Below are 111,617 nucleotides of genomic sequence, written 5' to 3'. Positions count from 1 at the left end.
TGGCCGCCGTCCTCGGGCTGAATGCGGCCAGTGTGAAGGCCGGCTGTACAGAGGCGCAGGCCAGTTTCGGTGCTGGTAGCCTGGAGGTTGTCGAGGCCGTGAATTTCAACGATCCGGCGCAGACCGTGATCGCTGGCAGCAAGGCCGCGGTCGAGAAGGCCTGCGAAGTGCTCAAGGCGCTTGGCGCCAAACGCACATTGCCGCTGCCGGTGTCTGCACCTTTCCATTCCAGCCTGATGAAGCCGGCTGCCGAGAAACTGAAGGAACGGCTGGCGGCGACGGCCATGGCATCGCCGCAGATTCCCGTCATCAACAACATTGACGTGGCGGTGGAAACCGATCCCGATCGCATTCGCGACGCTTTGTACCGGCAGGCATTCGGGCCGGTGCGTTGGGTCGAGTGCGTGCAGGCCATCAAGACGCGCGGCCTGGACACGGTGGTCGAATGTGGACCCCGCAAGGTGTTGACGGCCATGATCAAGCGCGTGGAACCCGAACTCACTGCCGCCGCCCTGTTCGACCCTGCCACGCTGGCAGAGGTCAAGGCTCTGCTCGCCTGACACCTGGAGAATCCCATGTCTGAAACTCAATTCGCCGGCCAGGTGGCCCTGGTCACGGGCGCTTCCCGTGGCATTGGCGCCGCCATCGCCCATGAGCTCACGCTGCGCGGGTTGACCGTCATCGGCACCGCCACCAGCGTCGAAGGCGCTGCCCGCATTGGCGCAGCGCTCAATGCATTGCCGGGTGCTGCCAGTGGTTGCCGTGGAGCAAAGCTTGACGTCAACGATGCGGCAGCAGCCGACGCGCTCATTGATGAGATCGTCAAGGCCCATGGTGGTTTGCAGGTGCTGGTGAACAACGCCGGCATCACGCGCGACATGCTGGCCATGCGCCTGAAGGATGACGATTGGGATGCGGTGCTCGACACCAACCTCAAGGCTGTCTTCCGCATGAGCCGTGCCGTGATCCGTCCCATGATGAAGCAGCGTTACGGCCGCATCCTGAGCATCACCAGCGTGGTCGGGGCCTCGGGCAATGCAGGCCAGGCCAACTACGCCGCTGCCAAGGCCGGCGTGGCGGGCATGACGCGCGCGCTGGCGCGCGAACTGGGTAGCCGAAACATCACGGTGAACTGCGTCGCGCCGGGTTTTATCGAGACCGACATGACCGCCGCACTCCCCGAAGAGCAGCAGAAAGCGCTGCTGGGTCAGATTCCGCTTGGCCACCTGGGCAAACCTGCCGACATCGCGCACGCGGTGGCCTATCTGGCCAGCCCACAGGCGTCGTACGTCACGGGCCAGGAGCTTCACGTCAACGGCGGCATGTTCATGGCCTGAGCCCACAGGGCGCACAGCGTTCCCGCGCCGCGAAAGCCGCCCGGCGGGCCATCTGGGGAGACCTCCCTGGGACGGCTAAAATGGCGGCCTGTATTTCAACCACCCTCAGAGGGACTTATGAGCGATATCGAAGCACGTGTTAAGAAAATCATTGCCGAGCAACTCGGCGTGGAAGAGGGTCAGGTTACCAATGAGAAAGCCTTCGTGGCCGACCTGGGTGCCGATTCTCTGGACACGGTGGAACTCGTGATGGCCCTGGAAGACGAGTTCGGCATCGAGATCCCCGACGAGGACGCCGAAAAGATCACTACCGTTCAGAACGCCATCGACTACGCGATGGCCCATCAGAAAGCCTGATGGCAAACGCATGACCGCCGGGTTGCCTTGGCGTGCCCAGGCGTTCCGGGGTCGACGCGTTGGACTTTCAACGCACCGTCCTGAGGATCAAGAATGAGTCGTCGTCGCGTGGTCGTCACCGGCCTGGGATGCATCAGCCCTGTGGGAAACACCGTGGCAGACGCCTGGGCCAACCTGCTGGCAGGCCAGTCGGGTATCGGCCCCATCACCAAATTCGACGCCACGAACTTTGCCTGCCGCATTGCGGGGGAGGTCAAGGATTTCGATCTGGCTTCGTACATCGGCGCCAAGGAAGCGCGGTCGATGGACACTTTCATCCACTACGGCATTGCCGCCGCCCATCAGGCGGTGCTCGATTCGGGCCTGCCGGTGGGTGAGGCGCTGGACGAGGAACTCGCCACCCGGATTGGTTGCATCATCGGGTCGGGCATCGGCGGTCTGCCGCAAATCGAAGAAACACACACCGAACTCATGAACCGGGGTCCACGCCGGATCTCTCCGTTCTTCGTACCGGCCTCCATCATCAACATGATTGCGGGGCATGTCTCGATCCGGTTCGGTTTCAAGGGTCCCAACCTGGCGGTGGTCACGGCCTGTACCACCGGCCTGCACTGCATTGGCGAAGCAGCTCGAAAGATCGAGTACGGCGATGCCGACGTGATCGTGGCTGGTGGCTCGGAGGCCACCGTCTCGCCACTGGGCGTGGGGGGCTTTGCCTCCATGCGCGCGCTCTCCACCCGCAACGACGACCCCGCCACCGCTTCCCGCCCCTGGGATCGCGACCGTGACGGCTTTGTGCTGGGCGAGGGCGCGGGCGTGATGGTGTTGGAAGAGTACGAGCATGCACGCGCTCGCGGTGCGCGCGTCTACGCCGAATTGAGCGGCTACGGCATGAGTGCCGATGCCGGTCACATGACGGCTCCCAATATGGACGGCCCGCGCCGTGCCATGGTGAACGCTTTGCGCAACGCCGGCATCAATCCCGACGAGGTGAACTACCTCAATGCCCACGGCACGTCCACGCCGCTGGGCGATGTGAACGAGAGCAATGCCATCAAGGCGGCATTGGGTGACCACGCCAGCAAGATCGTCGTCAACTCGACCAAATCCATGACCGGGCACCTGCTCGGAGGCGCGGGTGGCATTGAAAGCGTGTTCACCGTGCTGGCCTTGCACCACCAGAAAAGTCCGCCGACCATCAACATCTTCAATCAGGATCCGGAGTGCGACCTGGACTACTGCGCCAATGCCGCACGCGACATGAAGATCGAGGTGGCCGTGAAGAACAATTTCGGCTTTGGTGGCACCAACGGCACGCTGGTTTTCCGACGCGCCTGAACTCGACGATCGCTTCTATCTTCCCCGACCTGCATGCACAACGCCCCATCGGTGACCTACCCGGTGGGGCGTTGCCGCTTTTTCGCCGTGCTGCTGTCGATGTTGGGCCTGGCGGGGCTCTGGGTGCTGATTCTTTGGTGGGTGGCGGCAAGTCCTGCTTCCGTGTTCCAACAGTGGGAGGGATGGGGCGGGTTGACGCTCGGGATGGCCTGGGGGCTGTGGGCGGCAATTGCCTGGCGGGGCTCGCCCCGTGGGGGGTTGACGTGGGATGCGCACGCACCTGCTGCGTCCCTGTCACCCGAAGAGGCCCGCGGGGCCTGGCGCTGGCGCGATTCGGTCTCTGTGGAGGCCGTGCGCCTGGCGGGAGTGGATTTCATTGTCGATCTGCAGATCCTGGCTTTGCTGCGTCTTCACGGCGCGCAGCAAAGCCCGCGCTGGGTCTGGGTGGAGCGGTGGCGAAAGCCGGAGCATTGGAACGACCTCAGGCGCGCGCTCCAATCCAGCAGCGCCTGAACGCTTGTCCTGCAAGCCTGGCGGCGCCAAGCGCTTGGGTTATATTTTCGCGCGCATGACACTCGAAGATCACACCGCTCCCCCGCCGCCGGACAGCGATGTCATGCTGGTACAGCGCACGCTTGCCGGGGAGCAGAAGGCTTTCGAGATGCTGGTCGTCAAGTACCAGCGCCGCGTCGAACGTCTGATCGGTCGCATGGTGCGCGACGGCGACCTCGTCCAGGACATTGCCCAGGAAACGTTCATTCGGGCCTATCGGGCCCTGGCCCAGTTTCGCGGCGACGCGCAGTTCTACACCTGGCTCTACCGGATTGCCGTGAATACCGCCAAGAAACAACTCATGGAACTCAAGCGCGACCCGCTGGTCTTCCAGTCGCAGATGAAATCGGCGGATGATGATGAAACTTCCGCCCCGGAACGCGAACTAAATTCGGGAGTGGCCGATACCGAGACGCCCGAAGCGGTGTTGGCGAGCAAGGAAATTGCCCTGGCGGTCAACGCTGCCATGGACGCGCTGCCCGAAGAGTTGCGCATGGCGATCACCCTGCGAGAGATCGAGGGCATGAGCTACGAAGAAATTGCCAGTGCGCTGGATTGTCCGATCGGAACGGTGCGTTCCCGGATATTCAGGGCCCGTGAGGCGATTTCAGGGCGCATCAGGCCAATGCTGGAGCGCCAGACAGGGAAACGCTGGTAGGGGCAGCATGGCGCGCCGCCCACGGTGGCCGCTTTCGCCTCTGGAAATTGGGATGTCCATCATGAATGCCTCAGAAATGAAATCGAACCCGTTGACCTCCCCAGACGCGTTGTCCGCGCTGGTTGATGGTGAGCTTGATGCCAGCGGCCTCCGCAGTCTGCTGGAGGAAGTCGAGGTGCAACCACAGTCCTTGGGGAGTTGGCATGCCTATCAGGTGATCGGCGAAGTCTTGCGCGGTTCAAGTGGGGTGGTGTGTGCGCAGGCACCTGGTGATTTTCTGGCGGGTGTGCGAGAGCGACTGAAATCGGAAGTGGCGTTGGATGTGGCGCCGCCTGTGGTGGCCCGCGTCGCGCCAGCGCCTGCATCGGCGGCCAACGATCCGGTTTTTCGATGGAAGATACTGGCAGGTTTCGCTTCGCTGGCCGCGGTCATGGCCGTAAGCTGGGGTGTGATCGGGGGGGCGTCCCAGGGCGCAGGCGGCCAGGTCGGACCGCAACTGGCGAGTTCGGCATCGCCGGCCTCGGTGGCGCCCGGCGTGGCCGGCCCGCCTGTCGCGGTGCCTGTGGCCAGCACGACGCCCTCACCACCCTCCAACGAGTTGGTGGTGAACACCGGCCAAGGCCCATTGATCCGCGATGCGCGGCTCGAGGAATTGCTGGCCGAGCACCGTCAGCATGGTGGTATGTCGGCGCTGCAAATGCCCACCGGCTTCATTCGCGGCGCCACCTACGACGCCTCCGGACGCTGAACCACCATGACGTCTGTCTTGACTCTTCCCTCGCATTTCCTTCGGCCATTTCCACAACCTGCATTGCTGGTTCCGGCCTGGCCGGGCATCCGTCGCTGGAGTGCGATGGCCCTGCTGGCACTGTCCTCGGGTCTCTCGGCACCGACCTACTCTCAGACGACGGCGCCTGCACAGGCGGCATCGCGCAGCGTCAACGAGTGGCTCACCCGGATGCACGAAGGTTCTCGCCAGCGCGCTTACATCGGCACGCTGGTGGTGTCGGCGGGTTCGGCCATGTCAGCCTCCAAGATCTGGCATGTCTGCGATGGCAACCAGCAGATGGAGCGCATCGACACCCTGACCGGCACACAGCGCACCACCATCCGGCGCAACAACGAGGTCATCACCTTCGTGCCCGAGGCCAAGACGGCGCTGGTGGAAAAGCGCGACTCGCTGGGCATGTTCCCCGAGTTGTTGCGCACGCCCAGCAACGTCATCCCGCAGTTCTACCAGGCGCGCGAAGTCGGCGTCCAGCGTGTCGCCGGCCATCTGGCCGACATGGTCGAGATCCTGCCGCGCGATGAATTGCGGTTTGGCTACCGCATCTGGTCCGAGCAGCAGTCTGGCCTGGTGGTCAAGCTCCAGACGCTTGGACAGCAGGGAGGCGTGCTTGAACAGATGGCGTTCTCCGAATTGCAGCTGGACGCACCGGTCAGCATGGAAAAGCTCAAGAAGCTCATGAAAGACACACGGGGCTATGAGGTGCACAAGCCCGCCCTGAAGAAGACCACGGCGGAGGCCGAAGGCTGGCGCCTCAGGGAAGCCGTGCCGGGTTTCAGTCCCATGAGCTGCCACACCCGGGACAACGGCACGCCTCAGCCTCCCGGCTCAGCTCCCATGCAATGGGTCTTTTCCGATGGGCTGGCTTCTGTTTCCCTGTTCGTCGAGCCCTTTGATCCACTGCGCCATGTTCAAGAGTCTTCGGCGGTCGTCGGTGCGACCCACTCGGTCAGCCGCCGAGTGGGCGAACACTGGCTGACGGTGCTTGGCGAGGTGCCGGATCAAACCTTGCGCCGCTTTGCCCTGGCGCTGGAACGGACTCGCTGATGGATGGACCCTCTTGCACGGCACGTGTGCGCCACCATTTGCGTGTCTTCTTGTGTCCGGCATCGTCCCATTCAATCTGCGCTTGAGCATCAAAGGATCAACATGACGCGTTTTGCTTCCCACCCTTCGGTGTTGTCGATGTTGGCCAGCGCCGTGCTGGTCGTCGGCGGTGCCACGGCCCTCATGATGCATTCACCGGCATTGGCTCAGGCTGCCGTGGTTCCCACCGTTCCTCCGGCCGGCAGCGTCCGGGGCCTCCCTGACTTCACCGACCTGGTGGATCAGGTGGGCCCCTCGGTGGTCAACATCCGCACCCTGGAGCGCGCCAGCGCCAACAGCGGTTCCGCCAGCGGGCCCGACGAACAGATGCTGGAGTTCTTCCGCCGGTTCGGCATTCCCATTCCCCCCGGCATGACGCCCCGCAACCCCAGACCCGATCGAGGCGGACCGCCCGAAGACGCGCAGCCACGCGGCGTCGGATCGGGCTTCATACTCAGCACCGATGGCCTGATCATGACCAACGCGCACGTGGTCGACGGCGCCGACGAAGTCATCGTCACACTGCCCGACAAGCGCGAGTTCAAGGCCAGGATTGTCGGGACGGACAAGCGCACCGACGTCGCGGTGGTCAAGATCGAGACCAGCGGCCTGTCCGCCGTGAAGATTGGCGATGTGAATCGACTGCGAGTGGGGGAATGGGTGATGGCCATCGGCTCGCCGTTCGGCCTGGAGAACACCGTCACCGCCGGCATCGTCAGCGCCAAGCAGCGCGACACCGGGGACTTCCTGCCCTTCATTCAGACCGACGTGGCGATCAACCCGGGCAATTCGGGCGGGCCGCTGATCAACATGCGCGGAGAGGTCGTCGGTATCAACAGTCAGATCTACTCGCGCTCGGGTGGCTTCCAGGGCATCTCCTTCGCGATCCCGATTGATGAAGCAGTGCGCGTGTCAGACCAGCTCAAGGCCACCGGGCGCGTGACGCGTGGGCGCATCGGCGTGCAGATCGACCAAGTGAGCAAAGAAGTGGCCGAGGCAATTGGACTGGGCCAACCCAGGGGCGCCCTGGTACGTGGTGTCGAGCCCAACTCTCCCGCTGCGCGGGCCGGCGTGGAACCAGGCGACATCATCCTGAAGTTCGACGGCAAGGAGATCGACAAGTCGGTGGATCTGCCGCGCCTGGTGGGCAACACCAAGCCGGGCAACAAGAGTGCGATGACGGTGTTCCGGCGAGGCAGCCAGCGCGAACTCTCCATCACCGTGGCAGAACTCGAGCCCGAAAAGTCCGAAGTCCGTGCATCCGCGCCAGAGCCGAGCAAGCCGCCATCGAGCAACGCGCTGCAAGCCCTCGGACTGAACCTGGCCGACCTTACCGCCGCCGAGAAAAAAGAGCTCAACCTGAAAGGTGGCGTGCGCATCGTCTCGGCCGAAGGTCCTGCGGCCCGAGCCGGACTGCGCGAAGGCGACGTGATCGTGGCCATGGCCAACATCGAGACCGCCAGCGTCAAGGACCTTGAGGCGGCGCTTGGCAAGGCCGACAAGACCAAACCGATCAACGTGCTGTTCCGTCGAGGCGAGTGGGCCCAGTACGCCGTGATCCGTCCACCGCGCTGAAACGCCCCTCAGACCGTGTGCGCCAATAACCCCCGGCCCCGATTGGGATTTGGGGGTTTTTTTCGGCGGTGGTCGTTTTGCCACACGGGGTTTTCCTGAGCCCATGGCATCGCGACCAAAGGAAAAGTTTGTGATCGCTAACAAACCTAAGGTGGCTCTTGACCGATTTCGCTAAAATGGCGTCCGTTCTGAAGAAATTCCTGTGCCCATGTGCCCTGTCGATTCACGATGTGGGAGTGCCGCAGGAAGCCCCCAGGTCATCCACAGCTGCCTCACAAGGCGTCCACTTTTCTTGTGGATTTTCTGTGAATAACTTTGATGTTGCTGCGCTGCAACAAGGCTTTTGCGCCGGTTTGATGGTTTGCTTTCTGGGCTTTTTGCCTACAATGAAACCCCAACTATCGCAGTTGCCATTGATTGTTGGTTACGGGCGCGTCAGCAGCTGACGCGCCCGTTTTTTATGGCCGCACGTTCCTGCTGGAGCCCGCGGTTTCTCTCGTGTCCGAGCCTTTTTTCCCGATGAATCACATCCGCAATTTCTCGATCATTGCTCACATCGATCATGGCAAGTCGACGTTGGCCGATCGCATCATTTCCTTGTGCGGTGGCCTGTCGGACCGCGAGATGAGCGAGCAGGTGCTCGACTCGATGGACATCGAGAAGGAACGTGGCATCACCATCAAGGCGCAGACCGCTGCGCTCAAATACAAGGCACGTGACGGTCAGATCTACAACCTCAATCTGATCGACACGCCCGGCCACGTCGACTTCTCCTACGAGGTCTCGCGCTCTCTTTCTGCCTGCGAAGGCGCATTGCTGGTCGTGGATGCCAGCCAGGGCGTGGAGGCCCAGACCGTCGCCAACTGCTACACCGCGCTTGATCTTGGGGTGGAGGTGGTGCCGGTGCTCAACAAGATGGATCTGCCCAATGCCGATCCGGAGAACGCCAAGAGCGAGATCGAGGACGTCATCGGCATTGACGCAAGCGATGCGATCCCTTGTTCGGCCAAGACCGGCATGGGTGTCGAGGACATCCTGGAGGCCGTGGTGGTGCGCATTCCCGCACCTAAGGGCATGCCCGATGCACCTCTGCGCGCCATGATCGTCGACAGCTGGTACGACGCCTACGTGGGCGTGGTCATGCTGGTGCGCGTGGTCGACGGGCGCCTGTTGAAGGGCGAGCGTTTCAAGATGATGGCCACCAACACCGTCTACAACGCCGACAGCCTGGGTGTGTTCACGCCGGCCAACGAACCTCGCGAAGCGCTCCACGCCGGTGAGGTGGGCTACATCATCGCGGGTATCAAGGAGCTCCAGGCGGCGAAGGTTGGCGACACCATCACACTGGAGAAAAAGCTGCCCAACAACGCCGGACCGGCGACCGAGGCCCTGCCCGGGTTCAAGGAAGTGCAGCCGCAGGTCTTTGCCGGCCTGTACCCGACCGAGGCCAATCAGTACGATGCGCTGCGCGACGCGCTGGAAAAACTCAAGCTTAACGACGCTTCGCTGCACTATGAGCCTGAGGTGTCGCAAGCCTTGGGCTTCGGCTTTCGCTGCGGATTCCTGGGCCTGCTGCACATGGAGATCGTGCAGGAACGTCTGGAGCGCGAATTCGACCAGGACCTGATCACCACCGCGCCGAGCGTGGTCTACCAGGTGGTCAAGCCCGACGGCGAGGTGATCATGGTCGAGAACCCGTCGAAGATGCCTGACCAAGGCCGCATCGAGGAAATTCGCGAGCCCATCGTGACGGTGCATCTGTACATGCCTCAGGAGTACGTGGGCGCGGTGATGACGCTGGCCAACCAGAAGCGCGGCGTGCAGCTGAACATGGCCTATCACGGCAAGCAAGTCATGCTGACCTACGACATGCCGCTGGGCGAGATCGTGCTGGACTTTTTCGACAAGCTCAAATCGGTCAGTCGTGGCTACGCGTCGATGGACTACGAGTTCAAGGAGTACCGGGCTTCCGATGTGGTCAAGGTCGACATCCTGCTCAACGGGGAGAAGGTGGACGCCCTGTCCATCATCGTTCACCGCACTCAGTCTCAGTACCGGGGACGGGCGGTGGCCGCCAAGATGCGTGAGATCATCAGCCGCCAGATGTTCGACGTGGCGATCCAGGCGGCCATTGGCGGCAACGTGATTGCGCGGGAGACCATCAAGGCGTTGCGCAAGAACGTGCTGGCAAAATGCTATGGCGGCGACATCACGCGAAAACGCAAACTCCTCGAAAAACAGAAAGCAGGCAAGAAGCGCATGAAACAGATCGGCTCGGTCGAGGTGCCCCAGGAGGCCTTCCTCGCCATTTTGCAGGTGCAGGACTGATGCAGGCGCTCATGGGAACAATGACCGCGGTGGTTCTGGCGGCGTTTGCCTCTTACGCGCTGGCCTGGTACTCCGGTGTGGTGGAGGGCAATTTCGCGGTGCTCTTGATGATGGCCACCGTGGTGACGGGCGTGTACTGGCTGGCCGAGCGCGCAATCTTTCTGCCTCAACGCCGCCGCGCTGCCAAGAAGTTGCTGGAAGAGCACAACATGCGCAAGGAAGCCCTGCTTCAACAGGGTTTCAGCCAGATTGAGGGAGACGTGGAAGGCGCCCGCCAGAAGCTTCTGATGCAGCCCTGGTGGCTGGACTGGACGGCGGGTCTGTTCCCGGTGATCCTGGCGGTTTTCGTGCTGCGCTCCTTCCTGTTCGAGCCCTTCAAGATTCCTTCGGGCTCCATGATCCCCACCCTGCGCGTGGGCGACCTCATCCTGGTGAACAAATTCCACTACGGCGTGCGCCTGCCGGTGTTCAACACCAAGATCCTGAACAACAACGATCCCCAGAGGGGCGACGTGATGGTGTTCCGCTACCCGCCGCAGCCGAGTCTGGACTACATCAAGCGAGTGATCGGTGTGCCCGGAGACGAGGTGTCCTACGTCAACAAGCAGCTCACGGTCAATGGCAAGCCTGTGCCACGCGTGGCCGCCCCTGAGTTCTTTGACAGCGACAGCATGCGCTACTCGCGCCAGTTCCGCGAGACGCTGGGCGAGCGCCAGTACAACACGCTCAACGACGACGATCGGGCCGCGTTCATCAACCGATCCACCGATTTTCCCTACCTCGATCAATGCCGCTACACCGTCGAAGGCGTCACCTGCAAGGTGCCGGCGGGCCACTATTTCATGATGGGCGACAATCGGGACAATTCACTCGACTCACGGTATTGGGGGTTCGTGCCCGAAGCGAATATCGTAGGCAAGGCCTTTTTCGTCTGGATGAACTTCGGCGACCTCGGCCGCATCGGGTCGTTCGAGTGACAGCAAGTCTCAGGAGAATGAAGTCATGGCATTGAAACGTCAACAAAAGGGCTTGACCTTCATCGGTCTGATCATCGTAGGGGTGCTGTTGGCCTACACGGGCGTCATCCTGGCCCAGGTGGCGCCCACCTACATCGAGTACATGGCCGTCCAGAAGGCGGTGGACAAGGCCGCCGGCGGCACCACGGTGGCCGAGGTGCGCAGCACTTTCGACAAGGCGGCTCAGATCGACGACATCCGGACCATTTCCGGCAAGGACCTGACCGTGGGCAAGGAGGGCGATCGGGTCGTGGTGTCCTTCGCCTACCTGCGCGAGATCCACCTGGTGGGTCCGGCGCACCTCGTGATGAAGTACGAGGGACGATCCAAATGATGGTTGCCGTGGACTGGAAGCGTCCCGGCGGGCGCCCTGTGCCTTGAACCCGGAGCTTGTGGCGCTGCAAAAGCGCCTGCAACACCAGTTTGCCAACCCGCGCCTGCTAGAGCGCGCGCTCACGCACCGCAGTTTCACCGCCGATCACAACGAACGTCTCGAGTTTCTCGGTGACTCGGTGCTCAGCCTGGCTGTCTCCGGCCTGCTGTTCGAAAAGCTGAACCAGTTGCCCGAGGGTGATCTTTCCCGTGTGCGCGCCAACCTCGTCAAACAGGACACGCTCGCGCAGATCGCCACAGGGCTGGGGATTTCCGTCGGCTTGCGTCTGGGGGATGGAGAAAAGCGCTCCGGCGGTCACAAGCGTCCCTCCATACTGGCTGACGCGCTCGAAGCTGTGATCGGCGCGGTCTATCTCGACGCGGGCTTCGAAGCTGCCGCAGCGGTTGTGCATCGGCTCTACAGCGGTATTGAACTCAACGCCCAGATGAGCGCGATGGGCAAGGACCCCAAGACCGAATTGCAGGAGTGGCTACAGGCGCGCAAAATGAAACTGCCGGTCTATCGCGTGGTTGCCACGCTGGGCGAGGCGCACCAGCAGACCTTTGACGTGGAGTGCACCGTGACGGAAACCGGTCACTGCGAACGCGGCATCGGGGCTTCCAGGCGCGCTGGCGAGCAGGCGGCTGCGGCCGCCATGTTGCAACACCTCCATGCCGCGACGTCCCCTGCCGGCGTCCCAGCACCCGAGGCTCCCGTGGTCAACCGCGCTGCCCAGTCATCCTGAATCCATGTCCGCTGCCCCTGCACAACCGCCTTCCAATCCCGAGCTCGACGCCATGCTGGCGCGCGCCCTGGGAAGGGAATCCTCCGCCCCCGCAAGCGCCGCAGAAGAAGCGCCCCAACTGGTAGACCCTGCCGACCAGCGCTGTGGTTACGTTGCCATTGTGGGCAAACCCAATGTTGGCAAGTCGACCCTGCTCAACGCGTTGGTGGGCCAGAAGGTCAGCATCACTTCGCGCAAGGCCCAGACCACGCGGCACCGCATCACCGGAATGCGCACCGTGGGCCCAACGCAGTTCGTCTTCGTGGACACGCCGGGTTTCCAGACCCGCCACGGTAACGCCCTCAATCGCGCGCTCAACAAAACCGTGGTGGGTGCGGTGAGCGACGTGGACCTGATTCTTTTCGTGGTGGAGGCCGGGCATTTCAATCTGGCCGATGCCAAGGTACTTTCACTGCTGCCAGCCAATGTGCCAGTGGTGCTGCTGGCGAACAAGTTTGATCTGGTGCATCGGCGTGGCGACCTGGCGCCTTGGCTGCGCTCCATGCAGGAGCGTCATCCTTTTGCCGAGTTCGTGCCCATGTCGGCCAAGGCGCAAAAGGACATTCAGCGCTTGTTCGCCATTTGCGAGAAGTACCTGCCACAGCAAGCGTGGATGCACGATCCCGACGAGCTGACGGATCGAAGCGAGCGCTTCATGGCCAGCGAGATGGTGCGAGAGAAGCTGTTCCGCCTCACCGGTGATGAATTGCCGTACACGTCCACCGTGGTGATTGACAAGTTCGAGGAAGAGGGAGCGCTCAAGCGCATCGCCGCGACCATCGTGGTGGAGCGCGAGGGACACAAGGGCATGGTGATTGGCGAGGGTGGAGAGAAGCTCAAGCGCATCGGCACGGAGGCCCGTCAGGAGCTGGAGAAGCTCTGGGACTGCAAGGTGTTCCTGGAGTTGTGGGTGAAGGTGCGATCCGGGTGGGCGGACGACGATGCCCGGGTGCGCTCCTTCGGCTACGAGTAGAGCGGGTCCGCTGGACGCACCAGGCCGCGCCCCATGGCCCTGAAACGATTCATCGACGAACCCGCCTTCGTCCTCCACCGCTACGACTGGAGCGAGACCAGCCTGGTGCTCGAGGTCTTCACCCGGCACCATGGCCGCATTGCACTGGTGGCCAAAGGGGTGAAGCGGCCCAGTTCCCAGTTTCGGCCAGTGCTGCTGCCCCTGCAGCCGCTGCATGTGTCCTGGACTGGAGACGCCGAAGTGCGCACGCTCAAAGGCGCCCAATGGCAGGGGGGTCACGTCATGCCCACCGGCGAAGCGCTGGTCTCGGGCAGTTACCTCAACGAATTGCTCATGCGCTTGCTGGCACGCGACGATCCCCATGAGCGCCTGTTCGATCACTTCACCACCGCCGTGCAACTGCTGGCCGAAAAAAGCGATGCTCAGCAACTCATCTTGCGCGCCTTCGAATTGCTGCTGCTGCGAGATGTGGGGCTGCTGCCCGACCTCTCTCAGGAGGGCAGCACGCTTTCCCAGCTCGACCCGCTGCGCCGCTATGTGCTGGTGCCGGAGAGCGGGCTGAGCGCCGCCCCGGCCGACGACGAACAGGCGCTTATCGGCGCCCGGTGGCTGGAGCTGCAGGTGGCCATGGACGAACCGACGCCGTTCGTGCCTACCTTGCGCGCCTGCGGCTCGTGCCTGCAGGCGATCCGCCTGCCGCTGCGCAACCTGCTGCACTACCATTGCGGTGTGCGTGTGTTCAAAACCCGCCAACTGATGCTCGACGTGCAGGCCATGACCCGACGCTCACCGCCGGCGGAACTGGACGGCGATTCCCCTTCCGATCCGAACCCCAGCGTGACCGCTCCATGACCGTGGCTCCTGTTTCCCCGAATCTCCCGACGGCGCTGTCGGTGAACCTCAACAAGGTGGCCCTGGTGCGCAACACGCGCCACCTGGGCATTCCCTCCGTCACGCGCGCGGCCGCACTGTGCCTGCAGGCCGGAGCGCACGGCATCACGGTGCACCCGCGTCCCGACGAACGCCATATCCGCGCTCAGGACGTGCACGAACTGGCGGCGCTGCTCAAGGACTGGCCAGATCGCGAGTACAACATCGAGGGCAATCCGTTCCACAACCTCATGGACTTCGTGCGCGCCGTGAGGCCGCACCAGGTGACTTTCGTGCCCGACAGCGAAGGTCAGTTCACCAGCGATCATGGTTGGAACTTCCCGGCCGATGCCGAGCGCCTGCGCCCGCTGGTCGCCGAAGCCAAGGCGCTGGGTGCGCGCGTGAGCCTGTTCATGGATGCCGAACCGGACCCGATGGCGGGTGCCAAGGCGGTGGGTGCCGATCGGGTGGAGCTCTACACCGAGCCCTATGCAGCCGCATGGGCCACCGTACAACGTCGGGATGTGCAGCTCGAACGCTTTCGTGTCGCTGCACGGGCGGCGCTGGACGTCGGGCTGGGTGTCAATGCGGGACACGACCTCAACCTCGACAACCTGACCGCGTTCGTGCGCACCGTGCCCAGTGTGAGCGAGGTGTCCATCGGCCATGCCTTGATTTCCGACGCCCTGGAGATGGGCTACGCCGCCACCATCGCCGCCTACAACCGCTGCATCGCCGAAGCCTTCGCCTCATGATTTACGGGATCGGCACCGACATCTGCGACATCCGCCGCCTGGAGGCGACCTTCGGGCGGCAGGGCGAGCGCTTCGTGCAGAAGGTGCTTTCCGAGGCCGAGATCGCAGTCTGGCGCCGTCGCAGCGCGCGCAACGCGCAGCGTGGTCTGCGTTTCCTGGCCACGCGATTTTCTGCCAAAGAAGCCTTCTCCAAAGCCATCGGGCTTGGCATGCGCATGCCCATGAGCTGGCGGCGCTGTGAAATCTCCAACCTGCCTTCGGGCCAGCCTGTCATCGTGCTGCACGGCGAGCTCAAGACCTGGTTCGAAGCCCAGCGGTTGCGCGCCCATGTGACCGTGACCGACGAGACGGACTACGCCGCCAGCTTTGTGGTCGTCGAACGGACCTGACTCGTCCCATCCCCATTCACCCATGAACCCCCACGCTCCACTTGTCATTGACGTCGCGGGCCACCGGCTCACCACGCTCGACCGCCAGCGCCTGGCCCACCCGCTGGTGGGTGGCGTGATCCTTTTCGGCCGCAACTGGAAGGACCGCGATCAACTCACGGCGCTGTGCCGCCAGATCAAGGCCGTGCGCCCCGACCTGTTGATCGCCGTGGACCACGAAGGTGGTCGGGTTCAGCGCTTTCGCACCGATGGCTTCACCCACCTGCCACCCATGGCAACTCTAGGCGCACTGTGGATGCGCGAAGGCAAGGCGGAGGGTGTGGCGGCGCTGGAGGCCACGAACGCCGCGACTGCTGTCGGCTACGTGCTCGGCGCCGAGCTGCGTGCGTGCGGCATTGACCTGAGTTTCGCGCCGGTGCTGGATCTGGACTTCGGTGAAAGTTCGGTCATCGGCGACCGATCCTTCGGGCGCGATCCACGCATGGTCACACTGCTGGCGCAAAGCCTCATGCACGGTTTGCTGCAAAGCGGCATGGGGCACTGCGGCAAGCATTTTCCCGGCCATGGCTTCGTGCAGGCGGACTCGCATCTCGCCATTCCGGTGGATCCCCGAGGCCTGGATGCCATCCTGGCCGATGACGCAGCGCCCTACGGCTGGCTGTCGGCCAGTCTGCAGGCCGTGATGCCGGCGCACGTCATCTACCCCCGCGTGGATCAGCGCCCGGCGGGCTTCTCGGCGCGCTGGTTGCAGGACGTGCTCAGGCGCCAACTGGGTTTCACCGGGGCCATCTTCAGCGACGACCTGAGCATGGCCGCTGCGCGCCAGATCGACGGCCAGGCGGTGAACTTCACGACGGCGACCCTGGCCGCGCTGCAAGCCGGCTGCGACCTCGTCTTGTTGTGCAACCAGTCGGTGGTGGACGGTGGTGCGCCCATCGACGAAGCCATTGATTCACTCGCGCGCGCGGTGGTGGAAGGGCGCTGGCAGCCAGATGCCGTTAGTGAGGAGCGCCGCCTGGCGCTGTTGCCGACCGCCCCGGCGCTGCCGTGGGATGCGCTGACGGTGAGCCCGCGTTACATGCAGGCGCTCTCACTGTTGCCCGCGTGAAGAGACGGCGAGGCTGTCTCAGTTTTCCAGGCCGAGCCGCTCCAGCAAGTCGGACACCAGTTCCAGCCGCAGCAGTGGGTTGTCCAGCGCCATCAGGCGTTGCTTGAGTTCTGGCGGTGCGGGCAGCAGCTCCGCCCAGCGGTTGGCGACCCAGCCGCTGTCGTCCCAACGGTAGGGCGGTCGCAAGGGCAGTTGCTCCAGGCTTTGCGGATCGCGCTCCTGCAGGTTGTTCAGCAGGCGTTGCAGCGCGTCGCGGGTGTTGACGAGGTGTTCTGGCACGGTCACGGTTGCTTCGGGTTCGTCCAGCTGTACATCGGCCACCCAAAGTCCGTGCGACAACTGGTTGCGGCGCGTCACTTGAAAGCGTTGCTGGCCCCGGCACTGAACCATCATCAGGCCCGGCTGGGGGCGTTCCAGTGATTCGATCCGGGCCAAGGTGCCAACGGGGTGGAACACCTCCTTGGCAAACGCGCCACCGCTGGGGGGTGCCGCCGGGTCGACGCGCCGTACCTCACTGCCTTCGCTCAGGCACACCACGCCAAAGGGCGCGCCGGCCTTGTGGCAGCGACCGATCATGTCCAGGTAGCGCACCTCAAAGATGCGCAAAGGCAACCAGCCGCCCGGGAACAGGACAGTCTGTAGCGGAAACAGGGGAAGCTGCTTGAGCTTCAGAGGCCCAGTCGCGGGCGCCGCATTCAATCGTTGACCACCGCGTCGGCGCTCTGGCGCTGCAGCATTGCCAGCAAGTTGGCAATGTGGGCACGCAGTTCGCGCCGGTCGCTGATGAAATCCACCGCACCCTTGGTCTGCAGGAACTCGGCGCGCTGGAAGCCTTCTGGCAGCTTCACCCGCACGGTGTTCTCGATCACGCGAGGGCCGGCGAAACCGATCAGTGCCTTGGGCTCTGCGATCACCACGTCGCCCACGAAAGCGAAACCGGCGCTCACACCGCCCATGGTGGGATCGGTCAGCACGCTGATGTAGGGCAGGCCCTTCTTGGCCAGTCGGGTAAGCGATGCATTGGTCTTGGCCATCTGCATGAGCGAGAGCAGGCCTTCCTGCATGCGTGCGCCGCCGGTGGCGGTGAAGCAGACAAAGGGCACCTTCTGGGCAATGGCTTCTTCCACGCCACGCACAAAGCGTTCGCCGACCACGGAGCCCATGGAGCCGCCCATGAAATCGAATTCAAAACACGCCGCGACCAGGCTGATGCCCAGGACCGAGCCGCCCATGACCACCAGCGCATCGGTTTCCCCTGTGGCTTCCAGCGCATCCTTTAGGCGCTCGGGATATTTGCGGCTGTCCTTGAATTTCAGCGCATCGACCGGCAGCACTTCCTGAGCGATTTCGTAGCGGCCTTCGGCGTCGAGAAAGGCGTTGAGCCTCGCACGCGCCCCGATGCGGTGGTGGTGGCTGCAATGTGGGCACACGTTCTGGTTTTTTTCCAGATCGTTTTTATAGAGCACCGCCTCGCAGCTCGGGCACTTGATCCACAGCCCCTCGGGCACGCTGCGGCGCTCGGTGGGGTCGGTGGGGGTGATCTTGGGGGGGAGCAGTTTTTCTAGCCAGGACATGGTGTTGTTCTCCTTGCGGACGGCAGGCGAAGTGGAATTAAACCATGCAAGTGGGCGCAAACGGGCCAGCCGCCGGGCCGCCCCCAAGGCAGGCCTCGCCCCTTTGGGGGGCAGCGACCCGCGCAGCGGTGGAGCGTGGGGGCGTCAAGTCAGGCGTCCAGCGCTTTTCGGATGGTGCGAAGGAATTGAGAAGCCACTGCCACGACTTTTTCATGCGGCTCGTTTTCAAGCAACTGGATGATCTTGCTGCCGATCACCACCGCGTCGGCCGTCTGGCCAATGGCGCATGCGGTTTCTGCATCGCGGATGCCGAAGCCCACACCCACCGGGATGTGCACATGCCGGCGGATGCGCGGCAGCATGGCTTCGACCTGGCCCACGTCCAGCGTGCCGGCGCCGGTCACGCCTTTCAGTGAAACGTAGTACACGTAACCGCTGGCCACGCGGGCGACCTGGGCCATGCGCTCGTCGGTCGAGGTGGGAGCCAGCAGGAAGATCAGGTCCATGCCATGCTCGCGCAGCGCAGAGGCGAAGTCCTCGCATTCCTCGGGTGGGTAGTCCACCACCAGCACACCGTCCACGCCGGCAACGCTGGCGTCGCGCACGAAGGCGCCAGCGCCGTGTTTCTGGTCGTAGCGCTCGACCGGGTTGGCGTAGCCCATGAGCACCACCGGTGTGGTGGTGTTGCGTTCACGAAAGCTGCGCACCATGGCCAGCACCTGCGTCATGCCAATGCCCAGGGCCAGCGCGCGGTCGCCGGCCTTCTGGATCACGGGGCCATCGGCGGCGGGATCGGAAAACGGCACGCCGAGCTCGATGACATCGGCGCCGGCCTCGGCCATGCCGTGCATCAGATCGGGTGTGATGTCGACAAAGGGGAAGCCGGCCGTGACATAGGGAATCAGGGCTTTGCGGTTTTTGGCCTTGAGTTGTGCGAAGGTCTGTTCGATGCGGCTCATTTGGTCTGGCCTCCCTTGACGGTCAGCCCGCGCATGGAGGGTCGGTCGTAAAAGTCCACGCCGGAGAGATCGGCCACGGTGCCGATGTCCTTGTCGCCACGTCCCGATAGGTTGACCAGGATGGACTGGTCGGGCTTCATGGTCTTGGCCAGCTTCATGGCATGGGCCACGGCGTGGCTGGATTCCAGCGCGGGGATGATGCCCTCTGTGCGGCACAGGTAGTGGAAAGCTGCCAGCGCCTCGGTGTCGGTGATGCCCACATACTCGGCGCGACCGATGTCTTTGAGGAAGGCGTGCTCGGGACCCACGCCGGGGTAGTCCAGGCCCGCGCTCACGCTGTGCGTCTCGGTCACCTGGCCGTTGTCGTCCTGCAGCACATAGGTGCGATTGCCGTGCAGAACGCCGGGGCTGCCCTTTTGCAACGAGGCCGAGTGCTTGCCACTCTCCAATCCCTCGCCAGCGGCCTCCACGCCGATCAGGCGCGTTTTCTCGTGTCCGATATAGGGATGGAAGATGCCCATGGCGTTGCTGCCGCCACCCACGCAGGCGATCACCACATCGGGTTGACTGCCTTGACAACCGGCGTCGGCCAGCATCTCGGGCATCTGCACCAGGCACTCCTCGCCGATCACGCTCTGGAAGTCGCGCACCATCATGGGGTAGGGGTGCGGGCCTGCCACCGTGCCGATGATGTAGAAGGTGTTGTCCACGTTGGCCACCCAGTCGCGCATGGCCTCGTTGAGCGCATCTTTCAGCGTCTTGCTGCCCGATTCCACTGGCACCACCGTGGCGCCCAGCAACTTCATGCGGTAGACGTTGGGGCTCTGGCGTTTCACGTCTTCGCTGCCCATGTACACCACACACTCCAGTCCATAGCGCGCGCAGATGGTGGCGGTGGCCACCCCATGCTGACCCGCCCCGGTCTCGGCGATGATGCGCGGCTTGCCCATGCGGCGGGCCAGCATGGCCTGGCCGATGGTGTTGTTGACCTTGTGCGCGCCGGTGTGATTGAGGTCCTCGCGTTTCAGAAATATCTGCGCGCCACCGGTCTCCCGGCTCATGCGCGCAGCGTGGTACACCGGGCTGGGTCGACCCACGAAATGGGCGAGTTCGCTCTTGAACTCTGCCAGGAACTCGGGGTCACGCTGGTACTTGGCGTACGCATCGCGCAGTTCGTTGATGGCATGGGTGAGCGTTTCGCTCACGAAGCTGCCGCCGTAGATGCCGAAGTGGCCTCGGGCGTCGGGTTGCTGGTAGGTCTGCATGGGGTGTTTCCGGTTCGGCTGCCGCCCGGACACCATGGAGGAGTCTTCAGGGCAGGCGGGAGATTTGTGCGTCGGCCGCTCGCACGGCGGCCACGAAGGCGAGCATCTTGTCGAAGTCTTTGATGCCCTTGGACATCTCGACCCCGGAGCTCACGTCAACGGCCCAGGGCCGTACGCGCAAGATGCCATCGGTCACGTTTGCAGGCGTGAGTCCACCAGACAAAACGAGGCGAGAGCTGGCGTTTAGAAGCGGATGTGACCAAGGAAATGCCGTCCAGTCGAAGGATTGACCACCACCGCCATAGCCCTCGACCAGCGCGTCGAGCAGGATGGCCTGGGCGGCCCGGTGATCTTCGGCGTATTTTAGGAGATCGAAGTCCTTGCCGTGCGACCCGGTGGGAATGCGCGCGGCCCGCATGTAGGGGCGACCGGCGGCCGCGCATTCGGCAGGTGACTCGTCGCCGTGAAACTGCAGCAGCGCCTGCGGAACGGCCCGGCTTCCTTGGGAAACGTATTCCGGGCTGGCATTGACGAACAGCAGCACCGGCGTGACGAAGGGAGGCAAGCGGCGCGCCAGTTCGCCAGCTCGCTGCGGCGTGACGTAACGGGGGCTCTTGTCGTAGAGCACGAATCCCACCGCATCGGCGCCGGCGCTCACAGCCGCATCCACGTCGTTCTCTCGCGTCAGGCCACAAATCTTGATGCGCGTGCGGTGATGGTGGGTGTTCATGGCAACCAGTCGAAGGCGGGCGTGCGCTCGGGCAGCCCCATGGACGCATCGTAGACCGGTCCGAGAAAGTACAGGCCATCGGGGGAGAAGGTGGGCGCGGCGGCATCGCGGCTGCGAGCCTGCAGGACCTCGGTCATCCATTCGGGTGGGCGGTTGCCAGTGCCGATGGCGATCAGGCAGCCCATGATGTTGCGAATCATGTGGTGCAAAAAGGCGGTGGCCTCGAATTCGAATCGCCAGTAGCTGCCGCGCCGGGACACGTCCGCCCGCAGCAGGTGCTTGATAGGCGAGTGGGCCTGGCATTGAGCGGCGCGAAACGACGTGAAGTCGTGTTCACCGAGCAGGACCTGTGCCGCCTGCACCATGGGCTCCAGAGCGAGCGGGCGGAACACCCATCCCACCTGGCCGGTGTCGACGCTGGGTCGCACGGGCGATTCGCTCAACACATAGGCGTATCGGCGTGTGCGCGCGCTGGCTCGGGCATGGAAGCTGTCGGGTACGTGGCGCGCCCATTGCACTGCAATGTCGTCGGGCAGGAAGCTGTTGGTTCCGCGCACCCAGGCGTTGTTCGGGCGGTCCAGCGTCGTGTCGAAATGCACCACCTGCATCAGCCCGTGCACGCCGGCATCGGTGCGGCCGGCGCAAAGGGTCTTCAAGGCCTCTTGTGCCGTGAAGCGGTTCAGCGCCAGCTCCAGTTGATCTTGCACGGTGCGGCCACCCGGCTGACTCTGCCAGCCGTCGTAGGCGCGTCCGTTGTAGCTCACTCCCAGCGCTACGCGCCGGCGCCGTTCAGCGCCTGGCGCCACGGAACTGGGCAAGGGGGAATTCAAGCCGGTGCTGGTCAGGCCAGGTCGGCAAGGAAGGTGCCGGCCTTGGTCTTGAGCGTGCCCGAGGCCTCGGCCAGAACTTCCTCGGCCAGGGAGCGGGCGCCCTCAAAGTCACCGATGGCTCGGAATTCCTCGGCCAGCGAGAGCTTGGTCTCCAGCGGGTTTTCTTCAGTGAGGCGACCCGAGCTGGTGTTGTCGTCCTGCGGCAGCTTGGACGGCGTGGCGTCCAGATCCAGATTGATGTCGTTGAGGTTGAACGACATCATCTCCGGCAGCGCAACGGGCTGACTGGGCGCGGCCGCAGGCGCTGGAACGTCGAGGTCGGGCGACATTGGCTCAGGCTGATCCAGGGACCCCCGCAGCGACGTGGTTTCGCCAGCCGCTGCTGCGTCGCCGTCCGGGCCCAGGGGCGTGGGACCGGAAGGGAAGTCGAGGTCGAAGTCCATCGACATGGAGGGCGGGGTTTGCTTGTCCTCCACGCGCTGGCTGGTCAGGGCTTCCGTGGCATTGAGATCGTCCATGCCGGAGAGTGCCGCGTCGGCTGCGACCAAGTCGGCTTTGCCGGATGCATCGAGTGGTGCGGGCGCCGAGGGCTCGTCCAGCGAGAAATCCAGGTCGAGATCGAGGTTGGCCATGTCCGACGGGGTGCCGGCGTTGGCAGTCTCGGCCAGCGTGCTGCTGCCGAAAGGCATGGTATTCATGCCGGCGCCCGCCAGGCCTGCGACCATACCCGCCTTCACGGCAGGAACACCGCCGGGCTGGTACAAGGGATTGGACGGATCGAGTTCGCGGCCGATTTCGCAGGCGTGCTCCCACTCGGGGCCCTGGCCCTGCGTCAATCCGTAGGCTTCGGTGGCGACCACTTCGAAGGCGCGGGCGTCGCGGCGCTTGGCATAGATTTCCAGCAGCTTGTTGTGAATCGCCACACGCGTTGGCGTGCTGCGCATCGCTTCCTTGAGGATTTCCTCGGCTTGCAGGTCTCGCCCGTAGGCCAGGTACACGTCGGCTTCGGCCACCGGGTCCACATCGCCGGCGGCGTCGAGCTGGCTGGGCGAATAGACCATGGAGGATCCCGAGGCCACCGACTCGGCGGTGTCGATGCGTTGGCCACCGCTGGAACCGAAGAACGAATCGGGCTGCAGGCGGCTCTCCAGGAAGGAGCTGTCCACGCTGGAGCCGTGCTTGCGCTGGCGCAGGCGGTAGAAGCCGAATGCCGCCAGCAAGGCCAGCAAGCCGCCGGCCAGGGGCAGCACCAGCGGGTTGTCGCGCAACTGGTCCATGAACGAAGGTTCGTCAGGCAGCGGGACCGGCACTGGCCTCGGGGCGGCCACCGGCGCGGGAGTGGTCGAAGGCGCGGAGGCCGCAGGTTCTGCAGGCGCAGCCACCGGCTGTGCGGCGGCGGGCTCGGACGCGGCTGCCATGGGCGGCGGCGTTGTGGGCAGGGTGACGGCCGGTGCGGCACTGGTGGGGGGTTCGGCAGCGGGGGGCGTCGGGGGCGCTGCGGCAGCCGGCGCTGCGGGTGCGGCTGGAGCGGTCGGCGTCGCAGCAGATGAGCCCGGTGCGGTACCCGCACCCAGCTTGGAAAGCTCCTCAATGTTGCGCGAGAGTTCGGCCACGCGGTTCGAGGCATCCTTCGCCTGGCGCTCCTTGGCAATCTGATCCTCGCGGCTGGCCTGGCCGGCCGCGGCCGCCGCTTCCTTCGACAGCGTCAGCTTGTCGGCCGATGGCGCAGCGGGCTTGGCGTCCTTGACTTCGGTCTGAATCTGACCCGCGGCCTGGCGATCGGCGGCGGCCACGCCCGCGTCGGGCGCACTGCCTGCCAGTCGGCGCCGGAACTCGTTGAAATCCCGGCTCTGGGCCGCAATGGTCTGGCGCGCTTCACCCGGGTTGATGGCGGCAGCTTCCTGTTGTGCCGGCAGATCGAGGACCGCACCGGCCTTGACGCGGTTGACGTTGCCGCCGATGAAGGCATTTGGGTTGGCGCGCAACATGGCGACCAGCATCTGGTCCAGCGAGACGTTGGCCGGGCGGTTGGCCGCCGCAATGCGGCCAGCGGTGTCGCCTGCCTGTACGCGCACCTGTCCGCCTCCGCTGCTGGCCGCAACGGGTGCGGGAGCTGGCGCGGGCGCAGGGTTTGCAATGGGGGCCGGCGCCGGCGCCGGCGCACTTGCGGCTGGCGACGCAGGCTGTGGCGGGCGGACCGCAGGTGCGGGTGCGATCGGTGGAATGGGACGCGGTGCCTGCGCGGTGGAGGGCGGTGGTGCTGCCACACCAGGCGCCAGCGGCACGGGCTGGGGCGCGGGCCGCAGGTTGGGCGGATCGAACAGCAGGGTGTAGTCGCGCACGATGCGGCCCGACGACCAGTTGGCTTCAACGATCAGGTCAACGAAGGGTTCGGTGATGGGGCGCGAACTGGTCAGGCGCAGATAGGCGCGGCCATCCGCGCGGCGTTGCAGGCTGATCTGCACGCTGGCCAGGGCGGCACCGTAGTCGACACCGGCAGCGCGGAAGGCGTCGGACGAAGCCAGGCCCACGCGAAGACTGGAGGCTTCTTCGCTGTTGATGTCGGGAACTTCGATTTCGGCTCGCAGGGGTTCACCCAGCGCCGACTGAACCACTACCCGGCCCAGCGCCAGCGCCTGAGCGTCCGAGGGGTGCAGCAGGGTGGTGCAAAGCAGTGCCGCCGCAGCGACCGCATGCAACCGGGCAAGACCTCGGACTCCTACGCTTTGTTGCGAGGATCGGGTCTTTGGAGATGGGGTTTGACTGGGGGTGGATGGCACTTGGACCTCGACGTAAAAAACCGAGAATTGACCTTAACATCAACAGATTACGGTGACAAGCTGAGAATCCGCTTGAGTTTCTCAGCCGGTCATCTACTGCGATGAGGCGTCGCGTTTGCGTTGCAGAGGCGCAACGTGATCTGCTGCCGCCGGATACCAGTTCCGTCCAGCTCCCGGAAGCGGCTCAGGCCTCCAGCAGGATGCGCAGCATGCGACGCAGTGGCTCGGCCGCACCCCAGAGCAACTGGTCTCCGATGGTGAAGGCACCCACGTACTCCGGGCCCATTGCCAGCTTGCGCACGCGTCCCACGGGGATGGTCATCGTGCCGGTCACAGCCACCGGGGTCAGATCCCTAAGCGTGGCTTCTTTTGTGTTCGGCACCACCTTCACCCAGTCGTTGTCGGCGGCGATCATGGCTTCAATATCGGCCACGGGTACATCCTTCTTGAGCTTGAAAGTCAGGGCCTGGCTGTGGCAGCGCATGGCGCCCACGCGAACGCAGAAGCCGTCCACCGGGATAGCCGCCGAATTGAAGCCCTCACCCATGCCGAGGATCTTGTTGGTCTCGGCCATGCCCTTCCATTCTTCCTTGGACATGCCGTTGCCCAGGTCTTTGTCGATCCAGGGAATCAGCGAACCGCCCAGAGGTACACCGAAATTCGCCGTTTCGGCATCGCTCAGCGCCCGCTGCCGGGCGATAACCTTGCGGTCGATCTCGAGGATGGCGCTCTTGGGGTCGTCCAGCAGCGCCTTGACTTCGGCGTTGAGCGTGCCGTATTGGGTGAGCAGTTCGCGCATGTGCTGGGCACCGCCGCCAGAGGCGGCCTGGTAGGTCTGGGTGCTCATCCACTCGACGAGGCCGGCCTTGTACAGGGCGCCCACGCCCATGAGCATGCAGCTCACGGTGCAGTTGCCGCCGATCCAGTCCTTGCCGCCGTTGGCCAGGGCCTTCTGGATCACCGGCAGGTTGACCGGGTCGAGAATGATGACGGCGTCTTTCTCCATGCGCAGCGCGGAGGCGGCGTCGATCCAGTGGCCCTTCCAGCCGGCTGCGCGCAGTTTGGGGTAGACCTCGTTCGTGTAGTCACCGCCCTGGGCCGTGATGACGATGTCGCAGCGCTGGAGCGCCTTGATGTCGTGCGCGTCCTGCAAGGCGGTTTCGTTCTTGGCCATGGCCGGGGCCTTGCCGCCGGCATTGGATGTGGAGAAGAACAGCGGTTCGATCAGGTCGAAATCGTTCTCTGCGACCATGCGGTCCATCAGCACGGAACCGACCATGCCGCGCCAGCCTACGAGGCCTACCAACTTGCTCATTTTCAACGCCCTTTCAGTTTAAAAACAGTACAGACCAGACTGTTTGCCCCGGCTCGTCTGGCCAGGGAGGGCGCACGACGATACCGGAGCTGGATCAGCCCTTAATGGTCGTGGTTTTGGTGGAGATTGCGCGCGCAGCGACATCCACCGTGGCGGTGGATGCGAGGTTCTGATGGAACAGGCTGGCGGCAAACATGGCGCAGATTCTAGCTTAGCCAAGCGCCTTGAGCACGGCGTCGCCCATTTCGATGGTGCCCACCTTCGTGGTGCCGTCGCTGAAAATGTCGGGCGTGCGCAGGCCCTGCGCCAGCACTTTCTGCACAGCAGATTCAATCCGCTGTGCGGCAGCTTCCTGGTTCAGGCTGAAGCGCAGCATCATGGCCGCGCTCATGATGGTGGCCAGCGGGTTGGCGATGCCTTTGCCTGCGATGTCGGGCGCGCTGCCGTGGCTGGGCTCGTACAGGCCCTGGTTCTTGGTGTTCAGCGAGGCCGAAGGCAGCATGCCGATAGAGCCGGTGAGCATGGAGGCTTCGTCGGAGAGGATGTCGCCGAACATGTTGCCGGTGACGACCACGTCGAACTTCTTGGGCGCGCGCACCAGTTGCATGGCGGCATTGTCCACATACATGTGCTCGAGTTCCACGTCGGGGTATTGCTGGTGCACTTCGGTGACCACGTCCTTCCAGAACTGGAAGGTTTCCAGAACGTTGGCCTTGTCCACGCTCGTGACCTTCTTGTTGCGCTTGCGCGCAGCCTGGAAGGCCACATGGGCGATGCGCTCGATCTCGGGCTTGCTGTAGCGCATCGTGTCGAAGGCTTCTTCGGCACCTGGGAAATGACCGTCGGTGGCGGTGCGTCGGCCTCGCGGCTGGCCGAAATAGATGTCCCCCGTGAGTTCGCGGATGATGAGGATGTCCAACCCGGCGATGATCTCGGGCTTGAGGCTGGAGGCGCCCACCAGCTCGGGGTAGCAGATGGCGGGGCGGAAGTTGGCGAACAGGCCCATGTGCTTGCGCAGGCCCAGGATGGCCTGTTCGGGGCGCAAGGGGCGGTCGAGCGTGTCGTACTTCCAGTCGCCCACCGCGCCAAACAGCACTGCATCGGCTTCCATGGCCAGCTTCAGGGTGGATTCGGGCAGGGGATGGCCGTGGGCCTCGTAGGCCGCGCCACCGACCAGGGCGGATTCCATCTCGAAGGGCAGGTCCAGCGCGTCGAGGACCCGGACCGCTTCGGCCACGATTTCGGTGCCGATGCCGTCACCCGGAAGAACTGCGATTTTCATGAATGGTTTTGAGTTGAGTGAGCAAGCGACGGCGGAGGATCAGGCCGCCGGCATCGTGTGGGACAGCCACGGCTTGGTGGCCAGGCGTTCGGTTTCGAACGCGGCGATCTTGTCCTTGTAGCGCAGCGTCAGGCCGATGTCGTCCAGCCCGTTGATCAGGCAGTACTTGCGAAAGGCCTGCACGTCGAACGGAAGTTCTTCACCTTGCGGCTTGATCACCACCTGGCGCTCCAGGTCGATGGTGAGCTCATAGCCGGGGAAGGCCGCCACCTCGTCGAACAACTGCGCCACCTGGGCTTCAGGCAGCACGATGGGCAGCAGCCCGTTCTTGAAGCAGTTGTTGAAGAAGATGTCGGCGTAGCTGGGGGCGATCAGCGCGCGAAAGCCGAATTGGTCGATGGCCCAGGGAGCGTGTTCACGCGACGAGCCGCAGCCGAAATTCTTGCGGGCCAGCAACACGGACGCACCGGCGTAGCGAGGCTGGTTGAGCACGAAGTCGGGGTTGGGCTTGCGGCTGGAAGGGTCCTGGCCGGGTTCGCCCTTGTCCAGGTAGCGCCATTCGTCGAACAGGTTCTGGCCAAAGCCGGTCTTGCGGATGGACTTCAGGAACTGCTTGGGGATGATCGCGTCGGTGTCGACGTTCTCGCGGTCCATCGGGGCCACGAGGCCCTTGTGGCGGGTAAATTTCTGCATGGTGACGTGCGCGTTACTTCGCGACCTCCTGGATTTTCTCGCCCGCCTTCTCGACGCCCTTGCCGGCGGCCTGGCCGGCTTGCTTGGCGTCTTGCTTGACGCCACTCCAGGTGTTGCATCCGGCCAGGGACAGCGACAGGGTCAATGCGGTGACGATGCATGCAATGGTCTTCATGGAAGTCTCCAGTGGTGGGTTGCGGGTGGGTGGTCAGGCGAAGGTGCGCACGTCCACGAAGTGACCATGCACCGCAGCCGCTGCGGCCATGGCGGGGGACACGAGATGGGTGCGGCCGCCAGCACCCTGGCGGCCTTCGAAGTTGCGGTTGCTGGTGGATGCGCAGCGTTCACCGGGTTCAAGGCGGTCGGCATTCATGGCCAGGCACATGGAGCAGCCAGGCTCGCGCCATTCAAAGCCGGCGGCCTTGAAGATCTCGTCCAAGCCCTCACGCTCAGCCTGTGCCTTCACGAGGCCCGACCCGGGCACCACCATGGCGAGCTTGACGTTCTTGGCCACTTTCTGGCCCAGTTTCTTCACCACGGCGGCGGCTTCGCGCATGTCCTCGATGCGGCTGTTGGTGCAGGAACCGATGAAGACCTTGTCGACGAAGATGTCGTTGAGTGCCTTGCCCGGCTTGAGGTCCATGTAGGTCAGGGCGCGCTCGATGGCGCCGCGCTTGCTGGCGTCTTTCTCGCGATCGGGATCGGGCACGCTGCCGTCGATGCCGAGCACCATTTCGGGTGAGGTGCCCCAGGTGACTTGCGGCACGATCTTCGCGGCGTCGAGCTCGACGATGGTGTCGAACTTCGCGTCGGGGTCTGAATGCAGCGTTTTCCAGTACGCCACGGCTTGGTCCCACTCGACGCCCGTGGGCGAGAGCGGACGGCCCTTGACGTACTCGATGGTCTTTTCGTCCACGGCCACCAGGCCCGCGCGCGCGCCCGCCTCGATGGCCATGTTGCACACCGTCATGCGGCCTTCCATGCTGAGGGCACGAATCGCGGAGCCGCCAAACTCGATGGTGTAGCCGGTGCCGCCAGCGGTGCCGATGCGGCCGATGATGGCGAGCACGATGTCCTTGGCGGTGCAGCCCTTGGAGAGCTGGCCTTCCACGCGAACCAGCATGTTTTTTGCCTTTTTGGCCAGCAGGGTCTGGGTGGCCAGCACATGCTCGACCTCGCTGGTGCCGATGCCATGGGCCAGCGCACCAAAGGCGCCGTGCGTGGATGTGTGACTGTCGCCACAGACCACGGTCATGCCCGGCAGGGTGGCGCCGTTTTCCGGGCCGATCACATGCACGATGCCCTGGCGCCTGGACATGAAGGGGAAGAAAGCCGCCGCGCCGAACTCTGCAATGTTGCTGTCCAGCGTGGTGATCTGCTCCTTGCTGATCGGGTCGGTGATGCCGTCGTAGCCCAGCTCCCAGCCGGTGGTGGGTGTGTTGTGGTCGGCGGTGGCCACCACCGAGCTCACGCGCCAGACCTTGCGCCCGGCCTGACGCAGGCCCTCGTAGGCCTGCGGGCTGGTGACTTCGTGTACCAGGTGGCGGTCGATGTAGAGGACGGACGTGCCGTCTTCCTCGGTGTGGACGACGTGTTCGTCCCAGATCTTGTCGTAGAGCGTGCGTGGCATGGCGTGGGCGGGTCTCGTGGAGGGTTGAATTTTAGGCGGCCTGACGCAATTCGTCGGACTGAAGGTGATCGACCAGCAGGCGCGCGGTGGCGGGCAGGCTGGAGAAGTCGCGTGCCACCAGCACCAGTTGGCGTTGGGCCCAGGCGTCGGTCAGCGGCAGGGCTGTCAGGGTGTCGCCGGTGTGCAGCAGCTCGAAGGCCCGTTGGGGCATCACGCCCACGCCCAGGCCATTGGCAATCATGCGGCACATGGCGTCCAGGCCGGTCACGCGGATGCGAACGCGTACGGCGGTGCCGACCCGCGTGGCGGCCTGATGTGTGACCAGGTGGATGGAACTGTTGGCGTGCAGGCCCACATGGTCGAAGGGCAGCGACGCATCAAAAGCGAGCGGACCGGTGCCCGCCAGCACATGCCCGCTGGGCACCACCAGAACCAGCCGGTCGCGCCGGTAAGGCAGCGTCTGCAGGCCGCCGGTGCCCATCGCGCCGTTGCACAGGCCCAGGTCGGCCGCACCCTCCTGCACGGCGCGCAACACCTCGGGGCTGAGGTGTTCTTCCAGATCAATCTTGACCTGAGGGTGCAGGCGGGCGAAGGCGCCCAGGTCTTCTGGCAGGAACTGCACGATGGCCGAGATGCTGGCGTGTACGCGCACGTGGCCGCGCACGCCGTCGGCATACTCGGTCAACTCGGCCTGCATCTTCTCCAGCCCGAACAGCACGGCGCGGGCATGGTGCAGCAGGCTTTCCCCCGCGGGCGTGAGGCGCACGCCGCGCGCGTGGCGTTGCAACAGGGTGGTGCCCAGCGCAGCCTCCAGGTCTGACAGGCGCTTGCTGACCGCCGATGCCGCGATGAATTCGCGCTCAGCCGCACGGCCGATGCTGCCCAGCTCGCACACGGCCACAAAGAGCTGCAGCGAGGTGAGGTCGATCTGGCGGGCAAAGTTTCGTTCGGAGAGCATGGGGTTGATGGCCTCTCGTTCTGAGAGGTCAGAGATGGATTTTCCATCAGCTCGATGGGTTTTGGCATCTCCAACGACGATGGCTGTATTGCCCCAATGTGCAGGCCCGGACGAAAAAAAGCCCGCCGAAGCGGGCTTTGCCGGAAACGCATGGACCGATCAGCGGCTGGCGATTGGCTTGATGTCTCGGCGCGGCGAGCCGGTAAAAAGCTGGCGCGGGCGACCGATCTTGTATTCGGGGTCGCTGATCATTTCGTTGAGCTGCGCGATCCAGCCCACCGTGCGGGCCAGCGCGAAGATGCCGGTGAACAGGTTGACAGGGATGCCAATGGCACGCTGCACGATGCCGGAATAGAAGTCCACGTTCGGATAGAGCTTGCGTTGCACGAAGTAGTCGTCTTCCAGGGCGATCTTCTCGAGTTCCTTTGCCAGCTTGAACAGCGGGTCGTTTTCCAGGCCCAGTTCCTGCAGCACTTCATTGCAGGTTTCCTGCATGAGCTTGGCACGCGGGTCGTAGTTCTTGTACACGCGGTGCCCGAAGCCCATCAGCTTGACGCCGGAATTCTTGTCCTTGACCTTCTCCATGAACTCACCGACCTTGGACACGCCGCCCTGGCGCTGAATGTCTTCCAGCATGTTCAGGCAGGCTTCGTTCGCGCCTCCGTGGGCCGGACCCCACAGGCATGCCACGCCAGCGGCGATGGCAGCGAACGGATTGGTGCCCGAAGAGCCGCACAGACGCACGGTGGAGGTCGAGGCGTTCTGCTCGTGATCTGCGTGCAGGATGAAGATACGGTCCAGCGCACGCTCCAGCACCGGGTTGACCTGGTATTCCTCGCAAGGGGTGCCGAACATCATGCGAAGGAAGTTGCCCGAATAGCTCAGGTCGTTCTTCGGGTACATGTACGGCTGGCCAATGCCGTACTTGTAGGCCATGGCCACCAGCGTCGGCATCTTGGCGATGAGCCGGATGGCGGCGATCTCGCGGTGCTTCGGATTGTTGATGTCCGTGCTGTCGTGGTAGAAGGCCGACAGGCCGCCGACCAGGCCGGTGAGCACCGCCATGGGGTGCGCGTCGCGGCGGAAGCCACGCAGGAAGAACTGCATTTGCTCGTTCACCATGGTGTGGTTGATCACGAGCTTGTGGAAGTCACCGCGCTGCTTCTCGTCGGGCAGTTCGCCATTGAGCAGCAGGTAGCACGTGTCGAGGTAGTCGCACTGGGTGGCGAGCTGTTCGATCGGGTACCCGCGGTAGAGCAGTTCGCCCTTGTCGCCGTCGATGTAGGTGATGGCGGACTGACAGGCGGCGGTGGACAGGAAGCCGGGGTCGTAGGTGAACATGCCGGTCTGCGCGTAGAGCTTTCGGATGTCGATTACGTCCGGCCCGATGCTGCCGGCGTACACCGGCAGATCCACGCTGGGGCTGCCGTTGGAGAACGACAGGGTGGCTTTGTTGTCTACGAGTTTCATGCGGTTTCCTTTTAAGGCTGACTTAAACGGGTTGCCGGGCGGCACGAAGCATGCCCAGCACTTGCGTGACATCGTCACGGACCAGATCACCCTCGGGAAGCTTGCGGCCGAGCAACAGATCGAGCAGATCGTTGTCGGACAGATCCATCAAGACCTCCAGGGCATCGGCCTGACGCAAGGTCAAGCCAGATTCGTGCCTGGCGAAGAAGCGCTCGATGAACAGGTCGTTCTCGAGCAGCCCACGGCGGCACCGCCAACGCAGCTTGCTCAGGCGACGTTCGTCGAGCAGGGCATCGTGCATGGTGGTGGCGTCCATGGGTACGGCGGGGGTGCGCTCAGACGGAGCGCATCACCATCATTTCCTTGATCTTGCCTATGGCCTTCGTGGGGTTCAGGCCCTTGGGGCAGACGTCCACGCAGTTCATGATGGTGTGGCAGCGGAACAGGCGGTAGGGGTCTTCCAGGTTGTCCAGGCGCTCACTGGTGGCCTGGTCGCGGCTGTCGGCGATGAAACGGTAGGCCTGCAGCAGACCGGCTGGGCCGACGAACTTGTCCGGGTTCCACCAGAAGCTCGGGCAGCTTGTGGAGCAGCTCGCGCACAGGATGCATTCATACAGCCCGTTGAGCTCGTCGCGTTCCTCGGGGCTCTGCAGGCGTTCCTTCTCCGGTGCCACCGACTCGTTGATCAGGTAGGGCTTGATGCTGTTGTACTGCTTGAAGAACAGCGTCATGTCCACGATCAGGTCGCGCACCACCGGAAGGCCGGGCAGGGGCTTCAAGGTGATCACGCCGGGCAGCGTGTTCATGTTGGTCAGGCAGGCCAGGCCGTTCTTGCCGTTGATGTTCATCGCATCCGAGCCGCACACACCCTCGCGGCAGGAGCGGCGGAAGGAAATCGAGGGATCGACCGCCTTCAACTTCATCAAGGCGTCCAGCAACATGCGCTCGTGACCGTCCAGTTCCACTTCGATGGTCTGCATGTACGGCTTGGCGTCCTTCTCGGGGTCGTAGCGGTAGATCTTGAATGTGCGTTTGGCCATGGTGTTTTTTTCCTCGAGCGTCGTGGGAGCGGTGGTGTCAGAACGTCCGCACCTTGGGCGGCACCGACTCCACGGTCAGGGGCTTCAGGTTGACGGGCTTGTAGGTCAGGCTGTTGTCGGCGCTGTGCCACAGCGTGTGCTTCATCCACTCGGCGTCGTTGCGCCCCAGCGGGAACTGTGCGTCGTCGGCCGGGCGCTCGTAGTCATTGACCGTGTGGGCGCCACGGCACTCCCGGCGGGCAGCCGCAGAGGTCATGGTGGCCTGCGCGCATTCGATCAGGTTTTCCACTTCCAGCGCTTCAATGCGTGCAGTGTTGAAGACCTTGGATTTGTCCTTGAGCTCGATCGCGGCGACGCGTGCACGCATCGCGTTGATCTTGATCACGCCCTCGTCCATGCTGGCCTGGGTGCGGAACACGCCGGCGTGCTGCTGCATGGCGGTGCGCAGGTCGTTGGCAACGTCCTGGGCGTACTCGCCGCTGGTGGTGTTGTCCAGGCGCGCAAGGCGCGCCAGCGTGTTGTCAGCAGCGTCCGTCGGCAAAGGTTTGTGGGTCTTGTTCTTGTCGTTGTACTGGACGATGTGGTTACCCGCAGCGCGGCCGAACACCAGCAGGTCGAGCAGCGAGTTGGTGCCCAGCCGGTTGGCGCCGTGCACGCTCACGCAGGAGCATTCACCCACCGCATAGAGGCCGTTCACCACTTTCTGATTGCCCTGGCCATCGGGTGTGACGACCTGGCCATGGATGTTGGTCGGAATGCCGCCCATCTGGTAGTGGATGGTCGGCACCACCGGAATAGGGTCCTTGGTGATGTCGACGTTGGCGAAGTTGTGACCGATCTCGTAGACCGAGGGCAGGCGCTTCATGATGTCGCTGACGCCGATGTGCGTCATGTCGAGGTGGATGTAGTCCTTGTTCGGACCGCAACCGCGTCCCTCCTTGATCTCCTGGTCCATGCAGCGCGAGACAAAGTCGCGTGGCGCCAGGTCTTTCAGCGTGGGCGCGTAGCGCTCCATGAAACGGTCCCCGTTGACGTTGCGCAGGATCGCGCCTTCCCCACGGCAGCCTTCGGTCAGCAGCACGCCCGCACCGGCCACGCCGGTAGGGTGGAACTGCCAGAACTCCATGTCTTGCAGCGGGATACCGGCGCGCGCCGCCATGCCCAGGCCGTCGCCGGTGTTGATGAAGGCATTGGTGGAGGCGGCGAAGATGCGGCCGGCTCCACCGGTGGCCAGCAGCGTGGTCTTGGCTTCTAGGATGTAGGTTTCGCCGGTTTCCATTTCCAGAGCCGTCACACCAACCACGTCGCCGCTGGCGTCGCGGATGAGGTCCAGTGCCATCCATTCGACGAAGAACGTGGTGCGGGCCTGCACGTTCTGCTGGTACAGGGTGTGCAGCATGGCGTGGCCCGTGCGGTCGGCGGCCGCGCAGGCACGCTGCACGGGTTTCTCGCCGTAGTTGGCGGTGTGGCCGCCAAAAGGGCGCTGGTAGATGGTGCCGTCGGGGTTGCGGTCGAACGGCATGCCGAAGTGTTCGAGCTCGTAGACCACCTTGGGTGCTTCACGGCACATGAACTCGATGGCGTCCTGGTCGCCCAGCCAGTCGGACCCCTTGATGGTGTCGTAGAAGTGATAGTGCCAGTTGTCCTCGTTCATGTTGCCGAGCGAGGCGCCGATGCCACCTTGCGCGGCCACGGTGTGCGAACGGGTGGGAAACACCTTGGAGAGCACGGCCACCTTGAGACCGGCGCGCGCCAGTTGCAGCGAGGCGCGCATGCCGGAGCCACCGGCACCGACGATGACGACGTCGAACTGACGCTTGGGAAGGGATGCGGATACGGACATGGCTTCAGAGCCTCCAGAGAACTTGAACAGCCCAGCCCAGGCAGGACAGGAGCCAGACGATGGTGAAGACGTGCAGCGCGAGGCGGATGCCCGCCGGCTTGACGTAGTCCATCCAGATGTCGCGCATGCCCACCCACACGTGATAGGCCAGGGCGATGAAGACGGCGAAGGTCAGGGCTTTCATCCACTGCGCGGAAAAAATGCCGGCCCAGCTTTCGTAGCCGATGGGCCCGCGCGTGAAGATCACCTGCGCAAGCACGATCAGCGTGAAGATGGCCATGAGGGCTGCCGTGATGCGCTGGGCGAGCCAGTCTCGCAGACCGTAGTGGGCGCCAGTGACGACGCGCTTGGAACCGTAGTTGACGGACATGGGTCAGTTTCCTAGTCAGTTGGGGTCAGGGCTGAAGATCTGACCCGCAATTAATACAAGCCGAACAGTTTGGCGCCGAGCACCAGCGTGAGGCCAATGCTCGCCACCAGCGTGACCACCGCCGAGGTCTTGCCGAATTCCTTGCTCACGGCGTGGAAGGCATCCATGTAGAGGTGGCGCACGCCAGCGATCAGGTGGTGCAGGTAGGCCCAGATCAGGGCCAGCACCACGAGCTTGAACAGCCAGGCCGGCAGGAAGCCCACGCCACCGGCAAAGGCTGCGCTGAAGACCTCGAAGGAAATCTCGGACGTCACCGAGGTGTCGAACAGCCAGACGATCAGCGGCAGCAGCAGGAACATCAGGGCGCCGCTTGCGCGGTGCAGGATCGACACCCAGCCAGCGGGGGGCAGGCGGTAGGTGGTGAGGTCCGTGAATGCGTTGATGTTGCGGTACTCGGGCCGCTTCTTGGTCAACTCGGTCATGGTGGGGCTTTCATCCGGGGAGTGAACGGGAGATCGGTGGGGGAAAAAGGCTGTAACCCGTTGGTAACTTCCGTCAACGGTTTTACCAAGAGCCTGTAAATTCTATTGCAATGCACCATACCGCAGGCTGACACGGGGCTGATGCGGTCCGCATGCGTGGCGACCGGTACCTCAATCAACTCAGTTCGTTGCGATAGTGGCGCGAATCGGTCCGGTAGAGGCCGCGTCGCAGTTCCATGGGTTCGTCGTTGTAGGTGAAAGCCAGCCGCTCCACGCTCAACAAGGGTGTGCCCACTGGCACTCCCAGCAGGGTTGCGGCGTCGGCATCGGCGCCGACTGCCTTGATCTTTTCCACCGCGCGCACCATGCGCACGCCGAACTGCGCTTCGAACAGCGCGTACATCGGACCCTTGTCGTCCGCCAGTGTTTCCACGGTCAGTCCCTTGAAGGGCACGCCCGGTAGCCAGAGTTCTTCCAGGATGGCGGGCGTGTTGTCGAAGGCGAGCACCCGCTTGACCTGCAACACCGCATCGCCAGTGCGCAGCGCAAGTTGGCGCGCCACTTCGGCCGGTGCACGCAGGCGCTTGCATTCGATGATGCGGCGCTCGGCTGGCCCCTGGTCCTGCAGCGTGCCGGTGTCGGGCAGCAGGCGAAGAAATCGGTATTGCGTGTGTTGCTCGGCGTGCGTGGCCACAAAGGTGCCCTTGCCCTGGCGGCGCACAAGCAGGTTGTCGGTGGCCAGTTCGTCGATGGCCTTGCGCACCGTGCCCTGGCTCACCCGAAAGCGGGCGGCGAGGTCGAACTCGCTCGGGATCATGTCGCCCGGCTTCCACTCCCCAGCCTGCAGGCTGCGCAGGATCAGCGTCTTGATCTGCTGGTACAGCGGGCTGAAGGCAGGCGCAGTGTTGTCTGGCGCTTCGGGCGGCAAAGTGTCGGCAGACGGCGTGGATAGGTGGGACGGTGTGGCCATGCTTTTCATGGCGCCGGAAAAGGCGCTCGCGAGACGCAATCATATCTTATATAAGACATAAGACAAATTGACGTATCAGGGTTTGCGAGAGTACACTCGCGGGCTGAGTTTGATCCATTTCCACCGTCCTTTTCCGGAGTTTTCACCATGAACAAGAAGCCCGTTCGCGTTGCCGTCACTGGCGCCGCTGGCCAGATCGGTTACGCCCTGCTGTTTCGCATCGCCTCGGGCGAAATGCTCGGCAAGGACCAGCCGGTGATCCTGCAACTGCTGGAAATCCCCGACGAGAAGGCCCAGAAAGCGCTCAAGGGCGTGATGATGGAACTCGACGACTGCGCTTTCCCGCTGCTGGTGGGCATGGAAGCCCACAGCGATCCGATGACCGCCTTCAAGGACACCGACTACGCTTTGCTGGTGGGTTCGCGTCCGCGCGGCCCGGGCATGGAGCGTGCCGAGTTGCTGGCCATCAACGGAGCCATCTTCACCGCGCAGGGTAAGGCGCTCAATGCCGTGGCTTCGCGCAACGTCAAGGTGCTCGTGGTGGGCAATCCGGCCAACACCAACGCCTACATCGCCATGAAGAGCGCGCCCGACCTGCCGGCGAAGAACTTCACCGCCATGCTGCGCCTGGACCACAACCGCGCCGCTTCCCAGATCGCCACCAAGACCGGCAAGCCGGTGGCCAGCATCAAGAAACTGGCCGTGTGGGGCAACCACTCGCCCACCATGTACGCCGACTACCGCTTCGCCACCATCGACGGCGCTTCGGTCAAGGACATGATCAACGACCAGGTCTGGAACAAGGACGTGTTCCTGCCCACCGTGGGCAAGCGCGGTGCGGCCATCATCGAAGCGCGCGGCCTGTCCTCGGCGGCCTCGGCAGCCAATGCCGCCATCGACCACATGCGCGACTGGGCACTGGGCACCCAGGGCGAATGGGTCACCATGGGCATCCCGTCGCAGGGCTGGTACGGCATTCCCAAGGAAGTGATGTTTGGCTTCCCCGTCACCTGCGAAAACGGTGAGTACAAGGTCGTCGAGGGCCTGGCCATTGACGCGTTCTCGCAAGAGTGCATCAACAAGACCCTGGCCGAACTCCAGGGCGAGCAGGACGGCGTCAAACACCTGCTGTAACCGCTTGGTAACTTTGCAGTGACCCATCCCCGTTCCATCCTGCTGGGTTCTCAGGCCGGTGCCTTCGCGCTGCCGGTCTGCGACCACTACAGCGGGGTGGAGGCTCGAATGCGCAAGAGCCTGGCGCTGCAAGCCGAGATGGCCGAGGAATTCGGCACCTGCGTGTTTGATGTGACGCTGGACTGCGAGGACGGCGCGCCCGTTGGCGGCGAGGTCGAACACGCGCAGCGGGTGGTGGAGCTCGCACTGGCTGCGGCTCCACAGGCCAGAGTGGCCGCCCGCGTGCATCCGGTGGATCACCCGGCTTTTGACGGCGACGTGGCCACCATCGCCGGACGCGCCGGCCATCGCCTGTGCCATCTGATGGTGCCCAAGGTCGAGTCCGTGGCCGACGTGCAGCGGGTCGCTGACGCGCTCGACGCGGCGGGTGCCGCCGACCTGCCGCTGCATGTGCTCATCGAATCCCCCGCCGCCATCCACCGCGCCTTCGACATCGCAGCCCATGCGCGCGTTCAAAGTCTGAGCTTCGGCCTGATGGATTTCGTCTCCGCACACGGGGGCGCCATTCCGGCCCATGCCATGAGCGTGGTCGGGCAGTTCTCGCATCCGCTGGTTCTGCGCGCAAAAATGGAAATGGCCTCGGCCTGCCACGCGCACGGCAAGGTGCCCGCGCACTGCGTGGTGACCGAGTTCAAGGACCTGGATGCGCTGAGCGCCGCAGCTCGCAAGGCCGCTGGCGAACTTGGCTACACCCGCATGTGGAGCATCCACCCCGACCAGATTCGCCCCATCCTGGCGGCGTTTGCGCCTTCGGCGCGTGAGGTCGATGCCGCCGCTGCACTCATCGAACGCGCCATGGCCGCCGACTGGGCGCCGGTGCAATTTGACGGCCGGCTGCACGATCGCGCCAGCTATCGCTATTTCTGGCAGGTGCTCGAACGCGCGCACCAGACTGGGCTTGCGCTGCCCGGGACGGTGCAAACCTATTTCGCCGAACCCGCCTCGGCCGGGCACTGAGCTTGCTTTCCAACTTTCCCACTTCCTACCCCACGCTTTCCCTTCCATTGGAGTACGACATGTCCACCACTTTCCTCACCGACTACCGCGCCCACGCCGCCGAGCGTGCCGCGCTGGGCATTCCGCCGCTGCCGCTCGACGCGAAGCAGGTGGCCGCGTTGATCGAGCTGATCAAGTCGCCACCGGCTGGTGAAGACGCGTTCCTGCTGGACCTGCTCACGCACCGCGTGCCACCCGGCGTGGACGATGCCGCCAAGGTCAAGGCCAGCTTCCTGGCCGCTGTGGCACACGGCGACGTTTCCGTGGGGCTGATCTCCAAAGCCAAAGCCACCGAGCTGCTGGGCACCATGGTGGGTGGCTACAACGTTCATCCGCTGATCGAGTTGCTGGACGATGAAGAAGTGGCGGGCGTGGCTGCAGAAGGGCTGAAGAAGACGCTGCTGATGTTCGACTTCTTCAACGACGTGGCCGAAAAGGCCAAGGCCGGCAACGTCAAGGCCCGCCAGGTGATCCAGAGCTGGGCCGACGCCGAGTGGTTCACCAGCCGCCCGGAGGTGGACAGGAAAATCACCGTGACCGTGTTCAAGGTGCCCGGCGAAACCAACACCGACGACCTCTCGCCCGCGCCCGACGCCTGGAGCCGCCCTGACATCCCGCTGCACTACCTGGCCATGTTGAAGAACACCCGCGAAGGCGCGGCGTTCAAACCCGAGGAAGATGGCAAGCGTGGCCCGATGCAGTTCATCGAAGACCTGAAGAAGAAGGGTCACCTGGTGGCCTATGTGGGCGACGTGGTGGGCACAGGTTCCAGCCGCAAGAGCGCCACCAACAGCGTGATCTGGGCCACCGGCCAGGACATCCCCTTCGTGCCCAACAAGCGCTTCGGCGGCGTCACGCTCGGCGGCAAGATCGCGCCCATCTTCTTCAACACGCAGGAAGACTCTGGCTCGCTGCCGATCGAGGTGGACGTGGGCAAGCTGGAGATGGGCGACGTGATCGACGTGCTGCCCTACGACGGCAAGCTGGTGAAGAACGGCACCACCATGGCCGAGTTCAAGCTCAAGAGCGATGTGCTTTTCGACGAAGTGCGCGCAGGTGGCCGCATCAACCTCATCATCGGCCGCTCGCTCACCGCCAAGGCACGCGAATTCCTGGGCCTGGGCGCCAGCACCACGTTCCGCCTGCCCCAGGCACCCGTCGAAACCAAGGCGGGCTTCACTCTCGCGCAGAAGATGGTGGGTCGTGCGGTGGGCCTGCCTGAAGGTCTGGGTGTACGCCCCGGCACCTATTGCGAGCCCAAGATGACCACCGTGGGTTCGCAGGACACCACGGGCCCCATGACCCGCGACGAGCTGAAAGACCTGGCCTGCCTGGGCTTTTCAGCCGACCTGGTGATGCAGAGCTTCTGCCACACCGCCGCCTACCCCAAGCCGGTGGACGTGAAGACGCACCGCGAGCTGCCGGCCTTCATCAGCAACCGCGGTGGCGTGGCGCTGCGTCCGGGCGATGGCGTGATTCACTCCTGGCTCAACCGCCTGCTGCTGCCCGACACCGTGGGCACCGGTGGCGACTCGCACACGCGTTTCCCGATCGGCATCAGCTTCCCTGCCGGCTCTGGCCTGGTGGCGTTTGGTGCGGCCACCGGCGTGATGCCGCTGGACATGCCCGAATCCGTGCTGGTGCGCTTCAAGGGCCAGATGCAACCGGGCGTGACGCTGCGCGACCTCGTGCACGCCATTCCGCTGTACGCCATCAAGGCTGGTCTGCTGACCGTGGCCAAGGCGGGCAAGAAGAACATCTTCTCGGGTCGCATTCTCGAAATTGAGGGCTTGCCGGATCTGAAGGTGGAGCAGGCCTTTGAGCTGAGCGACGCTTCGGCCGAGCGCTCGGCCGCTGGCTGCACCATCAAGCTCAACCCCGAGCCGATCAAGGAATACCTCACCAGCAACGTGGTGCTGATGAAGAACATGATCGCCGACGGCTACCTCGACAAGCGCACCTTGCAGCGCCGCATCGAGAAGGTGGAAGCCTGGCTGGCCAACCCGAGCCTGCTCGAAGCCGACAAGGACGCCGAGTACGCCGCCGTCATCGAGATCGACCTGGCCGACATCAAGGAACCCATCCTGTGCTGCCCCAACGATCCCGACGATGCCAAGACGCTGTCCGAAGTGGCCGGCACCAAGATCGACGAAGCTTTCATCGGCTCGTGCATGACCAACATTGGCCACTTCCGTGCGGCAGCCAAGTTGCTGGGCGGTCAGCGCGACATCCCGGTCAAGCTGTGGGTCGCACCGCCCACCAAGATGGACGAGAGTGAACTCATCAAGGAAGGCCACTACTCGGCCTTCGGCACCGCTGGTGCTCGCACTGAAATGCCGGGCTGCTCGCTGTGCATGGGCAACCAGGCGCAGGTGCGCGAAGGCGCCACGGTGGTCTCCACCTCCACCCGCAACTTCCCCAACCGCCTGGGCAAGAACACCAATGTGTTTCTGGCCTCGGCGGAACTCGCCGCCATCGCTTCCAAGCTCGGCCACATTCCCACCGTGGCCGAATACCACGAGGCCATGGGCGTGGTGAACAAGGACGGCGCAGCGATCTACAAGTACCTGAACTTCGACCAGATCGAGGAATACGCGGAAAAAGCGGTGTAACTGCCCCCCCGCGCCGCCTTCGGCGTCCTCGACACCAAGCCGCTGCTGTTGCAGCGGCTTTTTCACGACTCCGCGGCGGCGAGTTGTCTCAATTGTTTGGCGGTGTCCTCATCTGCCGGAAAAAAGGTCTCCAGCGCCAGTTCCTGCAGCGTGACGTCCACCGGCGAGCCGAACACCGTGGTGGTGCTCACGAGATTGAGCACGCCTTGGTCGGTGTTGAACTGAAATGGCATGAGCACGCCGTGGTGTTCGCCGGGCAGCGACACCGCTTCGCCACCGAAGGCCTCCGGATAGCCCTTGAGTTCGGCCAGCAGCGCAGCCAGGGTCTCATCGCCGGTCGCGTGAATCTGCTGGCGCAGGCGCTCGAAGAGGTGTTCGCGCCATTGACTCAGGTTGGCGATGCGCGGCGCCAGTCCTTGGGGGTGCAGGCTCAGGCGCAGCACGTTGATGGGGCCTTGCAGCAGCGCGGGCGCCGCGCTGACCATCAGCGGGGCCACCATGCGGTTGGCCATGACCAGATTCCAATGGCGGTCCATGGCCAGCGCGGGCCAGGGCTCGTGGCAATCCAGGATGCGCTGCACGGCGGCGCGTGCGGGTGCCATGTCGGGCGCTTCCAGCGGGCGCTCGCGGTACATGGGTGCAAAGCCGGCCGCTTCCAGCAGCGCATTGCGCTCCCGCAGCGGCACCTCCAGCCGATCCACCAGGCGCAGCACCATGTCGCGGCTGGGGCTGGCACGGCCGGTCTCCACATAGCTCAGGTGGCGGGTGGACACATCGGCCACGTGGGCCAGGTCGAGCTGGCTCAGGCGGCGGCGCTGGCGCCAGTGGCGCAGGCGCTCGCCGAAGGGCGATGGGGTGGAGGCGTTGCGGGCTGGGGAGGGCGGGGCGTTCATGGCCGGCATGGTAGGGCACCACAACGCAGATCGACCATGACCTGCGAGGTCATCGACGCACCGCCGGCGCCGCGACACGATCACCGCCGGATTCCCGCTTTCACCCTTTCAAGGAGTACACCATGTCCCTCATTGCATCCCTCACGTCTCCTGCTGGCCTGCGCCGCGTGCTGGCCTTCGACGCGCTCTCCGGTGCTGCCACTGGCGCCCTTCAACTGGGGCTGACCGGTCTGTTGTCCCAGTGGCTCGGCATCTCCGAAGCCCTGTTGCAGGGGGCGGGCATCGCCATTTTTGCCTTCGTTGCCCTGGCGGCCTGGCTGGCGTTGCAGGCCACGCCCCCGCGTGGGGCACTGGCGGTGCTCGTGATCGGCAACCTGGCCTGGGTGGCGGGTTGCCTGGCGTTGGTCTTCGGTGGCGCCCCAGGGGTCACAGGCCTGGGCGTGGGCTACCTGCTGTTCCAGGCGGTGGTGGTGCTGGTCCTGGCCGAACTTCAGTGGATGGGGCTGCGGCGCCACCGCCTGGTGCTGGCCGTCTGAACCCGCCTTTGCCAGCGCCGGCGGTGTGCGCCAGCGAACAGATGGAATCACCGCTGCGGTCTACGCTGGGTTCTTCCAGGGTGATGACGTCTGTTTCCCGCTCATCGAGAAAAGAGAATGCCATGACCCTTGGAGCCCTGCTGTTGATCATGCTGATCCTGCTGCTCATGGGGAGAATCTGACCCAGGGTTGCCGCGTGGGGCATTCCAGTGCCTTCAGCAAGGTCGGGCCCGCTGCTGACAGAATGGACCGGTGTTTCACCGTTCCCGTCAGGAGTTGACCATGGCCCAGCCGTCCACCGCCGCAGCTTCGAAGTTCGCGCACCCCTTCGCCTCCACCCTCAAGACGTTCAAGACTGCCTCGGGCAAATCGGGGCGCTTCTATTCCCTGCCTGCGCTGGCCAGGGAGTTTCCTGGTGTGACGCGCCTGCCGGTGTCCCTGCGCATCGTGCTGGAAAGCGTGTTGCGCCTCTGCGACGGCGAACGGGTGATGCCCTCTCACGTGGCCGAGCTGGCCAACTGGCAGCCGCAGGCCGAGCGCACCCAGGAGATCCCGTTCACCGTGGCGCGCGTGGTGCTGCAAGACTTCACCGGCGTGCCGCTGCTGGCCGACCTGGCCGCCATGCGCAGCGTGGCCGAGCGCCTGGGACAGGACCCGAAGAAGATCGAGCCGCTGGTGCCGGTGGACCTGGTGGTCGACCACTCGGTGATGGTCGACTACTACGGCACAAAGAACGCGCTCGATCTGAACATGAAGCTCGAGTTCCAGCGCAACAACGAGCGCTACCAGTTCATGAAGTGGGGCATGCAGGCGTTTGACACCTTTGGCGTGGTGCCCCCCGGCTTTGGCATCGTTCACCAGGTCAACCTGGAACACCTGGCGCGGGGCGTACACCTCAAAGGGGGGCTGTACTACCCCGACACGCTGGTGGGCACCGACAGTCACACGACCATGATCAACGGCATTGGCGTGGTGGCCTGGGGCGTGGGCGGCATCGAGGCCGAGGCCGCCATGCTGGGCCAGCCGGTGTACTTCCTCACGCCCGATGTGGTCGGCTTCGAACTGACCGGCCGCCTGCGCGAAGGCTGCACCGCCACCGACCTGGTGCTCACGGTCACCGAGATCCTGCGGCAGCACAAGGTGGTCGGCAAGTTTGTGGAATTCTTTGGCGAAGGCACGGCCTCGCTGTCTTTGCCCGACCGCGCCACCATCGCCAACATGGCGCCCGAATACGGCGCCACCATGGGCTTCTTCCCGGTGGACGGCAAGACGCTGGACTACTTCCGCGGCACGGGACGCAGCGTGGCGGAGATCGAGGCCTTCGAGGCGTATTTTCGCGCCCAGGGCCTGTTCGGCGTACCTGGGGCGCCTGGGGCGTCCCAGCAGGCCGGCGACATTGAATATTCGCAGGTCGTGCGCCTGGACCTCGGCCAGGTCACGCCCAGCCTGGCTGGCCCCAAGCGTCCGCAGGACCGCATCGAACTCGGCCAGGTGGCTCGCCAGTTCGCCGAGCTGTTCAGCAAGCCCGCTTCGCAAAATGGCTTCAACCAGTCGGCCGCGCTGTTGCACACCCGTTACCAGCCAGAACTGGGTCAGCCCGCCGACCCGCCGGCGCCAGACCCAAGCACGCCTACGCCAGCCGGCGCCCCCCGCTTCGTGGCAGAAATGGAGGCCAACAAGCCCACGCGCTCGACGGCCCACGCCGAGCCCGAACCGCAGTCGCAGGCGGTGCAAAAGAAGCTGACCATCGGCAACGGCGACGTGCTCATCGCCGCCATCACCAGTTGCACCAACACCTCCAATCCCGGTGTGCTGCTGGCCGCCGGCCTGCTGGCGAAGAAGGCGGTGGAGGCCGGGCTCAAGGTCAAACCCCACATCAAGACCTCGCTGGCCCCCGGCTCTCGAATCGTCACCGAATACCTCACGCAGACCGGGCTCTTGCCGTACCTGGAGAAACTAGGCTTTTCGCTCGCGGGTTACGGCTGCACCACCTGCATCGGCAACGCGGGCGACCTCACGCCCGAGCTCAACGCCGTCATTGCGCAAAACGACCTGGTGTGCGCGGCCGTGCTCTCGGGGAATCGCAACTTCGAAGCCCGCATTCACCCCAACCTCAAGGCCAACTTCCTGGCCAGTCCGCCGCTGGTGGTTGCATACGCCATTGCTGGCAACGTCATGAAAGACCTCATGACCGAGCCGCTGGGCAAAGGCAAGGGCGGCAAACCGGTGTACCTGGGCGATGTGTGGCCGACGAGCGATGAGATTCACAAGCTCATGAAATTCGCCATGAATGGCAAGGCCTACCGCGAGAACTACGCGCGTGTGGCCAGCGAGCCGGGCAAGCTCTGGGAGCGCATCAAGGGCGTGACCGGCAATGCCTACACCTGGCCCAAGAGCTCCTACATCGCCGAGCCGCCCTTCTTCGAGGCGTTCCAGCTCGCGATGCCCGAAGCCACCCAGGCACCCGGCGTACAGGGCGCGCGCGTCATGGCATTGTTTGGCGATTCCATCACCACCGATCACATCTCGCCGGCCGGCAACATCGCCGAGAAGTCGCCCGCCGGGCAGTGGTTGCTGGCGCAGGGCGTGCTCAAGGCCGACTTCAACAGCTACGGCGCCCGCAGGGGCCACCACGAAGTGATGATGCGCGGCACTTTTGCCAACGTGCGCATCAAGAACCTGATGCTGCCGCCCAAGGCGGACAGCTCGCGCGAGGAGGGTGGCTGGACGCTCTTCCAGCAAGAAGGCCCGCAGAAGGGGCAGAAGATGAGCATCTACGACGCTGCCATGCGCTACCAGAGCGCCGGTGTGCCCACCGTGGTGTTTGCGGGCGAGGAATACGGCACCGGTTCCAGCCGAGACTGGGCAGCCAAGGGCACGCAGTTGCTGGGCATCAAGGCGGTGGTGGCGCGCAGTTTCGAGCGCATCCACCGCTCCAACCTGGTGGGCATGGGCGTGCTGCCGCTGCAGTTCAGGCCCGGCGATTCCTGGGAGGGCCTGGGCCTCACCGGTGAAGAGACCATCGACGTGCTGCCGCACTCGGAACTGCTGCCGCAGAGCGAGGCGCAGCTCGTGATCACCCGTCCGGATGGCCAGCGCCGCCAGCTGTCGGTGATCCTGCGCATCGACACGCCGGTGGAGGTGAACTATTACCGGGAGGGCGGAATCCTCCCCTACGTGCTTCGACAATTGTTGAGCGCTTGAGCCGGATGCCGCAACGCGGCATGATGTGTCGTCCCCCTGTCATCAGGAGCCGCCATGCGAAAACCTGCCTTGTACAGCCCTTCCCGCCGAGGCTCGGGCGCGCAGGCGGATGCGCCGGCGGCGTTGACGCCGGCCTCTGCGGCGGCCGTGCCGCTCGCGACACCACCGGGACGCCTTCGGCGCTGGCGCCAGGGCGCCGCGCGCACCGCGGGCAGCCCGCGCACCCTTTGGGCCGGCATGGCCCTGTTGGCGGCGCTGCTGGCGGCCAGCGTCTGGCAGCAGACGGGTCCCCGCGCCTTGACGCAGAAGGACATCGACGCGGCCGTGCTGCGCACCCTGACCACCCAGAGCATTCCGTCTGCAGCGGCCCGCGCCGCCGAGAAGATTCGCCCCGCCGTGGTGCGGGTCATGTCTTACGGCAAAGACAAGAAGGGTGAAGAGCAGGAACAGGGCGTGGGTACGGGTGTGGTGATCGTGGACAAAGGGATCATCCTGACCAACCTGCACGTGGTGCAGGGCGCCCAGACCATCAAGCTGGTGTTTTCCGACGGCAGCGAGTCCGGCGCCACCGTAACCGGAGTACAGGCGGAGAACGACCTGGCCGTGCTGCAGGCCCACACCATCCCCGACGACCTGATTGCCGCCACCATGCGCTCCACTGGCGACCTCATGCCCGGCGACCATGTGGTGGCGGTGGGGTTTCCCTTCGGCATCGGCCCGTCTGTCTCGCATGGTGTCATCTCGGGTTTTGGCCGTGCCTTCAAGTCGCCCGAAGGCGAGCAGGAGATCGGCAACCTGATCCAGTTCGACGCGGCGGCCAATCCGGGCAATTCCGGCGGGCCTCTGGTCACCATGGAAGGCGAGGTGGTCGGCGTCGTCACCGGCATCCTCAATCCCACCAGCCACCGCACCTTCGTTGGCATCGGTTTTGCTGTACCGATCGAGAGCGCCGCCAGCGCTGCCGGTCTCCCGCCGTTTTAGGTCCTGTTAGCAGGCCCTGGCCCCGTCACCCCACAGGAGCGCTCCATGGATCAAAGCACCGCCCCCGACACCGCCCAGCTCATGGAGCAGATCCTGTATGAAGTGAAGCGGGTGGTGGTCGGGCAAGACCGGTTCCTTGAACGCGTCATGGTGGCCATGCTGGCCCAGGGTCACCTGCTGGTGGAAGGCGTTCCCGGTCTGGCCAAGACGCTCACCGTCAAGACGCTGGCCAGCGTGGTGCAGGGCCGCTTCAAGCGCATTCAGTTCACGCCCGACCTGGTGCCGGCCGACCTGGTCGGCACCCGCATCTACAACCAGAAGACTGGCGACTTCAGCACCTCGCTCGGCCCCGTGTTCGCCAACCTGCTGCTGGCCGACGAAATCAACCGCGCGCCCGCCAAGGTGCAGAGCGCGCTGCTGGAAGTGATGCAGGAACGCCAGGTGACGATTGCCGGCGAGACGCACAAGGTGCCCAACCCCTTCCTGGTCATGGCCACGCAGAACCCGATCGAGACCGAAGGCACCTACCCGCTGCCCGAGGCGCAGGTGGACCGCTTCATGATGAAGGTGATGGTGGACTACCCCACCGACGAGGAAGAATTCGTCATCGTCGAGCGCGTCACGGGCCCGCAGGTGGACATCAACGCCGTGGCCACCACCGACCAGCTCGCCGCCTTGCAGGCGCAGTGCCGGCAGGTGTACGTCGACCCTTCGCTCGTGCAATACGCCGTCAAGCTGGTGTCGGCCACGCGCACCCCGGAGAGGCACGGCATCAAGGACATGGCCCAACTGATCACTTTCGGCGCCAGCCCGCGTGCCACCATCGGCCTGGTGGAAGGCGCACGCGCCCTTGCCATGCTGCGCGGACGCAGCTACGCGCTGCCCGAAGACATGAGCGACCTCGTGCCCGACGTGCTGCGCCACCGCGTGGTGCTGTCGTACGAAGGCCTCTCAGAAGGGCTGACCAGCGAAGCCCTGGTGGCGCGCATCATGAAGCACATTCCGCCGCCGGCGCGTCCGCTGGAACACGAGAAGAAAGCGGCCTGAACATGCTCGCCCGGCTCTTCGGCAGAAAAGGCGGCGCCCAGGCGGCGGCGGTGGCCACAGCGACGCCGGTGGCGCGCCGCGCCGATGCGCTGCTGCGCCGGCTGGAGTGGACTGTGCTGCGCCGGCTCGACGGCCTGCTGCAGGGCGACTTCCGCACCCTCATGCGCGGCTCTGGCCTGGACCTGGCCGACCTGCGCGAGTACCAACACCACGACGACGTGCGCCACATCGACTGGAACGTCACGGCGCGTCTGGAGACGCCGCACGTGCGCGTGTTCACTGAAGATCGGGAGATGGCGGCCTGGTTCCTGCTGGACCTCAGCCCCTCTGTGGACTTCGGTTCCGGCGAGCAGCGCAAGAGCCAGGTGCTGCTCGATTTCACCGCCGTGCTCGCGCGCCTGATCGGTCGCCATGGCAATCGCGTGGGCGCGGTCCTGTACGGTTCACGCGGTCAGCCGGTGGTGGACGCCGTGCTGCCTGCACGCGGTGGCCGTGTGCAGGTGCTGCGGCTCATGCAGATGGTGTTGCAACCGCCGGCCAGGCCCGAGGGCGCCAGCAAGAATGGCGTGACCCAGCTCTCCGATCTGCTGCAGGCGGCGGTGCACACCGTGCGCCAGCGGGCCACCGTGTTCGTGGTCTCCGACTTCATCAGCGAACCCGGCTGGGAAAAACCATTGGGTGAACTGGCGCGCCGGCACGACGTGGTGGCCGTGCGCCTGCTCGACCCACTGGAGCTGGATCTGCCCGACCTCGGCCTCATCCCCATCCGCGACGCCGAAACCGGCCAGCAACTGCTGGTGGACACGCACGACGCCGGCTTTCGGCAACGCTTTGCCCGCATCGCCGCCCAGCGCGAAGCGCAGTTGCGCGAGAGCCTGGGCCGTGCCGGTGTGGACACGCTCGAACTCTCCACCGACGACGACCTGGCCGAGGCGGTGATGCGGTTCATTGAACTGCGCAAACGCCGCCAGCGTATCGGACGTGATGGGTTGGCCGGCCGCCCGGTGCCCACCCAGATGCCGGCCCGCACCCGCCAGAGCCTGGGCACCCGACATCAAGGAGCTAGCGCATGAACACCTGGCCCGTCACCTTCATCTGGCCGCAGTTGCTCTGGTTGCTGCTGGCGCTGCCTTTGCTCGTGCTGCTCTACCTTTGGCTGATGCGCCGGCGCAAACAGGTTGCGCTGCAGTACGCCAGCCTGTCCATCGTGCGCGAAGCCATGGGCAGGGGCGTGGGATGGCGCCGGCATGTGCCACCCATCCTTTTGCTGCTGTCCATCGCCATCATGCTGCTGGCCGCTGCGCGGCCGGTGGCCAGCATCGTCCTGCCCTCGACCCAGCAGACCATCATCCTCGCCATGGATGTCTCCGGGAGCATGCGCGCCGAAGACGTGCAGCCCAACCGCCTGGTGGCTTCGCAGAACGCGGCCAAGGCTTTCCTGGCCGAGTTGCCGCGCCATGTGAAGGTGGGCATCGTGGCCTTTGCTGGCTCCGCACAGGTGGTGCAGCCCGTCACCCTCAGCCGCGAAGACCTGGTGGCCGCCATCGACAAGTTCCAGTTGCAGCGCGCCACTGCCATCGGCAGTGCCATCGTGGTCTCGCTCTCCGAACTGTTCCCCGAGCAACGCATCAACCTCGGCGACATGACCTACAGCCGCAACACCGACCCGTTTGCGCCCAAAGGCCGCGCGCTTGATCAGCCCAGACCCGACGACAAACCTTTCACGCCCGTGGCACCCGGGTCCTACTCGTCGGCCGCCATCATTCTGCTCACCGATGGCCAGCGCACCACCGGCGTGGACACCGCCGAAGCCGCCAAGATGGCCGCCGAGCGCGGCGTGCGCGTGTACACCGTGGGCGTGGGCACCGTCGACGGCGAGATCATCGGCTTCGAAGGCTGGTCCATGCGCGTGCGGCTGGACGAGGAGAGTCTGAAGGAAGTGGCGCGCGCCACCCAGGCCGAGTACTACTACGCCGGCACGGCCGAAAACCTCAAGAAGGTGTACGAGACACTGAGCTCGAGGCTGACGGTGGAGAAGAAGGAAACCGAGATCTCGGGCCTGCTGGCGCTGGCGGCTTCGCTGCTGGCGTTGCTTTCGGCCGGCCTGTCGGTGTTGTGGTTCAACCGGATTCTCTGAACGCCAACAAGCCCTGGTGCCGGGTCGTGACGATCGCCGCCTGCGAGGCGGCACAATCCCTCGCATGACCCAACAAGCAATCATTGCCGGTGGTGGCATCGGTGGTCTGGCGTGTGCACTGTCTCTGGCGCGCGCGGGGGCGCATACGGTGGTGCTTGAGCGGGCCGAGGCGTTGGGTGAAGTGGGCGCAGGTTTGCAGCTGGGCCCCAACGCGGTGCGGGTGCTGGCCGACTGGGGACTGATGGACGCGCTGCACGAATGCGCCGCGTTTCCGGAATCGCTGCGCGTGCGCGACGCCCATGGCGGCCAGCAGCTCGGTCAGCTTCGCCTGGGCGCCATGGCCCTGGCGCGGCACGGTCAGGTGTACGCCACGCTGCACCGCGCCGACCTGCAAGGCATGCTGTGGAATGCGGTGCAACGACTGCCGGCCGAAGTGCAGGTGAGCCTGGGGTCGCGACTGGTGTCGTACCACGCGGGTGAGGGTTTCGTGCGAGTCACGCTCGACAATGGCGAAACACTGCAGGGCGACGCCCTCATCGGTTGCGACGGACTCTGGAGCCGTGTGCGAACCCAGCTGCTGGGCGAACAACCGCCGCGCGCCTCCGGACACCTGGCCTATCGGGGCATGGTGCGCACGGCCGATCTGCCGCAGGCCCTGAAGGCCAATGTGGTCACCGCCTGGCTCGGCCCCCGGTTGCACGTGGTGCACTACCCGGTGAAACAGGGCGAGTGGTTCAACGTGGTGGCGGTGGTGCATGGCGTGCTCAGGCCGAGCGACGATCCGCAAGGCTGGACGCACGAAGCTCATGCGTCGGACTTGAAGCGCGCGCTCGGCCCCGCCTGCAGCGAGCTCATGACCATGCTGGACGCCGTGACCGACTGGAAGCTCTGGGGCTTGAACGACCGCCCACCCATGAAGGGCCCCGATGAACACGCGCAAGGCCGCGTGGCGCTGCTTGGCGACGCCGCCCACCCGCTTCGGCCCTACCTGGCTCAAGGCGCGGCCATGGCCATGGAAGACGCCTGGACACTGGGCCGCCTGTTGCGCGTGCAGCAAGGCGCCCCCGACTGGCCTGCTGTTTTCTCGCAATACGCTCGTGCGCGCTGGGCTCGCAACGCCCAGGTGCAGGCGCGCTCGCAGCGCAACGGCACCATCTTCCATGCCGGTGGCCCGCTGCGCTGGGCACGCAATCGGGCCATGGCCCTGCTGGGCGAACGCTTGCTGGACAATACATGGCTCTACGATGGGCCGCCCGAGCCGGCGCCGGCCGTTCCTGAAACGCCTTCACACCGAAAAAGGAAGACAACATGACGCACCCGCAGACCCCCATCACCCGCCGCCACGCACTGGCCACCGCCACCGCCCTGGCGGCCGCCAGCGTGCTGCCCACCGCGAATGCCCAGGCCGCCTGGCCCAACCGGCCGCTCAAGCTGGTGGTGGGCTTCCCCGGTGGTTCCTCGCCCGACCTCACTGCGCGCTTGCTGGCCGAGCCACTGTCGCAGGCGCTGGGCCAGCCCGTGGTGGTCGAGAACCGGCCCGGTGCCGGTGGCAACATCGCTGCCGCCCAGGTGGCGCGTGCCGACGACGACCACACCATCGGCCTGATGATCAACGGCAACATGACCATCGCCAAGATCCTCAACCCTGCCACCACCTACGACCCCATCAAGGACCTCGCCCCGGTCTCTCTCATCGCCACGGCGCCGCTGGTGCTGAGCGTGCCCGCCACGGTGACTGAAAGTGGCGCCGCCTACCTCGCCGCCGCCAAAGCCGCTGGCGACAAGTGGAACTACGGCACGCCTGGCGTGGGCACCGTGGGCCACCTGGGCATGGAACTGCTCAAGAGCCGCTCGGGCATCGCGCCGGTGCACGTGCCTTACCCGGGCAACCCGCAGGTGATCGCCGCCATCATCGGTGGGCAGATCCAGATGTCGCTGCTGCCGCCGGGCCTGGCCATGGCGCAGGTGCGCGGCGGCAAGCTCAAGGCCATCGGCGTCACCTCCACCGGCCGCAGCAGCCTGGTCCCTGATGTGCCCAGCCTGTCGGATGCCGGCGTGCGCGATTTCCAGCTCGAGATCTGGAACGCCGTGGCCGCGCCCACCAGCATGCCCAAGGCAAACGTGAACAAGCTGGCCACCTTGCTCACCGAGATCGTGCGGCGCGAAGACATCCGCCAGAAAATTTTTGCCCAGGGCTGGCAGGTGGCCGGCACTGGTCCTGAAGGGCTGGCCCGCCGCATCAAGAGCGACACGGCGGCCATGACCGACGTCATCCGGCGCAACAACATCCGCCCGGGTTGACGGCAGCAGTGGCCCGGCCGCATCTCTGAGCCGCGCGCCCCTTCGTTGAACCTGTAGCCTCAGCGCACCGCAACTGGCGCGTGCGGTGAGGCTCGTCGCTCTCTCGCCCGATCTCCTCTCTGGGGTGGTGAAAGGGGCCGTGGGGCAATGTGCATGCCTGCCCGTCCGTCGACCTGGCTGTAGCAGAATGTGGTCGGACCATTTGAACCGCTTTGCCCACGACACCATGCCCCAAACCACCAACTACCCCGATCCGCAGCGCCTGCAAGACCTGGAACAGCTTCGCCAGCTCAAGGCCCGTTACTGCCGCTTCCTCGACACCAAACGCTGGCCGGACTTCCGTGCGCTGTTCTCGGACGATTGCCAGTTCGAGGGCATGGGCAATCTGCCCATCACCGCCAGCGTGGACACCTTCGTGAGCCACGTGGCCAAGCGGCACACCCACACCATCACCGCCCACCACTGCCACATGCCCGAGTTCCGTTTCCTGTCCGACCGTGAAGCCCGAGGCATCTGGGCCATGGAAGACTTCGTGGAGTGGCAGGGGCTGGAACACGTCTCGCCCGACTGGATCGGGTTCAAAGGTTTCCGAGCGTATGGCCACTACGAGGAGTCCTACCGGCGTGGCGACGATGGGCAGTGGATGTTCTCGTTCATGCGGCTCACGCGCCTGCGCATGGATGGCGTGCCGGCGGATTCACCCGTGCCGCGGCCCGGTGCCTTGAAGGCGACTGCCGACTGGTTGTGACCGGTTCACCCGCCGCGCCTGCGGCGACAGCGCTGTGCGGGACTCACATTGGGGTAGCCTGGTTGTACGATGCGTCTGGCCCTGAGCGTGGCCCACGGTCATGTGCAGACACTTGAACCATTCCGAGACCCCACTGGAAAGGCGCACCCATGTTGTTTCCCACCACCGTTGTCGGCAGTCTTCCGCAACCGGACTGGCTCATCGACCGAGCCAAGCTGGCAGGCCGCTTCCCGCCAAGGGTTCGAGCTCGGGAGCTGTGGCGCATTCCAGAGGCCTACCTGGCGCAGGCGCAAGAAGATGCGACCCTCATCGCGATTCGCATGCAGGAGGACGCCGGGCTGGACATCGTCTCCGACGGTGAAATCCGCCGCGAGAGCTATTCCAACCGTTTCGCCACGGCGCTGGAGGGTGTCGACCTGGACAACCCGGGGTCAGCGCTCGACCGCTCAGGACACCCCAACCCGGTGCCTCGCATCGTCGGCAAGATCCGGCGCAAGCACGCGGTGGAGGTGACGGACCTGCAGTTCCTGAAGAAGCACACGAAGCTGCGCACCAAGATCACCGTGCCAGGTCCGTTCACGATGCTTCAGCAAGCCCAGAACGATTTCTACAGCAGCGAAGAAGACGCCGCCATGGACTATGCCGCGGCCGTCAACGAAGAGATCAAGGATCTATTCGCTGCTGGGGCCGACGTGGTGCAGATCGACGAACCCTACATGCAGGCCCGCCCCGAGAAGGCCCGGCAATATGGCCTGGCCGCGCTGAACCGCGCGCTGGAAGGTGTGCAAGGAACCACCTGCGTACACATCTGCTTTGGTTACGCCGCCATCATCCACGAGCGACCCACGGGCTACTCCTTCCTGCCCGAACTCTCGGGATGCCGGTGCAAGCAGGTCTCTCTTGAGACCGCGCAGTCCCATCTCGACACGTCGGTCTTGCGCCAGCTGGAAGGCAAGCAGTTCCTGCTGGGATGCCTGGACCTGTCGGACCTGAACGTGGAGACGCCTGAGGTGATTGCCGAACGCGTGCGAAGAGCATTGGCCCACGTGTCGCCCGAGCAAATCATTCTGGCACCGGACTGCGGCATGAAGTACCTGCCCAGAGAAGTGGCACAGGGGAAGCTGGAAAACATGGTGGCTGCGGCGAAGCAGCTTAGGAGCGAATACCCATAGGGTGACGCGCGAGCAGCATGTCTGGTTGCACGCGGCTGTCGTCAGCAGCCTCCCGGGCGCTTTCCTCGATCAAAGCTCCGTCCGCAACCGCCAGATTTCCGGAAACAGCACCACATCCAGCATCTTGCGCAGGTAGCTCACCCCACCGGTGCCACCGGTGCCGCGCTTGAAGCCGATCACGCGTTCCACGGTGGTGACGTGGCGGAAGCGCCAGAGGCGGAAGGCGTCTTCCAGGTCAGTGAGCTCTTCGCCCAGCTGGTACAGGTCCCAGTGATCCTTGGGGTTGCGGTACACCTGCAGCCAGGCTTGTTCCACTTCGTCGCTGGCCTCGTAGGGTTTCGTCCAGTCGCGTTGCGTGCGGCTCTGGGGCACGGCCAGACCGCGGCGGGCGAGCAGGCGCAGGGCTTCGTCGTAGAGGGATGGCGCTTCAAACGCAGCCTGCACCACGGCCAGCCGTTCGGCGTTGTGCTGGTGGGGCTTGAGCATGGCGGCGTTCTTGTTGCCCATGGCAAATTCAATGCAACGGTACTGGTGACTCTGGAAGCCGCTGCTCTGTGCCAGATAGGGGCGGATGGCGCTGTATTCGGGCGGCGTCATCGTGGCAAGCACGTCCCAGGCGTGCACGAGCTGTTCCATGATTTTTGATACGCGCGCGAGCATCTTGAAGGCCGGTTGCAGTTCGTCGGCTGCGATGTGGCGAATGGCGGCGTGCAGTTCGTGCAGCATGAGCTTCATCCAGAGTTCGCTGGTCTGGTGCTGCACGATGAACAGCATCTCGTCGTGCGCGGGCGAGAGTGGCTTTTGTGCGTTGAGAATGGCGTCAAGGTTCAGGTAGTCGCCATAGCTCATGTCGCGGCTGAAGTCGAGCTGCGCGCCTTCCTGGCGGACGATGTCTTCGGGTTTGCTGTGGTGGGGGCACATGGGTGGATTCTGTTGGTGTGGGCCGGGTGTGGTCTGCGTTGGCCTTGAGCCTGGCGAAGGGTTGGGTGTGGGTGAGGGTGAGGGCTTCGACAGGCTCAGCCCGAACGGTACCTGGGCTCAGTTCGAACGGCACTTGGGTTCAGCCCGAACGGAACCTGGGCTCAGCCCGAACGGAACCTGGGCTCAGCCCGAACGGAACCTGGGCTCAGTTCGAACGGAACCTGGGCTCAGTTCGAACGGAACCTGGGCTCAGTTCGAACGGTACCTGGGCTCAGTTCGAACGGTACCTGGGTTCGGTCGGGATGGTCTGTGGGGTTAGGTGACTGCGTGCTTTGAGTTGAATTCGGGGCGTTTCCACTCACCGCTCTCCAGCACCTGGCGCAGGTGTTCCACGGCGTTCCACACGTCTTCGAAGCCGATGTAGAGCGGGGTGAAGCCAAAGCGCAGGATGTCTTTCGATCCCGTTCGTCCTGGGCTGGGCCTGTTTTGAGCTTGTCGAAGGATTGAAGGATCGCCTGCGCGGAAATCACCCACCACGCCGCGTGAGATGAGGGCCTGCACGATGGCGTAGGCGCCCTCGTCTCTGGTCAGGCAGACCTGGGAGCCGCGTTGGGTGTGACTCAACGGCGTGGCCAGGCCCAGGCCGTGGCCCTGGCAGCGTTCGTCCACCAGGCCGATGAAGAGGTCTGTGAGCGCCAGCGATTTTTTTCGCAACGCTGCCATGCCACCGAGTTCGTCGGCGGCCAGCAAGGTGTCCACGCCGCATTCAAGCGCGGCCAGGCTGATCATGGGTTGCGTGCCGCACTGGTAGCGCGTGACGCCGGGAGCGGGGCGGTAGTCGGGCGTGAAGTCGAATGGCGTGGCGTGGCCCCACCAGCCGGCCAGCGGTTGCCAGAAGCGTTCGGTGTGGTGCGGATTCACCCACACAAAGGCGGGTGCGCCGGGGCCGCCATTCAGGTATTTGTAGCCACAGCCCACGGCATAGTCTGCGCCCGCGCGGGTCAGGTCCACCGGCACGGCGCCGGCGCTGTGTGCCAGGTCCCACAGCATCAGTGCGCCGGCGGCGTGGGCGGCGTCGGTCACAGCGGGCATGTCGTGCATGGCGCCGGTGCGGTAGTTCACGTGGGTGAGCATGAGCACGGCCACGTCGTCCGTGAGCGCGGCGTTGATTTCCTCGGGTTCCACCAGCACCAGCTCAAAGCCACGCTCCTTGCACAGGGCTTCGGCAATGTAGAGGTCGGTGGGGAAGTTGCTGCGCTCACTCACGATGCGTTTGCGTTGCGGGCGGTCGGCAGCGGTGAGGCTCATGGCAGCCGAGAGCACCTTGAAGAGGTTCACCGATGTGCTGTCGGTGGCCACCACCGTACCAGGGTCGGCGCCAATGAGGCGCGCAATCTTGTCGCCCACTTTGCGCGGCTGCATGAACCAGCCGTTCTTGTTCCAGCTCTGGATGAGGTCGGAGCCCCATTCGCGCGTCACCACGTCGGCCACGCGGGCTGGCGCGCTGCGCGGCATGGCACCGAGGGAATTGCCGTCGAGGTACAGGGTGCCTTCGGGAATCAGGAACAGGTCTCGCAGCGGGCGCAGCGGGTCTTGTTCGTCGAGGGCCTGGCAGTCTAGTTGTGTGGTGGTCATGGATGTCCTATCCGTTCGCCCTGAGCTCGTCGAAGGGGGCGCATTGCAGGGTGGGGGTCTGGAGCGGCTTCGACAGGCTCAGCCCGAACGGGCGGTCAGTTCTCTGAGGATGGCGCGCACGGGGCTGGCGTCGGCGGTGGTGAGTTTCAGGGGCAGGGCGATCAGCTCGTAGTCGCCTTCGGGCACGTCGTCGAGCAGCAGGTTCTCGAGCACGCGCAGGCCGTGTCGGCGAATTGCCTGGTGGCTGGGCAGGTCCTTGCTGTCGGCGGGGTCGATGCTGGCGCTGTCGATGCCGATGAGCATCACGCCGAGATCGGCGAGCTGTTCCACGGTGTCGGCTGCAAAGGCGGGCAGGGCGTGGTCGAAGCCATCCTGCGGTTGTTGTGGGTACACGCGCACTAGCACACGCGGTGGCAAGTCTCTCAAGGCGTGCGCGATGTGCTCGGGCTTGACCAGCGGGCCGCAGCCGATGGCATGGATGACGCGGCAGGGGCCGATGAAGGCTTCCAGCGACACGTCGCCGATGGTGGCACCTTCAGCGTCGTAGTGCAGCGGTGCATCGGCGTGCGCGCCCACATGGGGCGAGAGCGTGATGGCGCTGACGTTGACCGGGCAGCCCGGCCCGATGGTGGCGGCCCAGGTTTGCGAATAGGCGGTGTCACCCGGGAAAACCGGTGCGCCCGCGTGGATGGCAGGTGAGATGTCCCAGAGTTTTTTCATGGAGCGGTGAAGGTAGCACCGCGAAAAAAGCCGTGGTGTCGGTTAATCCCAACACGCCACAAAAAAGCTTCAGGCCTGAATCAAATCGGGGTCAGCCCGTGGCGCTGGCGCGCGCGGTTGCAGGCGTCGCTGCCTTCCTCGAATTCGTGGCATGGCGAGGGGCGCCATTCGTAGATGCCGCAGGTGGCCTTCTGGCCGATCTTGCCGGTGAGTGCGGCGCAGCGCGGTGGCGAATGGTCGGTGCCTCGCAGGCGCGCGAGGCTGTGATTCACCTGCACAGCCAGGCCGTCGGGCACCCTGCCGCCCATGGCCTGTGTTTCGTGCACCGAGAAGTCGACACGGAAGCTCGCGCAGCAGGCGCCGCAGGTGGTGCAGATGCTCATGCGGCCGCCTTGTTCACCGGCGGTGCGCGATACACCAGCACCTTCAATGCGCGTTCGGCCGACACATCGGCAAACGTCTCGGGGTTGGACAGGCGCTGTTCGAAGAAGAGTTCGGGTGCGCACTCTCGCATCTGGTCCTGCAGGAAGGAGGTGCTCAGTTCCGGCGCGTTCAGGCACAGCAGGGCGTGGCCATCGGGCCGCAGCAGCTCGGGCAGGCGGCGCATGAGCCGCGCGTAGTCCTTGGTGGCCACGAAGCTGCCTTTCTGGAAGCTCGGCGGGTCGATGATGACAAGGCCATACGGCCCGCTTCGCGTGATGCGCCCCCAGGTCTTGAAAATATCGTGGGTGAGAAAGCTGGCACCCGCCGCCAGGCCATTGAGCGGGTGGTTCTGCTGCCCCACGGCCATGGCGCCGGCGCTCATGTCCACGTTCACCACCTGCTTCGCGCCACCCAGCAGCGCGGCCACCGAAAACGCGCAGGTGTAGGCGAACAGGTTGAGCACCTTGTGGCCTTGCGCGTGGTCACGAACCCATTGCCGGCCTTCGGCCATGTCGAGAAACAGGCCATGGTTCTGACCCTTCTGCAGATGCACCAGGTAGCGCGCGCCGCGCTCGCTCACCACATGCGGCTCGGGCACGGTGCCGGTCATCAGCCGCGTGTCGGTGCGACCTTCGTGCCGGCACTGGAACACCCAGTTCAGCGGTTCACCGGGTGCGATCTGCGCCCAGCGCGCAGTCAGCGCGCCATGGATGGTGGCCAGCGCTTCGTCGGCCACCGGCTGGAAACTGGTGAAGAGCCACACCGGCGGGTACACATCGAGCGCCCATGCCTCGCAGCCGGGATGCAAGCCACCCCGGCCGTGGAAGATGCGCCGGGCATCGGTCGACGGCTCGATGCGCGCAATGGCTTCGAGCAGGGCTTGCATCAGGCCAGGCGGCCGAGCAGCAGGTATTCCATCAGCGCCTTCTGCGCATGCATGCGGTTCTCGGCCTCGTCCCACACCACGGACTGCGGGCCGTCGATCACCTCGGCGCTCACCTCTTCGCCCCGGTGGGCGGGCAGGCAGTGCATGAAAAGCGCATCGGGCCGGGCGGCGCGCATCATGTTTTCGTCCACACACCATTTGGCAAAGGCTTTGCGGCGCGCTTCGTTCTCGGCCTCGAAGCCCATGCTGGTCCAGACGTCGGTGGTCACCAGGTCGGCGCCCGCGCAGGCTTCGCGCGGGTCCTTGAAGACCTTGTAGGCACTGCGGTCCTTCACGCCGGCAAGCACCGGGTCCACCTCGTAGCCGCCCGGTGTGCTCACGTGTACGGTAAAGCCCAGCAACTCGGCCGCCTGCAGCCAGGTGTTGGCCATGTTGTTGCCATCACCCACCCAGGCCACCACCTTGCCCTGGATGGAGCCCCGGTGCTCGATGAAGGTGAACAGGTCGGCCAGAATCTGGCAGGGATGGAACTCGTTGGTGAGCCCGTTGATGACGGGCACGCGAGAGTGCGCGGCGAAGGATTCGATCTTGCTTTGCTCGAAGGTGCGGATCATCACGATGTCGACCATGCGGCTGATCACGCGCGCGCTGTCCTCAATGGGCTCGGCGCGGCCGAGCTGGCTGTCGCCAGTGGTCAGGTGCACCACCGAACCTCCCATCTGGTACATGCCAGCCTCGAAGCTCACACGGGTGCGCGTGCTGGCTTTCTCGAAGATCATGGCCAGCGTGCGGTCGGGGTCGGCGAAGGGCTGGTACTTCTCGAACGCCTTGAATTTCTTCTTGATGTGTGCGGCGCGCTCGAACAGGTAGGCGTACTCGCTGGCGTCGAGGTCCTTGAACTGGAGGTAATGCTGGATGGAGCTCATGGCGTGGGTCGTCATTCGGCCAGGAAAGCGTGGATCAACGGCAGCAGGATGCCGGCCACCTCGTCGGCCTCGGCCGTGCTCATGATCAGTGGTGGCACCAGGCGAATCACGCTGTCGGCCGTGACCGAGAGCAGCAGGCCAGCGTCGGCGGCACGCTGGGTGAGCGCGCCGCAGGGTTTGGTGAGCTCGATGCCGATCATCAGGCCCTGGCCGCGAATCTCTTTCAAGCCCGGCTTGCCCGCCAGGCCTTTTTCGAGGGCGGCGCGCAGGTGCTCGCCCACCCGCGCTGCGTTTTCCAGCAGGCCGTCTTCTTCCATGATGCGAATGGTTTCGACCCCCGCGCGCATGGCCAGCGGGTTGCCGCCGAAGGTGGTGCCATGGTTGCCGGGCTGGAAGATGTTCGCAGCCTTGGGGCCGGCCACCACCGCGCCGATGGGCACGCCCGAGCCCAGGCCCTTGGCCAGCGGCATCACGTCGGGCACGATGCCGGCCCACTGGTGCGCGAACCACTTGCCGGTGCGGCCCATGCCACACTGCACTTCGTCGATCATCAGCAGCCAGTCGTTGGCGTCGCAAAGGGCGCGCACATCTTTCAGGTACTGGGCGCGCATGGGGTTGATGCCGCCTTCGCCCTGGATGGTCTCGAAGAACACGGCCACCACGTTGGGGTTGCCGGCGGTGGCGTTCTTGAGCGCTTCCATATCGTTCAGCGGCACGCGTATGAAACCTTCCACCAGCGGGCCGAAGCCGGCCTGCACCTTGGGGTTGCCGGTGGCCGACAGCGTGGCGATGGAGCGGCCGTGGAAGGCTTTTTCGTAGACCACGATTTCCGGGCGTTCGATGCCTTTGTCATGACCATATTTGCGCGCCAGCTTCAGGGCGGCTTCGTTGGCCTCCAGGCCGGTGCTGCAGAAGAACACATTGGTCATGCCCGAGCGCTCAACCAGCATCTGGGCCAGCACTTCCTGATTGGGCACGTGGTAGTAGTTGCTCGAATGGATGAGCTTGGCGATCTGGTCCTGCAAGGCAGGCACCAGTTTGGGGTGGCCGTGGCCCAGGGTATTGACCGCAATGCCGCCCAGGGCGTCCAGGTATTCCTTGCCGTTCGTGTCCCACAAGCGGCAGCCACGGCCATGCGACATCGCGATCGGCAGGCGGCCGTAGGTGTTCATCACGTGGGGCGAGGCAACGGGATTCAGGGCGGCGTTCATGTGGTGGCTCCGGTGGAAAAGGGGCGGATGGGCCAGAAAAGGAAGCGGCTCAACGCAGGTTGAGCCGTCGAAGCGAGATTTTAGGGGCTGCGCCGGGCATCATCATTGCTTGTTGGGCATCGCTGCCATGCCGGGCAGTCCGTGGTACGGGGCACGGGTAATCCCTGGGTTTGAGTCTTATATAAGATAGAATACCTGTCTGCCACCGCCGACCGAGCGATCCTCTCCTGGCGCTGTCTTTCCCCTGCAGGCCCTCCATCCGAAGGCTTCTCCCCCGATGGTCTCACCCACAGCCAAACAAGTCTTCATTCAAGGCGTCACGCAGGATGGACGCACGTTTCGCCCGAGCGACTGGGCCGAGCGCCTGGCTGGCGTGATGAGTCCGTTTCGCCCCGGCGGCGCCAGCCCGGGCAGCCACCTGAGCTATTCCCCCTGGTGCGTGCCCAACACCATCAATGGCATCAAGTGCGTGGTGGTTCATGTGGACCTGAAGGAGGCCGAGCCCATGGCATGGGATTTCGTCATGCACTTCGCGCGTGACAACCGCCTGCAGGTGGCAGAAGCCTGCCTCCTTCCAGATACCCCGCCCCTGCCCTGAAGATGGGCCGGACGCAAAAAAGCCGTCTTGCGACGGCCTTTTTGCTTTTGCTGGCAGCGCACCCGTTTCAAACGGCGGGCGTTTCCGCCCGGGCTGTTGGCCTGATCAGGTCAGGCCGGGGAGGTTCAGGCAGCGGCTGCTGCGAGGCCCTTGACCTTGGCCGACAGGCGGCTCTTGTCGCGCGCGGCCTTGTTCTTGTGGAAGATGCCCTTGTCGGACACGATGTCCACGACCTGCTGCATCTTGGCGAACAGTTCGGTGGCCTTGGCCTTGTCACCGGTCAGAACGGCTTTTTCAACGTTCTTGACAGCGGTGCGGTATTTGGAGCGCAGCGAGGTGTTGGCTGCATTGAGCTTGATGTCCTGGCGGGCGCGTTTGCGGCCGGACGCCAGGCGGGGGTTCTTTTTCTTCGGCTTGGTTGCCATGGTGAAGTTCCTTCAGATGTTTGTGGATGATGCCAGCAAAGCCCGCGATTTTAGCATGGCCAGGGTGTCTGGCAAGCTGGGCTCCGCCGGGCGTGGGAGGTCCGGTCGTTACACTCGCGCCGTGACCCTGTTCAAGTCCGCCTCCCTCGTCTCGCTGCTGACGCTGGCCTCACGCATCACGGGTCTGGTGCGCGAACTGCTGATGGCGGCCACTTTCGGCGCCAGCGCGCTGACCGACGCCTTCAACGTCGCCTTCCGCATCCCCAACCTGCTGCGCCGGCTGTTCGCCGAAGGCGCTTTCAGCCAGGCGTTCGTGCCGGTGCTGGCCGGCGCGCGCGAAAAAGACGGCGACGAGGCCACCCGAGACCTGGTCAACCAGATCGCCACGGTGCTGGCCTGGGCGCTCACCGCCACCTGCGTGCTGGGCGTGATCGGCGCGCCGGTGCTGGTGTGGGCCATGGCCAGCGGCCTGAGCGACGAAGGTTTCGACTCAGCGGTCTTCATGACGCGGTGGATGTTCCCGTACATCGCGTTCATGTCGTTCGTGGCGCTCTCGGCCGGCATTCTGAACACCTGGAAGCGTTTTGCGGTGCCTGCGGCCACGCCGGTGCTGCTCAACGTGGCCATGATCGCCGCCGCACTCTGGGGAGCCCCCTGGTTCGCCTCCATCGGCATCGAGCCCATCTTTGCCATGGCTGGCGGGGTGCTGCTGGGCGGCGCGCTGCAGCTGGGTGCCCAGGTGCCGGCCCTGCGCCGCCTGGGTCTGTTGCCGCGCGTGAGCCTGCGCTGGTCTGGCCTGAAGGCGGCCTGGAACCACCCTGGCACGCGCCGCGTGACCACCCTCATGCTGCCGGCACTGCTGGGGGTGAGCGTGGCGCAGATATCGCTGCTGATCAACACACAGATCGCCTCGCACCTGGCGGTGGGGAGTGTGAGCTGGCTCACCTATGCCGACCGCCTGATGGAGTTCCCCACTGCGCTGCTCGGCGTGGCGCTGGGCGTGGTTCTTTTGCCGCAACTGGCGGCGGCCAAGGCGGCGGACGACATCGAGCGCTACAGCGGCCTGCTCGACTGGGGCCTGCGCCTGGTGGTTCTACTGGCCGTGCCCTGTGCGGTGGCGCTGCTCACCTTTGCCCAACCCCTGGTGGCCGTGCTCTACCACTACGGCGCTTTCACCGAAGCCGACGTGCAGCGCACCGCCACCGCACTCATGGGTTACGGCGCTGGCCTGATAGGGCTGATCGCCATCAAGGTGCTGGCGCCTGGTTTCTATGCCCGCCAGGACATCCGCACACCGGTGAAGATCGCCATCCTCGTGCTGGTGCTCACCCAATGCCTGAACCTGCTGCTGGTGCCCAGGCTGGCACACGCCGGGCTGGCCCTGGCCATCGGCATTGGCGCGCTCGTGAATGCCTTGCTGTTGCTGGTGGGGCTCCTGCGCCGGGGCGCCTACAAACCCTCACCGGGCTGGGGGCGTTTTGTCCTGCAGGTGGTCGCTGCGAGCGCCTTGCTGGCGGTGTTCCTGATGTGGGTCTCCACGCATGTGAACTGGCTCGGTTTCGAGGGTCTGGCGCTGCGGCGCGTGAGCCTGCTGACCCTGTGCATCTTTGGCGGGGTGTTGGTGTATTTCGTCACCCTGTTGCTGGCAGGATTGAACTTGCGCCAGTTCCTCCGAAAATGACGTAATCTGCGGTTTTGCGCAACCGCCCACCATGTCCTACCCCTACGACATTCCCGAGGCCAGCCCGCTCGGCTACTTCGCCACCCTCGTGGGGGACGACGATGCCTTGCCGCTGTTCGAGGCGGCCACTTCCATCGCTCAGGACGAATACCCGGATCTGGATGTTCAGCAGGTCCTGGGTGATGTCGACCAGATGCTTGCACGCGTGCGCCGTCGGTGTGCCGCCGATGCCGGCCCCTTGCAACGGCTGCGCACCCTCAACCAGTTCTTTTTTCGTGACATGGGTTTTGGCGGCAACGTCAACAACTACTACGACCCCGACAACAGCTACCTCAACGCGGTTCTGCGCACCCGCCGGGGCATTCCCATCTCGCTGGCGGTGCTCTGGCTTGAGCTGGCGCACGGGCTGGGCCTGAAGGCGCGTGGAGTCAATTTCCCCGGTCACTTCATGGTCAAGATCAACCTGCCCAACGGACAGGTCGTGATTGACCCGTTCACCGGCCAGTCGCTCAGCCGCGAAGACCTTTCCGAACGGCTCGAACCCTACAAGCGCCGCAATGGCCTGGTGGACGATTTCGACGTGCCGGTGGGCCTGTACCTTCAGGCCGCCACACCGCGCGAAATTCTGGCCCGGCTGCTGCGCAACCTCAAGGAAATCCACCGCACGCAGGAAGACTGGCTTCGCCTCATTGCGGTGCTTGATCGTCTCGTCATCCTGCTGCCTGAGGCCTGGGCCGAGTACCGCGACCGAGGCTTGGCCTGGGCCGAAATGGGCGAGCTGCGGCTGGCAGTGGCCGACCTCGAAACCTATGTTGCTCACGCCGACGACACCCTGGACCGCGAGGCCACCGTGCAGCGTCTGCAAGAGCTGCGCAAGGCCCTGAACTGACGGTTGTGCGTTGTCTCTCCTCATGAAACGACTCTTGCTGGTGGGTGCCACCGGGCTGGTGGGCGGCCATGTGCTGCGCCAGGCGCTGGCCGATCCCGGGGTCGGGCAGATCGTGGCGCCCACACGCCGTTCGCTCGTGCCCCACGCCAAGCTGCTCAACCCCACCGTCGACTTCAACCATCTTCCGCAAGACGCCGAATGGTGGCGGGTGGATGCGGTGATCTGCACGCTGGGCACCACCATCCGGGTGGCGGGCTCGCAGGCCGCGTTCTACAAGGTCGATCACGACCACCCGCTTGAGGTGGCCTACCTGGCACGCCGCCATGGTGCGCGCGCCTTTGCGTTCAATTCCGCGCTCGGGGCCGATGCGGGCTCGCGGGTCTTCTATTCGCGCACCAAGGGCGAAACCGAGCGCGACCTGCAGGCCGTGGGCTACCCCTCGCTCACCCTGGTGCGACCGGGCCTGATCGGTGGCGCGCGACAGGAAAGCCGACCGGCCGAGCAAGTGGCGGTGCGCCTCTCGCAGTGGCTTCAGCCGCTGCTGCCCCGGCGCTACCGTGTGGTACCTGCCGACCGCATTGCGCACCACCTGCTGCAGGCTGCGCTGGCGGCGACGCCGGGCGTGCATGTGCTGCCGTCCGAAGCCCTCCTCTGAGCCGGGCGGGGCGATGTGAGCGTGACCTGGCGGGACTTTCGTCTACCCCGGGGGGTGGGCCGATAGAATTCGTCCCAGACCCTGCGGGTTCGCCACCCAGGGCCGACGCACCATCCAGCCCCCATGCCATTGACTTTTTCCTCGATTTGCGCCTTGCCGCCGGTCGCTCCCACTCCGTCCGGGCACCCATGAGCACGGGACCGGTCCCCATGAAACAGATGGCGCTGGACATTGGCCTGGCGCCCGTTCCTCTGCTGTCCAACTTCGTGGCCGTGGGCAACGAAGCCGCGCTGGAGCACCTGCTGCTCTGGACAGGCAACCCCACCCGCTCCCCCGTACCCACGTTTCTATGGGGCGAGAGCGGATGCGGCAAGACGCACCTGCTGCGCGCCACCCGCGAGGCACTGCGAGAGCAGGGCGGACGGGTGGGCTGGCTCGACGCCGCCACACTCGACCCGAGCGACTTCGACGAACAGTGGGACGCCGTCCTGCTGGACGACTGCCACCTGTACACCGCGACCCAGCAGGCCGCCGCTTTCAATTGGTTCGTCAACGCGCAAAACCCGGCGCATGGCCCCGCGCGCTGGGTGCTGGCCTCTGCCACCTGCCCGCCGGCCGATCTGCGCCTGCGTGAGGACCTTCGCACCCGCCTGGGCTGGGGCCATGTGTTCCACCTTCAGGCGCTGGGGGAGACCGAGCGCCGCGCGGTGCTGCGCCGCGCCGCCGACGAGCGCGGCGTGTTCCTCGGCGATGAAGTGATGGACTTCATGCTCAGCCGCTTTTCGCGCGACCTCTCCAGCCTCATGCAATTGCTCGAACAGCTCGACGCCTATGCCCTCCGCACCCAGCGCGCCATCACCATCCCGCTGATCAAATCGATGCTGGAAAACGAACCCACATGAGATTGGCCCTTTTCGACCTCGACCACACGCTGATTCCACTCGATTCCGATCACGCCTGGGGCGAGTTCACCGTTGAACTGGGCTGGCGAGAGGCCGAATCCTTTTCCCAGGCCAATGATCGTTTCTACGCCGCCTACCAGGCCGGTGCGCTGGACATCCACGAATACGTGCGTTTTGCCACTGGCGCGGTTCGTGAACACGGGCGGGCCCAGGCTGCACAGGCCCACGAGCGCTTCATGCAGCAGGTGATCTGCCCCGCCATGACCGAGGCGGCCCGCCATCTGGTGCGCACCCACCAGGATGCCGGCGACCAGGTGGTGATCGTCACCGCCACCAACGAGTTCGTCACCCGTCCGATCGCCCGCGCCTTCGGTGTGGACGAACTCATTGCGATCGAACTGCAGACCGACGAACGTGGCGAACCCACCGGCGAGATCCGGGGCGTGCCGTCGTTTCGCGAGGGCAAGGTCGCGCGTGTGGAACAATGGCTGGCTGCGCGCGGGCTGGACTGGTCGCTCGTGCAGCACAGCACCTTCTACAGCGACTCCATGAACGATCTGCCGCTGCTGGAAAAGGTGCATGAGCCCGTGGCCACCAATCCGGATGCCCGGCTGCGCGCCGTGGCCCTTGAGCGGGGCTGGCGCATACTGAACCTATTCGAATGATCAAGAAATTCATCAACAGGCTGCTGGGCAAGACCGGTAGCGAAAGCTCGCGCCGAGCCCATCCTTTCGGCAAACGCGAGGATGTCCCCGCAGATGTGCACGGCATCGACCGCTCGCTGGTCGATCAGCGCGCGCTTGACGTGGTGCACACGCTCAAGCAGGCCGGTTTCGACGCCTACATCGTGGGCGGCGCGGTGCGCGACCTGCTGCTGGGTCTGCGTCCCAAGGACTTCGATGTGGCCACCAGCGCCACGCCCGAGCAGGTCAAAGGCCTGTTCCGTCGTGCGTTCATCATCGGACGGCGCTTTCGCATCGTGCATGTGGTCTACGGGCGCGGGCGCGAGCACGAAGTCATCGAGGTCTCCACCTTCCGCGCCTACCTGGACAACGCCGCCGCCGAGCAGGTGGCCGGCAACGAGCGCACCAGCAAGGGTGAACTGGCCGGCATGAAGCACGCAGTGGATGCCAGCGGCAGGGTGTTGCGCGACAACGTCTGGGGTCCGATTGAGCAGGACGCGGCGAGGCGCGACTTCAGCATCAACGCCATGTACTACGACCCGGAAACGCAGACCGTGGTCGATTTCCATCACGGCATCCGCGATGCGAAGAAGCGCACCTTGCGCATGATTGGCGACGCCGCCACCCGTTACCGCGAAGACCCGGTGCGCATCATCCGCGCGGTGCGGTTCGGCGCCAAGCTCAGCCATCTGGGGTTCACCTTCGACCCCAAGACGCTGGAGCCGCTGGCGTCATCGCGAAAGCTCCTTGCCGACGTGCCTCAGAGCCGCCTGTTCGACGAAATGCTCAAGCTGCTTCAAACCGGTCACGCGCTGGCCAGCATCGAGCAGCTCAAGGCCGTGGGCCTGGGCACCGGCATCTACCCTTTGCTGGACGTGGTGGTGGAACGCGCCGACGACGAATTCGTGAAACTCGCATTGCAAGACACCGATCGCCGCGTGGGCGAGAGCAAGCCGGTGGCGCCGAGTTTTCTGCTCGCGTGCGTGCTCTGGGCCGATGTGCGCAAGGGCTGGATGCAGCGTTTGCAGCCACGCCCAGGTCAACGCGCTCCGGCGCCCATTTCTGCGTTGCAGGAAGCCGTCGACGATGCTTTCGAGGCGCGTGTGGGCGATGTGTCCGGCCGTGGCAAGCTCGGTGCGGACATGCGCGAGATCTGGATGATGCAGCCGCGCTTTGACAAGCGCGTGGGCACCTCGCCCTTCAGCCTGGTCGACCAGCCGCGGTTTCGCGCCGGCTTCGACTTCCTGCGGCTGCGGGCGCAGGTGGGCGAGGTGGAGGAAGAACTCGCCCACTGGTGGGAAACCTTCAGCATGGCCAGCGACGACATGCGCGACGACATGGTGGACGCGCAGCGCCGCGAGAACCTGGCCAAGCCGGGCGCAGGCAAGGCCCGGCGCGTCAAGCGCACCGACGCCGACCATCCTGCCAGCGATTCCATGGCCGACGCCCGATTCCGCCCCCCCCAGGACGACGGTGACGATGAAGTGCCGACCGGTGAAGACGCAGCCGAGCCGATGCCCACCGACGGCCCCTCACCCGCGAAGAAGCGCCGCCGCCGTCGCCGCAAGCCCTCCGGCGCCGGACGCGCCGAAGGGGGCGCCGGCGAGGCTGGCCCCACCGACTGATGGCCCGTGTCGCGCGCTGAGGTCACGGCGTACGTTGCCCTGGGTGCCAATCTGGGTGATCCCGCGCAAGCCTTGCTGGGTGCGCTGTCTGCGCTGAACGCCACCCCGGGTGTTCGGCTGGTGAAAGCCTCCCGCCCCTACCGCACGGCGCCGGTGGATTCCAGCGGTCCGGACTATGTCAACGCAGTGGCAGAAGTCGCCACCACACTCTGCGCTCCTGCGCTGCTGGACGCCTTGCAGGCGATCGAATTGGCCGCCGGGCGCGAGCGGCCCTTCCGCAATGCACCGCGCACACTGGACCTCGATCTGCTGACTTACGGCGCAGGGCGCATCGCTTCCGAGCGCCTGACCGTTCCGCACCCGCGCATGAGCGAGCGCGCCTTCGTGCTGGTACCCCTGGCCGAGATTGCCCCGACGCTGGTGAGCGCCGCGCAGTTGCAGGCCGTGGCCGGCCAGGCCATCGAAATGCTTTAGGGTGCGAGCCGCTCGCGCAGCCAGCCGCCCTCGGCCTGGGCGGTGTAGCGCAGCCGGTCGTGCAGTCGGCTCTTGCGGCCCTGCCAGAACTGCCATTGCTCGGGCCTGAGGCGGTAGCCACCCCAGTGTGGCGGGCGAGGAGGGCGCAGCAGGAACTGCGCGCCGTACTTCGCCGCGTTGGCCACCAGCACCGAGCGGCCTTCAATCACCTCGCTTTGCGGGCTCGCCCAGGCGCCGATGCGGCTGTCCAGCGGGCGGCTGTGAAAGTACGCATCGCTTTCTTCGTCGCTCACCTTGTCCACCACGCCTTCAATGCGCACCACGCGTTCGAGCTCGACCCAGTGAAATTGCAGTGCCGCGAACGGATTGCCGGCGAGTTCGCGTCCCTTGCGGCTGTGGTAGTTGGTGTACCAGACGATGCCGCGTTCATCGAAACCTTTGATCAGCACCACGCGGGTGCTCGGCCGCAGGTCGGGCCCCACGGTGGCCAGTGTCATGGCGTTGGGTTCGGGCACTTCGCTGTGGATGGCCTCCTGCAGCCACTGGTCGAATTGCTGGAGCGGATCGGCGTGCGAGGCCGATTCGCTGAGTTCGGCCTTTTCGTAGCTCTTGCGCAGGTCGGCGATGTTCATGGGTTCAGTATATGAGGGGCATCCGCGTCGGCCAGCCGCAGCAACCTTTCCAGCGCGTGGTCGTGGATGCCATGGCGCAGCAAGCCCTCGAAAGTCTGGCGTGCGTAGTCCAGCGTGGTGCCGTAGCGCCCGCAGGATTGCGCGAAGATCTCGCGATAGCGCTCGTCGCTCAGGGTGCCTGTGTGGCTGGGGCTGTGGTGCGAAAGCGTGAAAGCCAGCGCACTGACCGGGCCCTGTGGCGTGTGGCACTTCAGCCAGCGCGGGTCGTACACAGGATTGGGCATTTCTCGCGCCCACAGCACCGGCATGAGCGCCTCGACCTGTTCGTGGGGCACGCGCAGTGCCAGTCCCGCGCAACTTCCACCGCGCATGAGGGCGAACACCAGACCGGGCCGCTCATAGGTGCCCCGGTTCACGCGGCTCCACATCTCCAGGCAGCGGTGGTAGCCCTGCACGCGGGCGGGCCGCTGCTCAGCGGCCTCGAAATCCGGGCGCCACACGAGCGAGGCATAGGCGAACACCCAGAGGTCCGGACGCGGTCCCTGTGAACGCCATTGCGCCAGCGCCTGAGCCATCATCTTTGCGCCGTCTCTGAGCGCGGGATCGTGGGGAGCTGCCTTCGAAGTGTCGCGATGGGCCATTTACAATCTTCGTTCGTTCCTTCCCATTATTCTTCACGGAGTGCTACCCATGTCTTCTCAGGACGACGAACCCGAGTTCCGCGTACTGGCCTTCGTGCTGATGACAGCCGTCGTGCTGGCCTTGGGTCTGGCAGTGGGCATCGGCATCCAGAAGTCGCGCGGCACCGGTTCCACCATGGCTGCGGCAGCACCGGCGCCTGCCACCGCGGTGGCCGCCCCGGTGGGCGACGACGCCAGCGTGGTGGTGGAGAACGGCGTGGTCAAGTTCTACTTTGCTTCGGGCAAGGCAGATCTTGCCCCCGGTGCACTGGACGCACTGGCCGACGCCATCCGGTCGGCCAAGTCGGGCAAGCGTCTGACGCTGTCGGGCTTCCACGACGCCACCGGCGACCCGGCGTTCAATGCCGAACTGGCCAAGCAGCGTGCCATGGTGGTTCGTGATGCGCTGGTGGGCGCAGGCGTGGCGGAGTCCGCCATGGAACTCAGAAAGCCGGAGCAGACCACCGGCAGCGGCAACAACGCCGAGGCGCGCCGCGTCGAGGTGGTGATCGCCCCCTGAGAGCCCTGTCTCAGGGCGCCTGGGATTTTTGCGCCTGCTGAGCCTCAAGCGGCGCAGCGACGTCGTGAATCAGCGAGGGCGGAATTTCATCATTGCCCCGGTCCTGCGACGTGCGTCGCCGGAAGAGTTCCGTGCGGGCCAGCAGGATGGTGGTCACCGGCACCGTGAGTGCGAGGAAGATGATGATGAGCCAAGCGTGCAGCGAGAGCTTTTCATCTTGCGCCGAAAAATAGAGGACGCTGGCCAGCGTCACGCACCAGGCCGAGAAGCTGAAGGCGAGCGCCGGTGGATGCATGCGCTGGAAAAAGCTCTTGAAGCGCAACACGCCCACGGCCGCCGAGAGCGTGAAGACGCCGCTCAGCATGAGCAGCAGCGCCACTGACCATTCCACCCACAGGGAAAGACCCGCATTCATTCGATCACCTCGCCGCGCAGCAGAAACTTGGCCATCGCGGCGGAACTCACAAAACCGAAGATCGAGATGAGCAGCGCGGCTTCGAAGTACACCGCGCTGCGGTAACGGATGGCAAGCACCATCAGCATCAGCATGACGATGGTGCAGATCAGGTCCATGGCCAGAACGCGGTCCTGCGCCGACGGCCCGCGAAAGAGGCGCAGCAACGACAGCCCCATGCCCAGCGAATAGCACGACAGCGTGAAGACGATGGCGAAGAAAAGCACGTTGCTCATTCGAAGATCTCCATCAGGGGGCGTTCGTAGCGGCGCTTGATCAGATCAATCTCGGACTGGGCGTCCTCCAGGTCGAACAGGTGGACCAGCAAGGCGCTTCGGTCCAGCGCCAGCTCGGACCAGATGGTGCCGGGGATCACGCACATGATGGCCGCCAGCACCGCCAGGCCATTGGGGTCGCGCAGGTCCAGGGGCACCACGACGAAGCCGCCCTGGGGCACGCGATCTGTTGGCGCAATGGTGCCCAGCAGGACGCGCCAGTTCCAGATGATCACGTCCTTGCCGACGCGCAGGAACAGGCGCATGGCTGTCATCGGGTGACTGAAGCGCACCGGCGTGGGGCGCAACGAATGCGTGAGGTAGGGCACCAGCCAGGCCAGCATCAGTCCCATGAGCCACTGGCCCAGGCCAAAGCTGCTGTTGAGCAACATCCACAGCGCGACCAGGGCGAGCGAAAGAAGGGGCGAAGGGAAGATGCGGCGGATCATTGGCTGATGCCCGGTGGCGGTACGCCCAGCCGCTCGGCATTGGTGGGCGTGACCAGGGGGCGTGCAGAGAACACAGCGTCGATGTAGCCGCGCGGATGGTACAGCGCAGCAGCGGTGGCACTGGTGTAGCGCAACACCGCCTCGGCGCGTACGGTGAACAGCACGCACAGCGCCACCAGCAGGGCGATGGGCAGGAACTCGACGACACGCAGCACGGGGGCGGGACGGTCCACCGGCGCCCAGAAGAAGCGGATGCCGGCGCGCGAGAGCGCCACGAGCGCGAAAAGCCCCGAGGTGATCACCAGAGCCATGAACACCCAGCTCGATGAGGTCACGTGGGTGGTGGGCGATGCCAGCAAGCTGGTGAGCATGGCGAACTTGCCCACGAAGCCTGAGAACGGTGGCAGTCCGGCCAGCAGCAGGGTGCAGGCGATGAAGGCCATGCCGAGCAGGGCGGTGGATGCGGGAATGGCGCGACCGATGAGCGGTTCTTCGTCGTCATCGAGGTTGGCGCCGTGCAGTTCGAGCTCGGCCAGCGAAAAGGGCAGGTTGTCCTCTTCGTCTTCGGGTGCGCGCTGGCGTTCCGGGTCGTCCTGGCGGGAACGGTCCAGCAACTCCGTGAGCAGGAAGAAGGCGGCGACCGCGAAGGTGGAGACCGGGAGGTAGTAGAGGGCGCTGGCGGTCAGGTCTTGTCGAGACAAGCCCAGCACGGCCATGAGCGTGCCCGAGGAAACAACGACGGCGAATCCGCCGAGACGCGCGGGGCGCTGCGAGGCCAGCATGCCGATGGCACCGAAGGTGAGCGTGGCCAGGCCGCCCCAGAGCAGCCATTCGCTGCCGAAGCCGGCGGATTCACCCGCGTCTTGTGAAAACAGCAGGGTCGACAGGCGCAGCAGCACGTAGATGCCGACCTTGGTGAGCAACGCGAACACCGCCGCCGATGGCGCACTGGCGCTGGCGTAGGCGGGCACCAGCCAGAAATTGAGCGGCCACATGGCGGCCTTGGCCAGAAAGGCCACGGCGAGGATGGCGCAGCCGGCGTGCAGCAGCACGCGGTCGCTGGCGATGACTTCGGGGATGCGGATGGCCAGATCGGCCATGTTGAGCGTGCCGGTCACGCCGTAGATCAGCGAGGCACCCACCAGGAACAGCGAAGAGGCCACCAGGTTGATGGTGATGTAGTGCAGCCCGGCCTTGACGCGCGCCGGCCCGGAGCCGTGCAGCAGCAGACCGTAGGACGCGGCGAGCATGACCTCGAAGAACACGAACAGGTTGAACAGATCACCGGTGAGAAAGGCGCCGTTGAGGCCCATGATCTGGATTTGAAACAGCGGGTGGAAATGGGCGCCCGCCTTGTGCCAGCGTGCCAGCGCGAACAGCAGGGCCATCAGCACCACCAGCGCGGCCACGAAGATCATCAGTGCCGAGAGTCGATCAAGCACCAGCACGATGCCAAAGGGCACGTCCCAGTTGCCAGGCAGGTAGACGCCGTAGTCGCTGGTCTGCACATCGTCCTTGGCCCAGAACAGCAGTAGCACGGCCAAAGCCAGGTTGGCGGCCGTGGCCAGCAGGCCGAAAGTGGCCTTGATGCGGTGCCGCCGCTCGCTGATGAGCATGAGCACGCAGGCCGCCAGCAAAGGCAGCAGGATGGGCACTGCGATCAGGTGGGGCATGAGGGCGTCGGCCAGTTCGATCACGAGCCAGCCTCCTGGTCATCCTCGCGGCCGTCCACATGATCGTTGCCCGAAAAACCCCGCTGCGCCAGCATCACCACCAGGAACAGTGCTGTCATGGCAAAGCCGATGACGATGGCGGTGAGCACCAGCGCCTGGGGCATGGGGTCGGCGTAGTTCAGCAGGTTGGGCTCCATGCCCGGTAACAGCACCGGTTCACTGTCCACCGCCAGCCGGCCCATGCTGAAGATGAACAGGTTCACCCCGTACCCCAGCAGGCACAGGCCGATGATCACCTGGTAGGTGCGGGGTCGCAGCAAGAGCCACACGCCGCAGGTGGTGAGCGCTCCGATGGCGATGGCCAGAACGATTTCCATCAGTGTGTTTCGGGTATCTGTCCGCCGGCGTCCCGGGCGTCGGAGGTGACGCGGCGGTGGCCACGCACCGATTGGTGGCCCAGGGCGGTGAGGATCAGCAGGGTGGCGCCCACCACCAGCGTAAAGACGCCGATGTCGTAGAACAGCGCGCTGGCCACATGGAGCTCACCCAGCAAGGGCAGGTCAAGGTGGGCGGTGTGGGTGGTCAGGAAGGGGTAGCCCATCAAGATGGCACCCAGGCCGGTGGCGGTGGCCATCAGAAGGCCGGCCGAGATCCAGCGCACCGGCAGCAGCCTCATGTTGGCTTCCACCCACTGCGTGCCCGACACGATGTATTGCAGGATGAATGCGGTGGACACCACCAGTCCGGCAACAAAGCCGCCACCAGGTTCGTTGTGGCCGCGCATGAACAGGTAGACCCCGATCACGCCGGCGATGGGCAGGATCAGGCGCACCAGCACCGCAGGCACCAGCAGGTAGCCGCGCGCGGTATCGGCCACGGTCTGCGCATTCACGAGGTCGGTGGCCAGGTCGGCCGGCAGGGCCCGCTGCTGCGCCGGCAGATCCATGCTTTCGGGTGCCGGGCGAAATCGCCGCAGCAGCGCGTAGACAGTGAGCGCCACGATGCCGAGCACCGCGATTTCACCCAGCGTGTCGAAACCCCGGAAGTCCACCAGCATCACGTTGACCACGTTGGTGCCGCCGCCCTCGGACAGCGCGCGGTCCAGAAAGAACGGCGAGATGCTCTGCGGGAAGCTGCGCGTCATGACCGCGTAGGACAGGGCTGCCATGCCGCAGCCGGCTGCGAGCGCAACGAGCAGATCGCGTCCTCGCCGCAGACGGGTCTGCATGCGGGTGCGCAGCGGCAACAGGCGGTCGACGGCCTCCGATCGCTTGGGCAGCCAGCGCAGGCCGAGCAGGATGAGCACCGTGGTCACCGCCTCGACGGAGAGTTGCGTCAGCGCCAGATCGGGTGCGGAGAACCACGCAAAGGTGACGACCGTGACCAGACCCGCAACGCTCATCAACGCCAGGGCGGTCAGCCGGTGGTACTTGGCCTGCCACGACGCACCGATGGCCGCGCCCACGCCCACCAGCCACAGCAGCGCGAACATGGGCGAAAACGGCAGTGCGGCGCGCTCGCCAGTGACGAGCCATTCCGACACATGAACCATGCGCACGGCGGCAAAGGCCGCCACCACTGTGAGCCCCATCAGCAGAAGCACCTGGATCTGCAGGCGCCGGGTGCCCAGCCACCGCAGCGCAAGGCGGCTGGCAGCGGTGAGCAGCGCGAGCAGGCCTTCGAAAACGCGCTTGCCGCTGACCAGGCTCAGGACGGGCGTGCGCGAGATGCGGCCATCTTCCAGGCGCTTGTGCAGCAGCATGAACAGCGCCACGCCGCCGGCCATGGCGAGCAGGCTCATCCACAGCGGCAGGTTGAAGCCGTGCCACACCGCGAGATCGAATTCCGGCAACATGCCGCCCACCACCGGCGTGGCAGCAGCGGCGAGGAGGGTGTGGATGGACCACTGCGGCAGCACGCCCACCACCAGACAGACCAGCACCAGCAGTTCGATGGGCACGCGCATCCAGTGGGGCGGCTCGTGCGGCATGCGCGGCAACCGGGTGCAGGTGTCGGGGCCGAAGAACACGTCGACGATGAAGCGCAACGAATACGCCACGCTGAGTGCGCCCGCCACCACGGCAGCCACCGGCAGCAACTGCTGGAACCAGGGCGCAGCGTTCACGAACACGGCCTCGGTGAAAAACATCTCTTTGGAGATGAAGCCGTTGAGCAGAGGCACGCCGGCCATGGCCGCACCCGCCACCATGGTGAGCGTGGCGGTGATCGGCATGTAGCGGCGCAGGCCACTGAGGCGGCGCATGTCGCGCGTGCCGGTTTCGTGGTCGATGATGCCCACCGCCATGAACAGAGAGGCCTTGAAGGTGGCGTGGTTGATGATGTGGAACACGGCGGCCACGGCGGCGAGCGGGCTGTTGAGGCCGAGCAGCGTCGTGATGAGCCCCAGGTGCGAGATCGTCGAATAGGCGAGCAGGCTCTTGAGATCGCGCTGGAAAGTGGCTGCGAAGCCGCCGATGAGCAGTGTGATCAGGCCCGAGCAGGTCACGATCCAGAACCATTCGTCGGTGCCTGCGAGCACCGGCCACAGCCGCGCCAGGAGAAACACCCCTGCCTTCACCATGGTGGCCGAGTGCAGGTAGGCCGACACCGGGGTGGGTGCGGCCATCGCGTGCGGCAACCAGAAATGGAACGGGAACTGCGCACTCTTGGTGAGTGCGCCCAGCAACACCAGCACCAGCGCCGTGCCGTAGAGCGGATGGCCGCGCACCAGTTCGCCCGCGCCGAGCACCGCGTCCAGGTCGTAGCTGCCCACGATGCGCCCGAGCACCAGCACGCCAGCGAGCAGGCATAGGCCGCCGGCACCCGTCACGGTGAGCGCCATGCGCGCACCGCGCCGTGCGTCCTTGCGGTGGTACCAGTAGCCGATCAGCAGGAATGAGAACAGGCTGGTCAGTTCCCAGAACAGCACCAGCTGTATCAGGTTGCCCGAGAGCACCACCCCGCTCATGGACCCCATGAAGGCCAGCAGGAGCGAGAAAAAACGTGGCACGGGGTCGGACGGCGACATGTAGTAGCGCGCGTACAGAACCACCAGCGCACCGATGCCCAGCACCAGCATGGAGAACATCCATGCGAAGCCGTCCATGCGCAGCACGAGGTTCAGGCCCAACGAGGGGAGCCAGACGATCTCTTGCCGGATCACGACGCCGGTGGAGACCTCCGGGAACAGCATGGCCGCCTGCACGGCGCAGAAGAGTGCAATCGCGCCGGCCAGCGTGGACTCGGTGTTGCGCGCGTTTGACGGCAGCAGGGCCGCAACAAGGCTGCCCACGAAGGGAAGTAGGACGAGGGCAAACAGGGGCAGGGTCATCGGTGCCTGAGTTTACGAGGGGGAGAGATTCCCTCGCCGCACTCCGCACCAGACGGGCTCAACGCAGGCCTGAGCCGCCGGCGTTCTCCGTGCGCTGGATCAGTTCGATCATGTAGCTGATTTCCATGTTTGTCTTCATTTTTGAAACTCTTATAAATCAACAACTTATGGAGTTAATTGAGGCTGATAAACGCCTCAGAAGCACCCGAAGACGCCACAAAATGGCGGCTTAAACTCGATCAGATCATGCGATGATCCATCTCGTTGACACGACGGAGATGTGGCATGGCAAAACCCAGACTGAAGCAATCCGGGAAGTGGGAAATAGGGCTGAGGCACCCATCGCTTCCGAACGGGCGCAAGTACTTCACCTTCGACACCGAGGCCGAGGCCATTGCCTATGGGCAGCAGTGGAAGCTGATGAAGCACGCGGACATCCCGCCGCCGGCAGAGCTGACCACTCCCACGTCCCCTGGCGACGGTGTGCGCTTGGTGCGCATTCTGGGTGCGTGGTCGGACAGTGGCTTCGCGGCGCCTTCGCAAATTCTCACGCTCTCGACGCTGACGCGTGAGGTGGGTTCTGTGCGGCTCTCCGACGCCAGCTACAAGTGGTTGACGGGCTATCTCCGTTCCCTGAAGGTGGAGAAGAACCTGTCCCCCTCGTCCATCAAGCACCGCATTCAGGCGCTTAGCCGGGCCATTGACGAGTACCTGCGGCACAACGTGAACGTCAAGATCAGCAACCCGGTGAAGCTGCTGCCCAAGGGCTACTCGACTTATACCGACGTCGATGCCCAGATGGCGAAAGCCAAGGGTGGCAAGGTGAAGGTGAACGTGGCGCGCGACAGGCGCCTGTTGCCAGGGGAGCACGAGAAGATCGTGGCGGTGCTGTCGGGCTATGAGCGACCAGATCGCTCGCGCGGCCTCGAACTCAAGGGCGGCGATGCGCTACTGACCTTGTACCTGCTGATCCTGAACACGGGACTACGGCTCAGGGAGGCGTACACCCTGACCAGAGGCCAGATTGACATGCAGAACAAAGTGATCCGTGCCAAGGAGACCAAGCAGTGGCGTGGGAAGATTTCTTATCGGGATGTCCCGATGCGCCCCGAAGTGCATCAGGCGCTGTCCTCGTACTTTGCATCGCGGCCGCCGTTCGAACCCGATACGCACATCTTCCCATTCCTCCACGAAGAAGGGATCGAAGAAGGGAAAAAGGGCTTGGTGCGTACCAGTCAACGGTTGTCATTCCGTTTCAGGATCGCTTTCGAGTACATGGACATCGTTGGCCTTCATGAACACGACCTGAGACACGAAGCGACGTGCCGATGGCTGGAGCTGAAAGACAAAGACGGGCGCGACATGTTCCGTCTGGAGGAGCTGAACAAGATCATGGGATGGAAGCCGGGCTCGGTGATGGCTCAACGCTATGCCAGCTTCAGGGGCGTGGACCTTGCGCAAAGGCTTTGGCCGGCACCGGAAGCGGTGGCGGCGTCTGCCGCCGTGGCTTGATCGGTATGTCCAAGCGCGGGATCGACTTTCGCGCGTTGAGGTCCTGGCGCCGCTCCTCAGCCTCTTTGCGGGCGCGTTCGGCGATGTAGGCCAGCAGGTCGGCTTTCACATAGATCCAACCGCGACCGAATTTCATCCCCGGTAGCTCGCCGCTTCGGGTCAGTTCCTCAATTCGCTGCTCGGTGCAGTGCAGGAGCTCGGCGCACTGTTCGGCGTTGATCGTTTCGGCGGTCATGCTAAGCCGTCTTTCTGATGGTGCTCGCAGCTCTCACGCACATCGTTTTCGCCATAACCGGTGACTTCGGTGAAAGGCTTGATCAGCCTCCGCTGGGCTAGGTTACACATGGAGTCCTCCCGACATGACTGCCATGGGGTTCAGTCATTCCCGTGCCTCGCCAGCCTTGGACGACTTGGCTGCCGCCAATGGAGTCTTGCGTTTGGCATCCACTCGCCTGAATCCGCGGTCCCTGGCCATGAAGGCCTCCAGCATGTGCGGGATCAGCGTCAGGGCATCGGTGGCCTCGCCATAGGTCTGCGCATGCAACGCGGCGTAGCGATCCCGTTCGGCTTTCAAGGCGGCCGAGCAGGAGAAGGTCAGCTTGACGCTTTCGGTCTTGGGCAGTGGTCCCAAGCGAAGTTGACGGTTTGTGCTCATCGCGGCACCCCTCTGACGAAAAACAGCGGCTGGTAGGGCCGCAGGACCAGGTCGCGATTCACGATGACGCGCATAGGCAGTCCTGGCCGAGCTGTAAGTGTCGGCTGGATGTTCAGGTTGCGGCGGGTCACTTCCTGACCGATCTGGTTCACGCTGTCCTGCAGGCTGTCGCGCCCGGCGATCACGATGCGGTTGCCGTCCTGCCGGTTCTCGGGTGCAGCGAGTTCAGCACCAATGCCGAGCAGCGAAGTCAGCGCAGCACCTGCGAACACCCGATCCCAGTGCCAGTCCACGCCGTCTTCGAGGCCAGCTCTGCCAGCAGGGTCGGAGCCCACCAGGTTGTCCAGCGTCAGCGAGGACGTGTCGGGCAGGATGACACGGTTCCATACCACTTGGACACGGCTCTGACCAAAGCTCACTTGGCTGTTGTAGCGACCGAGGATGCGCGAGCCCTGGGGAATCAACAGGTGTTTGCCGCTGGCGGTGTCGTACACCGGTTCGGTGACCGTGGCGATCACGTCACCTGGCAGGTCGGACTGAATGCCGGTGACCAAGGCGCCAGCGATCACCGTACCCGCCATCACCTGGTACGGCGATGCGGGCAGTTGCAGAGATCCGGAATTGCGTGTTTCCGTGGAACCGGATTTATGGAAAGCCTCTTTCTGGTCTTGCCGGTTTTGTGCCGTCGTGGCGTCGGCACTGCCAGCCTGCGCTGGCGTGGAGGTCAGGCCAGCTGCCATCGGATCAAAGCCCGCCAAGTTGTTCGGTATTGCGCTGGTGGCGCCGGGCGCTGCAGCGGCCGGCGAAGCAGCGGTGGCGCGCTGCCCACCGCTCCGAAAGAACACCGACGCCGCCGCGGCCTGCTCGGCCTCCTTGCGCCGGGCATCGCGCTCCGATGCAGCCGGGTCGTGTCCCGGTGGCGAATAGCTTGGTACCACTGGCTGCTGCGACTTGACGATGGCTGGCCCCAGATCGCCAGGCAAGGGTGGTCCGAGTTCGGGCACGGCCGCGGGTAGCGGTGGTAGCAGTTTCGAATAGTCGGCGGGCAACTTCCCAAGTCCTTCGGAGCGCGACACCCGATCCACGTTGAACAGTTCAGCGGGATCGTTTGCCTCGCGGCGCGCCTTCGGTTGCAGCGACCACACCGTCGCTCCCAGCACACCCAAGGCCAGCAAGCCTGCCAGCAGCGCGAGGCTGCGGCGATTCAGGCGGGTCACCGGTTGCGGCTGCGCTCGCAATGCCACCGACTCGGGCGACACCTTGGCCGCTGTGGTTCGACCGCTGGTACCTGATGGGGTGGAATCGTTCGTGGCCATGCTCAGTCCCTCCGAGCGGTGGACGGCACACCGTCCGTGCGCTCGATGCGGACCACGTCGCCCTTGTCGGTGCCCAGCCGCAACTCGGCTGCGCCGAACAGGCGATCGACGATGTAGTAGGGCGTGCGGAAGCGGTAGTTCACCAACTGCCCGTCGCCCTGTGCTCCGATGACGAACAGCGGCGGCAACTCCCCCTGCGCGATGCCAGCCGGGAACTGGATGTAGACCTTCTCGCCATCGTCAAAGGCGCGCATCGGCTTCCAGGGCGGTGTGCTGCCGCTGATCGCGTAGCGGAAGCGGATCCGCTCCAGGGTCAGCCCGGCGTCCACCGGCGCTGCCGTCTGAGCGGCCTGGGCTTGCCGCTGTAGCGCCAACATGTGGTCCTTGGGGTAGTCCCAGGAGACCGACGCCATCCAGGCCCTTTCGGTGGAAGTCAGCTCGATCAGGTAGGTGCGGCGGTTGGTGGTGACGACCAGGTTGGTCTTCAGACCCGTGCGCACTGGCTTGACCAGCACGTTCACGCGCAGCGCGTCGCCCGAGCCGCTGGACGTGTCACCCACGACCCAGCGAACCGTATCGCCCGCAGCCACGGTCACCAGTTCTTCCCCGGCCTGCAGCGAGATCACTGTCACGCGGCCGGGCGCGGCATAGACCTGGTACAGCGCTCCGTCGGTGTAGGGCCAGACCTGGATGGCGTTGACGTAGCCTTCGCGCGTGGGCGCCACCCGGGCTTCTGCGTTGGCGCGCGACACGCGAAGTCGCTCGTCGGTGGGCTCGGGTGTTGGCGGCTTGTCCTGCGCCTCCGGCAGCGGCTTCATCTGGGCGGGCATCGGCAGCACCCTCGGCACGGCGACCACTTCCACCGGCTGAGGTGGCTCGGGCAGCGGCTGGGCCATCACCGGCTCGTCCAGCGGGATCACGGGCGGCGGCACGCCCTGCGATGCACACCCTGCCAGGGCGGTCGCAAGGGCAAGGGAGACCACAACGTGATGCGTATTGGTGTTCAGGGTTTTCATGGCTTGGCTCCTTCGTTCGCATCCAGCTCGCGGCTCCAGGACAGGCCGTTGACGTAGATGCCCAGGGGGTTCTTGCGCAGGCGCTGCTCGGTGCGCGGCGTCTGCAGCACGGTGGAGATCACGGCCGTCCACCGTTCGGTGCCGGCCAGCGCGCCGTTCACGTAGCGCTGTTCAGTCCAGCGCACGTTGAACGAGGCGTCGCTGGCGCGGACCACGCTGGTGATCTGCACCGTGGCCGACTCCTTGCCCACCCGCACGAACGGATCGTTGGTGCGGGCGTATTCGTTGAGCACGGCGGCCCCGCGGTCGGTCGTGTAGTCATAGGCGTCCAGCCAGTTCTGCCGCACCACGATCGGGTCGATGGACAACGAACGCACCAGCGTCACGAAACGGGCCAGGTGGTGCGCGATTTGCGCATCGCCGGGGCGGTAGGGGGAGGCGGCTTCGCCCACGGTTCGCACCTGGCCGGCCTGGTCCACCTCCACCACGTAGGGCGTCACAATAGATTGCGCCGAGCGCCAGACCAGAGCACCGGCCATCAGCAGGGCCAGCGACAGGCAACCGAACGCCATGAATCGCCAGTTGCGGGCCTGCACGCGGGCCGATCCGATGCGTTCGTCCCAGGCCTGCGCTGCCGATTGATATGGGGTGGCAGGCTGCGGCGTGTCGGCATAGCGCACCTGTGGTCGTTTGAAACGCATGCTGGGTTCTCCTCAGGAATCCGAGTCACGAAGGCTGGGGCCACTGCCCGAGCCACCTCCATCACCACCGCGCAGGGTGTGTGCCGCCGTCGTGGCGGCATGGCCGATCTGCTGGCGCCGGCGCATGCGCTGCGCCCAGGCGGGCTCGTTGGCGGGTGCCGATGTGGGTGGGCTCGACATGGCCGATTCGGCGCCCGTAGCAGCAGGCGCAGCGGCCTCGGCCACAAAACCTGACACCTTGTCTTTCACGGCCTTGGCGCCGTCGGCCATCTTCTGACCCACGGCGCTGGCACCGGTGCGGGCCACGTTGGCCATGCCTGCGCCAGCGGCGCGCAGCGACCCGCCCGAGGACGCGGCAGCGCCTGCCTCGTAGGCCGACCTCGCACCTGCCGCGAGGCCACTGGCCGAACGGGCCGCTGATGCGCTACCGCCAATCGCGGCCCGTGCCGCGCCCGGCGCCATGCGCGCACCGGCGGCCACGGCCGCACCAGCACCGGCCACGGCAGCACCCCCGGCAACAGCCAGACCCGTGGCACCCAGCGCCGTGCCGGCCGCAGCACCCGCACCCAGTTGCGGCGCGCCGGACACCAGGCCGGTCGCAATGCCGGGCCCGAAGATGCCCAACCCGAGCAAAGAAAGCGAGGCCAGCATCACCACCAGTGCGTGGTCGATGGAGGGCTCGGCCGGTATGGTCTGGAATTGCGAGAACAGACCCGTGCCGATGCCCACGATCACCGCGAGCACCAGCACCTTGATGCCGGAGGACACCACATTGCCCAGCACCTTCTCGGCCAGGAAGGTGGTCTTGTTCCACAACGCAAAGGGCACCAGCACGAAGCCCGCCAGCGTGGTGAGCTTGAACTCGATCAGCGTCACGAAAAGCTGCACGGCCAGCACGAAGAAACTCACGATCACCGTGAGCCAGGCCAGGAACAGCACCACGATGGGGGCCATGTTGATGAACACCTCCGGGAAGCCCGAGAGGTCGCTGATCTGCTGCAGGATGGGCGCCGCCGCATCGATGCCGGCCTTGGCCAGGTGACCGGGCTGCAGGAAGGTGGCCAGGCTCATGCCCGATCCACTGGCCTGCAGGCCCAGCCCGGCGAACGAGCGGAACACGATGCCCGACAGGCTGTTGAAGTTGCCGATGATGTAGGCGAAAGCACCGACATAGAGCACCTTGCGCAGCAGCCGGGCCAGCACATCGTCGCCCTGGCCGGTGGCGTGGCCCATGGCCCAGAACAGGCCGGCCATGGTCATGTCGATGGCCACCAGCGTGGCGGTGAGGAAGGCGACCTCGCCGCTCAGCAACCCGAAGCCCGAGTCGATGTAGGTGGAGAAGGTGTTCAGGAAGCGGTCGATGACGGCGACGTCGTCCATGGCAGGGCCTCCGGTGCTTCAGTGGCCGTAGAAGCTCACGCCCTGCGGCGTGTAGCCCGTGCCGCTGCCAATGAAGCGGCGCGTCACCTCACGGCCACGCTCGATGGACGCGGCCTGTCTCGCCAGCTCCAGCGAGGCGGCGCGGTCCTGCGTCAGCATCAGCTGCTGCGACTGGATGGACTGCTTGGCCTGCAGGGCCAGCAACTGGTTGGTCGCCTGCATGGCCTGCAGCGCGCCGGTGGCCGACTGGCTCTGGCTCACCAGGTCGGCCAGCACGCCTTCGTCCAGGCTCAGGTTCTGCGACACCTGGGCCTGCATCTGCATGGCGGTCTGCAGGCCGTTGAGCGTGTTTTTCCAGCGCTGGTGCGCGTCCTGGAACATCTGATTGCCACTCACTGTGGCGGCGTACTGCTCAGGGTAGAGGCGGGCGAATTCGGTGTTGAGGTGCGACACCTGGTAGGCCAGACCCTGGGCCTGGGCGATCAGCTGCCGGGTCGTGTCCAGCGTCGAACGCAGGCGGTTGACCACGTTGAACGGCAGGCTGGCCAGGTTGCGCGCCTGGTTGATCAGCATCTGCGCCTCGTTCTGCAACTGGCGGATCTGGTTGTTGATCTGCTCCAGCGTGCGAGCGGCCGTCATGGTGTTCTGCACCAGGTTGACCGGATCCAGCACGATGTCACCCACGCCGAACAGCGCGTGTGCGGGTTGGGTGGCGCCCAGGGTCAGCGCGGCCGCGGTGGCCAGCGCGACGAGACGGGGTTTGAAAGAGCGAAGCGGTGCACGGAGGCTCATGGCGTTTCTCCTGAAATTCGGGCATGCCCGGGGTGGTGATGGGGGTGTTGATGGAAGAGATCAGCGGCCCAGTCCAGGCCATGGCGGCGCAGCCAGGCCGGGGCGAAGCCCTCGGGCGGACAGGTGGCCAGCACCTCGTCGATCAGCCGCTGGCCCTGCGGCGAGGAGGCACCGGCAAAGGCCAGGGCCACGGCGCGCAGGTCCAGATCGAACAGGCGATTGCCCAGCCGGGACTGGTAGTAGTAGTCGCGCTTGGGCACTGCAGTGGCCACGATCTCGATCTGCCGGCGGTTCAGGCCGAAGGCCTCGTAGATCGAACGCACCTGCGGCTCGGTGGCCTGCGGGTTGGGCAGGAAGATACGGCTCGCGCAGCTCTCCACGATGGCCGGCGCGATGCTGGAACCCTGGATGTCGGCCAGACTCTGTGTGGCGAATAGCACCGACACGTTCTTTTTGCGCAGTGTCTTGAGCCACTGGCGGATGCGCGCCGAGAACACCGGGTCGTCCAGGAACAGCCACGACTCGTCCAGCATCAGCAGGGTGGGTGCGCCGTCGAAGCGGGCCTCGAAGCGTGCGAACAGGTAGCCGAGCACGGCCATCACCGCCGCGCGGCTGCCCATCAGCTCTTCCATCTCGAAGCACTGCACGTCGGCCGCACCCAGCCGGTCGTGGTCGGCGTCCAGCAGCTTGCCGTGGGCGCCGCCCAGCACGTAGGGCGCGAGCGCCTGGCGCAGCGCGTTGGACTGCAGCAGCACCGACAGGCCGGTGAGTGTGCGCTGATCGCGGGGTGCGCCGGCCAGGCTGCCCAGCGCGGACCAGATCGCTGCCTTCTCGTCCGGTCCCACAGCCACGCCTTCGTGTACCAGACGGCCTTCGACCCACTCGGCGGCCCAGCTGCGGTAGCCCTCCTGGTCGATGCCGGCCAGCGGCTGGAAGGCGATGTCGCCGTCGTGGCCCAGGTCGTAGTGCTCGCCGCCCAGACCCAGTACCGTGGCTCGCATCGAGCGGCCCATGTCGAACGCGAAGATGCGCGAGCCGGGGTAGCGCCGGAACTGTAGGGCCAGCAAGGCTAGCAGCACCGACTTGCCCATGCCCGTCGGCCCCACCACCAGCGTGTGGCCTACGTCGCCCACGTGGGTCACCAGCCGGAAGGGCGTTGAGCCCTCGGTGCGGGTCACGACCAGCGGCGGGCCGTCCAGGTGCCGGTTGCGCTCCGGCCCGGCCCACACGGCCGAGACCGGCATCAGGTGCGCCAGGTTCAGCGTGGAGACGATGGGCTGGCGCACGTTGGCATACGCATTGCCGGGGATCGACGACAGCCAGGCTTCCACGGCGTTCAGCGTCTCTGGGATGGTGACAAAGCCACGGCCCTGGATCACGCGCTCCGCCATACGCAGCTTCTCATCGGCAGCGGTGGCGTCGCCATCGAGCACCGTGAGCGTGGCGGTCACGAAGCCGAAGGCCACCTGGTCGCTGCCCAGTTCCTGCAGGGCTGCATCCGCATCGGCGGCCTTGTTGCCCGCGTCGGTGTCCACCAGCGGCGACTCCTGCTGGAAAATCGTCTCGCGCAACAAGGCGATCACGTTCTTGCGCTTCGCGAACCACTGGCGGCGCAGGCGACCCAGCTCCTTCTCGGCCTCGGCCTTGTCCATGCACAGAAAGCGCGTGGACCAGCGGTAGGCAAAGCCGAGTCGGTTCAGGTCGTCCAGCACGCCGGGCCAGGTGGATGTGGGAAACCCCCGCACCGTGGTCACGCGCAGGTGCGCATCCCCCAGCATCGGCGCCAGGCCGCCCAGCAGCGGGGCATCGGCCAGCAGCGCGTCGAGGTGGAACGGCACCTCGGGCACGGCCACCGGGTAGGCGCGCGGCGACACCGTAGCGTGCAGGTACCCCAGCGTGTCGGCGTCCTGCAGCCAAGCGATTTCGGGCATGACGCCGTCGAGCAGGTCGAACACCCGGTCGGTTTCGGCGATGAAGGCACCCAGGCGCTCACGCCAGTCCACACCCGTGCTGGCACGGTTTTCGTAGAGCAGGCTGGCGGCTCGCGCGCGCGACTCCTCGGGCGGCAGGTACTGCAGCGTGAAGTGGTAGCGGCTCTCGAAGTGGCTGGCCGATTCCTCGAAGGCTGCGCGCCGTTCTTCGTCCACCAGCCATGACAAGGCTTCAGGGAAATCCGAGCGCGGGTAGTCGGCAGCCGGCCGGCGTTCGGCGTCCACGTACAGCGCCCAGCCCGAACCCAGGCGGCGCAGCGCGTTGTTCAGGCGCGCGGTGGTGGCCACCAGTTCGCCCTGCGTGGCACTGTCCAGGTCCGGCCCCCGAAAGCGCGCGGTCCGTTGGAAGGAACCATCCTTGTTCAGCACCACGCCGGGCGCCACCAGTCCGGCCCAGGGCAGCCAGTCGGCCAGCAGGGCAGGGCGCTGCCGGTATTCGGTGAGGTTGAGCATGGTGTCTTTCTCACGCGTCCAGCAGCGGCTTGTGCTTGAGGTGCTGGGCAAACACCGCCATGAACTGCGGATCGAGCCGTGCGCCCCAGACCGCCAGCGAGTGGCCCACGATCCACAGCACGATGCCTGGAATCCACAGCTGCAGTCCCAGGCCCACGGCGGCGGCCAGTGTGCCGTTGGCGATGGCCACGGTGCGCGGTGCGCCGCCCATCAGGATGGGCTCGGTCAGCGAACGGTGCAACGGGATCTCGAATCCGCTGGCCAGGCTGGCGTGTTCGGCAGCGATGCTCATACCAGGGCACCACCGGAGAAGCTGAAGAAGCTCAGGAAGAAAGATGAGGCCGCGAAGGCGATCGACAGCCCGAAGACGATCTGAATCAGCTTGCGAAAACCCCCAGATGTGTCACCAAAGGCCAGCGCCAAGCCGGTGGCGATGATGATGATCACTGCCACGATGCGGGCCACCGGGCCCTGGATCGAGTCCAGGATGGATTGCAGCGGCCCCTCCCAGGGCATGCTGGATCCGGCCGCCTTGGCCGTGCCGGCCAGGCTCAGCATGACGGCGGCGGTGAGCAGGCCTTGACGGGCGGGCTGGATCAGCCGGTTGAGGCGTTGCAGGCCGGCCATGCCGGCGGACGGGATCCATCGAGAGAATGATTGGGCCAGCAGATCGGCAACGGCGCGCAGGGAAAGCGAAGGGTTCATGGAAGTTCTCCAGGCAGGGTTGAGGAAGGGGAGTCCGCCTCGGGGGGCGGGGAGGAAGAGGTCGCAAGTGGCGTTGGCGCTGGCAGCTCCGGGAAGGGCGCATCCAGCGCGCCATTCATTGCCACCAGGTGGTAGCCCGTGCTGTCGTGTCCGGTGACGCGGGCAATCGTTTCGATCCGGCGCTTGCGGCCGCGACCGGCGATGTAGATCACCACGTTGACCGCTTCGGCGATCAGCGCACGCGGCGGGTTCACCGCCACCTCCAGGATCAACTGCTCCAGTCGCAGCAGCGCACCGAGCGCCGACCCTGCGTGGATGGTGGCGATGCCGCCGGGGTGGCCGGTGCCCCAGACCTTGACCAGGTCAAGCGCTTCGCCGCCACGCACTTCGCCCACCACCACGCGGTCAGGCCGCAGCCGCATCGTGGCGCGCACCAGCTCGGCCATGGATACAGCGCCCGCACGCGTGCGCAGCGGGACGTGGTCGCGCGCGGAGCATTGCAGCTCGATGGTGTCTTCGAGCACCAGCACTCGGTCGCCCGTGGTGGCGATCTCGGCCAGCAGCGCGTTGGCCAGCGTGGTCTTGCCGGTGCTGGTGCCTCCAGCAATCAGGATGTTGTGTCGCTCGTGCACGGCCTGACGCAGGAAGTCGGCCTGCTCTGCGCTCATCATCCCGTCGGCCACGTAGCGGTCCAGCGGGATCACGCCCACGGCGCGCTTGCGTAGTGCGAAGGCCGGGCCTGGTGCGGCAGGCGGCAGCACCCCCTCGAATCGTTCTCCCGTCTCGGGTAACTCGGCCGTCAGCAGCGGCTGGCCCCGGTGTACTTCGGCACCGACATGGGCCGCCACCAGACGGATGATGCGTTCCCCATCAGCGGACGACAGCGTGACGCCCGTCGGCGCCCGCCCGGTGGAGAGTCGGTCCAGCCACAGCGATCCATCGGGGTTGAGCAGCACCTCCACCACGTCCGGGTCTTCCAGCGCGGCCGCGATCATCGGCCCCATGGCCGTGCGCAGCATGCGCACACGGCGGTCGAGCGTGGTCCTTTCGGGGTTGGGTGGTGCGGTCGTCATGCCGTCGGCCCTTCGTCGGGGTGCCCGGAATACACCGGGTCCTCGGCCATGCCTGCCGCATCGTCCAGTTGCCGGTTCAGGCCCTGTTCCTGCGGGTGAAGCTCCTCGATCACATCGCGCACCAGGCTACGCCCGCGCAGCAGGTGGCGGCCCAGTTGTTCGACGAACTGCTCGAAGCGGGCCTTGCCTTGGGCACGGGCCGCCTCCTGGTGCCCCTCGGGCACCGGCGTGCTCACCGTGAGGTAGTACCGGATGAACAGTGCCAGCGTCTCGATCTCGATGTTCTGATCGCGCTCCAGCCGCTCGAACTGGCGCGAGAGCCGATCCAGCCGCTTGGCGATGGCCGCCTCGCGCTGGTCGCCTGAATCCGGCGACAGCCAAGAGGCCAGCGCCGCCGCGACGATGGACGACTTGGACACGCCCTTCTTGGCGGCCACCTCTTCGAGGCGTCGCGCATGCTCAGGCGGAATGAACAGGTTCAGGCGGTACTGGCTCATAGTGCGATACCGTCATCGGGGTCGAGTGCGGCCAGGCGAGCCGCGCGCTGCATGGCCGGATCGAGCTGGCGGGGAAGGGGCGGGGGCGCGTCGTCGTCATCGAGCAGCGCCAGGTCATTGGTTAGTGCGTCGATCGTGGGGTTGTGTACCGCAATCTCTGTCAGCTCTGGCTGCAGGCGGGGACCGCCTTCGTCGGCATCCATGCCGGCCATGAAGACTGGGTTGGATGCAGTGGACGAAGTCGGGACAGCCAGACCGCCCCAGTCGTCTGCCCGCACCGGTGGCGCATCGGGATAGGGGCCGGCAGTCAGGACGGGCGGCGGCAATACGCGGCGCTTGAAGTTCGCGTCTGCGTAGTAGCGCAGCTTGCGGGCCTTGACCGGTGGCGTGCTGGAGACCATCACCACCGCTTCGTCGGGCGGCAACTGCATCACCTCGCCAGGGGTCAGCAACGGGCGCGCCGTCTCCTGGCGCGAGACCATCAGGTGCCCGAGCCACGGCGCCAGCCGGTGGCCGGCGTAGTTGCGCTGGGCACGCAGTTCGGTGGCGGTGCCCAGCGTCTCGCTGATGCGCTTGGCGGTGCGCTCGTCGTTGGTGGCGAAGGTCACGCGCACGTGGCAGTTGTCCAGGATGGAGTGGTTCTGGCCGTAGGCCTTGTCGATCTGGTTCAGGCTCTGCGCGATCAGGAAACTGCGGATGCCGTAGCCCGCCATGAACGCCAGGGCGGTCTCGAAGAAGTCCAGCCGGCCCAGCGCCGGGAACTCGTCCAGCATCAGCAGCAGCTTGTGACGCCGTGCGATGCCGTCCGAGCCATCGAGCGACTCGGTCAGGCGCCGCCCCACCTGATTCAGGATCAGCCGGATCAGCGGCTTGGTGCGGCTGATGTCCGACGGCGGCACCACCAGATACAGCGACACCGGGTGTTCGGTCGAGATCAGGTCGGCGATGCGCCAGTCGCAACGCGAAGTCACCTCGGCCACCGTCGGGTCTCGGTACAGGCCCAGGAAGCTCATGGCCGTGGACAGAACGCCCGAGCGTTCGTTCTCGCTCTTGTTGAGAACCTCACGTGCGGCGGAAGCGACGACTGGGTGCGGTCCACCGCCTTGCTCGCGCGCCAGATGCGGTGTCGTCATCATCCGGTGAAGCGTCACTTCAAACGGGCAGGCCGGATCGGACAGGAAGTTGGCCACGCCGCGCAGCGTCTTGTCCTCGCCGGCATAGAGCACGTGCAGGATGGCCCCGACCAACAGGGCGTGCGAGGTCTTCTCCCAGTGATTGCGCCGCTCCAGCGCGCCCTCTGGGTCCACGAGGATGTCCGCGATGTTCTGCACGTCGCGCACCTCGTGCACGCCGCGCCGCACCTCCAGCAGCGGGTTGTAGGCGGCTGAGCGCGCATCGGTGGGGTTGAACAGCAGGCAATGCGAGAAGCACGCGCGCCAGCCGGCCGTCAGCTGCCAGTTTTCGCCCTTGATGTCGTGGATCACGGCGGAGCCCGGCCACGACAGCAGCGTGGGAACCACCAGGCCCACCCCCTTGCCCGAGCGGGTGGGCGCAAACGCCAGCACGTGCTCGGGACCGTCGTGGCGCAGGTACCACTCACCATGCCGGCCGAGGAAGACGCCGGCAGGCCGATTCAGGCCCGCTTGGCGAACGTCGTCTGCTGTGGCCCAGCGTGCCGTGCCGTAGGTGGTGACCAGACGCGACTGCCGCGCGCGCCACACCGACAGGCCCACCGCTACGCCCACCGAGGCGAGGCCGCTGCCCCCCGCGATGGCGCCTCCCATGTCGAAGACGTCGGGCGCGTAGGCATCGAAGAGGAACCACCACTCGAACAAACGCCAGGGGTGGTACACCGGCAAGCCAAAGGCTTCGAACCAGGGCGCACCCAGGCGTGCCTGGTTGCCCAGTGCAGCGGCCGTCCATTGGGTCGCGCCCCACACGCCGACCACGACGACGCCGAGCACCGCCGCGATCTGCCCGTAGAGAACCCCTTGATGGCTTGCGCCCCGAGCCTGCACCTTGACCTCCTGTCCTGTGGCCCTCCATGTGGGGGCATGCGCGCGGTACAAAGGCGTGCCGCGGGCGTCAGGATGAAAGCGGCCTATCGGTGGGTCAAAGTCCCAAATCGGCAGGCTTGCCGCGTGGTCCGCATCAATGCCTACTGAGGCGTGCTGACGCATCCCTCGGCGAAGCACGGCGCAGAGAGCCGATGCTCGAAACGGGCAGCGCTGCGTGTGGCGGCAAGCGCAGATTCAGAACTTAGGCGATTCCTTGGGTGGGTTGTAGGGCACCTTGCCGTCCCCAAAAAACCGCCTCTTGGTGGCCTCGGCCACGCGGTCACAAAGCTCTTCCCCCAGCTTGGCGCGCTCTGTCTTGCACTGCTCGCGCAGCAACTTCAGACGTTCGGGATCGGCCACCAGTGACTCCACGGTTTCGGTGGGCTGTGATTTGCCGCACGCGGACAACAGCAGTGCGGCCGAAACAGCGCACACCACAGTCATCCATCTGGAACACTTCTTCATTTGCTACTCCCTGGTGATGTGTCCAGAGCTTCGTCCGACGCGCGACCCGGCGCATCGACAAGGGCTCTTTCCACGAAACGTTGCAAGGTGTCCGACGGTTCGCCAATGCGCCTGATCAGGTAGGTGGTCAGCACCGGCGAGCGACCGGCCAACGGTCGCGTGACGATCTCAGGATGGTGGCTGGTCGATACGTGCGCCTCGGTCGAGAAACCCAGGCCGTAGCCAGCGGCCACCAGCGTCACCATCAGGTCGTGGCTGGCCACTTGCTCGGCCACGATGGGTTCAAGGTCTGTCGCGTTCAGCACGCGGGCCACCTGGCGGCTGCAGCCCTCGCAGGCATCCGGGTCGCAAAGCACCAGCGGGTAGCGCAGCACCTCTTCCAGTGGCAGCTTCTTGTGAATCAGCAAGGGATGGCGTGAGGGCACAGCCACCACCATCGGGTCTCTCCACGCCGGTACGGCAAGCAGCGTCTCGCCAACCTCCTGCGACTGGGAGAATCCCGCGTCGTACAAGTCGGATTCAAGACCTTTGATCTGTTGTACCAACGGAACTTCATAGAGCCGGATTTCCGTATCAGGCTCTTCCTCTCGGCAACGTGACAACAGCGCTGTGAGATGGGTCTGCGAGATGCTGCCCGATAGGGCAATGCGCAATCGCCCCTGGTAGCCTGCGGATACGGTACGGACGCTGTCACGCGCTTGATTCAGCGCGGAGAACACGCGTGGCACGTGCTCCATGAACACCTGGCCTGCGCGGGACAGGCGCGTGCTGCGAGTGTTGCGGTCGAAGAGGCGGATCCCCAGCTCTTCCTCCAACTCCTTGATCGCCCTCGAAAGTGGCGATTGCTCAATGTGTAGCTTCTCAGCGGCTCTGGCGAAATGCAGCTCCTGAGCGACCGCCAAGAAGCACCGAAGGTGCCTCAGTTCCATTGTTTTCCCTGAATATTTTCATTCTCGTATCAAGTCACCGTTTTTCTCAAACTGCAGCCACCAATTCCGGCACGGCCGAGAACAGGTCGGATTTCAAGCCGTAGTCGGCGATCAAGAAGATCGGGGCCTCGAGGTCCTAGTTGATCGCCACGATCACCTTGGAATCCTTCATGCACCGGCAGGTGCTGGATCGCGCCCGAGATGCCGGCGACGATGCACGGTTGCGGCGCCACGATCTTGAATTCTTCAGGGTTGTGGTTAGTCTTCATGGCACATCCGAAGGGGCCTCAGTTTGAGGTTCCAAGGTGTCTACTGGGCTCGGGTCGATTCACGATTCGCATCCACGGTCATAGCAACAAGAAACAGGACCAGCGGGCGCACCAAGACGACGCATGCGAAGGCCACTGGCATGGCAACCACGTAGGTACCAAGAACCCGTCGCAGGAAGTGACCATCGACACCGGTGTTGATGGCTGTCAGTAGGACGCACATCATGAAAGCAATGATGGTGGCCATGTAGAACGCAAAAGCCAGCGAGCTGCACTTGTTTGGGAGTTTTTTCATGTCATGTACCGAGTGATTCGTGAAAGGTGTGCCTCAGATGCTTGCTGGGGAAAAAATGGCTGCAGGGATAACCCTATGTAAAATACTTAGATATCGAAGTATAGTTCATGTGCCGTGCAATCTGCACGTATTCACCCAGTAAGGAGATGGCCATGATTACGCGAGAAGAGAACGACCTGTTGTGCCGTGTCGAAAGCGGTGCCCCGATGGGGCATCTGATGCGTCGACACTGGGTTCCGATCTGTCTGATCGAAGAGGTGTCGGAGCCTGACGGAACCCCTGTCAAAGCACGGATCCTCGGCGAAGACCTCGTGGTGTTCAGAAACACCGATGGGCAAGTCGGCGTGATGGACGAGTACTGTCCCCATCGCAGGGCATCCTTGGTGTTCGGCCGGAACGAGGAGGGTGGCTTGCGCTGCCTGTATCACGGCTGGAAGATGGACGTGGCGGGCAATGTCACCGAGATGTCCTCCGAGCCGGAAGCCAGTGGCATGCTGGAAAAAGTCAAACACAAGGCATACCCCACCAAGGAATGGGGCGGCTTTGTCTGGGCCTACATGGGTGCGGCCGAAACCATGCCGGAGTTTGAGCCACCCCGCTGGGCGCCCACTGCGGAAACACGGGTGAGCGTCGCCAAGGTGATCATCCCCGTGAACTGGGCACAGATTCTGGAAGGTGCGATCGATTCGGCGCACAGCTCGAGCCTGCACAGTTCGGACATGGTTCCTGCACGTGTCGATGGTGCGAAAGCCACCGACAAGAACTGGCTGCGTCCGTCCACCGACAAGGCGCCGCGGATGCAGGTGCAGCGCGCGAAGTTCGGCTTCCGGTATGCCGCAGTGCGGCGCCCCATCTTCAATGCCCAGACGCACGACTACGTGCGCACGACGGTGTTCGTTGCGCCTTGGACGGTACTGATTCCACCGAACAACCTGTACAACGTGGCGAACGTGAATGTGCCAGTGGACGATACCAACACCTGCTTCTACTTCATCGGCTGGGGCCATCCTTCGCAGACCCCTGAGACGGCCACTTGGCGCAAATTCCTGGGCCAGACGGTCGGCGTCGATCTGGATGAGCAGTACCGTCCGCTGCGCAACTACGAGAACAGGTACTGGCAGGACCGCCAAGCGATGAAGAGTGGCAACTTCACCGGCATTTCCGGCATTCCGAATCAGGACATGGCCATGTGGATCACCATGGGCAAGATCGCCGACAGAAGTCACGACCGCCTTGGAGCCAGCGACATGGCCATCGTCGAGTTCCGCAAGCAGATGGTCGAGGCGGTTCAGGCGTTCCAGAAGAGTGGCGAAGTCATCGGTGGTGGTGAGAACCGCATTCCGAATGAAGTGTGCTCGTTCCAGGGAGTCATTCCAAAGACCGTGGACTGGCGCGCTTACGAGACGAGCTATGTCTGGCTTGAGGGTCAGGATAATCCAGAGATGGACCGTTCTTATGTTGTCACTGCCTGAGCTGACTTGATGACCAAGCTACGACTATCAGTCGCCATGGGTGACTACGACCGCAATCGGGCCTTGTACGACGGGCGTGTTCAAATTGATGGATGCGACCCGGTGTACATGCTGCTGAACCCGGAGGAGATGTTCTTTCGGGCCATGCGGAGCCGAGACTTCGATATCACCGAGCTGTCTTTCTCCAGCTATCTGGTGAAGCACGCCAAGGGCGAGAGCCCTTACATCGGGGTTCCGGTGTTCCTGTCACGTGCCTTTCGCCACACGTCCATCTACGTGCGGAAGGACCGGATCCGCAAGCCGGAGGACCTCAAGGGTTGCCGAATCGGGGTGCCGGAGTACCAGCTGACGGCGATCGTGTGGGCGCGGTCGATCCTGCAGGATGACTACGGGATACGACCGGAGGATGTGACCTGGGTCAGGGGCGGGATTGACACGCCCGGGCGCCCGGAGAAGATCAAGCTGGAGTTGCCTGCAGGTGTGAAGGTTGAAGCGGCCCCGGAGATGCGGACCATCTCGGACATGCTGAACACGGGCGAAATTGACGCATTCATTGCGCCAAGGCCACCCAGTGGTGCCGCGCTGACCAACCCGGATGTGGCCTGGCTTTTCGACGACCCGACGGCGGTGGCCAAGGACTACTACAAGCGAACGGGCATCTTTCCGATCATGCACGTGGTGGGCATCCGCAAGGAGTTGGCAGAACAGAACCGCTGGCTGCCGGGCGCTGTGTTCAAGGCATTCAGCGAATCCAAGGCGAAAGCCCTGGAACTGCTGGCGGACACCTCGGCCACCAAGGTGACCCTGCCGTTTGTGGAGGAACAGCTCAAGGCAGCGCGTGAAACGCTGGGACAGGACTTCTGGTCCTATGGCGTAGGGCCGAATCGAAAGACTCTCGAGGCGTTCCTGCATCACCATCATGCGCAGGGGCTGTCATGCCGGAGGGTGGGGTTAGACGAGCTCTTCGACCCGTCGACCTACGAAAGCTACAGTATTTAAGGTTGCTTTCCTCCGGCAAACCCTGCCGGAGATCGGTTTGGAAGGCGCCTGCTAACAGCCCGCGTTGATGCTCGCATCGACGCGGGCTTCTTCTTGGGCAAGATTCTCGATCATCTGGACGAGTGCATTTCTAACAACTGAAATCGTGCGATCCGGTAGTCCCTTCGCGCTGATGTGGTTGACTTCCTCGGCCAAAGGAACAAGTACCCTTTCCAATGAGCGGCCCGACTCCGTCAGGTACACATGCATGTTCTTCTTGTTGCCAGGCAAATGCCTGCGCTCGATGAAGCCCATCTTCTCCATGGCCTTGACCGCAGTGAACGTCGTGGGTTCCATCACGCCAGCCAGATCACTCAGTTCCTTTTGGGTCAGTCCGTCACGGCTCCACAGAATCCTCAGAAACGACCAGTGACCGAATGAGACGCCAAACGGGGTCAATCGATGCTGGAGCGCTCGCATCTGCGCACGTGCGACGTCTCGCACCAAATGGGCAAGGCGATCATTGGGGACGGATTCTCGCCAGTGGCTAAGCAGGTTCCGGGTGTCTATGGATTTTTCGCTCATTGGAGGCGTCAAAGCCGAAGCGGCGGGACTGGGACTTGATGCTCCAGAATGATAGCTTCTCTTTTCTTGCCCGATTCGAGAATCGCCAGACAGACCTCCATCGTTGCTGCGGACCACGCCCCTGAGTGGACTGGAGGGGTCCCATCTCGGGCCACCGACCACAACTCGTCCACAACCTCAAAGCGAGGCACGGGTCCGCGCTGCGGGGCCTCCAGGCACACGCCATGGGTGTCGTGAATCTCCACGCCGTAAGGAGTCAAACGCAGATCGGCATGCTCGCAGCTGACGATGACCGGGCCGAAGTGTTGAAAGGCGGCGGGCGATGGCCGAACGTCCGGCACATAGTGCTGACCACCAAAATTCCGATTCGCCTTCCGGCGGGCCTCGGCCGCCTCGTCCTTCGTCGCCAGGTGCTTTTCCCGGGTTAGCCGATGGGTGTTGACGTCTTTGGGCCAGCCCATTTCCCCGATGCCCGCCATCCACGGGTCACTGTCAAAGAAGCCGTAGCCGTTGTAGGTCACGTTGGCAAACGCGCCTGAGCGGAAGTTCAGTATCGCGGTGTACGCACCTTCGGTGGGCCGTGTCGGGTCCCATGATCCGGTTCTTGCATAAACGGAACTGACGTCACCGCCCGCCAGCAGCCGGACAATATCGACTTGGTGCGCGGCCTGACTGAAGACGACGCCACCGCCCTTCGCTGTATCCAATTCTTCCGGACGCCTGGGACGGTAGAGAAAATCCGTGAAGTTCATGGCGTGAATCATGCAGACACGGCCCCATTGACCTGACTCGATGAGTGTCTTGGCATGCGATACGGGCGCGTTGAAGCTGTGGCTGTGGCCAACAATCATCTGCGTGCCCGCCTGTTCGCAAGCGGCCTGCATGCGGGCGCATGCTGCAAGTGACAAAGCCATGGGTTTCTCGACCAGGACGTGCTTGCCTCGGCTCGCCGCGAGTCGCACATGCTCCTCATGCAGCTGATGCGGTGTGGCGACGTAGATCCATTCAACGTTCGGATCGGCGCAAAGCGCTTCGGCCGATGTGTGCGCCACCCCGCCAAACGCTTTGGCAAAGGCTGCGGTGGCACCAGCATTCGGATCGAAGCAGGCGGCCAGCGCGACGCGCGGATCCCTGCTGAGCGTCGGAATCATCAGGGTGAATGCGCGGCCAAGACCCAGGACACCGAGCCTGATGGGCTGCTTGTGGGGATTCACTGAGGGGCTCACAGGTCAAGCACCAAGGTGTCCGACTTCGCTCTGGAGACGCACACCATGATGTGGTCCTCCTGCTCCTCAGGGAGAAGGGCCAGGTCCCGATGGTCAGCTTCGCCTTTGAGCAGCCGCACCTTGCAAGAGCCGCACGTTCCACTCTCACAAGAACTGGGCACTCGAATGGAATGCTCGCGCAGGGTATCCAGGATGCTTCGGTTGGCTGGCACGAGGATCTTCATGCCCGTTCTGGCCAATTCGACTTCGAAGCGCTTGTCGTCGGGGTGCGGTTTCGTATCAGCTCCGAAGCTCTCGAAGTGCACGGCACTGCTGGCCCAATGACCCGTCATGTCCTTGACTTCATCCATCAGTCGCTTGGAGCCGCAGCAATAGACATGCGTGCCAGCGACAGGTTTCTCGAAGACAGACCAGAGATCGAAGGTTTTTGACGGGTCGCCGTAAGTGTGGTGGATGGCGACCTTCCCCTTCAGTTCGGGGGCACTCAGTTCGTCCAGGAAGGCGGCCGACCCTGGCGTGCGTGCAAGGTAGTAGAGCTTAAAGCTCCTTATGCCTTCGGCTTCGAGGGTGTGAATCATCGCTCGCATGGGTGTGATGCCGATGCCACCGGCCACGAGGATGAAGCTCTTGGCCTTTTCGCTGAGCTCGAACAGATTGCTGGGGGTGCCGGTCAGAAGCGTGTCGCCGACGTTCGCCTCGTCGATCAAGCTCTTGGAGCCCCCCCTGCCGTCATCTTCGCGTTTGACCGCGAGTTGATAAAGGTCTGTTCGGCCAGGGTCGCTGCACAGCGAGTAGTGGCGCATAGAGCCATTGGGCACCTGGACCGCGATGTGAGCCCCGGCCGTGAAGCTGGGCAGCGGTGACGCGTCCGGAGACTTCAACTCGAAGAGAAAGACGTCCTTGGCGATGACCTCCTTTCGAGTGATGAGGAGGGGGTGCATTGTCTCGTTTGCAGTCATGGTGTAAGTGTTTCTACGCAGCGAAGTTGATGGGTACCTACTCTTGACAAAGATCAAGCAAGTGGGAAAAATCAATTATCTTAGATTTCTAAGAAAAAACAAGCAGTCACGCATCTCCCCTAAAAAGGGGTGCACAGATGCTGTTCTGCTTTCTTCATCTCATCAACCTCACTTACGGAGACAAACTATGAAACGACGAATCCTTGCAGCACTTGCCATGAGCGCTCTCCTTGCATCTGGTGCCGTGCTGGCACAGGCTGGCGATTACCCCAACCGTCCGGTCAAGTTCATCGTGCCTTATGCACCGGGCGGCCTTCCAGACACGGTGGCGCGTGTCATTGCCCAAAAGCTTTCCGAGCGCATGAAGCAGGGCTTCGTGGTCGAGAACAAGCCGGGGGGCAACGGTATCGTCTCGGTTCAGACCCTGAGCGCGTTGCCTGCCGATGGTTACAGCTTCATCGTTTCCGATGGCTCCATGCTTTCGATCACACCGCAGATCAACAAGGCCGCCAAGTACGCGGTCGGACAGGACCTTCAGGCCGTATCGCTGATCGCGCGCTCACCTTTGTTCCTGGTGGCGCACCCCAAGACCGGCGTCAAGACCTTCCAGGAGTTTGTCGCCCGCGTCAAAAAGGAGCCTGGTGCCTTCACCTATGGGTCGTCGGGGATCGGAAGCACGCACCACCTTACGATGGAGGCCATGAAGGCGGATCTCGACTTGTCGATGGTTCACGTCCCCTTCCGTGGATCGAGTCAGTCGGTGCCGGCATTGGTCGGTGGACAGGTGGACGTCTTGTTTGCCGCGTTGCCATCCATGCTGGGCTTTGTGAAAAGCGGTCAAGTTGTTTTGCTGGCCAGCAACGCTCCCAAGCGCTCGGCGTCCGTGCCCGATGTGCCATCGATCGCTGAAACGATCCCTGGCTTTGACTTTTCGGTCAGCGTAGGAGTGCTTGCTCGCACCGGCACGCCGCCGGAGATTTCCAAGCGGATCTCCGATGAAATTGCTCAGATCGTGAAATTGCCGGACGTTGTTGAGAAGTTCCAGACCGCCGGTATCGAGTCCGTCGGTGCCAGTGGCGACGCCTACCGCAAAGTCATTGAGCAGGAGAACCAAGCCATGGCAAAGGCGGGCAAACACGCGGAACTCAAAGCCGAGTGATGTTTCACGATGCCATGCCGTCGCTGGCACTTTGGATCGCTTGCTTTGGCGCCGTGGTGCTCGGGGGCGTGGTCAAGGGAACCCTTGGGGTGGGTTTGCCGCTCGTCGTGGTTCCCTTGCTGTCGCTTCTTCTGCCAGCGCCCAAAGCAATGGGGCTGCTCGTCATGCCGGTTCTGCTCTCCAACCTATGGCAGTCCATAGAGGGACAGAAACTGCGTGAGGGATTTCAGCGCTTCGCTGGGTTGCTGGTTGGTCAGTTTGTCGCGACGATTGCTGCGATCCACTTCACCAGGAACCTCTCTGTGCAGGGGTTCAACATGTTGCTGGCGCTGGTCGTGATGGCGGCGGTGGGAATGATGCTGCTCGGGACATCATTCAACATTGATCGTCAGAAGGAACGCTGGATGGGGCCGTTGGTGGGTGTGATTGCCGGCGCGATGGCCGGCGTTTCCTCCCTCACCGGTCCGATACTGATCACTTATCTCCTGGCTCTCAGGCTTCGCCGGGAAGAGTTTGTTGGTTCCATCAGCATCATCTACCTGATTGGTGCAGTACCAATGTATGGCGCCATGCTGTTGTATGGGCGGTTCGGTTTTTCGGAGGTCGGACTGTCTTGTCTTGCGCTGATCCCTATGTTTGTCGGTTTGCAAATCGGTAGGACGATCCGTCATCGACTGAGCGACAAAGTATTTCGGCATCTATTGCTGAGTTTGTTGGTGGCGCTGTCTTTGCTGCTTCTGATGAAATAAGCCGCAATGTGTGCGGCAGTACCACGTAAGGCTGAAGAAGAAACCAGACGACAGGAGTGCTCAATGAATGCATCAATTAGTTGGAGTGATGGCTATCTTCTCGGATTCAATCCGATGGACCAAGTACACCAAGAGTTTGTTGAATTTGTGGCCGCTTTGCAGCAAGCCGCAGATTCTGACTTGGATAGAGTGTTGGGGGTTTTGCTTCAACACTGCCAGGCGCACTTTGAACAGGAAGATCGCTGGATGCTTGAAAGCAATTTTCCTGCCAGTGAGTGCCATATTAACGAACATGCAGCCGTCTTGAAGTCTATTCATGAGGTCAAGCAGCAGTTGGCGATCGGCAATGTGGCCGTTTGTCGGCAATTGGGGAATGAGCTTGCTGCCTGGTTTCCAGGGCACGCAGATTACCTTGACTCTGCCTTGGCGCATTGGATGTGCAAGCGAACCTTGGGTGGAAAACCCGTCATCTTGCGGCGCAACATCAAAAGCACCGAGCTTCCCATCGATTCTGTTTGAGTTAACTGGATTTATTTTCTGATGAATACCTTTGAAGAACAAGTTCGCGAAGATGTCGAGCGCGCATTGAGGGAAGACGTGGGTACAGGTGACCTGACGGCCGCCTTGGTGCCTGCGGATCGCCAGGCACGGGCCACCATTATTTGCCGAGACTCTGCCGTGATCTGCGGACGCCCGTGGGTTACAGAGGTACTTAGACAGGTGGCGCCAGGCTCACGGGCCACCTGGCTGCTGAGCGATGGTGATCGATGCGAAGCCGGCCAGAAAATTGTGGAAATCGAAGGTAAAGCGCGCGAGTTGCTGACGGCTGAACGCACATGCCTCAACTGGATGCAAACACTCAGCGCCGTGGCGACTAAGACAGCGGCCCATGTCAAGGCGGTCGAGGGAACTGCAGCGAGTGTTCTCGACACGAGAAAAACCATTCCTGGTCTGCGTGCCGCCGAAAAGTACGCCGTTCGCTGTGGCGGAGGAAAAAACCACAGGATGGGGCTCTTTGATGCGATCTTGATCAAAGAAAACCATATTGCAGCAGCAGGGAGCCTCACTGCTGCATTCAAGGCCGCGCAGGAAACAACTTCACCCGTCTCATTCATCCAAGTCGAGGTGGAGACTATCCGTCAATTGGAGGAGGCTCTGACCGCGGGAGTGACGATGGTGTTGTTGGACAACATGTCCCTTGTTGATATCAGGACGGCGGTGGAAATGGCCGGCGGTCGCTGTAGCCTCGAAATTTCGGGAGGGGTCACGTATGAAAACTTGCGTGAATACGCTGAAACAGGCGTGGACCGGATTTCTGTTGGAGCCTTGATTAAGGATGTTAAGGCTGTTGATTTTTCAATGAGATTTCAAGAGAAGCCTGTCGAGTGATTTTATTGTGGTTCCATTTTTGATTTTCTATTGGCATGTTTGATGGCTTTTCGTGTTTGACGGTTTTTGAGTGCTGAAAAAGATCATTTGGTTTTTAATTTAATTGTAGTCGCGTCTTCTTCGTAAGAGCTTCCATCGATATGGCTGGAATGAAAACTTTTTTGGTGTTCGATGATCTTCGGATTTTTGTTGTGGCAGCAAAGCTTGGCAGCCTTTCCAAGGCGGCCGAGTACCTTGAGATTGCACAACCGGCTTTGAGCAGACGTCTTAAGAGATTGGAGCTTCGAATCGGGGCTGAGCTTATGACGCGTAGTGCGAGGGGGGTTTTTCTGACCAATCATGGAAGCAGGCTTTTCTCTAAGGTTCATGGGTTGGTCGATGGCATCACAGAGGTTGAGCGGAATTTTGTGCTGCAAGTGGGTTTGCAGGCAGATGATTAGAGGTCTTGATTTGATTTCATCTTCTACATAGTCGCCCCTGAAGAGCCCTCAGAACCCGCATGAACGCTGGCCCGCTGGGGTGGCCTCGGGAGCGCAGAACTCCCTGTTTGATTTTCAATAGTCGGCCCTGCGGAACCCCCGGAACCCGCATAAACACTGGCTTACGGAGCGAACTGTAGTGCGCAGAACTCCCAGTTTGATTTCCAATAAGGGCAGTTTTCTGGGAGTTCTGCCGTGATGTTTGCCTGCCCCGCCACCGACGATTTCTTCCGCTCGCGCATCGACCACGTGATCGACCTGCGCCATCCGCTGGCTGTGCTGGCCTCGCGCATGCCCTGGCAGGAGATCGAAGCGCGGGTGGCCCAAGTCTTCTGCCGCAAAGGCCGCGCCGGCGTGGCCATGCCCGACCTGGATCTCTTTGGCGAACAGGTGCAGCGCGCACCAGTGGCCAGCAACGCAGGACGCCCGCGCGTGCCGCTGCGCATCATGATGGCGCTGCTGTACCTCAAGCACGCCTTCAACGAGTCGGACGAAGGCGTTGTGGCGCGCTGGGCCGACACGCCGCGCTGGCAGTTCTTCTCGGGCTGTGCCTATTACGCAGATCGCCCGCCCTGCGACGCCACCACGCTGGTCAAGTTCCGCCAGTTGCTGGGCGAAGAAGGTGTGGAGGAGCTGCTGGCGCAGACCATCAACGTGGCCGTCGAGCTCAAGCTGATCAAGGCGCAGGAGCTCAGCCGCGTGATCGTTGACAGCACGGTGCAGCACAAGGCCATTGCCCACCCCACCGACAGCCGTTTGCTGGAGACTGGCCGGGCCAAGCTGGTGGGGGCGGCCAAGGATGTGGGCATCGATCTGAAGCAGACCTTTGCCAAAGAGGGCAAGGAGCTGAACCGCAAGGCCGGGCGATACGCCCACGCCCGCAAGTACTGCATTTAGGAGCCCCGTAAGCCGCGACGAGCTGCACGAATGACGTGGCGTGTGTGTAGAGCGAGTCCAAGCGTCGCCAATTCGGGATCTTTCCGACCAAGGATCTTTTCTGCTAGAGGTAAGAATTCCCCTTCTTCCAGTTTGGCATGTGCCGTGTATTGAATCACGAGTCGTTGAACAGCCGTGTCATCGATTTCGATGAGGTGCCCTTTGGCAAGTTTCACAAGCTTCGGTTCTATACGACTCCACTGGGATTCGATCTCGCGGTGCTCTGCTATAAGTCCGTCTATCATCATCTGCACGATGGACTGCTCCTCACCAGGCTTTGCATTGGCAAGGACTGCAGGAAATAGATCTCTTTCTTCTTCTGCGTGATGATCAAATACAGCGACTCTGAAAAATGCAACGGTATCGTCGGCAATCTTGCGAGCACTTGTTGCAGCCTTAATAAGGTCGGTGATTTGTCCAAATTCATTAAGGTGTGAAATGATTCCTTCATGACAGTTGGAGAAGTTGTTAAGGGGCGAATCGTCATTAGATTTTATGATTTCGGTCATATTGATAGCCTCATGTAGTCATTGCGGGAAACGCAAATATTGCCTCTAGTACTAGGGCACTTTCAGTCCTCAACAAACGCCTCTTCGCGCTTTTTCTTTACAGAGGGCATAAGCACTACGGCGAGGAGGATCGCGGCGACCACCAGCAGGCTGGCGGACAGCGGACGGGTCACAAACACCGACCAGTCGCCACGAGAGATCAGCAGCGCGCGCCGCAGGTATTCCTCCATCATGGGCCCAAGGATCAGGCCCAGCAGCAGCGGCGCGGGTTCGCAGCCGAGCTTGATGAAGCCATAGCCGATCAGGCCGAACAACGCCACCATCCAGATGTCGAAGCTGTTGTTGTTGGTGGAATAAACGCCGATCGCGCAAAACAGCACGATGGCCGGGAAGAGCCACTTGTAGGGCACCGTCAGCAGCTTGATCCAGATGCCGATCAGCGGCAGGTTCAGCACCACCAGCATCAGGTTGCCGATCCACATGGACGCGATCAGACCCCAAAACAGCTCGGGGTTGCTGGTCATGACCTGCGGGCCCGGCTGGATGTTGTGGATGGTCATGGCGCCGACCATCAGTGCCATCACCGCGTTGGGCGGGATGCCCAGGGTCAGCAGCGGGATGAACGAGGTCTGCGAACCAGCGTTGTTGGCCGACTCGGGCGCCGCAACGCCGCGGATGTTGCCCTGGCCGAACGGCACTTCACCCGGCTTGAGCTTGGTCTTCTTCTCGATGGTGTAGGCGGTGAAGGCCGACAGCAACGCCCCACCGCCGGGCAGGATGCCCAGCGCGGACCCGAGGGCCGTGCCACGCAGCACCGCGGGCATCATGTTGCGGAAGTCTTCCTTGGTCGGCATGATGCCTTCGACCTTGCCGGTAAAGACTTCGCGCTTCTCGTCCGGATGCGACAGGTTCTGGATGATTTCACCGTAGCCGAACACACCCATGGCGATGGCCAGGAAGCTGATGCCGTCGGTGAGCTCGGGAATGTCGAAGCTGTAGCGCGCGACGCCGGAGTTGACGTCGGTGCCCACCAGGCCCAGCAGGAGGCCCAGCACGATCATGGAGAGGGCCTTGAGCAGCGATCCGGATGCCAGCACCACGGCGCCGATCAGGCCGACGATCATGAGCGAGAAGTATTCGGCCGGACCAAACTCCAGTGCGAGTTCTGTCAGCGGCGCCGCGAAGCCCGCGAGGATCAGCGTGCCGACGCAACCAGCGAAGAACGAACCCAGGCCAGCGGCGGCAAGGGCAGGGCCTGCCCTGCCCTTGCGTGCCATCTGGTACCCGTCGATCACCGTCACGACCGACGAGGATTCTCCCGGCAGGTTGACCAGGATGGCGGTGGTGGAGCCGCCGTACTGGGCCCCGTAGTAAATGCCGGCCAGCATGATGAGCGCAGCCACGGGCGGCAGACCGTAGGTGGCCGGCAGCAGCATGGCGATGGTGGCCAGCGGGCCGATGCCGGGCAGCACCCCGATCAGCGTGCCCAGCAGGCAGCCGATGAAGGCATAGACGAGGTTCTGCAGGGTGAAGGCAACGCCAAAGCCGAGCGCGAGGTTGTTGATCAGATCCATGTACTAGTCTCCTCGTGTTCAGTTCGCGAGGAACCAGGGCAGGACCGGAAACTGCAGGTTCAGCAGTTTCACGAAAGCGAGGTAGCTACCGGCGGCCAGGATGGCGGCCAGGATCAGCGACTCCTTGAACTTCACGCCTTCGCGGGCGTAGCCGGCCATGATGACCAGGCCGAAGATCGCCACGATCAGGCCAAAGGCCGGCAGGCCGAAGGCGGGAATGCCCACCAGCAGCGCACCGAACAGCAGGTTGGCACCCAGGATGAACACCAGCGGACGCCAGGCGAGCGCGCCGATCTTGTCGCCACCGGGCGGGCCGGACTTGAAGGCGTTGAAGGTGACCAGAACCCCGAGCAAGACCAGGATGAGGCCGAGCATGAAGGGAAAGTAGCCGGGGCCCATTCGGGCGGCATTGCCGATTTCATAGTCCACAGCACCCCAGGCGAACGAGCCGCCTACGGCCATGAACATGAGACCGGACACAAAATCTTTCTGGCTGGCGAAGGCCACAGTACGTCTCCAATTATAGTTAGATGGCTAATAATATTGTTTTGGGAGTGACTTGTCGAGGTGAATTTCCAGTAAAGACCTCCGTGGAGTGGCTTGCAAAGTCACCAGATGGAAAGGCGTGGTTGAGCCTCAGGCTAGCGACCTTGCGTCATCAGCTGAAGACTGAAAAATTGCTGTGAACGAGGTGCTGGACTTCAGGCGTCAAGTACTAGGCAGCCCGAGCGGCAAGATGAGACACAGATCATCATGGACTTGTTGGCCGCGCGTTCCTGTTTGGACAACAGTTGGTCGCGGTGATCGACATCACCAGAGATAACCCTGGTTTCGCACGCTCCACACACGCCTTCGCGGCAACTGTGGTCGGGGTTGAGTCCAGCCTCGATGAGCGCGTCGAGCAAAGGTATGCCGGGTGGCACCTGGACCGTGCGGCCACTCCTGCGCAGTTCTACCGTGTAGCCACTTGCAGGTGTCGCTGTGGGGACCGTCGTGGTAGCAGCAAAGCGCTCTAGGTGTACGTTGTGCTGTCCCAACCGCTCGCAAGCGCGTTCGTAGGCATCGAGCATGGGCCCGGGGCCGCAGCAATAAAAGTGAGCGTCCGGTGGATGGCCGGCGAGCAAGCGTTCAAGGTCTGGCGGTCCGCCTTGCTCGCCGTCGAAATGGCATCGCAGCGAAAGCCGGGTGTCACTTGCACTTGCAATTGCCTCGATTTCGGCCAGAAAGGCCGCCTCGGAACGGCTTCGCGCGCAATAGACGAGGTACGCCTCGCGCCCTAGCGCCGCGAGGCGCTGCAGCATGGCGTAGATCGGTGTGATGCCAATGCCACCGGCCAGTAGCACGCTGTGCCGCGCGTCCTCGTCCAGTCGGAAATGGTTGCGCGGCCCGCCGAGGGTAATCACCTGCCCAACGCGAAGCTGTTCGTGCACGAAACGTGACCCGCCCCGGCTGCGTCGGTCGTTGAGCACCGCCACAACGTAGCGATGTGTGTCCCCCGGGTTGATTAAGGAATAGCTGCGAACCAGACCGTTGCCTAGGTGCAGGTCCACGTGCGCGCCGGCGGCGGCAACGGGAAATGCAGATGCTGGCGTGGTGGGTCGTAGTTCGACACTGATAATGCCCGAGGCTTCGTGGCGCATCTGGAAGACGAGCGCCTGCAGAGTAGTTGTGGCCATGACTTACATGATGTGCAGGCCGCCATCCACCATCAGCGTGGTGCCAGTGATGAACGAGGCCTCGTCGGACGCGAGCCAGAGTATGGGCCAAGCGATCTCGGCGGGGTCGGCCCAGCGGCCGACCAGTGAGGTGTCTTTGCGCTCGGTCCTGAGCTGATCGGCACTCTTGCCGGCACTGCTCGCTCGGCCAAGGTGGAAATCAGTCAACGTCGAACCGGGGCAGATGGCATTGGCGCGGACTCCGCACGGTGCCTCTTCGAAGGCCAGCGTGCGCGTATAGGCCAACTGCGCTGCTTTGGTCGCGTCGTACAGCGCCATGCCCTTGCGGCCAGTGACTGCATAGCACGAGGAGACGTTGACGATGCTGCCGATGCCGGAGTGCCGTAGCGCTGGCAACGCAGCGCGGCAGTAGTTGGACATGCCCACCAAGTTGACATTGACCATGGCCTGCCATTCGGCGGGAGTGGCATCGGCGGCTGCACTGTAGTTGCGCATAGCGGCGTTGTTGACCAGGATGTCCAGCCCGCCCCAGAGCGCGACGCAATGAGCTACCGCCGCGAGCGCGGCGGCCTCGTCAGCCACGTCGGCCCCCACGCACGCTAGTCGTGCGTGGGGCTGCGTCTGTTGGATCAAGGCGCGCGTGCTCTCCAGCGCTTGCGTGTTCGCATCCACCATCAGTACAGCCGCACCTTCGCGGCTGAAAATCGCGGCGGCGGCCGCACCGATGCCAGCGCCAGCGCCGGTGATCAGCGCGGTGCGCCCCGCCAGTCGGTTAGTGTTCATCTCAACTCACTCCACTTTGGCGCCAGTGCTCTTGATGATCTTGCCCCAGCGCCCAATCTCAGTGCCAATCCAGTCGCTGAACTCCTTGGGGCTGCTGGCGATGACCTCGAACTCCATCTCGTGCAACCGCTTCTGCATTTCGGGTGACCTCAGGATGCGAACAATCTCTTCGTTGTACCGGTTGATGATTCCCGGTGGTGTGGCTGGCGGAGCGAGGAAGCCGATCCACGAAGTGGCCTCGAAGTCCTTGAGACCCAACTCGGCGAGTGTTGGAACATCCGGCGTGCTCGGGAAGCGCTTCTTACCAGTGGAGGCCAGCAGCTTGAGACGGCCTTCCTTCGCGAAGCCCTGCACATTGCCGGGTACGAAAAAGCCCGCTTGCACGTTGCCGGCGATCAGATCGGTGACTGCAGGAGCAGCGCCGCGATAGGGGATGTGCGTCATGTGGAAGCCGGCCGCAGACTTCATCATCTCCATGGTCAGGTGCGAAGCACTGCCCATGGCCACGGAACCGTAGGAATACCGGGCAGGCTCAGCCTTGGCTTTGGCGATGAAGTCCTTCACGTCGGTGAAGCCAGCCGCAGGGTTTACCACCAGGTACTGAGGCGCTTTCACGGCCAGTGTGATGGGGGCCAAGTCCTTGGTCGGGTCGTAGGGCATCTTGTCGAACAGCGTGACGTTGATCGCCAGTGGTCCGTTGTAGCCCACCAGCAGCGTATGCCCGTCGGGCACTGCACGCGAGACCTCCAGAGCGCCGATGTTGCCGCCCGCGCCGGGTTTGTTCTCCACCACGAAGGGTTGGCCGAACGTCTTTTGCAGCTCCGGTGCGACCAGACGGGCCAAGACGTCGTTAGTGCTGCCGACGATGGGCACGATGATGCGTACGGGCTTGCTAGGAAGCCAGTTTGGCGTACCCTGAGCCCAGGTTGAAGAGGTCGCCGCTGTTGCGATCAGTGTTACGGCGAAAAGCCTGCGGATGAATGTCATGGGTTGTCTCCGTGTTGTCGTAGGGATGGCAATAGATGTCATCAAAGGCTGAAGACCGGCTTGCTAGTGGCATCGGCTAGGTTATGGCGTGCCCATTCGACGGGGTCCTGGTCTCGGGGCAGGAGCACGCCGGCAGGACGCACGTGTTGCTCGCTGGCGTTCAGCGCCGGCGGTGTGTCGCCTTGCTCTAGGCCCAAAGCCGCTTCGTGCAACATGCGCCGCGCCATCACGATGGCTTTGTCGGTGGGCAACAGCATTTCCGCTTCATGGTCCTGGATGGGGCCCATGCTTTCCTGTAAAGAGTAGTCCTGGGCCGCGAAGCCGAATATGCCGCTGTAGGAACGTTTGTCTTTTTGGGCCTGGCGATCCATGCCGTAGTCGTTGTTCCGGTTGTCTTTGGGGACAAAGCTGCCCTGTGCCTCGTACTCGACGTGAATTCCCTTGCCGGCTTCCATCGCGGCACGCTCTTCGGCCGTGAGCGGTCGATCAGGCTGCCAGTTGATGCTCCAGGCCCAGCAGTTGTGGTCGTCGATCGGCACCCAAACGTGGCCTCCCAGCGCGTGGTTGCCAAATGGTGCGATCAGTGTGAACCAGGGGAACAACCACTGCGTGATGCGCCAGTAGTAGGAGTCGGGCTCGCCCAGCCGACGGCCGAACAGGCTCAGTCCGAAGGGCTGCTTTTCGATCTCGAAGCTCACATTGCCGTCGGCCTTGATGTAGTCCAGCGCCTTGACGCCCTGGTGCATGGGGTCGCCGTCCACCTCGAAGCTGTGCACATATGACACGTGCGCGGTGTCGATGCCGCCTTCCATAGCTTGGAGATAGTTCGAATACTGCAGCCGTTTGGACACAAACACATGCTCGGGTGGCAACGTGCACCACTCAAGTTCAGGCGCAGCAGGCTGTTGGTCGGCCGGACCCATGTAGGTCCAAACGATGCCGCCGCGCTCAATGCAGGGGTAGCCCTTAATGTGCATCCGGGCGCAAGCCTGGGGCGATGACGGCACGTCCACGCACTGGCCCATGCCATCGAACTTGACGCCGTGATAGGCGCAGCGAATGCCGTTTTCCTCGTTGCGGCCGAAGTACAGCGACACACCGCGGTGGGAGCAAAACTCGCTGATCAAGCAGGCCTTGCCGTCGGAGTTGCGGAACGCGAGCAGCTTTTCGCCCAGCAGTTGCACCCGTACCTGTGGGCCATCCGACTCGGCGATCTCGTTCGACATCAGTGCTGGCACCCAGTAGCGGCGCAGCAGGTTGCCCATGCGCGTGCCGGGACCGACGCGGGTAAGCGTTTCAGACATTTCCTTGTTCATTTGGGGTCTCCTAATGGTGTACGTCAGATGAGACGCATGTCCATTATCTGCATCGTTTGATTCATGTCAAAGAAAACGGACAAGATGTCCGTCTGATGGACGTATTTCGTACAATCACCACCTAACAACACAAAGTAGTCGGGACGATCATGAGTAACGAAAGCACCGCCAGTTGGGCTCCAGCAGAGAAATCGGGGGAGGGGGTGCGCTCGGTGGATCGCGCGCTTGACATCCTGCTGGCCTTTCGGGCGGGCGACCGGCAACTGAGCGCAAGCGAACTTTTGCGGCGTGTCGACTTGAGCCGCCCCACCCTTTATCGTCTGCTGAAGACCCTGGAGTTGCGTGGCTTTATAGTGGCTGCGGGCGAGCCGCAGCGCTTCCAACTCGGACCCTCGGTGGCACACCTAGCCCACGTCTGGACCTCAGGCTTAGACTTGGCGGAGTTGTCGCAGCCCATGATGCGCCGCCTGTGGGAGCAGACTGGCGAGACCGTTGCGCTGCTGGTTCACCATGGCCGGGAGCGAGTCTGCGTGGCGGAAATTCCCAGTCCGCAGCCGCTAAGCTTCAAGCGGGGAGTGGGACACAGTGAGAGCGTGATCCTGGGTGCAAGCGGGCGAGCGATCCTAGCCTTTGTAAAGGACGCGGCCAGCTACCTCGACGGTAAAGTGCCGCCCGATCAGCAGCCGGCATACCTTGAAGGACTGGTTCGTATCCGAGAGGCTGGCTACGCCATCAGTCGAGACGAGCTGATCAAGGGCGCGGTGGCCATGGCAGTTCCGTTCAGTACCGCCGCAGGCAAGGTGATTGGGTCCCTTGCAGTCTATGGCCCGAGCGCGCGCTTGGATGACGTGCGCGTGCGGCAGATCGTGGCGTTGTTGCTTGATGCTTCACGCGAACTCTCGGCGAAAGCTGGTGCGGTGACCAGTTGAATTTGCCATAGTGGCGCCGGTTCGGGTGGTGGATAACACCCTGTGTTTCGATGCGAAAGCACGATACTCAATGGGGCCGTAACCGCCAATCAACCTTGGTCAATACCGCTGTTCCCAACTGACGGTCCAATTCCAGGGAGACCTGACTGCCGCGCGCCGATGCTGCGAGCTTCTTCCCTAGCCAAGGCTCGACTACCGAGTTCCAAGGAGTGCCTGGCTGACGAAGGCGTCACTGAAAAATCGTTCTTCCGGCAAGCCCCGCTGCTCGATACAGGCGCGCCGAAGTGCTGCCACCATGGCCGGCGCACCGCAGGCGTAGACGTCATGACCGCTCAGGTCGGCCTGATCCGCGAGTACGGCTTCGTGAACGAGGCCGGTACGGCCTCGCCACGATATGTCATCGCCGATATCGCTGACGACAGGCACATAGCGCAGATCGGGTAGTTGGCCCTGCTGCCACCGGGCGATAACCTCCTGCGCATAGAGGCCTTCGGGCAGGCGCGACCCCCAGTAAAGCGTCAGTGGGCGGCCGATCTTGCGGCGCACCATGTGGTCGATGATCGATTTGAGCGGGGCAAATCCGGTACCGCCCGCCACCATGACCAAGGGGCGCTCGCTGTCCTCGCGCAGCCAGAAATCGCCATGTGGCAATTCGAGCTGCAAGAAGTCGCCAGGTTTGAGGCCTGGCAAGACGTCCATGCTGAAGTGGCCACCGGGCACATGACGGATATGCAACTGCACGCCATCGCTCTCATGCGGCGCATTGGCCATGGAGTAAGAGCGGCGCTGGCCATCGGGCAGGACTACCTGCAGGTACTGACCGGCCAGGAACTTCGCAC

114 protein-coding genes and 2 pseudogenes (1 of these 116 running past the window's edge) are annotated in these 111,617 nt (G+C 64.1%); 51 read left to right on the top strand and 65 right to left on the bottom strand.

What is annotated here, in order from left to right; genetic code table 11:
• From fabD to nagZ, 19 genes are all read left to right on the top strand, one after another.
• Positions 1-560: the 3' portion of an ACP S-malonyltransferase gene (gene fabD / locus AB7F11_RS13865; protein ID WP_428291213.1), read on the top strand. Its footprint begins 394 nt before the window's first position; 560 of the gene's 954 nt are visible here — the last part of the coding sequence; the start codon falls outside the window, past its left edge; it ends in the stop codon at positions 558-560.
• A 15-nt stretch (positions 561-575) separates the two neighbouring features.
• Entirely contained in the window at positions 576-1,337 is a 762-nt protein-coding gene (gene fabG / locus AB7F11_RS13860; RefSeq protein ID WP_428291212.1) for a 3-oxoacyl-ACP reductase FabG, read from the top strand.
• 117 nt (positions 1,338-1,454) lie between these two features.
• On the top strand, positions 1,455-1,694 hold the full coding sequence (gene acpP / locus AB7F11_RS13855; RefSeq protein ID WP_068173947.1) for an acyl carrier protein: 240 nt from the start codon (positions 1,455-1,457) through the stop codon (positions 1,692-1,694).
• A 93-nt stretch (positions 1,695-1,787) separates the two neighbouring features.
• Positions 1,788-3,032, top strand: coding sequence for a beta-ketoacyl-ACP synthase II (fabF, locus tag AB7F11_RS13850; RefSeq protein WP_428291211.1), 1,245 nt, complete (start codon positions 1,788-1,790; stop codon positions 3,030-3,032).
• 33 nt (positions 3,033-3,065) lie between these two features.
• Positions 3,066-3,545: a hypothetical protein gene (locus AB7F11_RS13845; protein ID WP_428291210.1), complete on the top strand. Its 480-nt coding sequence runs from the start codon at positions 3,066-3,068 to the stop codon at positions 3,543-3,545.
• A 55-nt stretch (positions 3,546-3,600) separates the two neighbouring features.
• On the top strand, positions 3,601-4,242 hold the full coding sequence (gene rpoE, locus AB7F11_RS13840) for an RNA polymerase sigma factor RpoE (protein WP_428291209.1): 642 nt from the start codon (positions 3,601-3,603) through the stop codon (positions 4,240-4,242).
• A gap of 76 nt (positions 4,243-4,318) precedes the next feature.
• Positions 4,319-4,990 (top strand): sigma-E factor negative regulatory protein, encoded by a 672-nt coding sequence (locus AB7F11_RS13835; RefSeq protein WP_428300783.1) that lies wholly within the window; start codon positions 4,319-4,321, stop codon positions 4,988-4,990.
• Between the two features lie 63 nt (positions 4,991-5,053).
• The gene (locus AB7F11_RS13830) at positions 5,054-6,076 is read left to right on the top strand and encodes a MucB/RseB C-terminal domain-containing protein (protein ID WP_428300782.1); all 1,023 of its coding nucleotides are present in this window, start codon (positions 5,054-5,056) and stop codon (positions 6,074-6,076) included.
• A gap of 102 nt (positions 6,077-6,178) precedes the next feature.
• Entirely contained in the window at positions 6,179-7,690 is a 1,512-nt protein-coding gene (locus AB7F11_RS13825; RefSeq protein WP_428291206.1) for a DegQ family serine endoprotease, read from the top strand.
• A 158-nt stretch (positions 7,691-7,848) separates the two neighbouring features.
• The gene (locus AB7F11_RS13820; protein ID WP_428300107.1) at positions 7,849-8,136 is read left to right on the top strand and encodes a hypothetical protein; all 288 of its coding nucleotides are present in this window, start codon (positions 7,849-7,851) and stop codon (positions 8,134-8,136) included.
• A gap of 73 nt (positions 8,137-8,209) precedes the next feature.
• Entirely contained in the window at positions 8,210-10,018 is a 1,809-nt protein-coding gene (gene lepA / locus AB7F11_RS13815) for a translation elongation factor 4 (RefSeq protein WP_428290984.1), read from the top strand.
• A complete protein-coding gene (gene lepB / locus AB7F11_RS13810) occupies positions 10,018-10,995 on the top strand; it encodes a signal peptidase I (RefSeq protein ID WP_428290983.1) in 978 nt (325 codons plus the stop codon). The genes lepA and lepB overlap by 1 nt, the downstream gene beginning before the upstream one ends.
• Positions 10,996-11,020: 25 nt before the next feature.
• Positions 11,021-11,368 carry a DUF4845 domain-containing protein gene (locus AB7F11_RS13805; RefSeq protein WP_428290982.1) on the top strand — a complete coding sequence of 116 codons (348 nt, stop codon included), beginning with the start codon at positions 11,021-11,023 and terminating at the stop codon, positions 11,366-11,368.
• A gap of 43 nt (positions 11,369-11,411) precedes the next feature.
• The gene (rnc, locus tag AB7F11_RS13800; protein WP_428290981.1) at positions 11,412-12,152 is read left to right on the top strand and encodes a ribonuclease III; all 741 of its coding nucleotides are present in this window, start codon (positions 11,412-11,414) and stop codon (positions 12,150-12,152) included.
• Between the two features lie 4 nt (positions 12,153-12,156).
• Positions 12,157-13,164: a GTPase Era gene (gene era / locus AB7F11_RS13795; RefSeq protein ID WP_428290980.1), complete on the top strand. Its 1,008-nt coding sequence runs from the start codon at positions 12,157-12,159 to the stop codon at positions 13,162-13,164.
• A gap of 33 nt (positions 13,165-13,197) precedes the next feature.
• Positions 13,198-14,016 (top strand): DNA repair protein RecO, encoded by an 819-nt coding sequence (gene recO / locus AB7F11_RS13790; protein ID WP_428290979.1) that lies wholly within the window; start codon positions 13,198-13,200, stop codon positions 14,014-14,016.
• Positions 14,013-14,789 (top strand): pyridoxine 5'-phosphate synthase, encoded by a 777-nt coding sequence (locus tag AB7F11_RS13785; RefSeq protein WP_428290978.1) that lies wholly within the window; start codon positions 14,013-14,015, stop codon positions 14,787-14,789. Before recO ends, AB7F11_RS13785 begins: the two co-directional genes overlap by 4 nt.
• Complete coding sequence (gene acpS, locus AB7F11_RS13780) at positions 14,786-15,178, top strand: holo-ACP synthase (protein ID WP_428290977.1); 393 nt, start codon at positions 14,786-14,788, stop codon at positions 15,176-15,178. Before AB7F11_RS13785 ends, acpS begins: the two co-directional genes overlap by 4 nt.
• Positions 15,179-15,200: 22 nt before the next feature.
• Positions 15,201-16,286, top strand: coding sequence for a beta-N-acetylhexosaminidase (gene nagZ / locus AB7F11_RS13775; protein WP_428290976.1), 1,086 nt, complete (start codon positions 15,201-15,203; stop codon positions 16,284-16,286).
• Positions 16,287-16,304: 18 nt separating this feature from the next.
• Here nagZ and AB7F11_RS13770 read toward each other — a convergent pair whose 3' ends face one another.
• The 20 genes from AB7F11_RS13770 to AB7F11_RS13675 all read right to left on the bottom strand — a co-directional run bounded on the left by AB7F11_RS13770 (position 16,305) and on the right by AB7F11_RS13675 (position 36,477).
• Complete coding sequence (locus AB7F11_RS13770) at positions 16,305-16,985, bottom strand: LON peptidase substrate-binding domain-containing protein (protein ID WP_428290975.1); 681 nt, start codon at positions 16,983-16,985, stop codon at positions 16,305-16,307.
• Positions 16,982-17,860 carry an acetyl-CoA carboxylase, carboxyltransferase subunit beta gene (accD, locus tag AB7F11_RS13765; protein ID WP_428290974.1) on the bottom strand — a complete coding sequence of 293 codons (879 nt, stop codon included), beginning with the start codon at positions 17,858-17,860 and terminating at the stop codon, positions 16,982-16,984. Before accD ends, AB7F11_RS13770 begins: the two co-directional genes overlap by 4 nt.
• A 149-nt stretch (positions 17,861-18,009) precedes the next feature.
• On the bottom strand, positions 18,010-18,819 hold the full coding sequence (gene trpA, locus AB7F11_RS13760; RefSeq protein ID WP_428290973.1) for a tryptophan synthase subunit alpha: 810 nt from the start codon (positions 18,817-18,819) through the stop codon (positions 18,010-18,012).
• Positions 18,816-20,084, bottom strand: coding sequence for a tryptophan synthase subunit beta (trpB, locus tag AB7F11_RS13755; RefSeq protein ID WP_428290972.1), 1,269 nt, complete (start codon positions 20,082-20,084; stop codon positions 18,816-18,818). The genes trpA and trpB overlap by 4 nt, the downstream gene beginning before the upstream one ends.
• A gap of 46 nt (positions 20,085-20,130) precedes the next feature.
• Complete coding sequence (locus AB7F11_RS13750) at positions 20,131-20,814, bottom strand: phosphoribosylanthranilate isomerase (protein WP_428290971.1); 684 nt, start codon at positions 20,812-20,814, stop codon at positions 20,131-20,133.
• Positions 20,811-21,632 (bottom strand): tRNA pseudouridine(38-40) synthase TruA, encoded by an 822-nt coding sequence (truA, locus tag AB7F11_RS13745; RefSeq protein ID WP_428290970.1) that lies wholly within the window; start codon positions 21,630-21,632, stop codon positions 20,811-20,813. Before truA ends, AB7F11_RS13750 begins: the two co-directional genes overlap by 4 nt.
• Positions 21,633-21,655: 23 nt before the next feature.
• Positions 21,656-24,343, bottom strand: coding sequence for a FimV/HubP family polar landmark protein (locus tag AB7F11_RS13740; RefSeq protein WP_428290969.1), 2,688 nt, complete (start codon positions 24,341-24,343; stop codon positions 21,656-21,658).
• A gap of 265 nt (positions 24,344-24,608) precedes the next feature.
• Positions 24,609-25,739, bottom strand: a complete 1,131-nt coding sequence (asd, locus tag AB7F11_RS13735) for an aspartate-semialdehyde dehydrogenase (protein ID WP_428290968.1) — start codon at positions 25,737-25,739, stop codon at positions 24,609-24,611.
• Positions 25,740-25,950: 211 nt separating this feature from the next.
• Positions 25,951-27,021: a 3-isopropylmalate dehydrogenase gene (gene leuB, locus AB7F11_RS13730; protein ID WP_428290967.1), complete on the bottom strand. Its 1,071-nt coding sequence runs from the start codon at positions 27,019-27,021 to the stop codon at positions 25,951-25,953.
• Between the two features lie 39 nt (positions 27,022-27,060).
• Complete coding sequence (leuD, locus tag AB7F11_RS13725; protein ID WP_428290966.1) at positions 27,061-27,714, bottom strand: 3-isopropylmalate dehydratase small subunit; 654 nt, start codon at positions 27,712-27,714, stop codon at positions 27,061-27,063.
• Positions 27,715-27,727: 13 nt separating this feature from the next.
• The gene (locus AB7F11_RS13720; protein WP_428290965.1) at positions 27,728-27,889 is read right to left on the bottom strand and encodes an entericidin EcnAB; all 162 of its coding nucleotides are present in this window, start codon (positions 27,887-27,889) and stop codon (positions 27,728-27,730) included.
• Positions 27,890-27,922: 33 nt separating this feature from the next.
• On the bottom strand, positions 27,923-29,344 hold the full coding sequence (leuC, locus tag AB7F11_RS13715; RefSeq protein ID WP_428290964.1) for a 3-isopropylmalate dehydratase large subunit: 1,422 nt from the start codon (positions 29,342-29,344) through the stop codon (positions 27,923-27,925).
• Positions 29,345-29,375: 31 nt separating this feature from the next.
• Positions 29,376-30,302 (bottom strand): LysR family transcriptional regulator, encoded by a 927-nt coding sequence (locus AB7F11_RS13710; RefSeq protein WP_428290963.1) that lies wholly within the window; start codon positions 30,300-30,302, stop codon positions 29,376-29,378.
• A gap of 159 nt (positions 30,303-30,461) precedes the next feature.
• Positions 30,462-31,772 carry a citrate synthase gene (locus AB7F11_RS13705; protein ID WP_428290962.1) on the bottom strand — a complete coding sequence of 437 codons (1,311 nt, stop codon included), beginning with the start codon at positions 31,770-31,772 and terminating at the stop codon, positions 30,462-30,464.
• Between the two features lie 22 nt (positions 31,773-31,794).
• Positions 31,795-32,088 carry a succinate dehydrogenase assembly factor 2 gene (locus tag AB7F11_RS13700; RefSeq protein WP_428290961.1) on the bottom strand — a complete coding sequence of 98 codons (294 nt, stop codon included), beginning with the start codon at positions 32,086-32,088 and terminating at the stop codon, positions 31,795-31,797.
• A gap of 19 nt (positions 32,089-32,107) precedes the next feature.
• The gene (locus AB7F11_RS13695; protein ID WP_428290960.1) at positions 32,108-32,812 is read right to left on the bottom strand and encodes a succinate dehydrogenase iron-sulfur subunit; all 705 of its coding nucleotides are present in this window, start codon (positions 32,810-32,812) and stop codon (positions 32,108-32,110) included.
• 37 nt (positions 32,813-32,849) lie between these two features.
• A complete protein-coding gene (gene sdhA / locus AB7F11_RS13690) occupies positions 32,850-34,655 on the bottom strand; it encodes a succinate dehydrogenase flavoprotein subunit (RefSeq protein ID WP_428290959.1) in 1,806 nt (601 codons plus the stop codon).
• Between the two features lie 4 nt (positions 34,656-34,659).
• Complete coding sequence (gene sdhD, locus AB7F11_RS13685) at positions 34,660-35,025, bottom strand: succinate dehydrogenase, hydrophobic membrane anchor protein (RefSeq protein WP_428290958.1); 366 nt, start codon at positions 35,023-35,025, stop codon at positions 34,660-34,662.
• Positions 35,026-35,075: 50 nt separating this feature from the next.
• Complete coding sequence (gene sdhC / locus AB7F11_RS13680) at positions 35,076-35,507, bottom strand: succinate dehydrogenase, cytochrome b556 subunit (RefSeq protein ID WP_428290957.1); 432 nt, start codon at positions 35,505-35,507, stop codon at positions 35,076-35,078.
• Positions 35,508-35,682: 175 nt separating this feature from the next.
• Positions 35,683-36,477: a GntR family transcriptional regulator gene (locus AB7F11_RS13675; protein ID WP_428300106.1), complete on the bottom strand. Its 795-nt coding sequence runs from the start codon at positions 36,475-36,477 to the stop codon at positions 35,683-35,685.
• Positions 36,478-36,624: 147 nt separating this feature from the next.
• On the opposite strand from AB7F11_RS13675, the gene AB7F11_RS13670 reads away from it, so the two are divergent.
• The 3 genes from AB7F11_RS13670 to acnB are packed head-to-tail and all read left to right on the top strand — an operon-like array spanning position 36,625 to position 41,279.
• The gene (locus tag AB7F11_RS13670; protein ID WP_428288830.1) at positions 36,625-37,611 is read left to right on the top strand and encodes a malate dehydrogenase; all 987 of its coding nucleotides are present in this window, start codon (positions 36,625-36,627) and stop codon (positions 37,609-37,611) included.
• 18 nt (positions 37,612-37,629) lie between these two features.
• Positions 37,630-38,628: an HpcH/HpaI aldolase/citrate lyase family protein gene (locus AB7F11_RS13665; RefSeq protein WP_428288831.1), complete on the top strand. Its 999-nt coding sequence runs from the start codon at positions 37,630-37,632 to the stop codon at positions 38,626-38,628.
• A gap of 59 nt (positions 38,629-38,687) precedes the next feature.
• Entirely contained in the window at positions 38,688-41,279 is a 2,592-nt protein-coding gene (gene acnB / locus AB7F11_RS13660) for a bifunctional aconitate hydratase 2/2-methylisocitrate dehydratase (RefSeq protein WP_428288832.1), read from the top strand.
• A 62-nt stretch (positions 41,280-41,341) separates the two neighbouring features.
• Here the strand turns inward: acnB and AB7F11_RS13655 are convergent, their stop codons facing one another.
• The gene (locus AB7F11_RS13655) at positions 41,342-42,181 is read right to left on the bottom strand and encodes a helix-turn-helix domain-containing protein (RefSeq protein WP_428288833.1); all 840 of its coding nucleotides are present in this window, start codon (positions 42,179-42,181) and stop codon (positions 41,342-41,344) included.
• A 113-nt stretch (positions 42,182-42,294) separates the two neighbouring features.
• Here AB7F11_RS13655 and AB7F11_RS13650 point away from each other — a divergent pair, with 113 nt between their 5' ends.
• The 10 genes from AB7F11_RS13650 to AB7F11_RS13605 all read left to right on the top strand — a co-directional run bounded on the left by AB7F11_RS13650 (position 42,295) and on the right by AB7F11_RS13605 (position 54,298).
• A complete protein-coding gene (locus tag AB7F11_RS13650) occupies positions 42,295-42,708 on the top strand; it encodes a hypothetical protein (RefSeq protein ID WP_428288834.1) in 414 nt (137 codons plus the stop codon).
• Positions 42,709-42,990: 282 nt separating this feature from the next.
• Positions 42,991-45,912 (top strand): aconitate hydratase, encoded by a 2,922-nt coding sequence (locus AB7F11_RS13645; RefSeq protein WP_428288835.1) that lies wholly within the window; start codon positions 42,991-42,993, stop codon positions 45,910-45,912.
• 54 nt (positions 45,913-45,966) lie between these two features.
• Positions 45,967-46,893, top strand: a complete 927-nt coding sequence (locus AB7F11_RS13640; RefSeq protein WP_428288836.1) for a S1C family serine protease — start codon at positions 45,967-45,969, stop codon at positions 46,891-46,893.
• Between the two features lie 45 nt (positions 46,894-46,938).
• Entirely contained in the window at positions 46,939-47,940 is a 1,002-nt protein-coding gene (locus tag AB7F11_RS13635) for an AAA family ATPase (protein ID WP_428288837.1), read from the top strand.
• Positions 47,941-47,942: 2 nt separating this feature from the next.
• Complete coding sequence (locus AB7F11_RS13630) at positions 47,943-49,013, top strand: DUF58 domain-containing protein (protein ID WP_428288838.1); 1,071 nt, start codon at positions 47,943-47,945, stop codon at positions 49,011-49,013.
• Complete coding sequence (locus tag AB7F11_RS13625) at positions 49,010-50,077, top strand: VWA domain-containing protein (RefSeq protein WP_428288839.1); 1,068 nt, start codon at positions 49,010-49,012, stop codon at positions 50,075-50,077. The genes AB7F11_RS13630 and AB7F11_RS13625 overlap by 4 nt, the downstream gene beginning before the upstream one ends.
• A gap of 64 nt (positions 50,078-50,141) precedes the next feature.
• A complete protein-coding gene (locus AB7F11_RS13620; RefSeq protein ID WP_428288840.1) occupies positions 50,142-51,389 on the top strand; it encodes an FAD-dependent monooxygenase in 1,248 nt (415 codons plus the stop codon).
• Positions 51,386-52,378, top strand: coding sequence for a Bug family tripartite tricarboxylate transporter substrate binding protein (locus tag AB7F11_RS13615; RefSeq protein ID WP_428288841.1), 993 nt, complete (start codon positions 51,386-51,388; stop codon positions 52,376-52,378). Before AB7F11_RS13620 ends, AB7F11_RS13615 begins: the two co-directional genes overlap by 4 nt.
• A 226-nt stretch (positions 52,379-52,604) precedes the next feature.
• Positions 52,605-53,126 carry a nuclear transport factor 2 family protein gene (locus AB7F11_RS13610; protein WP_428288842.1) on the top strand — a complete coding sequence of 174 codons (522 nt, stop codon included), beginning with the start codon at positions 52,605-52,607 and terminating at the stop codon, positions 53,124-53,126.
• A gap of 149 nt (positions 53,127-53,275) precedes the next feature.
• Positions 53,276-54,298: a uroporphyrinogen decarboxylase family protein gene (locus AB7F11_RS13605; RefSeq protein WP_428288843.1), complete on the top strand. Its 1,023-nt coding sequence runs from the start codon at positions 53,276-53,278 to the stop codon at positions 54,296-54,298.
• 69 nt (positions 54,299-54,367) lie between these two features.
• On the opposite strand, the gene kynA is transcribed toward AB7F11_RS13605, so the two are convergent.
• The 7 genes from kynA to AB7F11_RS13570 form a co-directional block, all read right to left on the bottom strand.
• Positions 54,368-55,219, bottom strand: coding sequence for a tryptophan 2,3-dioxygenase (gene kynA, locus AB7F11_RS13600; protein ID WP_428288844.1), 852 nt, complete (start codon positions 55,217-55,219; stop codon positions 54,368-54,370).
• A 315-nt stretch (positions 55,220-55,534) separates the two neighbouring features.
• The gene (kynU, locus tag AB7F11_RS13595) at positions 55,535-56,854 is read right to left on the bottom strand and encodes a kynureninase (RefSeq protein WP_428288845.1); all 1,320 of its coding nucleotides are present in this window, start codon (positions 56,852-56,854) and stop codon (positions 55,535-55,537) included.
• A 78-nt stretch (positions 56,855-56,932) separates the two neighbouring features.
• Positions 56,933-57,574: an arylformamidase gene (gene kynB / locus AB7F11_RS13590; RefSeq protein ID WP_428288846.1), complete on the bottom strand. Its 642-nt coding sequence runs from the start codon at positions 57,572-57,574 to the stop codon at positions 56,933-56,935.
• A gap of 80 nt (positions 57,575-57,654) precedes the next feature.
• Entirely contained in the window at positions 57,655-57,957 is a 303-nt protein-coding gene (locus AB7F11_RS13585) for a YkgJ family cysteine cluster protein (RefSeq protein WP_428288847.1), read from the bottom strand.
• A complete protein-coding gene (locus tag AB7F11_RS13580; RefSeq protein ID WP_428288848.1) occupies positions 57,954-58,883 on the bottom strand; it encodes a class I SAM-dependent methyltransferase in 930 nt (309 codons plus the stop codon). Before AB7F11_RS13580 ends, AB7F11_RS13585 begins: the two co-directional genes overlap by 4 nt.
• Positions 58,883-59,809, bottom strand: coding sequence for an ornithine carbamoyltransferase (argF, locus tag AB7F11_RS13575; protein ID WP_428288849.1), 927 nt, complete (start codon positions 59,807-59,809; stop codon positions 58,883-58,885). The genes AB7F11_RS13580 and argF overlap by 1 nt, the downstream gene beginning before the upstream one ends.
• A gap of 11 nt (positions 59,810-59,820) precedes the next feature.
• Positions 59,821-61,020, bottom strand: a complete 1,200-nt coding sequence (locus AB7F11_RS13570; protein WP_428288850.1) for an aspartate aminotransferase family protein — start codon at positions 61,018-61,020, stop codon at positions 59,821-59,823.
• A gap of 277 nt (positions 61,021-61,297) precedes the next feature.
• Between AB7F11_RS13570 and AB7F11_RS13565 the strand changes: the two genes are divergently transcribed.
• Positions 61,298-61,618, top strand: a complete 321-nt coding sequence (locus AB7F11_RS13565) for a DUF3579 domain-containing protein (RefSeq protein WP_428288851.1) — start codon at positions 61,298-61,300, stop codon at positions 61,616-61,618.
• A gap of 125 nt (positions 61,619-61,743) precedes the next feature.
• Here the strand turns inward: AB7F11_RS13565 and rpsT are convergent, their stop codons facing one another.
• On the bottom strand, positions 61,744-62,043 hold the full coding sequence (gene rpsT, locus AB7F11_RS13560) for a 30S ribosomal protein S20 (protein ID WP_428288852.1): 300 nt from the start codon (positions 62,041-62,043) through the stop codon (positions 61,744-61,746).
• A gap of 121 nt (positions 62,044-62,164) precedes the next feature.
• Here rpsT and murJ point away from each other — a divergent pair, with 121 nt between their 5' ends.
• The 7 genes from murJ to folK all read left to right on the top strand — a co-directional run bounded on the left by murJ (position 62,165) and on the right by folK (position 68,952).
• On the top strand, positions 62,165-63,724 hold the full coding sequence (murJ, locus tag AB7F11_RS13555) for a murein biosynthesis integral membrane protein MurJ (RefSeq protein WP_428288853.1): 1,560 nt from the start codon (positions 62,165-62,167) through the stop codon (positions 63,722-63,724).
• A 31-nt stretch (positions 63,725-63,755) separates the two neighbouring features.
• Entirely contained in the window at positions 63,756-64,613 is an 858-nt protein-coding gene (locus AB7F11_RS13550) for a SirB1 family protein (protein ID WP_428288854.1), read from the top strand.
• A gap of 22 nt (positions 64,614-64,635) precedes the next feature.
• The gene (locus AB7F11_RS13545; RefSeq protein ID WP_428288855.1) at positions 64,636-65,268 is read left to right on the top strand and encodes an NAD-dependent dehydratase; all 633 of its coding nucleotides are present in this window, start codon (positions 64,636-64,638) and stop codon (positions 65,266-65,268) included.
• 209 nt (positions 65,269-65,477) lie between these two features.
• Positions 65,478-66,170: a DnaA regulatory inactivator Hda gene (gene hda / locus AB7F11_RS13540; RefSeq protein WP_428288856.1), complete on the top strand. Its 693-nt coding sequence runs from the start codon at positions 65,478-65,480 to the stop codon at positions 66,168-66,170.
• Positions 66,167-66,835 (top strand): HAD family hydrolase, encoded by a 669-nt coding sequence (locus AB7F11_RS13535; protein ID WP_428288857.1) that lies wholly within the window; start codon positions 66,167-66,169, stop codon positions 66,833-66,835. The genes hda and AB7F11_RS13535 overlap by 4 nt, the downstream gene beginning before the upstream one ends.
• A complete protein-coding gene (gene pcnB, locus AB7F11_RS13530) occupies positions 66,832-68,478 on the top strand; it encodes a polynucleotide adenylyltransferase PcnB (RefSeq protein ID WP_428288858.1) in 1,647 nt (548 codons plus the stop codon). Before AB7F11_RS13535 ends, pcnB begins: the two co-directional genes overlap by 4 nt.
• 6 nt (positions 68,479-68,484) lie before the next feature.
• Positions 68,485-68,952 carry a 2-amino-4-hydroxy-6-hydroxymethyldihydropteridine diphosphokinase gene (folK, locus tag AB7F11_RS13525; protein WP_428288859.1) on the top strand — a complete coding sequence of 156 codons (468 nt, stop codon included), beginning with the start codon at positions 68,485-68,487 and terminating at the stop codon, positions 68,950-68,952.
• Here folK and pdxH read toward each other — a convergent pair.
• Together pdxH and AB7F11_RS13515 are read right to left on the bottom strand one after the other, a co-directional pair.
• Positions 68,949-69,584 carry a pyridoxamine 5'-phosphate oxidase gene (pdxH, locus tag AB7F11_RS13520; RefSeq protein ID WP_428288860.1) on the bottom strand — a complete coding sequence of 212 codons (636 nt, stop codon included), beginning with the start codon at positions 69,582-69,584 and terminating at the stop codon, positions 68,949-68,951. The two genes, folK and pdxH, sit on opposite strands and share 4 nt — an antisense overlap.
• Entirely contained in the window at positions 69,581-70,225 is a 645-nt protein-coding gene (locus AB7F11_RS13515; protein WP_428288861.1) for a gamma-glutamylcyclotransferase, read from the bottom strand. Before AB7F11_RS13515 ends, pdxH begins: the two co-directional genes overlap by 4 nt.
• 49 nt (positions 70,226-70,274) lie before the next feature.
• Between AB7F11_RS13515 and AB7F11_RS13510 the strand changes: the two genes are divergently transcribed.
• Positions 70,275-70,784 carry an OmpA family protein gene (locus tag AB7F11_RS13510; protein WP_428288862.1) on the top strand — a complete coding sequence of 170 codons (510 nt, stop codon included), beginning with the start codon at positions 70,275-70,277 and terminating at the stop codon, positions 70,782-70,784.
• Positions 70,785-70,794: 10 nt separating this feature from the next.
• On the opposite strand, the gene AB7F11_RS13505 is transcribed toward AB7F11_RS13510, so the two are convergent.
• The 6 genes from AB7F11_RS13505 to AB7F11_RS13480 are packed head-to-tail and all read right to left on the bottom strand — an operon-like array spanning position 70,795 to position 76,960.
• On the bottom strand, positions 70,795-71,199 hold the full coding sequence (locus AB7F11_RS13505; protein WP_428288863.1) for a Na+/H+ antiporter subunit G: 405 nt from the start codon (positions 71,197-71,199) through the stop codon (positions 70,795-70,797).
• Entirely contained in the window at positions 71,196-71,474 is a 279-nt protein-coding gene (locus AB7F11_RS13500; RefSeq protein ID WP_428288864.1) for a K+/H+ antiporter subunit F, read from the bottom strand. The genes AB7F11_RS13505 and AB7F11_RS13500 overlap by 4 nt, the downstream gene beginning before the upstream one ends.
• Entirely contained in the window at positions 71,471-71,962 is a 492-nt protein-coding gene (locus tag AB7F11_RS13495; RefSeq protein WP_428288865.1) for a Na+/H+ antiporter subunit E, read from the bottom strand. The genes AB7F11_RS13500 and AB7F11_RS13495 overlap by 4 nt, the downstream gene beginning before the upstream one ends.
• Positions 71,959-73,635 (bottom strand): monovalent cation/H+ antiporter subunit D, encoded by a 1,677-nt coding sequence (locus AB7F11_RS13490; RefSeq protein WP_428288932.1) that lies wholly within the window; start codon positions 73,633-73,635, stop codon positions 71,959-71,961. The genes AB7F11_RS13495 and AB7F11_RS13490 overlap by 4 nt, the downstream gene beginning before the upstream one ends.
• 20 nt (positions 73,636-73,655) lie before the next feature.
• Entirely contained in the window at positions 73,656-74,012 is a 357-nt protein-coding gene (locus AB7F11_RS13485) for a Na+/H+ antiporter subunit C (protein ID WP_428288866.1), read from the bottom strand.
• The gene (locus AB7F11_RS13480) at positions 74,012-76,960 is read right to left on the bottom strand and encodes a monovalent cation/H+ antiporter subunit A (protein WP_428288933.1); all 2,949 of its coding nucleotides are present in this window, start codon (positions 76,958-76,960) and stop codon (positions 74,012-74,014) included. Before AB7F11_RS13480 ends, AB7F11_RS13485 begins: the two co-directional genes overlap by 1 nt.
• A 291-nt stretch (positions 76,961-77,251) precedes the next feature.
• On the opposite strand from AB7F11_RS13480, the gene AB7F11_RS13475 reads away from it, so the two are divergent.
• Positions 77,252-78,478 carry a tyrosine-type recombinase/integrase gene (locus AB7F11_RS13475; RefSeq protein WP_428300781.1) on the top strand — a complete coding sequence of 409 codons (1,227 nt, stop codon included), beginning with the start codon at positions 77,252-77,254 and terminating at the stop codon, positions 78,476-78,478.
• Here AB7F11_RS13475 and AB7F11_RS13470 read toward each other — a convergent pair.
• The 17 genes and pseudogenes from AB7F11_RS13470 to AB7F11_RS13390 form a co-directional block, all read right to left on the bottom strand.
• Entirely contained in the window at positions 78,405-78,713 is a 309-nt protein-coding gene (locus AB7F11_RS13470) for a helix-turn-helix domain-containing protein (RefSeq protein ID WP_428300780.1), read from the bottom strand. The two genes, AB7F11_RS13475 and AB7F11_RS13470, sit on opposite strands and share 74 nt — an antisense overlap.
• A 144-nt stretch (positions 78,714-78,857) precedes the next feature.
• Entirely contained in the window at positions 78,858-79,133 is a 276-nt protein-coding gene (locus tag AB7F11_RS13465; RefSeq protein WP_428300779.1) for a DUF2274 domain-containing protein, read from the bottom strand.
• Positions 79,130-80,449, bottom strand: coding sequence for a TrbI/VirB10 family protein (locus tag AB7F11_RS13460; RefSeq protein ID WP_428300778.1), 1,320 nt, complete (start codon positions 80,447-80,449; stop codon positions 79,130-79,132). Before AB7F11_RS13460 ends, AB7F11_RS13465 begins: the two co-directional genes overlap by 4 nt.
• Before the next feature lie 2 nt (positions 80,450-80,451).
• Positions 80,452-81,465 (bottom strand): P-type conjugative transfer protein TrbG, encoded by a 1,014-nt coding sequence (gene trbG / locus AB7F11_RS13455; RefSeq protein ID WP_428300777.1) that lies wholly within the window; start codon positions 81,463-81,465, stop codon positions 80,452-80,454.
• Positions 81,462-82,166: a conjugal transfer protein TrbF gene (gene trbF / locus AB7F11_RS13450; protein WP_428300776.1), complete on the bottom strand. Its 705-nt coding sequence runs from the start codon at positions 82,164-82,166 to the stop codon at positions 81,462-81,464. The genes trbG and trbF overlap by 4 nt, the downstream gene beginning before the upstream one ends.
• Before the next feature lie 12 nt (positions 82,167-82,178).
• Positions 82,179-83,546, bottom strand: a complete 1,368-nt coding sequence (gene trbL / locus AB7F11_RS13445; RefSeq protein WP_428300775.1) for a P-type conjugative transfer protein TrbL — start codon at positions 83,544-83,546, stop codon at positions 82,179-82,181.
• 18 nt (positions 83,547-83,564) lie between these two features.
• Positions 83,565-84,338 (bottom strand): P-type conjugative transfer protein TrbJ, encoded by a 774-nt coding sequence (trbJ, locus tag AB7F11_RS13440; protein ID WP_428300774.1) that lies wholly within the window; start codon positions 84,336-84,338, stop codon positions 83,565-83,567.
• Entirely contained in the window at positions 84,335-86,782 is a 2,448-nt protein-coding gene (gene trbE / locus AB7F11_RS13435; RefSeq protein ID WP_428300773.1) for a conjugal transfer protein TrbE, read from the bottom strand. The genes trbJ and trbE overlap by 4 nt, the downstream gene beginning before the upstream one ends.
• Positions 86,783-86,792: 10 nt before the next feature.
• Positions 86,793-87,074, bottom strand: coding sequence for a VirB3 family type IV secretion system protein (locus AB7F11_RS13430; RefSeq protein WP_428300772.1), 282 nt, complete (start codon positions 87,072-87,074; stop codon positions 86,793-86,795).
• Positions 87,071-87,409 carry a TrbC/VirB2 family protein gene (locus AB7F11_RS13425; protein ID WP_428300784.1) on the bottom strand — a complete coding sequence of 113 codons (339 nt, stop codon included), beginning with the start codon at positions 87,407-87,409 and terminating at the stop codon, positions 87,071-87,073. Before AB7F11_RS13425 ends, AB7F11_RS13430 begins: the two co-directional genes overlap by 4 nt.
• A 74-nt stretch (positions 87,410-87,483) precedes the next feature.
• The gene (gene trbB / locus AB7F11_RS13420; protein ID WP_428300771.1) at positions 87,484-88,560 is read right to left on the bottom strand and encodes a P-type conjugative transfer ATPase TrbB; all 1,077 of its coding nucleotides are present in this window, start codon (positions 88,558-88,560) and stop codon (positions 87,484-87,486) included.
• Complete coding sequence (locus AB7F11_RS13415) at positions 88,557-89,057, bottom strand: CopG family transcriptional regulator (RefSeq protein ID WP_428300770.1); 501 nt, start codon at positions 89,055-89,057, stop codon at positions 88,557-88,559. The genes trbB and AB7F11_RS13415 overlap by 4 nt, the downstream gene beginning before the upstream one ends.
• A complete protein-coding gene (locus tag AB7F11_RS13410; RefSeq protein ID WP_428300769.1) occupies positions 89,054-91,075 on the bottom strand; it encodes a conjugal transfer protein TraG in 2,022 nt (673 codons plus the stop codon). Before AB7F11_RS13410 ends, AB7F11_RS13415 begins: the two co-directional genes overlap by 4 nt.
• A 234-nt stretch (positions 91,076-91,309) precedes the next feature.
• Positions 91,310-91,579 (bottom strand): EexN family lipoprotein, encoded by a 270-nt coding sequence (locus tag AB7F11_RS13405; protein WP_428300768.1) that lies wholly within the window; start codon positions 91,577-91,579, stop codon positions 91,310-91,312.
• A complete protein-coding gene (locus AB7F11_RS13400) occupies positions 91,576-92,508 on the bottom strand; it encodes a LysR family transcriptional regulator (protein ID WP_428300767.1) in 933 nt (310 codons plus the stop codon). The genes AB7F11_RS13405 and AB7F11_RS13400 overlap by 4 nt, the downstream gene beginning before the upstream one ends.
• A gap of 46 nt (positions 92,509-92,554) precedes the next feature.
• A pseudogene (locus tag AB7F11_RS13395) lies at positions 92,555-92,747 on the bottom strand (electron transfer flavoprotein subunit alpha/FixB family protein); the annotation flags it as partial.
• 70 nt (positions 92,748-92,817) lie between these two features.
• Positions 92,818-93,072, bottom strand: coding sequence for a DUF2798 domain-containing protein (locus tag AB7F11_RS13390; protein ID WP_428300766.1), 255 nt, complete (start codon positions 93,070-93,072; stop codon positions 92,818-92,820).
• Between the two features lie 152 nt (positions 93,073-93,224).
• Here AB7F11_RS13390 and AB7F11_RS13385 point away from each other — a divergent pair, with 152 nt between their 5' ends.
• Complete coding sequence (locus AB7F11_RS13385; protein ID WP_428300765.1) at positions 93,225-94,544, top strand: Rieske 2Fe-2S domain-containing protein; 1,320 nt, start codon at positions 93,225-93,227, stop codon at positions 94,542-94,544.
• Positions 94,545-94,553: 9 nt separating this feature from the next.
• A complete protein-coding gene (locus AB7F11_RS13380) occupies positions 94,554-95,543 on the top strand; it encodes an ABC transporter substrate-binding protein (RefSeq protein ID WP_304831152.1) in 990 nt (329 codons plus the stop codon).
• 51 nt (positions 95,544-95,594) lie between these two features.
• Here the strand turns inward: AB7F11_RS13380 and AB7F11_RS13375 are convergent, their stop codons facing one another.
• Genes AB7F11_RS13375 through AB7F11_RS13365 form a run of 3 tightly spaced genes read right to left on the bottom strand, consistent with a single transcriptional unit; the run spans position 95,595 to position 98,292 of the window.
• Positions 95,595-96,107, bottom strand: a complete 513-nt coding sequence (locus AB7F11_RS13375) for a MarR family winged helix-turn-helix transcriptional regulator (RefSeq protein ID WP_304831153.1) — start codon at positions 96,105-96,107, stop codon at positions 95,595-95,597.
• An 8-nt stretch (positions 96,108-96,115) separates the two neighbouring features.
• Complete coding sequence (locus AB7F11_RS13370; RefSeq protein ID WP_428300764.1) at positions 96,116-97,321, bottom strand: Gfo/Idh/MocA family protein; 1,206 nt, start codon at positions 97,319-97,321, stop codon at positions 96,116-96,118.
• An 8-nt stretch (positions 97,322-97,329) separates the two neighbouring features.
• Positions 97,330-98,292: a PDR/VanB family oxidoreductase gene (locus AB7F11_RS13365; protein WP_428300763.1), complete on the bottom strand. Its 963-nt coding sequence runs from the start codon at positions 98,290-98,292 to the stop codon at positions 97,330-97,332.
• 187 nt (positions 98,293-98,479) lie between these two features.
• Between AB7F11_RS13365 and AB7F11_RS13360 the strand changes: the two genes are divergently transcribed.
• The 6 genes and pseudogenes from AB7F11_RS13360 to AB7F11_RS13335 all read left to right on the top strand — a co-directional run.
• Positions 98,480-99,451, top strand: a complete 972-nt coding sequence (locus AB7F11_RS13360) for a Bug family tripartite tricarboxylate transporter substrate binding protein (RefSeq protein ID WP_428300762.1) — start codon at positions 98,480-98,482, stop codon at positions 99,449-99,451.
• Entirely contained in the window at positions 99,451-100,200 is a 750-nt protein-coding gene (locus AB7F11_RS13355) for a TSUP family transporter (RefSeq protein ID WP_428300761.1), read from the top strand. The genes AB7F11_RS13360 and AB7F11_RS13355 overlap by 1 nt, the downstream gene beginning before the upstream one ends.
• A 63-nt stretch (positions 100,201-100,263) precedes the next feature.
• Positions 100,264-100,719: a bacteriohemerythrin gene (locus AB7F11_RS13350; RefSeq protein ID WP_428300760.1), complete on the top strand. Its 456-nt coding sequence runs from the start codon at positions 100,264-100,266 to the stop codon at positions 100,717-100,719.
• Between the two features lie 21 nt (positions 100,720-100,740).
• Positions 100,741-101,589, top strand: a complete 849-nt coding sequence (nadC, locus tag AB7F11_RS13345) for a carboxylating nicotinate-nucleotide diphosphorylase (protein ID WP_428300759.1) — start codon at positions 100,741-100,743, stop codon at positions 101,587-101,589.
• A 140-nt stretch (positions 101,590-101,729) separates the two neighbouring features.
• Positions 101,730-102,029 (top strand): LysR family transcriptional regulator, encoded by a 300-nt coding sequence (locus tag AB7F11_RS13340; protein WP_428300758.1) that lies wholly within the window; start codon positions 101,730-101,732, stop codon positions 102,027-102,029.
• A 237-nt stretch (positions 102,030-102,266) separates the two neighbouring features.
• Positions 102,267-102,956: pseudogene (locus AB7F11_RS13335) on the top strand (transposase); the annotation flags it as partial.
• A gap of 5 nt (positions 102,957-102,961) precedes the next feature.
• Here AB7F11_RS13335 and AB7F11_RS13330 read toward each other — a convergent pair.
• From AB7F11_RS13330 to AB7F11_RS13300, 7 genes are all read right to left on the bottom strand, one after another.
• Entirely contained in the window at positions 102,962-103,513 is a 552-nt protein-coding gene (locus tag AB7F11_RS13330; RefSeq protein WP_428300757.1) for a hemerythrin domain-containing protein, read from the bottom strand.
• A gap of 62 nt (positions 103,514-103,575) precedes the next feature.
• Positions 103,576-105,087 carry a tripartite tricarboxylate transporter permease gene (locus AB7F11_RS13325; RefSeq protein WP_428300756.1) on the bottom strand — a complete coding sequence of 504 codons (1,512 nt, stop codon included), beginning with the start codon at positions 105,085-105,087 and terminating at the stop codon, positions 103,576-103,578.
• 18 nt (positions 105,088-105,105) lie between these two features.
• Positions 105,106-105,594 carry a tripartite tricarboxylate transporter TctB family protein gene (locus AB7F11_RS13320; protein WP_428300755.1) on the bottom strand — a complete coding sequence of 163 codons (489 nt, stop codon included), beginning with the start codon at positions 105,592-105,594 and terminating at the stop codon, positions 105,106-105,108.
• Between the two features lie 194 nt (positions 105,595-105,788).
• Positions 105,789-106,763: a PDR/VanB family oxidoreductase gene (locus tag AB7F11_RS13315; protein WP_428300754.1), complete on the bottom strand. Its 975-nt coding sequence runs from the start codon at positions 106,761-106,763 to the stop codon at positions 105,789-105,791.
• A 3-nt stretch (positions 106,764-106,766) separates the two neighbouring features.
• Positions 106,767-107,546 carry an SDR family NAD(P)-dependent oxidoreductase gene (locus AB7F11_RS13310; protein WP_428300753.1) on the bottom strand — a complete coding sequence of 260 codons (780 nt, stop codon included), beginning with the start codon at positions 107,544-107,546 and terminating at the stop codon, positions 106,767-106,769.
• A 6-nt stretch (positions 107,547-107,552) separates the two neighbouring features.
• Positions 107,553-108,533, bottom strand: a complete 981-nt coding sequence (locus AB7F11_RS13305; RefSeq protein ID WP_428300752.1) for a Bug family tripartite tricarboxylate transporter substrate binding protein — start codon at positions 108,531-108,533, stop codon at positions 107,553-107,555.
• Positions 108,534-108,574: 41 nt separating this feature from the next.
• The gene (locus AB7F11_RS13300; protein WP_428300751.1) at positions 108,575-109,849 is read right to left on the bottom strand and encodes a Rieske 2Fe-2S domain-containing protein; all 1,275 of its coding nucleotides are present in this window, start codon (positions 109,847-109,849) and stop codon (positions 108,575-108,577) included.
• A gap of 149 nt (positions 109,850-109,998) precedes the next feature.
• Here AB7F11_RS13300 and AB7F11_RS13295 point away from each other — a divergent pair, with 149 nt between their 5' ends.
• Positions 109,999-110,778, top strand: a complete 780-nt coding sequence (locus AB7F11_RS13295; RefSeq protein WP_428300750.1) for an IclR family transcriptional regulator — start codon at positions 109,999-110,001, stop codon at positions 110,776-110,778.
• Between the two features lie 192 nt (positions 110,779-110,970).
• On the opposite strand, the gene AB7F11_RS13290 is transcribed toward AB7F11_RS13295, so the two are convergent.
• The coding region (locus AB7F11_RS13290) for an FAD-binding oxidoreductase (protein ID WP_428300749.1) at positions 110,971-111,617 on the bottom strand (647 nt) is incomplete at its 5' end.

The sequence above is a fragment of the Hydrogenophaga sp. genome (genome assembly GCF_050250835.1).
GTDB lineage: Bacteria > Pseudomonadota > Gammaproteobacteria > Burkholderiales > Burkholderiaceae_C > Hydrogenophaga.
The sequence above is the reverse complement of the archived record's forward strand: the minus strand, read 5'-3'. Positions and strand labels throughout refer to the sequence as shown.

Bases quoted from the DNA above. Each gene is read 5' to 3' on its own strand.
- fabG (WP_428291212.1), top strand. From the start codon at position 576: ATGTCTGAAACTCAATTCGCCGGCCAGGTGGCCCTGGTCACGGGCGCT.
- acpP (WP_068173947.1), top strand. From the start codon at position 1,455: ATGAGCGATATCGAAGCACGTGTTAAGAAAATCATTGCCGAGCAACTC.
- fabF (WP_428291211.1), top strand. From the start codon at position 1,788: ATGAGTCGTCGTCGCGTGGTCGTCACCGGCCTGGGATGCATCAGCCCT.
- AB7F11_RS13845 (WP_428291210.1), top strand. From the start codon at position 3,066: ATGCACAACGCCCCATCGGTGACCTACCCGGTGGGGCGTTGCCGCTTT.
- rpoE (WP_428291209.1), top strand. From the start codon at position 3,601: ATGACACTCGAAGATCACACCGCTCCCCCGCCGCCGGACAGCGATGTC.
- AB7F11_RS13835 (WP_428300783.1), top strand. From the start codon at position 4,319: ATGAAATCGAACCCGTTGACCTCCCCAGACGCGTTGTCCGCGCTGGTT.
- AB7F11_RS13825 (WP_428291206.1), top strand. From the start codon at position 6,179: ATGACGCGTTTTGCTTCCCACCCTTCGGTGTTGTCGATGTTGGCCAGC.
- lepA (WP_428290984.1), top strand. From the start codon at position 8,210: ATGAATCACATCCGCAATTTCTCGATCATTGCTCACATCGATCATGGC.
- lepB (WP_428290983.1), top strand. From the start codon at position 10,018: ATGCAGGCGCTCATGGGAACAATGACCGCGGTGGTTCTGGCGGCGTTT.
- AB7F11_RS13805 (WP_428290982.1), top strand. From the start codon at position 11,021: ATGGCATTGAAACGTCAACAAAAGGGCTTGACCTTCATCGGTCTGATC.
- era (WP_428290980.1), top strand. From the start codon at position 12,157: ATGTCCGCTGCCCCTGCACAACCGCCTTCCAATCCCGAGCTCGACGCC.
- recO (WP_428290979.1), top strand. From the start codon at position 13,198: ATGGCCCTGAAACGATTCATCGACGAACCCGCCTTCGTCCTCCACCGC.
- AB7F11_RS13785 (WP_428290978.1), top strand. From the start codon at position 14,013: ATGACCGTGGCTCCTGTTTCCCCGAATCTCCCGACGGCGCTGTCGGTG.
- acpS (WP_428290977.1), top strand. From the start codon at position 14,786: ATGATTTACGGGATCGGCACCGACATCTGCGACATCCGCCGCCTGGAG.
- nagZ (WP_428290976.1), top strand. From the start codon at position 15,201: ATGAACCCCCACGCTCCACTTGTCATTGACGTCGCGGGCCACCGGCTC.
- accD (WP_428290974.1), bottom strand. From the start codon at position 17,860: ATGTCCTGGCTAGAAAAACTGCTCCCCCCCAAGATCACCCCCACCGAC.
- trpA (WP_428290973.1), bottom strand. From the start codon at position 18,819: ATGAGCCGCATCGAACAGACCTTCGCACAACTCAAGGCCAAAAACCGC.
- trpB (WP_428290972.1), bottom strand. From the start codon at position 20,084: ATGCAGACCTACCAGCAACCCGACGCCCGAGGCCACTTCGGCATCTAC.
- AB7F11_RS13750 (WP_428290971.1), bottom strand. From the start codon at position 20,814: ATGAACACCCACCATCACCGCACGCGCATCAAGATTTGTGGCCTGACG.
- asd (WP_428290968.1), bottom strand. From the start codon at position 25,739: ATGAGCAAGTTGGTAGGCCTCGTAGGCTGGCGCGGCATGGTCGGTTCC.
- leuB (WP_428290967.1), bottom strand. From the start codon at position 27,021: ATGAAAATCGCAGTTCTTCCGGGTGACGGCATCGGCACCGAAATCGTG.
- leuD (WP_428290966.1), bottom strand. From the start codon at position 27,714: ATGCAGAAATTTACCCGCCACAAGGGCCTCGTGGCCCCGATGGACCGC.
- AB7F11_RS13720 (WP_428290965.1), bottom strand. From the start codon at position 27,889: ATGAAGACCATTGCATGCATCGTCACCGCATTGACCCTGTCGCTGTCC.
- leuC (WP_428290964.1), bottom strand. From the start codon at position 29,344: ATGCCACGCACGCTCTACGACAAGATCTGGGACGAACACGTCGTCCAC.
- AB7F11_RS13710 (WP_428290963.1), bottom strand. From the start codon at position 30,302: ATGCTCTCCGAACGAAACTTTGCCCGCCAGATCGACCTCACCTCGCTG.
- AB7F11_RS13705 (WP_428290962.1), bottom strand. From the start codon at position 31,772: ATGAAACTCGTAGACAACAAAGCCACCCTGTCGTTCTCCAACGGCAGC.
- AB7F11_RS13700 (WP_428290961.1), bottom strand. From the start codon at position 32,088: ATGGACGCCACCACCATGCACGATGCCCTGCTCGACGAACGTCGCCTG.
- AB7F11_RS13695 (WP_428290960.1), bottom strand. From the start codon at position 32,812: ATGGCCAAACGCACATTCAAGATCTACCGCTACGACCCCGAGAAGGAC.
- sdhA (WP_428290959.1), bottom strand. From the start codon at position 34,655: ATGTCCGTATCCGCATCCCTTCCCAAGCGTCAGTTCGACGTCGTCATC.
- sdhD (WP_428290958.1), bottom strand. From the start codon at position 35,025: ATGTCCGTCAACTACGGTTCCAAGCGCGTCGTCACTGGCGCCCACTAC.
- sdhC (WP_428290957.1), bottom strand. From the start codon at position 35,507: ATGACCGAGTTGACCAAGAAGCGGCCCGAGTACCGCAACATCAACGCA.
- AB7F11_RS13675 (WP_428300106.1), bottom strand. From the start codon at position 36,477: ATGGCCACACCGTCCCACCTATCCACGCCGTCTGCCGACACTTTGCCG.
- AB7F11_RS13670 (WP_428288830.1), top strand. From the start codon at position 36,625: ATGAACAAGAAGCCCGTTCGCGTTGCCGTCACTGGCGCCGCTGGCCAG.
- acnB (WP_428288832.1), top strand. From the start codon at position 38,688: ATGTCCACCACTTTCCTCACCGACTACCGCGCCCACGCCGCCGAGCGT.
- AB7F11_RS13655 (WP_428288833.1), bottom strand. From the start codon at position 42,181: ATGCCGGCCATGAACGCCCCGCCCTCCCCAGCCCGCAACGCCTCCACC.
- AB7F11_RS13650 (WP_428288834.1), top strand. From the start codon at position 42,295: ATGTCCCTCATTGCATCCCTCACGTCTCCTGCTGGCCTGCGCCGCGTG.
- AB7F11_RS13645 (WP_428288835.1), top strand. From the start codon at position 42,991: ATGGCCCAGCCGTCCACCGCCGCAGCTTCGAAGTTCGCGCACCCCTTC.
- AB7F11_RS13640 (WP_428288836.1), top strand. From the start codon at position 45,967: ATGCGAAAACCTGCCTTGTACAGCCCTTCCCGCCGAGGCTCGGGCGCG.
- AB7F11_RS13635 (WP_428288837.1), top strand. From the start codon at position 46,939: ATGGATCAAAGCACCGCCCCCGACACCGCCCAGCTCATGGAGCAGATC.
- AB7F11_RS13630 (WP_428288838.1), top strand. From the start codon at position 47,943: ATGCTCGCCCGGCTCTTCGGCAGAAAAGGCGGCGCCCAGGCGGCGGCG.
- AB7F11_RS13625 (WP_428288839.1), top strand. From the start codon at position 49,010: ATGAACACCTGGCCCGTCACCTTCATCTGGCCGCAGTTGCTCTGGTTG.
- AB7F11_RS13620 (WP_428288840.1), top strand. From the start codon at position 50,142: ATGACCCAACAAGCAATCATTGCCGGTGGTGGCATCGGTGGTCTGGCG.
- AB7F11_RS13615 (WP_428288841.1), top strand. From the start codon at position 51,386: ATGACGCACCCGCAGACCCCCATCACCCGCCGCCACGCACTGGCCACC.
- AB7F11_RS13610 (WP_428288842.1), top strand. From the start codon at position 52,605: ATGCCCCAAACCACCAACTACCCCGATCCGCAGCGCCTGCAAGACCTG.
- AB7F11_RS13605 (WP_428288843.1), top strand. From the start codon at position 53,276: ATGTTGTTTCCCACCACCGTTGTCGGCAGTCTTCCGCAACCGGACTGG.
- kynA (WP_428288844.1), bottom strand. From the start codon at position 55,219: ATGTGCCCCCACCACAGCAAACCCGAAGACATCGTCCGCCAGGAAGGC.
- kynU (WP_428288845.1), bottom strand. From the start codon at position 56,854: ATGACCACCACACAACTAGACTGCCAGGCCCTCGACGAACAAGACCCG.
- kynB (WP_428288846.1), bottom strand. From the start codon at position 57,574: ATGAAAAAACTCTGGGACATCTCACCTGCCATCCACGCGGGCGCACCG.
- AB7F11_RS13585 (WP_428288847.1), bottom strand. From the start codon at position 57,957: ATGAGCATCTGCACCACCTGCGGCGCCTGCTGCGCGAGCTTCCGTGTC.
- AB7F11_RS13580 (WP_428288848.1), bottom strand. From the start codon at position 58,883: ATGCAAGCCCTGCTCGAAGCCATTGCGCGCATCGAGCCGTCGACCGAT.
- argF (WP_428288849.1), bottom strand. From the start codon at position 59,809: ATGAGCTCCATCCAGCATTACCTCCAGTTCAAGGACCTCGACGCCAGC.
- AB7F11_RS13570 (WP_428288850.1), bottom strand. From the start codon at position 61,020: ATGAACGCCGCCCTGAATCCCGTTGCCTCGCCCCACGTGATGAACACC.
- AB7F11_RS13565 (WP_428288851.1), top strand. From the start codon at position 61,298: ATGGTCTCACCCACAGCCAAACAAGTCTTCATTCAAGGCGTCACGCAG.
- rpsT (WP_428288852.1), bottom strand. From the start codon at position 62,043: ATGGCAACCAAGCCGAAGAAAAAGAACCCCCGCCTGGCGTCCGGCCGC.
- AB7F11_RS13550 (WP_428288854.1), top strand. From the start codon at position 63,756: ATGTCCTACCCCTACGACATTCCCGAGGCCAGCCCGCTCGGCTACTTC.
- AB7F11_RS13545 (WP_428288855.1), top strand. From the start codon at position 64,636: ATGAAACGACTCTTGCTGGTGGGTGCCACCGGGCTGGTGGGCGGCCAT.
- hda (WP_428288856.1), top strand. From the start codon at position 65,478: ATGAAACAGATGGCGCTGGACATTGGCCTGGCGCCCGTTCCTCTGCTG.
- AB7F11_RS13535 (WP_428288857.1), top strand. From the start codon at position 66,167: ATGAGATTGGCCCTTTTCGACCTCGACCACACGCTGATTCCACTCGAT.
- pcnB (WP_428288858.1), top strand. From the start codon at position 66,832: ATGATCAAGAAATTCATCAACAGGCTGCTGGGCAAGACCGGTAGCGAA.
- pdxH (WP_428288860.1), bottom strand. From the start codon at position 69,584: ATGAACATCGCCGACCTGCGCAAGAGCTACGAAAAGGCCGAACTCAGC.
- AB7F11_RS13515 (WP_428288861.1), bottom strand. From the start codon at position 70,225: ATGGCCCATCGCGACACTTCGAAGGCAGCTCCCCACGATCCCGCGCTC.
- AB7F11_RS13510 (WP_428288862.1), top strand. From the start codon at position 70,275: ATGTCTTCTCAGGACGACGAACCCGAGTTCCGCGTACTGGCCTTCGTG.
- AB7F11_RS13505 (WP_428288863.1), bottom strand. From the start codon at position 71,199: ATGAATGCGGGTCTTTCCCTGTGGGTGGAATGGTCAGTGGCGCTGCTG.
- AB7F11_RS13500 (WP_428288864.1), bottom strand. From the start codon at position 71,474: ATGAGCAACGTGCTTTTCTTCGCCATCGTCTTCACGCTGTCGTGCTAT.
- AB7F11_RS13495 (WP_428288865.1), bottom strand. From the start codon at position 71,962: ATGATCCGCCGCATCTTCCCTTCGCCCCTTCTTTCGCTCGCCCTGGTC.
- AB7F11_RS13490 (WP_428288932.1), bottom strand. From the start codon at position 73,635: ATGCCCCACCTGATCGCAGTGCCCATCCTGCTGCCTTTGCTGGCGGCC.
- AB7F11_RS13485 (WP_428288866.1), bottom strand. From the start codon at position 74,012: ATGGAAATCGTTCTGGCCATCGCCATCGGAGCGCTCACCACCTGCGGC.
- AB7F11_RS13475 (WP_428300781.1), top strand. From the start codon at position 77,252: ATGGCAAAACCCAGACTGAAGCAATCCGGGAAGTGGGAAATAGGGCTG.
- AB7F11_RS13470 (WP_428300780.1), bottom strand. From the start codon at position 78,713: ATGACCGCCGAAACGATCAACGCCGAACAGTGCGCCGAGCTCCTGCAC.
- AB7F11_RS13465 (WP_428300779.1), bottom strand. From the start codon at position 79,133: ATGAGCACAAACCGTCAACTTCGCTTGGGACCACTGCCCAAGACCGAA.
- AB7F11_RS13460 (WP_428300778.1), bottom strand. From the start codon at position 80,449: ATGGCCACGAACGATTCCACCCCATCAGGTACCAGCGGTCGAACCACA.
- trbG (WP_428300777.1), bottom strand. From the start codon at position 81,465: ATGAAAACCCTGAACACCAATACGCATCACGTTGTGGTCTCCCTTGCC.
- trbF (WP_428300776.1), bottom strand. From the start codon at position 82,166: ATGCGTTTCAAACGACCACAGGTGCGCTATGCCGACACGCCGCAGCCT.
- trbL (WP_428300775.1), bottom strand. From the start codon at position 83,546: ATGGACGACGTCGCCGTCATCGACCGCTTCCTGAACACCTTCTCCACC.
- trbJ (WP_428300774.1), bottom strand. From the start codon at position 84,338: ATGAGCCTCCGTGCACCGCTTCGCTCTTTCAAACCCCGTCTCGTCGCG.
- trbE (WP_428300773.1), bottom strand. From the start codon at position 86,782: ATGCTCAACCTCACCGAATACCGGCAGCGCCCTGCCCTGCTGGCCGAC.
- AB7F11_RS13430 (WP_428300772.1), bottom strand. From the start codon at position 87,074: ATGAGCATCGCTGCCGAACACGCCAGCCTGGCCAGCGGATTCGAGATC.
- AB7F11_RS13425 (WP_428300784.1), bottom strand. From the start codon at position 87,409: ATGGCCGGCCTGCAACGCCTCAACCGGCTGATCCAGCCCGCCCGTCAA.
- trbB (WP_428300771.1), bottom strand. From the start codon at position 88,560: ATGACGACCGCACCACCCAACCCCGAAAGGACCACGCTCGACCGCCGT.
- AB7F11_RS13415 (WP_428300770.1), bottom strand. From the start codon at position 89,057: ATGAGCCAGTACCGCCTGAACCTGTTCATTCCGCCTGAGCATGCGCGA.
- AB7F11_RS13405 (WP_428300768.1), bottom strand. From the start codon at position 91,579: ATGAAGAAGTGTTCCAGATGGATGACTGTGGTGTGCGCTGTTTCGGCC.
- AB7F11_RS13400 (WP_428300767.1), bottom strand. From the start codon at position 92,508: ATGGAACTGAGGCACCTTCGGTGCTTCTTGGCGGTCGCTCAGGAGCTG.
- AB7F11_RS13390 (WP_428300766.1), bottom strand. From the start codon at position 93,072: ATGAAAAAACTCCCAAACAAGTGCAGCTCGCTGGCTTTTGCGTTCTAC.
- AB7F11_RS13385 (WP_428300765.1), top strand. From the start codon at position 93,225: ATGATTACGCGAGAAGAGAACGACCTGTTGTGCCGTGTCGAAAGCGGT.
- AB7F11_RS13380 (WP_304831152.1), top strand. From the start codon at position 94,554: ATGACCAAGCTACGACTATCAGTCGCCATGGGTGACTACGACCGCAAT.
- AB7F11_RS13375 (WP_304831153.1), bottom strand. From the start codon at position 96,107: ATGAGCGAAAAATCCATAGACACCCGGAACCTGCTTAGCCACTGGCGA.
- AB7F11_RS13365 (WP_428300763.1), bottom strand. From the start codon at position 98,292: ATGACTGCAAACGAGACAATGCACCCCCTCCTCATCACTCGAAAGGAG.
- AB7F11_RS13360 (WP_428300762.1), top strand. From the start codon at position 98,480: ATGAAACGACGAATCCTTGCAGCACTTGCCATGAGCGCTCTCCTTGCA.
- AB7F11_RS13355 (WP_428300761.1), top strand. From the start codon at position 99,451: ATGTTTCACGATGCCATGCCGTCGCTGGCACTTTGGATCGCTTGCTTT.
- AB7F11_RS13350 (WP_428300760.1), top strand. From the start codon at position 100,264: ATGAATGCATCAATTAGTTGGAGTGATGGCTATCTTCTCGGATTCAAT.
- nadC (WP_428300759.1), top strand. From the start codon at position 100,741: ATGAATACCTTTGAAGAACAAGTTCGCGAAGATGTCGAGCGCGCATTG.
- AB7F11_RS13340 (WP_428300758.1), top strand. From the start codon at position 101,730: ATGGCTGGAATGAAAACTTTTTTGGTGTTCGATGATCTTCGGATTTTT.
- AB7F11_RS13330 (WP_428300757.1), bottom strand. From the start codon at position 103,513: ATGACCGAAATCATAAAATCTAATGACGATTCGCCCCTTAACAACTTC.
- AB7F11_RS13325 (WP_428300756.1), bottom strand. From the start codon at position 105,087: ATGGATCTGATCAACAACCTCGCGCTCGGCTTTGGCGTTGCCTTCACC.
- AB7F11_RS13315 (WP_428300754.1), bottom strand. From the start codon at position 106,763: ATGGCCACAACTACTCTGCAGGCGCTCGTCTTCCAGATGCGCCACGAA.
- AB7F11_RS13310 (WP_428300753.1), bottom strand. From the start codon at position 107,546: ATGAACACTAACCGACTGGCGGGGCGCACCGCGCTGATCACCGGCGCT.
- AB7F11_RS13305 (WP_428300752.1), bottom strand. From the start codon at position 108,533: ATGACATTCATCCGCAGGCTTTTCGCCGTAACACTGATCGCAACAGCG.
- AB7F11_RS13300 (WP_428300751.1), bottom strand. From the start codon at position 109,849: ATGAACAAGGAAATGTCTGAAACGCTTACCCGCGTCGGTCCCGGCACG.
- AB7F11_RS13295 (WP_428300750.1), top strand. From the start codon at position 109,999: ATGAGTAACGAAAGCACCGCCAGTTGGGCTCCAGCAGAGAAATCGGGG.